A 115,343-nucleotide genomic window follows, 5' to 3' on the forward strand; every position below is an offset into this window, starting at 1 on the left:
CATCGAGGACGCCGTGGTGCTCGCCCACCACTCCGGTGACCTGGCCGCCTACACCGCCGCACGCCTCCCGCGCACCACCGCCATCGCCCGCCAGGCCGTCAAGGTCGCCCGCCTGAACATGGCCGGCAACCCCGTCGCCGTCGCGGTACGCGACACCGTGATCGCGGCCCTGTCGAAGGCCGGTCCCGGGCTGTTCCTGCGCGGCTTCGACGGCATCGCCGACTGGCGGCCCCCGTATGCTGCCGGGGAGGCAACCAAGCGGTAGGGGAGCGCACGTGAAGGTCGGCTGCATCGGACTCGGGGACATCGCGCAGAAGGCGTATCTGCCGGTGCTGGGCACCCAGCCGGGGATCGAACTGCATCTGCAGACGCGGACGCCCGCCACCCTCGACCGGGTCGCGGACACCCTGCACCTGCCGGCCGGCCGGCGGCACACCACGCTCGACTCCCTGCTCGCCGCCGGCCTCGACGCGGCCTTCGTGCACGCGCCCACCGCCGTCCACCCCGAGATCGTCACCCGGCTGCTCCAGGCCGGCGTACCGACGTACGTGGACAAGCCGCTCGCCTACGAACTCGCCGACTCCGAGCGGCTGGTGGGCCTCGCCGAGGAGCGCGGGGCCTCCCTGTTCGTCGGCTTCAACCGCCGGTACGCGCCCGGGTACGCCCAGTGCCTGGAGCACCCGCGCGAGCTGATCCTGTTGCAGAAGAACCGGATCGGGCTGCCCGAGGAACCGCGCTCGATGATCCTGGACGACTTCATCCACGTCGTCGACACCCTGCGGTTCCTGGCGCCCGGCCCGGTGGACGACGTTACCGTGCACGCCCGCGTCCGGGACGGGCTGCTGCACCACGTGGTGCTGCAGCTGGGCGGCGACGGCTTCACCGCGCTCGGCGTGATGAACCGGCTCAGCGGTTCCACGGAGGAGGTGCTGGAGGTCTCCGGGCAGGACACCAAACGGCAGGTGCTCAACCTGGCCGAGGTGATCGACCACAAGGGCCAGCCGACCGTACGCCGCCGCGGTGACTGGGTGCCGGTGGCCCGGCAGCGCGGCATCGAACAGGCGGTCCTCGCCTTCCTCGACGCCGTGCGCGCCGGCAAGCTGCTCAGCGCCCGGGACGCGCTGGCGACCCATGAGCTGTGCGAGCGGGTGGTACGAGCGGTTCAGGACCGCTTCGTCGCATCCTGAACGCCCGCACGCCCTCCGAGGCGCCCAGCGCGGCCAGCACCAGCAGCGCGCCGTGCACCGTCCAGTCGCCGTAGCGGACGTACGGCGTGACGCCGTGCGCGAGCGGTACGTCGTACACGTGCGCGGCGCTCGCGTCCGTGCCGAGCCACGGCCCGAGCCGCTGCCCGCCCGGCCCGTACACCGCCGAGACACCGGTGAGGGTCGCGTGCACCATCGGGCGGCCGGTCTCGGCGGCTCGCAGCGCGGCCAGCGAGGCATGCTGCTCCGGCGCCCAGCTGCCCTGGAAGGTGGAGGTGGCGGACTGGCCGAGCAGGACGTCCGCGCCGTCCTGTGCCAGGCGCCGGCTCATGTCGGGGAACGCGGTCTCGAAGCAGATCAGCGGGCCGATCCGCAGCCCGTGCCCGACGTTCATGACGACCTGCCCGGTGCCGCGCCTGCGGTCCTCGCCGGCCGCCCTGCCGACCGAGGTGGCCCAGCCGAGGAGCGAGCGGGCGGGTATGTACTCGCCGAAGGGCACGAGCCGCATCTTGTCGTACCGTTCGCCGGTCGGGCCCTCCGGGCCGACCAGCACCGAACTCTTGTAGATGCCAGGCTGGTCGGAGCGGCGTGCGTCCACGTTCACCAGCACGTCGGCGCCGGTGCGACGGGACAGCGCGGCGATCCGCCGGGCCAGGTCGGGACGGTGGTCCAGGTCGAAGCCGACGCTGGACTCGCCCCACACGACCAGGTCGACGCCCTGCCCGGCGAGCTGCCGGGTCAGCTGTTCCTCCCGGGCGAAACGCTTGTCGCCACTGTCCTGACCGGCCACGATCCCCGGCTGTACGACGGCGATCCGGACCTGGCCGTCGGTCTGCGGGCGCGGCGCCCACGCCCACGCGGCCGAGGCCGCGGCGGCCGTGGCGACCAGCGAGGCCACGGCCGGGACCCGGGACGCCCGCACCGACACCAGCACGGCCGCCGCGACGTTCACGGCCACGATCAGGAAGCTGAGCAGCCACACCCCGCCGACCGAGGCCAGCCGCAGCGCGGGCGACACCTGCCACTGGCTGGCGCCCAGCATGCCCCACGGCCCGCCGAGCCCCTGCCAGGACCGCACCAGCTCCGCCATCAGCCAGGCGGACGGCAGCACCAGCAGCGCGGCGGCGCCCCGGCCCGGCGCGGGCCGCCCGCCGAGGAAGCGGCGCACCAGCAGGCCCCAGGGCGCCCAGAGCACGCCGAGCAGGGCGGCGATCAGGAAGATGAACACGTGCAGGTTCGGCAGCAGCCAGTGGTGCACGGCCACCAGGTAGCCGAAGCCGCCGCTCCAGCCGTCGTACGCCGCCCGCCGGGCGGTCGGGGCCGAGCGGGCCAGCAGGATCCAGGGGACCAGGGCGACGTACGCGAACCACCACAGGGACGGCGCGGGGAAGGCGAGCACGGGCAGGGCACCCGCGAGGGCGGCGGCGCAGGAGCGACGCCAGGGGGAGGTCAGCCAGCGGTCGATCGTCCTCATGTGGACCCTCCGTACCCAGCGCTGGCTCCAGTGTGCGTGATCGGAGCGATCTCCTCCAGGGATGCGGTTCCAGCCATTCGACGCCAACTCGGCCCGGCCGCGAAAGCCGCGTGCGTCAGCTCCACGCCCAAGAGAGGCAGCATCTCCTGACCCGCGGATCCCCCCGCCGACCCCGCCCCGAAGAGCCCCCGTGAACCGCCTGCCGAGCGCCGATGTCCCGGCAGGTGCGCGACATCCCGATCTCGGCGCCGCGTGGCACGACGGCCCCCGGCGGGTCTCACTGACCACCGTCCTCGCCACCGAGCCTTCCGCAACACCCTTCAGGGGGTCGCAGGCAGTCGGCGCCATTTTTCGTGGACGATCACCTCGCGCATGCGCCACCCCTCCGACGTGCGCAGCAGTGCGAAGGCGTAGCGGCCGCCGCAGACCAGGTCGGGGGCGGTGGGGCCGGCGTCCCCCGTGAACCGCATCGGGTTGAGGTAGTCGGCCCGCACCGCGGCGGTGTCACCCGTGTCGTGGTCCAGGACACCGAACCGCACCTGGCGGTTGACGATCAGATGCTGGCGCATGGCGAACAGCGCGAGGCTCTCGGCGAGCCATCCGGCGACCTGCCCCGCGTCGCCCTCGACGCCGCCGGCCGAACGGTAGTCGGCCCGCCCGTCCGCCGTGAACAGCCCTCGGTACGCCGTCCAGTCGCCGTCGTCCACCGCCACCGCGTACGCGGTGATCAGCTCGTCGACGGCCAGCCGGTCCATCACGGTCGCGAGCTCCGCGCGCTGTGTCATCGGCACAGTGTTGGGCATCACGGGCGCGGAGCCAAGAGGCGTGCCGGGACATTCGGCCGGGCCGGGATATTCCGTGGCGCTGGACGCGCCCCGGACCCCGGCCGCCGGCTACTCGGCGGGCAACGGTACGGCCGCGTCACGTGCCGACGCGGACATGTGATCGCCCAAGGCGACGGCCCGTATCTCTTCGCCCGCGGCTTTGAGGGCGGAAACGAACTCGGTGTACACCTCGCGCCGTATTTCCAGCGCGTGCCTGGCTTCCTCCCGTCGCCACCGGTTGCGATCGGCGATCAGGGTTGCGGCGATACCGATGGCGGCACCGGTCAGTGTGGAAAGCAGGGGCATCCAGTCCACGGACCGCAGCCTGTCCGACACAGCGCGCCCACACCAGCGGCTTTCGCCGCGCATGCGGGCACCCCCGCGTCAGGCCGCCTCGATGATCTCGCCGCGGATCGCCTCGGCCCACTCGACCACCAACTGCTCGTACTCCGCGCGTTCCTGGGCCGACAGGGTGCCGCCCGCACGCAGCCACAGCGCCCGGATCTGCTCGTTGACCTCGGCGGCAGAGCGCACGGAACCAGAGGGCAGGTAATCGGGGAACATGCGGACAGCCTAGGGCCAGGCACTGACAGTGCGCTACCGTCCGGCTACAGGGAAGGTATGGGGTTGGTCACCGGCACCCGCCGCTCAGCCCGCCGGCTCCGCCGCGTGCGGGCTCAGAGCGTCCGCCGAGACCAGGGCGATGATGACGAGGCCGAGGGCCACGCGGTACCAGACGAACGGCATGAAGCTCCTGTGGGAGATCCACTTCATGAACCATGCGATCACCGCGTATCCCGAGGCGAACGCGATGGCCGTCGCGAACAGGGTCGGGCCCCAGGCCACATTCCCCTCGCCCACCGAGTCCTTCACCTCGAACGCACCCGACGCGAGCACCGCCGGGACGGCGAGCAGGAAGGAGTAGCGGGCCGCGGCCTCCCGTTTGTAGCCCAGGAACAGGCCGCCGCTGATGGTCGCGCCGGAGCGGGAGACGCCGGGGACGAGCGCGCAGGCCTGGCACAGGCCGTAGACCAGGCCGTCCTTGACGCCCAGGTTCTCCAGTGTCCTGCGCTGCTTGGGTGCGCGGTGCCGGCCACCGGTCTCGTCGCGGGCCGCCAGACGGTCGGCGACGCCGATGACCAGGCCGACGACGATGAGCATGGTCGCCGTGACCCGCAGATCGCGGAAGGGGCCCTCGATCTGGTCCTTCAGTGTCAGGCCCAGCACCCCGATCGGGATGGAGCCGACGATCACCAGCCACCCCGTCCGCGCGTCGTGGTGCTGCCGTACGGCCCTGTCGAAGAGCGAGCGGAACCAGGCCGAGACGATCCGGCCGATGTCCTTGCGGAAGTAGATCAGCACCGCGGTCTCCGTGCCGATCTGGGTGATCGCCGTGAAGGCCGCCCCTGGGTCCTCCCAGCCCGAGAACGCCGCGGTCAGCCGCAGATGGGCGCTGGAGGAGACGGGCAGGAACTCGGTCAGCCCCTGGACGAGTCCGAGGACGAGGGATTCAAGCCAAGACATGTGCGAACCAAGACATGGGGGTACGGCGTCCAAGTGCTGAGAGGTAAAAGGATGACCAAGTTACGAGGTCAGCGTAGCGGGTCGGCCCGTGTGCCCCCCCGCCGTACCGGAGGAGTGCTGAACCCGCCCTCATCACACCCTCGTTCGGCAACTCCCCGCACCGGCCGGCGGATCCGGGCCGCCGCCATCGGTACCGGTGCCATCGGGCGCGGGTCCCGTCTGCCCGCCCTGGCCCGACTGGCGCGGGAGGGCGTGGACGGCGGGCCGTACGCGGGGATCGTCTTCCGGCGCCGGGGTTCGGCTCCGGAGTCCGGCATGTGCGCCGGCTGCTCGCCGAAGGCGCCCTCGGGCGACCTCTGGTGGCGCACTGTCAGACCACCTGGTACCGGGACGCCGCCTACTGTGCCGTGCCCTGGCGGGGCCGCCGGCACACCGAGGGCGGCGGCCCGGCCATGGGCCACGGCATCCACCAGACGGACCTGCTGCGAGCGACGGCCGGTAGCGGCCTTGCCGGCGCGCTACGCCGCCGCGGGGCCGCTGAGCGTCCAGCCCGGCGCCTGCGGACGGGCCGTGAGGTCCTTGTGGCGTACCTCGTCGCCGCAGGCCCGGCAGGTGACGACCGGGACGAGTTCGTTGCCGCAGGCGTGCTCGACGGCCATGGGCAGATCGATGCCCTTGCGGAGATGGCGGTCGCCCCATTCCTTGAGCGTCATCAGGACCGGCTCCAGCTCCAGTCCCGCCTGCGTGGCCCGGTACTCGAAGCGCTGCGGGCGCTCGCTGTAGGCGCGCTTGGTGAGGATCCCGGCGTCCACGAGCCGGCGCAGCCGGGCGGCCAGGATGTCGCGCGGGGCGCCGATGTTGCGCACGAGTTGGTCGAAGCGGCCGTTGCCCAGGCACACCTCGCGCAGGACGAGCAGGGAGTACTTCTCGCCGACCACTGCGAGGGCGTCGGCGATGGAGCAGGGGCGCGGATCTCTCGTGGCGGCCATGAAGGCCAGTCTAAATGAGGGTTTGATTTTCCAACCTACCCGGCTATCGTGGGTTTGGATTTCCTACTCACTGGTAGCTGCCGTGGTCCGCCACGGGCAGCCAGGCGGCCAAGGAGGCCCCCGCCATGCGCGACGCAGTGATCGTCGAAGCCGTACGCACCCCCATCGGCAAGGGAAAGCCGAACGGCTCCCTCTCCCACGTCCACCCCGTCCAGCTGCTCGCCCACACCCTGCGCACCCTGGTCGAGCGCTCCGGCGTCGATCCGGCACTGATCGACGACGTCATCGGCGGCACCGTCGACCAGGTCGGCGAGCAGGCCATGAACACCAGCCGGTACGCCGTACTCGCCGCCGGCTTCCCGGAGACGGTCCCGGCGACCACGGTGGACCGCCAGTGCGGCTCCTCCCAGCAGGCCGTGCACTTCGCCGCGCAGGGCGTGATCTCGGGCGCGTACGACCTCGTGGTCGCCTGTGGCGTGGAATCGATGAGCCGGGTGCCGATGTGGTCCAACGTGCCCGCCGGCAAGGACCCCTTCGGCCCGGGTGTCGCCGAGCGCTACCCGGAGGGCCTGGTCCCGCAGGGCATCAGCGCCGAGCTGATCGCCGCCAAGTGGTCCCTCACGCGCGCGAGGATGGACGAGTTCGCGGTCTCCTCGCACCACAAGGCCGCCGCCGCGTGGCAGGCAGGTCTCTTCGACGCCGAGGTCGCGCCGCTGGACGGCGTCGCCCGCGACGAGTCCGTACGGCCCGGCAGTACTCCGGAGATCCTCGCCGGCCTGAAGCCCGCCTACTACGACCCCGGCTTCGCCGAGCGCTTCCCGCAGATCGAGTGGAACGTCACCCCGGGCAACGCCAGCCCCGTCAACGACGGCGCCTCCGCCGTGCTGATCACCTCCGGCGACATCGCGGCCCGCCTCGGCCTGCGCCCGCTCGCCCGCCTGCACAGCTTCGCCGTCACCGGTTCCGATCCGCTGCTGATGCTCACCGGCGTCATCCCGGCCACCGAGAAGGTGCTCCACCGGGCCGGACTGCGGCTGGACGACATCGACCTCTTCGAGGTCAACGAGGCGTTCTCCAGTGTGGTGCTGGCCTGGCAGCAGGAGACCGGCGCCGACCTGGCCAGGGTCAACGTGCACGGCGGCGCCATCGCCCTCGGCCACCCGCTCGGCGCCAGCGGCACCCGGCTGACCACCACCCTGGTCCACGCGATGCGCGAGCGCGGCGCCCGCTACGGGCTGCAGACCATGTGCGAGGCGGGCGGGCTGGCCAACGCGATGGTGCTCGAAGCGGTGTGAGCCGTGCCGCACCGGGGCGTCGGCCGGCTGCCGCGCCGTCCGGGCTCGTCGCGCCCGGACGGCGGAGCCGCATACCGGCACAGCCCCGCGCCCCTTCCAGGGCGCCTACCGTGAGCGCAGATGATGCCGCTTGCGCCAGGCCACCACAGCGCCCAACAGCGCCGGTACCGCGATGCCGGCCATCGCGATCAGGAAGGCGGGGGACGTCGGCGCCGAGGCGCGGGCGCCGGCCACCGCGTAGGCGGCGGTGTTCGGGACCGACCCGAGGGCCGTGGCGAGCAGGAACGGCCCCCAGCGCATCCGGGAGACGGCGGCGCAGTAGTTCGCCGCCCAGAACGGCGCGCCCGGGAACAGCCGGGCCACCAGCATGGACCGGAATCCGTGCCGGCTCAGCTGTCCGTCGACCGCCTTCAGCCAGCGGCCCCGCAGCAGCGGGCGCAGCGCGTCCTGTCCGAGCGCCCGGCCCAACCCGAAGGCCACGCCCGCCCCGAGCACGGTGCCGGCCAGCGCCGTCCACAGCCCCAGCTGCGAGCCGAACAGCGCGCCCGCCGCCAGGTTGAGCAAGGGCCTCGGTACGAACGCCACGGTGCACAGCCCGTACCCCCCGGCGAACACCACGGCCGCCGAGGTCCCGCCGAGCTGCTGCGGCCAGCCGTGTGTCAGCAGCCGTTGCGGATCGAAGGCCAGCACGCACGCGGCGGCACCGGCGAGCAGGGCGACCAGCAGCGACAGCCGGGCATAGGGATGGACCAGCGCCCGCCGGCAACGCCCGGTGAACCCGACGCGGGACGAGGGCGGCACGGGAACGGCGAGCTCCGTGGCGGCGACCCGGGGAGAGGCCGTGGCGGTGCCAGAGCGGTTGGCAGCGAGCATCCGGTGACATTAACCGAAGAGCGTGTGTGATCGCCGTCAAGAGCGTCGCATCGCGACGGGTCCGGGCGCCCAGGGCACCCGGACCCGTCGCTCGATGCCTCACGCGGCGAGCGCGTGACCGGGGTGGAGTACCACCTTGGTGTAGCCCTCGATCCGCTTGTCGAACTTCTCGTACGCCTGGGGCGCCTGGTCCAGCGGCAGCTCGTGGGAGACCACGAAACTGGGCTTGGCGCGCCCGGCGATGATCAGGTCGCGCAGCTGGCGGTTGTACCGCTTGACGTTGCACTGACCGGTGCCCATCTGCTGGCCCTTCTCGAACATCTTGCCGATGGAGACCAGCAGCTGGCCGTGCTTGGCGTGCTCGTCGGGACCGCCGGGGTCCGAGGGCACGTACAGACCCGGTACGCCGAGCATGCCCGTCGGCCGTACCGTCTGGACCAGCTCATTGAGGACGATGGCGGGTTCCTCGTGGCTGGCGTCGTGTGCCTGGGCCTGGTAGCCGACGGCGTCGACGCCCTTGTCGGTTCCCTCACCTCCGGTCTGTTCCTTGATCTGTTCCGCCGGGTCGCCCTTGGTGAAGTCGATGGGGATGGCTCCGATCTCCTCCGCCTTGGCGAGCCGCTCGGGCACCCGGTCGACCGAGAAGACCTTCGCCGCACCGCGCAGCAGCGCCGAGTAGGCGGCCATCAGGCCCACCGGTCCGGCGCCGTAGACGGCCACGCTCTCACCGGGGGAGACCTGGGCGAGTTCGCAGCCGTGGTAGCCGGTCGGGAAGATGTCGGCGAGCAGCACGAAATCCGTCTCGAACTCCTCGCCCGGCGGCAGCTTCAGGCAGTTGAAGTCGGCGTAGGGCACCCGGAGCAGCTCGGCCTGGCCGCCGATGAACGGGCCCATCGCCACATAGCCGTAGGCCCCGCCGGCGAACCCGGGGTTGACCGTCAGGCAGAAGCCGGTCCTTCCGGCGAGACAGTTCTTGCAGAATCCGCAGGCGACGTTGAAGGGCATCACGACACGGTCGCCCTCGGACAGGGAGGTCACGCCGCTGCCGACCTCCTCGATGATGCCGAGGTTCTCGTGTCCGAAGACGATGCCCGACTCGGCCGCCGTGCGGCCCTCGTACATGTGCAGGTCCGAGCCGCATATGGCGGTCGAGGTGACCCGTACGAGCACATCGTTGGGGTGCTGGATCCGAGGGTCCTGGACGTCCTTCACCGCCACACTGAAAGGCTCTTCGTAGACGACCGCTTTCACCTCTGTCACCTCCGCGTCGAGCGCTGGACGACGGCGGAGAGGAGGGGGCGGCCCACTTCACCGCCGGTACTTCCAGGGAACGCCCGCAGGGGAGGGGGTGCAACCCGCGTCGGGAGGTACGCCGGACCGTGGGGGGCGGCCCCGCGGCGGAAAACCATTCGACGCCGGACATGGCGTCGACGATGATCGACGGCATGTCCCGGTATGCCTTCCTCCTCGCAGCATCCGCCGTCGCGGATGCGCCGAAGGCTGCCGTCCCGATCCTCGCGGCCGCTGTCGACGGCGCCCGAAGCTGACCCTCTCCGGAACGTCCGGCGGACCCCGCAGGGGGAGGGTCGGCCCGTCCCCCGGGGTCCCGCGTTCCGTCACCACCAGCCAAGGCTTCGAGGTACAGCCATGTCCAAAACGGCCTATGTGCGCACCAAGCCGCACCTGAACATCGGCACCATGGGTCACGTCGACCACGGCAAGACCACCCTGACCGCCGCCATCACCAAGGTCCTCGCCGAGCGCGGCACCGGCGGCACCACCCACTATGTGCCGTTCGACCGTATCGACCGCGCCCCGGAGGAGGCCGCCCGCGGCATCACCATCAACATCGCGCACGTCGAGTACGAGACCGACACCCGGCACTACGCCCACGTGGACATGCCGGGCCATGCCGACTACGTCAAGAACATGGTCACCGGAGCCGCGCAGCTGGACGGGGCGATCCTCGTCGTCTCCGCGCTCGACGGGATCATGCCGCAGACCGCGGAACACGTGCTGCTCGCCCGGCAGGTGGGCGTCGACCACATCGTCGTCGCGCTCAACAAGGCCGACGGCACGGACGACGAGGAACTCGTCGACCTCGTCGAGCTGGAGGTCCGCGACCTGCTCACGACCCACGGCTACCCCGGTGACTCCCTTCCCGTCGTACGGGTCTCGGGTCTCAGGGCGCTGGAGGGCGACCCGCGCTGGACGGCGTCGGTGGAGGCGCTGCTCGACGCGGTGGACACCTACGTGCCCATGCCGGAGCGGTACCTGGACGCGCCGTTCCTGCTGCCGGTGGAGAACGTGCTCACCATCACCGGGCGGGGCACCGTCGTCACGGGCGCGGTGGAGCGCGGGACGCTCCGCCTGGGGGACCGGGTGTCCGTGCCGGGCACCGACGTGGAGACCGTGGTCACCGGTCTGGAGACCTTCGGCAGGCCGATGCAGGAGGCCCAGGCCGGGGACAACGTGGCGGTGCTGCTGCGGGGGGTGCCGCGGGACGCCGTGCGGCGCGGGCATGTCGTGGCGGCACCGGGCAGTGTGGTGCCGGCCCGGCGGTTCTCCGCACGGGTGTATCTGCTGTCGGGGCGCGAGGGGGGTCGTACGACGCCGGTCGCGAGCGGGTACCGGCCGCAGTTCTACATCCGTACGGCGGATGTGGTGGGGCAGGTCGACCTCGGGGAGGCGGGGGTCGCCCGGCCGGGGGAGACGGTGACCATGACCGTCGAGCTGGGGCGGGAGGTTCCGCTGGAGCCGGGGCTCGGGTTCGCCGTCCGGGAGGGCGGCCGGACCGTGGGCGCGGGAACGGTCGACTCCGTCGGCGCGTAGGGGCTCCTTCCCTTACCGGTGACAATGGGCACGTGAGTGAAGCCATCCCCGTCACCCGGACCACCGATCACGGCACCGCCAAGCTGATGCCCGACGTCGACCGGGCGCGCGCCTGGCTGCTGACGGTGGACGGGGCGCCGCAGTCGTACGTCGATCTCGACGACCCGGCGTATCTGGAGTTCGAGTACGCAAGGCGGCTCGGGCATGTGCTGGACACCGTCGCCGAGGCGGGGCGGGCGCTGGACGTGGTGCACCTCGGCGGGGGTGCGCTCACGCTGCCCAGGTACGCGGCGGCCACCCGGCCGGGCTCCCGGCAGGACGTCGTCGAGGCCGACCGGGGACTGCTGGAGCTGGTCGCCGAGCATCTGCCGCTGCCCCGGGGCTCGGGCATCGCGCTGCACGCGGCCGATGCCCGGGCCTGGCTGGAGACGGCCCCGGACGATCACGCCGATGTGCTGATCGCCGACGTGTTCGGCGGGTCCCGGGTGCCCGCGCACCTCACCACGCTCGCCTACGTCCGTGAGGCCGAGCGGGTGCTGCGGCCCGGCGGGGTCTATCTGGCCAATCTCGCCGACGCGGCGCCGTTCGCGTTCCTGCGCTCCCAACTCGCCAATCTCGCGGCCGTCTTCGAGGAGCTGGTCCTGATCGCCGAGCCCGCCGTGCTGCGCGGCCGGCGGTTCGGGAACGCGGTGCTCGTGGCGGCGCACCGGCCCCTCGACACCGCCGCCCTGGCCCGGCGTACCGCGGCGGACGCCTTCCCGGCCCGGGTCCAAGACGGCGCCGCCGTACGGGAGTTCATGGGCTCCGCGCGGCCGGTCGAGGACGCCGACGCCGTGCCGTCACCCGAGCCGCCGGACGGGGCGTTCGGCATCAGCTGACCCCGTCACCGAAACGGGCTCCCCCAGTCGGCCGCGCTCGGCGGGAAACCGGCCTTGAGGGCGTGCATGGTGACTCCATGAACACTCCACAGCCGAACCCGGCCCAGCATCCCCGCCTCGTCTCCCGCATTCCGCGAATATGCGCGGTGAGTGCCGTGAGCGCCCTCCTGGGCGTTGCCTGCCTGGCAGGCACGGCGAACGCCGCAGCGGCGGCACCCCCCACCCCGCACACCGCCGCACAGGCCACAGCCGCGACGGCGGTCCCGGCCAACGTCCACCACGCCCCCGCCCGTCCCGCCGGCGGCGACTACGGCGACGACGACGAGTGCGACGGACTCATCGTCCTCCTCTGCATCTGACGGATCCCAGCGGCAATTCGGACCGCGTCCCGCCCCGTCGAGGACACCAACGGGGCGGGACGCCCTACTTCTCCGTCTTGCGGCCCTTTTCTCACTGTTGGGAGAGGCGTCATGACAGGTGCGCCAGGCAGGCTGCGAGGGGTCACGAAACGGGCCGCCGGCCTCGTTCTCCTGGTCTGTGCGGCAGTGCTCCCCGGGCTGATACAGCCGGAGTCCGCCCTCGCGCATCGCGCGGCGCTCGTACGGGACACGGACCCGCACTCCGACGGGGACATGCCGATGCCCCCGGGGGGCCACGGCGAGGTCGTTCCCGAGGAGGCCATGCGGCCACCCGCTCCGACCCTGCCGCGAGAGGGGTGGACCGCCACCGCCGACAGCGAGGAGACACAGGAGGGCGACCAGCGTGCCCAGAACGCGCTGGACGGCGACCCCGCCACCCTGTGGCACACCGAGTGGTCCGGTGACGGGACCCCGCGGCCGCACACCATCACCATCGACATGCACCGCACCGCCGTCGTCTCCGGCATGGTCTACCAGCCGCGTCAGGACGGCAGCCCGAACGGCCGGATCGGCGAGTACGCCGTGTCCCTGAGCGGCGACGGCACGGTGTGGGGGAAGCCCGTGGCCACCGGAACGCTGGCCGACGACGCGACCACCAAGACGCTGCGCTTCGTCCCCGCCCGGACCCGCTATGTGCGGCTGACCGCCACCTCGGAGGCCGGCGGGCGCGGACCGTGGGCCTCGGCGGCCGAGATCAACCTGCTCGGGGACCCGGGCGGGCCCGCACCCGGTGCCGACCTGCCGCGCGACGGGTGGACCGCCACCGCCTCCAGCGAGGAGACCCAGGACGCCGACGACCGCGCCCGGAACGTGCTGGACGGCGACTCCGGCACGCTGTGGCACACCCGGTGGACCGGTACCGTCCCGCCGCTGCCGCACAGCATCACCATCGACATGCACCGCACCGCGGTCGTCTCGGGTCTCAGCTACGAACCGCGCACGGACGGCAGCCCCAACGGCCGGATAGGCCAGTACTCGGTCACCACCAGCCTGAACGGCACCGCTTTCGGGCAGCCGGTGGCGGCCGGGACCTGGCAGGACGACGACACCGTCAAGGGCGCCACCTTCAGCCAGCCCGTCAGTGCCCGCTACGTCCGGCTGACCGCCCTCACCGAGGCCGGCGGGCGCGGACCGTGGACCTCGGCGGCCGAGCTGCGCCTGAGCGGCCCGGCCGACCCCGCCGTACACGGCCGGTGGAGCTCCGTCATCGGCTTCCCGCTGGTGCCGGTGGCCACCGCCGTACTCCCGAACAACAAACTCCTGGCCTGGTCCGCCTACGCGCCCGACCGCTTCGGCGGCAGCAACGGCTACACCCAGACCGCCATCATGGACCTGGCCACCGGCAAGATCACTCAGCGCCGCGTGGACAACACCAAGCACGACATGTTCTGTCCCGGCGTCGCGCTCCTCGCCGACGGCCGCGTCCTGGTGACCGGCGGCAGCAACGCGGAGCGTGCCAGCATCTACGACCCCGGCACCGACAAGTGGACCTCCACCAGCGACATGAACATCGCGCGCGGCTACCAGGGCATGACCCTGCTCCCCAACGGCGACGCGTTCGTCATCGGCGGCTCCTGGTCGCAGGACAACGCCCCGGACAAGGGCGGCGAGGTCTGGTCGGCCGCGACCGGCACCTGGCGCAAGCTGCCCGGTGTACCGGTCACCCCCATCCTGACCGCCGATCCGGCGGGCCCCTACCGGGCGGACAACCACGCATGGCTGTACGCCATGGCCAAGGGCCGCGTCCTGCAGCTCGGCCCCAGCAAGCAGCTCAACTGGATATCCACCGACGGCGACGGCAGCATCACCCCGGCCGGCACCCGGGCCGACAGCGTCGACGCGATGAACGGCGACGCCGTCGCCTACGACGTGGGCAAGCTCCTGACCCTGGGCGGCGCCACGGCGTACGAGAACGCGACGGCCACCAACCGCGCCTACACCGTCGACGCGAACGGCGGCAACGGCAAGCCCGTCAGCGCCCGTACCGGCGACATGTCCTACGCCCGCTCCTTCGGCAACAGCGTCGTCCTGCCCGACGGCAAGGTCGCGGTGTTCGGCGGGCAGTCCTACGCCAAGCCGTTCAGCGACGGCCACTCCGCCCTGACCCCCGAGATCTGGGACCCCGCGACCGGCCGCTTCACGGCCCTGGCGTCCATGGCCGTCCCGCGCAACTACCACAGCGTCGCCAACCTGCTGCCCGACGGCCGGGTCTTCACCGGAGGCGGTGGCCTGTGCGGAGACTGCCAGACCAACCACGCCGACGGGGCGATCTTCACCCCGCCCGCCCTCCTCAACCCCGACGGCACCGAAAAGGCCCGGCCCCGCTTCGTCGGTGACATACCCGCCAAGGTCGCCCACGGGCAGCAGCTGAAGGTGACGACCGACGTGCCCGTCGACAGGTTCGCCCTGATCCGGGCCGGAGCCTCGACGCACTCCGTCGACAACGACCAGCGCCGCATACCGCTGACACCCCGTAAGACCGGAACCAGCACCTACGAACTGACCGTCCCGGCCGACTCCGGCGTGGCGCTCCCCGGCACCTACATGCTCTTCGCGCTCGACGCGCACGGCGTGCCCAGCAAAGCCGCGATCCTCACCGTCACCCCCGCCGGAAAGTGAGGGGTCCGGCCGCGCCGACGGCCGGTACGGCCGCGCTCGTCGGCGCGACCGTATCCACCGCTCCTCGTGCGTCCGCTACTCGTGCGTCGGATTTCCGTGCAGCCGGACCGTGCTGAGGATCTTCAGGACGGTCGCCCTGGAGACCTCGCCCTTCACGCCCGTGGCGCCGAAGAAGTCGAACGACACATAGTCGCTGGCCGCGTTCTTGAAGCCGAACGTGAGCGCCTGGCCGTCGGTCACGCACTTGCCCTTGCGCGGAGTGTGGTGCGACTGGGCCCACGCGTAACTGCCCTGGATGCCCGAGGCGGTCTTGAAGGGGGTGGCCTTCTTGTCCCACGAGAGGCTCTTCTTGTCCGGCATGGTGTAGGCGCCGTAGACCCACCAGGCCGGGGTGTTGATCGCGATCTCGTCCGTGTTCTTGGCGCCGCTGGCGCCCTTGGCGCCCACGGCGGCCAGCTGGGTGTCCTCGGTGCGGCCGTCCTTGTCGTCGTCGGACGTGCACCACTTGGGCTGGTACTCGGCGAGGCCCGACATGGTGATGCCCGTGTTGGCCTCGCCCTTCGGGAAGTCGAAGATGATCGCGGTCCCCGGCTTGTCGACCTGCCAGTCCGCGGGCACGTCGTAGGCGATGCCCCACTTGGAGTTCACCACGACCCGCCAGCCGGCGATGGTCGGCTTCTCGGTCTCCGTGCCGCGCGGGTCGTCGGTCGCGGACGAGCCGGCCGAGGGCTGTACGGCCGGCTTGCTCGGGTGCTGACCGCCCTTGCCGCCGGCCTCCTCGTGCTTGCCGCCGTTCGAGCCGAGGACCAGATAGCCGGTCACGCCGGCCGCGACCACGACCGCCGTGGCCGCGAGGATCGCGATGAGTCTGGTGCGCCCGCCGCCCTGCGGGGCCTGCGGGAGGGGTGCGGTGGGCGGCTGTTGCTGCCCCCACTGCGGCTGCTGACCGTACTGCCCGGCCTGCGGGTACTGCTGGTACCCGGGCTGCTGGTACGGGTTCGGCTGCTGGTACCCCGGCTGCTGGTACGGGTTGTGCTGCGGATTGTGCTGCGGGTTCGGCGCGCCCCCTGGCGGCTGCTGATCTGGCCACATGGCCAGTAACCCTAGTGCGGCCCCGGACACGATTCGGTCACTGGCCCACGCCAGGGTCGTAGCGAAGCCCTACTCATGAGTAACATAACGCCATGAGCGCAGACCAGATGTCCATCGGCGAGATGCTCGCCGCCACCGTGCCCATGGCCCGGACCCTGAACCTGGAGTTCCTGGAGACCACTCCGGACAAGGCCGTCGTGGCCCTGCCGGACCAGGGCGCCTACCACAACCACGTGGGCGGCCCGCACGCCGGTGCGATGTTCACGCTCGGGGAGTCGGCCAGCGGAGCCATCGTGCTGGCCGCGTTCGGGGACCAGCTCTCCCGGGCGGTGCCGCTCGCCGTGCGTGCCGACATCGCCTACAAGAAGCTGGCGATGGGCGCCGTCACCGCGACCGCGACGCTGGGCCGTCCGGCCGCCGACGTCGTCGCCGAACTGGACGCGGGACAGCGCCCCGAGTTCCCGGTGGCGATCGAGATCCGGCGCGCGGACGGCGCCGTCACGGGCGAGATGACCGTCCTGTGGACGCTGCGCCCCAACCAGCAGGGCTGACACGGCACTTGACGGCACTTGAAGAGGGGTCCCGGCGCGGGGCCCCTCTTCCTGTCCGCGGGGCCGGGACCGGCTCGACGGGGGGCCTGCGGGCGGGCATCTCCATCGGTGCGGCCTTGGCCGCGAGAACGCGCCCGGAGAAACGCGGGAACCGGCTGTGGAAGTGATACCGCCGGTAACCGCTGCGGATTTCGCTGACTTGATGCCGAGTCAATCGAACTTCTTGTTTCCGATGAGCCGCGTGTGCGAAGGTGAGCCTCCCCGCGGGAGGGCAAAGGCAGGCGTCGAGCGCCAAGGCCGGCCCTTTAGGTATGCACCAATTCAGCACTGCTTTCCGACAGGACGGCATTTCGCGTGCGGTCCTGCGGCTCGAAAGGACATGGTTCCGTGCAGTCCTCTCACCCCCCACGCCCGCCGTACCCGCCGCCGCCCGGTTCGACCGGGGAGTCGGACCGCGATCTCGCCGCCCTGCTCGGCGGCCCGCACCCCGCCCGCCATCACGCCGTCGCCCTGCTGCTGGCCCGCCACTGGCGGGCCGCCCGCGACTACGCCGTCGTCTGTCTGACCTCCGCCTGTCCCACGGCCCACCTCGTGGCCACCGCCGCCTTCCACGAGGTCCTCGGCCGCATGGCGGGCGGGGTGGCCGGCGGCGCCCTGCGCCCGCAACTGCTGGTCGCCGTCCGCGACATCGTCCGCGCATGGGCGGACGACGACGTGGCCTGTGCGACTCTGCCGGAATTGCGCAAACCCGCCGGCGGCCGCGGACTGCGCGCGACAAAGCCCGGAACGCCGGAAAGGCGGCACCTCGCGGAACGCGCTTTCCACGTCCTTCCCGGCGCCTCGCAATGCCTTCTGTGGCACACCGAGGTCGAAGCAGAACCGATAAACACACCGGCCGGTCTGCTGGGGATCGACCACACCACCGCGACGGCCGCCCTGGAGCAGGCACGCGAGCAATTCCGCGCCGGTTGCCTCCGCGCCCACCGGGAACTCGCGCCCTCCCGGGAATGCCGCTTCTACAACCGGCTCCTCGACGTCCCGATACGCCGTGGCGGCACCCTGCTGCCCGATGTGCGACAGCATCTGACGGCGTGCGCGTACTGCCGGCACGCCGCCGAAACCTTCGCGCTGATCGACGACGGTCTCGGGCTGCTGCTCGCCGAGACCGTCCTCGGCTGGGGAGCCCGCCGCTATCTCGACTCCCGCCCGGGGCGCGCCGCCGCCGAGGAGGTGCCGCCCGCACCGGCGCCCGCACCGGCGCGCGCACAGGGCGGAACGGGGAACGGCGGCAGGCACCGCGACGGCACCGGCACGCGCCACCGCACCGCCCTGGCCGTCGGCGTCGGGCTGGCCTCGCTCGCGCTGCTCGCCACCGTGCTCGCGGTCAGAAGCTGGTCCGATGACAACGGTGTCCCGGCACCCGGCGCCACGTGGGGCGCACCGGCCGGCCGCACCAGCCGCCCGGGCGGCACCGGAGCCCGGACCGGCACCTCCCCCTCGGCCGCCTCGGTCGGCGCAACCGCCGAGATCGCCCACGGCGGCCTGCGCGGCCTGGCCTCCGGCCACTGCCTCGACGTGCGCGGGAACGCCGTGGTGGCGGGCGCGGGTGTCGCGCTCGCGCCGTGCTCGTCCGCCGCCTCCCAGCAGTGGTCGTACCAGGACGACGGGTTGCTGCGCAGCGCCGCCGACCCGGGCCTGTGCCTGGCCGCCGACCCCGGGACCAAGAGCGTCGCGCTGGCCGGATGCGTCGTGCACGCCGGAGAGGTGGCGTACGACGTCACCGTGCGGGGCGAGATCCTGCTCCGCCGGCCCGCGGGCCTCGCGCTCTCCGCGGGCTCCGGCGGCACGTCCGCCCGCGTCGGGCTGGCCCCGCGCGACGGTTCGCCGGAGCAGCGCTGGGCGGTGGACCCCGGTCCGGACGGGCTGCGGCGGCCCGGCGCGGCGCCCGGTGCGCCCGACGGTCCCGGTGCACCCGGCGCGACGGGCGGTGCGGGCGCGCCCGGTGACCCGCGACCGGGGTACGCGAAGGGGGATGCCGGCGGGGCGCCGCACGCGGGCTCCTCGCGGGGCGGGCCGGAGCGCGACGGGCGAGGTCCCGGCCCTTCGCGAGACACCGGGCCGGGGAAGCCGGGGGAGGCGAACGAGACCCGGATCGCTCGGATCCGCGCCGACCGCGGCCCACGACGGCACCGGCCGGTGCCGTCCGGGGAGGCGATACACGCGGTCCACGAGTTCCTTCCGCCGGTCGCGGTGCGCGGGGCTCTGCCGCCGGCCGGGGTGCGTGAGGCCCTTCCGGCGGTGCCGAGGCAGCGCGTCCATCCGCCGGTCCCGGTCCCGGTGCCTCACGCCCTGCCGAGGATCGCCGGCCCGGTCGCCGCGGTACCCATGGCCGTGGGGACCCGGCACCGCTGACGCGCCGCGGGCCGACACCCCACGCCCGGCCGCGTTCGCGCCACGGCGCCGACAGCATGCGGAATTTACAGACTTCCAGCGAATGTCACGGTGCCCCGCGGACGGGTGAGTGCGCGGTGGAACAGGCGGGCACTTTGGCGGAGTTCATGGGGGTGTGGCGCGTGGATCCATGGGGTCCCGCGCCCGCACCCGTAAGGGGAATGGAGGCGTTTTTAAGGTTCTTGTGGGGAATTCATCCCGCTGGCCGAATCGATGTCACCGCGCACGAAAAGGGCGCGGCGTTATTGACCCATGAGTAGGCCGAGGCTAGGTTCCGGTGCCCTCGCACCAGAGCGTTCCGCCGCACACACCCCCCACCGTGCTGTCTCGCCGATCGTGCCGGAGCATCATGACCTCGCCTGTGCGCGCCCATGACCTCGTCCTGTGCCTCACTCCCTTCGGAGCCCCCGATGCCGGTCTCGCCGCAGCCGCCTGTGCCGCCGGCGCGCTCGGCATCCTCGACCTGGGCACCGGCGACCGAAGATCCCGGGAGGAGCTGGCCCGGCTGAGACGAGCCTCTCCGGGACCCTTCGGCATCCGGGTGACCGGCCGCTGCGCCCTGTCCCCGGCCGAGGTGGGCGACGCCCCCGACACCGTGGTCCTCACCCCGGACGCCACCTGGAGTCCAGCCGAACTCCCGTCGCCGCGCCGCGTGTGGGCGGAGGTCATGGACCTCGTCCAGGCGCGCGCCGCCGTACGCGCCGGGGCCCGGGGGCTGATCGCCCGGGGCAGCGAGAGCGGTGGCCGGGTCGGCGACCTCAGCACCTTCGTGCTCCTGCAACAGCTGCTGGCAGACGAGGAGTTGCGCGGCGTTCCGGTCTGGGCCTGCGGCGGCATCGGGCCGCGAACGGCGGCCGCCGCCGTGGCCGGGGGTGCCACCGGGGTCGTTCTCGACAGTCAGCTGGCCCTGCTCGCCGAATCGGGCCTCCCCGAGGCGGTCCGCTCGGCGCTGCGCTCCCTGGACGGTTCGGAGACGGTGCTGCTGGGCGGCCACCGGGTCCTGCGGCGCCGGGGACCGGACGCCCCGTCCCCGCCGCCCGACGACCCGGAGGCGGTCGCGTCCCTGCTGGACGCCCGCGATCTGCGCGGCCGGCTGCTGCCCGTCGGCCAGGACGGCTTCCTCGCGGCCCGCTTCGCGGAACGGTACGGGGACGTACGGCGGACGGTGCGGGCGGTGTCGGCGGCACTGCACGGCACGGCCGACGGCGATCCGGCTCTCGCCCTGCGTCCCGGGTCGGCCATGAGCAGGGCGCTCGGCACCCGGCTCCCCCTCGCCCAGGGACCGATGACCCGGGTCAGCGACCAGGCCGGTTTCGCCGCCGCCGTCGCCGAGGACGGGGCGCTGCCGTTCCTGGCGCTGGCCCTCGCCGACGGCGAGCGCACCCGGTCGATGCTCACCGAGGCCCGGGCCGTGCTGGACGGGCGGCCCTGGGGCGTGGGCGTGCTCGGCTTCGCTCCCGAGGACATCAGGAACGCCCAGCTCGACGCCGTACGGGAGCTGCGGCCCACGCATGCGATCATCGCCGGCGGACGGCCCGCCCAGGCCGAGGCGCTGGAACGGGCCGGGATCCGCACCTTCCTGCACGTGCCCTCACCCGGACTGCTGCGGCAGTTCCTGGACGCGGGCGTGCGCCGGTTCGTGTTCGAGGGCTCCGAGTGCGGCGGGCACGTGGGGCCGCGGGCCTCCTTCCCGCTGTGGGAAGCCCAGCTCGCCGCACTCGAGGACTTCCTGGCGGACGCCGACGACGGCACCGCCCGCCGGCTGGAGGTGTTCTTCGCCGGCGGTGTCCACGACGAGCGGTCGGCGGCGATGGTCGCGGCCCTCGCCGCACCGCTCACCGCCCGGGGCGCCGCCGTCGGTGTGCTCATGGGCACCGCCTACCTGTTCACCGAGGAGGCCGTCGCGCACGGCGCCATCCGGCCCCTCTTCCAGCGGCAGGTCCTCACCGCCACCACGACCGCCCTGCTGGAGACCGCCCCCGGCCACGCCACCCGCTGCGTCCCGAGCCCCTTCACCGGCGACTACCGCGACCGGGAGGCCGCCTTACGGGCGCGGGGCCTGCCCGACCGCGAGATCTGGGAGAGCCTGGAACGGCTCAACGTGGGCCGGCTGCGCATCGCCAGCAAGGGCGTCGAACGCGGCACCGACGGCACGCTGACGGCCGTCGGCGAGGAACGCCAGCTCACGGACGGGATGTTCATGGCCGGCGAGGTCGCCGTCCTGCGCTCGGCGACCACCACCCTGGCGGACCTGCACCGCTCGGTGACCGACGGCGCCGCCGACTTCCTGACCCGGCGGGCCGCGCACCCGGGCCCGCTCACCCCGGCCGGACCGGTGCCGCTCGCCCCGCCCGCACCGCTGGACATCGCGATCGTCGGCATGGCCTGCATGTTCCCCGAGGCCCCCGACCTGACCGCCTTCTGGGCCAACATCGTCACCGGACGCGACGCCGTCACCGAGGTACCGCCCGAGCGCTGGGACCCGGCCGTGCACCACACCGCAGGCAGCACGGCGTCGAAGTGGGGCGGCTTCCTGCCCCGCATCCCCTTCGACCCGCTGCGCTACGGCATCCCGCCCGCGTCCCTCGGCAGCATCGAACCCGTCCAGCTGCTGTCCCTGGAGGCCGCCCGGCGGGCCCTGGAGGATGCCGGATACGGCGAACGGGGCCGGGAGTTCGACCGCTCGCGCACCTCGGTCGTCTTCGGAGCCGAGGCGGGCAGCGACCTGTCCAACGCCGTCACCCTGCGCGCCGTCCTCCCCTCCTACTACGGCACGGTCCCCGACGGCATCGAGGAACAGCTGCCCCGCCTGACCGAGGACTCCTTCCCCGGCATGCTCGCCAACGTCATCTCCGGCCGGATCGCCAACCGGCTGGACCTGGGCGGCGCCAACTTCACCGTCGACGCCGCCTGCGCGTCCTCGCTGGCCGCGCTGGACGTGGCCTGCAAGGAACTGGCCTCCGGCACCAGCGACCTGGTGCTGTGCGGCGGCGCGGACCTGCACAACGGGATCAACGACTACGTCCTGTTCTCCTCCGTCCACGCGCTCTCGCCGACCGGACGCTCCCGCGCCTTCGACGCCTCGGCCGACGGCATCGCCCTGGGCGAGGGCGTGGCCTGCGTGGTCCTCAAACGGCTCGCGGACGCCGAACGGGACGGCGACCGGATCTACGGCGTGGTCAAGGGCCTCGGCTCCGCCAGCGACGGCCGCTCCCTCGGACTGACCGCACCCCGCCCCGAGGGCCAGCGGGCGGCGCTGGAGCGGGCCTACCGCCACGCCGGTGTCTCGCCCGCCGACGTCGGTCTCGTCGAGGCGCACGGCACCGGTACGGTCGTCGGCGACCGCACCGAACTCACCGTACTGACCGAGGTGTTCGCGCAGGCGGGGGCGGAGACCGGCAGCTGTGCGCTCGGCTCGGTCAAGTCGCAGATCGGGCACACCAAGTGCGCCGCCGGGCTCGCCGGACTGATCAAGGCCGCACTCGCCCTGCACACCGGGATCACCCCGCCCACCCTGCACCTGGAGCGGCCCAACCCGGCCTGGGCGGAGGACGACGGCCCGTTCGTCTTCCACACCCGCGCCCGCCCCTGGACGGCACCGCCCGCCGAACGCCTCGCCGGGGTCAGCGCGTTCGGCTTCGGCGGCACCAACTTCCACGCGGTCCTCGCCGGCCACGCCGGGACCGTACCGTCCCGGCAGGCCCTGGACGCCTGGCCGGCCGAGCTGTTCCTCTTCCGAGGCAGGGACACGGCGGCGGCCCACCGCCACGCCGAGGACCTCCTCCGCGCCGCCGAGACCGCCGGCCGCCCCTGGCGCCTGCGCGACCTCGCCCTCGCCGCGGCCCACCGCGCCGACACCTCGCACGAACGGGTACAGGCCGCGATCGTCGCCCGCGACACCGACGAACTGATCGCCCACCTGCACCGCCTCCTCACCGGCGACGACGACCCGTCCGCCGGGATCCATGTCGCGGGGCCGGGTGGGGGGCCGGTGGGTGGGGAGGCTGCTGGGGCGCAGATGGGCGAGGTTGCGGGGTCGGCGTGTGCCGAGCTTGCCGGGCCGGTGATGGGTGAGGTCGAGGGGCCGGGGGGTGGCGACGTAGCCGGGCCGGCGAAGGGCGAGGTGGCTGGGCCGGTGGAGGGTGAGGTTGCGGGGCAGGCGCGAGGTGAGGCGGTGGGGCTGGCGCGGGGAGGGGGCGCCGGGTCGGCGGTGGGTGACGTGGCTGGTGCGGCGCAGGGCGAGGCTGCGGGGTCGGCGGAGGGTGGGGTTGCGGGGCTGGCGCGGCGTGAGGTGGTGGGGCCGGCGCTGAGCGAGATCGTGGGGCCCGTGTGCGCCGGGGTGGCTGGGGCGGTGGAGGGCGAGGTAGCGGGGCCGGCGCAGGGCGAGGTGGCGGGGCCTGCGCAGGGCGAGGTGGCGGGGCCTGCGCCGGTCCGCGGCGAGGAACGTACGGGGTATGAGCGCTCGACCTTCAAGCACTGGACCGACGCGGACAAGGACGGCTGCAACACCCGTCCCGAACAGGGTGAGGGTGCCGGCGAGGTCGCGTTTCTCTTCCCCGGTCAGGGCAGCCAGCGTCCCGGCATGCTCGCCGACCTCCTCGTGCACCTCCCCGGGCTGCGGTACTACCTGGACCTCGGCCGCGCGTACGCCGACACCGTCCACCCGCCGGCCGCCTTCGACGACACCGCCCGCGAGCGGCGCCGGGCGGCCCTCACCGACACCCGGGCCGCGCAACCCGCCCTCGGCATCGCGGGCCTGGCCGCCCACGCCTTCCTCACCTCGGCCGGGGTCCACCCCGACCAGGCCGCCGGGCACAGCTACGGCGAACTGGTCGCGCTCGCCGCGGCCGGGGCGCTCGACCCCGAGACCCTGCTGGAGCTGAGCACCGAGCGGGCCGGCGCGATCCTGGCGGCGGCGGGCGACGACCCGGGCACCATGGCCGCCGTCGGCGCACCCGCCGAGACCGTCGTACGCACCCTGCGCACGACCGGCGCACCCGCATCCGTCGTCGTCGCCAACCTCAACTCGCCCGATCAGACGGTGATTTCCGGACCGACGGCGGATGTCGGAACGGCCGTACGGCTGCTGCGCGACGCCGGGCACGCCGCGCGGCGCGTCCCCGTGGCCTGCGCCTTCCACAGCCCGCTCGTGGCCGGCGCGGGAAAACGGTTCGCCAAGGTGCTCGCGGACAAGACGGTACGGCCGCCCGAGTTCCCCGTCTGGGCCAACCGCACCGCCGCGCCCTACCCGCACAGCCCCGCCGCGGTGCGCGCCGAACTCGCCGCCCAGATCGGCGCCCCGGTCGCCTTCGCCGCCCAGATCGAGGCGATGTACGAGGCCGGCGCACGCGTCTTCGTCGAGGCGGGCCCCGGCACCGTCCTCACCCGGCTGGTCGGACGGATCCTCGGCGACCGCCCGCACCGCACGGTCGCCTGCGAACCGACCGCCGACAGCGGCCTGCGCGGCTGGCTCGACGCCCTCGCCCGCCTCGCCGTCGCCGGGCAGCCGGTGCGCACCGCCTGGCTCCTGCGGGGCCGCGACGCCGTCGACGCGCTGCGCACCCCGGTGCCGCGGCGGCCCGGCTGGACGGTCGACGGACACCTCGTCCGCACCGCCGACGGAGCCCTCCTGCCCGGTGCCCTCGCACCGGCCCGACGAGTCGTGGAGCCGACCGTGACCACCGACCAGCCGTACGGCGCCCCGGCCGACCGGGACGCGCTCATCTCGGAGTTCCTGCGCACCAGCCGGGAGATGATCGCCGCCCAGCGCGATGTCCTGCTCACCTACTTCGGCGCCACCCCGGGTGCCACCCCGGCGGCACCCGTCCCGCCCGTGCCGCCGGCGCAGACGACGGCACCCGAACTGCCGTCCGTGGCAGCGGAGTCGCCCGCCGAGCCGGGCGTCGTGGAGACGGTGGACGACGGGGAGACGGTGGACGACGTGGAGCGGGTCGTCCTGGAGATCATCAGCGAACGCACCGGCTACCCCGTCGACATGATCGAGCCCGACCTCGACCTGGAGGCGGACCTGAGCATCGACTCCATCAAGCGGGCCGAGATCGCCGGCGAACTCGCCAGACGCCTGGGCATCGCCGGCGGCCCCGCCGTGCTGGCCGACGCCGAACTGGAGGAGCTGGCCAAGGCGCGTACGGCCGCGGCGGTGACGGCCTGGCTGACGGCGCGGGCCGGCGCGCACACCGGTGACGGGAGCGGGCGGGCCGAGGAGCGGTCCGAGGCGGCGTCCACCCCGGTCCTCGGCGTGCCGCCCCAGCGGTACGAGCTGCGTCCCGTGCCTCTTCCGGAGCCCGACCCGGCCGCCGTCCGAGCCGCTGTACAAGCCTCCGACCTGGCCGGCCGGCGCATCGTCCTGCTCGGGGACGGTGCGGGCGCGGCGGCCGGGGTCGCGGAGCGACTCGGGGCCCACGGCGCCGATGCCGTGATCCTGGAGCGAGGTCATCTCCTCACCCCCGCGGACGGCCCGGTCGACGGGGTCGTGTACCTCGGCGCGCTGCCCGGTCCGGACCTCCCCGTGCTGCCGGACGCGTTCCCGGTGCTCCGGGCGGCGCTCGGGTGCGGCCCGCGCCGGCTGCTCGCCGTCCGGGCCGCCGACCGCACCGCGGCGCTGCGGGCGGCCGGCCTGGACGGGCTGTTCCGCAGCGTCGCGCGCGAGTACCCGGACCTGCTCGCACGGGTCGTCGCCGTCGCGGACACCGCCCCGGCGGCCGTCGCCGACGCCGTCCTCGCCGAGCTGCGCGCACCCGAACCGGCCCCCGTCGTCCTGCGTACGGCGGCCGGGGCCCGGCAGGAGCTCGTGCTGCTGCCCGCCCCCCTCGGCCCGCTCGCGGCGACGGGCGCCGGGCCGGCCGGGGACGGCGCCGCCGAAGCCGCCGCGCTCGGCCTCGACCGGGACGCGGTCGTGCTGCTCGTCGGCGGCGCCCGGGGCATCACCGCGAGGTTCGCCGCCACGCTGGCCGGCGCCTGCCGGTGCCGTCTCGAACTGCTGGGCCGTACGCCGGCGCCGCCCGCGGCCGAGGACCCACGCACGGCTGCCGCACGCACCCCCGTCGAGCTGCGGGCCGTGCTCGCCGCCGAGCCCGGCGCGCCCGGGCCCGCCGGGATCAGCCGGGCCGCCGAACTGATCCTCGCCCAGCGGGAGATCACCACCACCCTCGCGGAACTGCGGGCGCTCGGCAGCGAGGCCCGCTACCGCTCGGTGGACTTCCGGAACCGGGACGCCGTCCTGCAGGCGGTCAAGGAGACCCACGCCGAACACGGCCGGCTCGACGGAGTCGTCTTCGCCGCCGGGGTGATCGAGGACCGGCTGATCGCCGACAAGACCCCCGAGTCCTTCCAGCGGGTGTACGGCACGAAGACGGCCGGGGCCACCGCGCTGTTCACCGCCCTGGACGACCTGCCCGGCGCTCCCGCGTTCACCGTGCTGTTCGGCAGCATCGCCGCCGTCCTCGGCAACCGCGGCCAGGCCGACTACGCCGCCGCCAACGACGCCCTCGAAGTGCTCGGCGCCGACCGGGCCGCCCGCACGGGCGCCCGCACGCTGACCGTCCACTGGGGGCCCTGGGCACCGTCCGCCGTGCACGGCGGCATGGTCGGCGCGGAACTCGGCCGCACGTACGCCCGCCGCGGCATCCGGCTGATCGACCCGGACGAGGGCACCGCGGCCCTGCTGCGGGAACTCGCCTGGGGCGAACCGTCGGCCCGTGCCGTCGTCTACACCGCGTCGAGCTGGTAGAGATGACGACACATCAGGTGTCTGCCGCCGTCCCCGTCGCCGTCGTAGGGATGGCGGTGCTGCTGCCCGGCGCCCCCGGCCTCGACGCCTACTGGCGCAACCTGCGCGACGGTGTCGACGCGGTCCGCGAGGTCCCCGCGGACCGCTGGGACGCCGCCTACTACCGGCCCGGCCCGGCCCCCGGACCCGCCGTCGCCGGCCAGGTGTACTGCCGGCGCGGCGGCTTCGTGGACGGCCTGGCCGAGGTGGACGTCACCCGGTACGGCATCATGCCCGCCTCGGTGCCCGGCACCGAGCCCGACCAGCTGATCGCCCTCGACGTGGCCGCCGCCGCGCTCGCCGACGCGGGCGGCGAGGACCGGCTCCCGGCCCGGGACCGGATCGGTGTGGCCCTGGGCCGCGGCGGCTACCTCACCCCGGGCCTGGCCCGCCTCGACCAGCGCGTCCGCACCGCCGGACAGCTGACGCGCACCCTGGGAGAGCTGTTACCCCACCTGTCGGCCGGCCAACTCGACCGGATCCGCACGGCGTTCACCGAGCGACTCGGCCCCGACCGCCCCGAGTCCGCGATCGGCCTGGTCCCCAACCTCGCCGCCTCCCGCATCGCCAACCGGCTCGACCTGCGCGGCCCCGCCTACACCGTGGACGCGGCCTGCGCCTCCTCCCTGGTCGCCGTGGACCAGGCGGTCACCGAACTCACCACCGGCCGCTGCGACCTGATGCTGGCCGGGGGAGTGCACCACTGCCACGACATCACCCTCTGGAGCGTCTTCGCCCAGCTGCGCGCCCTGTCCCCGACCCAGCGCATCCGCCCCTTCCACCGCGACGCCGACGGCATCCTCATCGGCGAGGGCACGGGCGTCGTCGTACTGAAGCGGCTCGCGGACGCCGAACGCGACGGCGACCGCGTGTACGCCGTGATCCGCGGCACGGGCGTGGCCGGCGACGGCCGGACGGCGGGGCTCCTGGCACCCGACCCGGGCGGGCAGGCCAGAGCCGTACGGCAGGCCTGGCGGGCCGCCGGACTCGATCCCGCCGCACCGGACTCCATCGGCCTCCTGGAGGCGCACGGCACCGCCACCCCCGCCGGGGACGCGGCCGAACTCACCACACTGACCGAGGTGTTCGGGCCGGGGGCGGGGTACGGCGACGACGACGCCGCGCGCCCGGTCCTCGGCTCGGTGAAGTCGATGATCGGCCACACCATGCCGGCCTCCGGGGTCGCCGGCCTGGTCAAGGCCGCCCTCGCCCTCCACCACGGCACCCTCCTGCCCACCCTGCACTGCGACACCCCGCACCCCGCGCTCGCCGCCACCCGCTTCCGCACCCTGGACCGGGCCCGCCCCTGGGAGACCGGCCCCCGGCAACCCGTCCGCCGAGCCGCCGTGAACGCCTTCGGCTTCGGCGGGATCAACGCCCACGTGGTGCTGGAGGAGGCACCGAGGGGCCGTTCGGCACCGGGGGAGACGCGGACTGCGGCTGCCGGGCCGGACAAGGCGGTTGGTGCTGGTTCGGCGCTGGTGGGGGCGGTGCCCGGGGGTTCGTCCGCGGAGGGTGCCGCGTCTGCTGGTCCCGGGCCGGCCGGGGCGGTACCGGCGGGTCCGGTTCAGGAGGAGGCCACGTGTGCTCGTCCCGGGCGCGGGGCGGCGGTGCCACCCGGTCCGCCCTCCGCGTCGGCTCCCGCCCGCGTCACCGAGCCCGAGCGGATCCTGCTGCTCGCCGCCGACAGCGTGGCGGACCTCGCCGTCGCCCTCGACGGCGACGACTCGGCCGTCCTCGGCGCCGGTCTCGATCCTGCCCGGCCGCACACCGGCGCCGGCCCGGTCCGGCTCGGGATCGTGGCCCCGACCGCCAAGCGGCTCGCCCTGGCCCGCCGTGCCGTCGCCAAGGGCCGCGTCTGGCAGGGCCGCAGCGACCTGTGGTTCAGACCGAACCCGCTGCTCGGGCGGCCCGGCGGCCGGATCGCGTTCGTCTTCCCCGGCCTGGAAGGCGACTTCACGCCCCGCACCGACGACATCGCCGCCCACTTCCGCCTCACCCCGGCGCCCGGCACGGACGCCCGGGTCGGCGACGTGGGACGGCACGGCTTCGGGGTGGTCGGCGTGGGCCGGCTGCTGGACCAGGCGCTGCGCGGCATGGGGGTCCTGCCGGACGCGGTCGCCGGGCACAGCGTCGGCGAGTGGACGGCCATGGCGGCGGCCGGCCTGTACGCGCCGGACCAGGTGGACGCGTTCATGGCCGAGTTCGACCCCGACACGGTCACCGTCCCCGGCCTCGCCTTCGCCGCCCTCGGCACATCGGCCGCCCATGTCCGCGCCGCGCTCGCCGAGTCCTGGGCGCATTCCGGGATCGTGCTCTCCCACGACAACGCGCCCCGCCAGACCATGGTCTGCGGGCCCGGTACGGCGGTCGAGGAGTTCGTACGGGCCCTGCGCGGGCAGGGGGTGATCTGCCAGGTGCTGCCCTTCCGCTCCGGCTTCCACACGCCGATGCTGGAGCCGTACCTCGCGCCCATCAAGGAGGCCGCCGACCGCTTCCGGCTGCACCCGCCGACCGTGCCGGTGTGGTCCGGGACGACCACCGCGCCCTTCCCGCGGGCGGAGTCGGCGGTACGCGAGCTGTTCGTACGGCACCTGCTGGAACCCGTCCGCTTCCGCGAGCTGACCGAGGCCCTCTACGCCGCCGGGCACCGCGTCTTCGTCCAGGCGGGCCCCGGCCGGCTCACCTCCCTGATCGGCGACACCCTCGGCGACCGCGACCACCTGACCGTCGCCGCCAACGTGCCCGAGCGCGACGGCATGCCTCAACTCCGCCGCGTGGCAACGGCGTTGTGGGCGGCGGGGGCTCCGGTTTCGCCGGCGGTGCCGTCACGCGCGGCGGGGGCTCCGGTTTCGCCGGCGGTGCCGTCACGCGCGGCGGGGGCTCCGGTTTCACCGGCGGAGCCGCCATGCCCCGCGGGGGCGTCCGCTTCGTCTGCGGTGTCACGGCGTTCGTCGGTGGCGTCCGTCTCGCCTGCGGAGCCGAGCCGCCCTGCGGAGCCGAGCCGCCCTGCGGGGCCGTCCGTCTCGCCGACGGGGCCGCCCCGCGCCGCGGCACCTGCTCCGGTGCACCGGCGCCGCCCGCCCGTCCGGCTCGATCTTGGCGCCGCCCTGGTCTCGCTGGACGGGCCGGTACTCGACGCACTCCGCGCGGAACTGCGCGCGGCGGCCCTCACCGCCCACGCGGATGCTCCGGACCACCCGAATCCAGCCTCTGCGCATCCCGCGCCCCCACACCACCAGGGCCCGCTTGCCGTGCCCCCGGCGCCCTCTGGTCGCCCAGGATCAGCGTCCCCGCAACCCGCCTCCACACCTCGCCCCGGACCGTCTGCCGTGCCCCCGAGCCGCCTGGGACCGACCGCCACCGGCGTCACGCCCCCGGACCGCCCGGCACCAGCCGTCGCCCACCTCATGCCCCCGGCCCACCCGGGACCGACCGGCACACCCCCCGCGCCCCCGGACTCTCCGTGCGCCCCCGGCCTAGGTGCACTCGAAGGACTGGCCGCGCGCCTCCCGGCCGCCGCCGAGCTGGCCGCGCTGCTGCGGGACACCGCGGACACGGCAGCCCAGCTGATCACCGCAGCCCACCGCCGCACCCCCGGCGCCGCCCCCGACGCGCCCACCCCCGCGGGCCCGACCCGCACCGCACCCACCCGCACCGGGACCACTCGCACCGCACTCACCCGCACCGGGACCACCGGCGCCGCACCTTCCCTCTCCGAGCACACCCCCACCCCGCCCCTCCCCACCGCGCCCCTCCCCGCGCTGACCACCCCGACGGTCACGACGGTCCACGTCTCCCCCCGGACCATGCCCCACCTCCTGGACCACTGCTTCTTCCCGCAGCGCCCCGGCTGGCCGGACGTCGGGGACCGCTGGCCGGTGGTTCCGGCCACCACGATCGTCCAGCACATGATGGATGCCGCGGAGACGGCGGCCCCCGGCCTGCGGGCGGTCGCCGTGCACGAGGCCCGTTTCGACCGCTGGCTCACCGCGACACCCCCCGTCGACCTCCAGGTCACCGTCACCCCGGCCCCCAGCCACCCCCACCACGTCACCGTGGCCTTCGGCCCCACCGCCCGCGCCGTCGTCGAACTCGCCCCGCAGCACCCCGCACCGCCCCGGCCCGGCCCCCTGCCGGACGCGCCCGAACGCCGCCCCGAGCACACCGCGGCCCAGATCTACCGGGAGCGCTGGATGTTCCACGGCCCCGGGTTCCGGGGACTGACCGAACTCACCGCGATCGGCGAGCGGCACATGCGCGGAGTGATCACCGCGCCCGCCGCCCCCGGTGCCCTGCTCGACAACGTGGGGCAGCTCCTCGGCTACTGGATCATGGTGACCCGAACCGGGCGGACCGTCGTCTTCCCCGTGCGGATGCGGCACCTGCGGTTCCACGGACCGCACCCGGCGCCCGGGACGGAGGTCGGCTGCGTGCTGCGGATCACCTCCCTCACGGACACCGTCCTGGAGGCCGACGCGGAGCTGACCGTCGGCGGACGGGTGTGGGCCGTGATCGGCGGCTGGCAGGACCGCCGCTTCGACAACGACCCGACCACCCGCCCCGTCGAACGCTTCCCCGACCGCCACACCCTGTCCGCCGCCATGCCCGGCGGCTGGACGCTGGTGCACGAACGCTGGCCGGACCTCGCCTCCCGCGAGCTGATCATGCGCAACTCGCTCGGCGGCGCCGAACGGACCGAGTACGCCGGACGCCCGCCGCGCGGCCGTCGGCAGTGGCTGCTCGGGAGGATCGCCGTCAAGGACGCCGTACGGCAGTGGCTCTGGCGGCGGGGCGAGGGACCTGTCTTTCCGGCGGAACTGCGCGTACACAACGACGAGTCGGGGCGGCCGTACGTCACCGGAGTGCACGGCCGCGCCCTGCCCGCGCTGGACGTCTCGCTCGCCCACCGCGCCGAGGCGGCCGTGGCGATCGTCCGTCCGCACACCCCGCGGCCCGGTCCCGGCATCGACATCGAAGAGGTCACCGAGCGCGATCCGGCGACCCTCGCCACCGCGCTCGGCCGGGCCGAACTGCGGCTCCTGCGCGCCCGCTCGGAGGACGGCCCGGACCCGCGGGCCCTGTGGTTCACCCGGTTCTGGGCCGCCAAGGAGGCGGTCGCCAAGGCCGAGGGCGCCGGACTCGGCGGCCGGCCACGGGACTTCGCGGTGCTGGAGACCGCGCCGGACGGCACCCGGCTGCTGGTCTCCGGGCGCCTGGAACGCGTCTACACCGTGCACTGCGCGGCGGTGACCAATCCGCCCGCCCTGCCGGACCGCGCCTATGTGGCGGCCTGGACGACCGGTCCCGGAGCCGACGGCGGACACCCCCACGAAGCAGCCGAGGAGCACCCCCGATGAACCCCACACATCCATTCCCGACGAACCCCGCGCATCCGGCGCCCGACCAGCCCACCGTCGACGCCGTGCTCGCCGACGTCACCGGCATGCTCCGCACGGTGCTGGCCGAGTACGGCGACGACGACGCGGTGATCGGCCTGTGCACCACGTTCAACCGCGACCTGGAACTGGAGAGCATCGACCTCGTCACCCTGGCCGGCCTGCTGGAGGAGCGGTACGGGCAGCGGGTCAACCTCGCCGAGTTCCTGGCCGGCATGGAGTTCGACGAGATCATCGAGCTGACCGTCGGCCGGCTGGTGGAGTACGTGGTGTGGAGCCTCAAGAACACCCAGGCGGGCTGAGCGGTGGCGATGGTCGACGCCCGCGGCGTCCGGCTGCACGTCCAGCGCATGGCCCCGGCCGGCGACAGCACCCCGCACGGCACGGTCGTCCTGGTGCACGGTCTGCTCACCGACAGCCTGGCCAGCTACTACTTCACCGTCGCACCCGCCTTCGCCGCCGCCGGACTCGACACCGTCATGTACGACCTGCGCGGGCACGGCCGCAGCGAGCGCCCGGCGGAGGGCTACACCCTCGACCACAACATCGACGACCTGGAGGCCCTCCTCGACCGGCTGGACGTCACCGGGCCCGTCCACCTCGTCGGCAACTCCTACGGCGGCACCATCGCCTTCGGCTTCGCCGTCCGGCACCCCGGGCGCGCGGCCAGCCTGACGCTGATCGAGTCCGAGCCCGCGACCGCCGCGTGGGCGGCGAAACTCGGCCGCATCCTCGACCGGGTCATGACCGAGCTCGCGCACAACGAGCCCGCCGCCCTCGCCTGGATCACCGCCCACCGGGGCCACAACACGGCCCGGCTGGCCAAGGGCGCGGCCCGGCTCGCCCGCGAGACCACCCTCGGCCACGACATCCCCGCCAGCCGCGTGCTGACCGAGGACGCCATCAGAGCCGTACGCTGCCCGGTCCTCGGCGTGTACGGCGGCGACTCGGACCTCGCCGGCCTGGTGCCGCTGAAGCAGGCCCTGCTGACGGACTACCGGGCGGTCGTGCTGCCCGGGCACCAGCACTCGGTGCTCGTGGAGGCGCCCGCGGCCGTCGGCGGACACATCCTGGACCTGATCCGGGCCGGGGCGGGTGTCCGATGAGCGTCTACCTCTTCGTCGTGCCGCCGCTGACCGGGCACGTCAACCCGGCCGTCGGCGTGGCGGCCCGGCTCGCCGGACGCGGACACCGGGTGGCCTGGGTGTGCCCGGACCCGGCGCTGGTGCGGCGGCTCGCGGGCCCGGGCGCGGAGGTTTTCGGGTGCGCGGGCCCGGTGCCGGGTGCCGGGGGTGTCGTACGGCCTGCGGACCTGCGGGGCGCGGAGGCGCTGAAGTTCCTGTGGGAGGGCTACCTGCTGCCGCTCGCCGAGGCCATGGCGCCCGGTGTCCGCGCCGCGGCCGAGGCGTTCCGCCCGGACGTGGTCGTGGCCGACCAACAGGCCTTCGCCGGCGCCCTGGTGGCGGAACGCCTGCGGCTGCCGTGGGCCACCTCGGCCACCACCTCGGCCGAGTTCTCCGGCGCCTACGACGGCCTGCCGAAGGTCGCCGAGTGGCTGCGGCTCCGCCTCACCGAGCTGCGCTCCCGCGTCGGCGACCCGTCCGGCACCGCCGACCCACGGTCCTCGCCGCACCTCCTGCTGATCTTCAGCACACCCGAACTCGTCGGCCCCCAGGCGCCGTTGGCGCCGCACATCCACTACGTCGGCCCCTCGCTCGCCGGCCGCCCGGCCGGCCCCGGCTTCCCCTGGGAACGACTGGACCGCGGCCGGGCGAAGGTCCTGGTGACCCTGGGTACGGCGAACGCCGACGCGGGTGACCGGTTCCTCGCCGAGTGCCTCACCGCCCTGCGGGAACGCGCCGACCGCGTCCAGGCGGTGATCGCCGACCCGGGCGGCGCCCTCACGGTGCCGGCCGACGACAAGGACGTCCTGGCACTGCCGTCCGTGCCCCAACTGGCCCTGATGGAAAGGATGGACGCCGTCGTCTGCCACGCCGGCCACAACACCGTGTGCGAGGCCCTGTGGCACGGCGTCCCGCTCCTCGTCGCCCCCATCCGCGACGACCAGCCCGTGGTGGCCGGACAGGTCGTGGACGCGGGCGCCGGCGTCCGCCTCCGCTTCGGCCGGGTCCGCGCGGAGCGGCTGGGCGCCGCCCTCGACACCGTCCTCACCGACCCCGCCCACCGGGCCGCCGCCGCCCGGATCCGCACCGCGTTCCGCGCGGCGGGCGGCGCCCGGGCCGCCGCGGCCCGCCTCGAACGACTCGCAGCGGAGGCCCGATGAGCGACAACGACGAAGAGAAATCCCGCATCGCCGCCCTGCGTCCCGCCTACCAGAGGGACCTGGCCGCGGGAACCGACCGTTTCTTCGCACCCCGGCGCGAGACCTGCCCCTGGTGCGGCTCGGACCGGCTCGCCACCCGCCTGCGCACCACCGACCTGCTCCAGCACAAGCCCGGCCGCTTCACCCTCGACCACTGCGCCGACTGCGGCCACACCTTCCAGAACCCCCGACTGACCGAAGAAGGCCTGGAGTTCTACTACCGGGACTTCTACGACGGCCTCGGCGAACAGCGCATGAGCGGCACCTTCGGCGGCCGTACCGCCATGTACCGGGGCCGCGCCGAGGCGATGCTCCCGCACGACCCCGCACCGAAGACATGGCTGGACGTCGGCACCGGACACGGCCACTTCTGCGCCACCGCCCGCACCGTCCTGCCCGACACCTCCTTCGACGGGCTCGACTTCACCGACGGCGTCGAAATCGCCGTCCGCGAGGGCCGCGTGGACCACGCCCACCGCGGCGCCTTCCCCGACCTCGCCCCCGAACTCGCCGCCCGCTACGACGTGGTGAGCATGTTCCACTACCTGGAGCACAGCACCGACCCGGACCGCGAACTCCGCGCCGCCCACCAGGCCGTACGCCCGGGCGGCCACCTCCTCATCGAGGTGCCGGACCCGCAGAGCCGCTACGCCCGGCTGCTCGGCCGCTGGTGGCTGCCCTGGCTGCAGCCCCAGCACCTGCACTTCATGCCCGTCGCGAACCTCCGGCGGCGGCTGACCGAGCTGGGGTTCACGGTGGTCGCCGAGCAGCACGCCGAAGCGCACGACCCGGTCGACCTGCTCGCCGCCGTCTGGCTGGCCCTCGACCACACCGCTCCGCGCGAGGACGCCCCCTGGCTGCCCGAGCCGCCCGGCGCCCTGCGCCGTGCCGCGCGCACCGCCCTCCTCCTCGCGGGGGTGCCCGCGCTCCTCACCGCGACCCTCCTGGACCGGTTCGCGCTGCGGCCCCTGTCCCACCGCCTCGGCCTGTCCAACGCCTACCGGCTGGTGGCGCGCCGGGAGTGACCGCGACGTCAGAGCACCTTCGCCCGGATCAGCGCCGACAGCGTCAGGCTGCCCGGCACCAGCGGCACCCAGTCGGTCAGCACCCGACAGCCGATGACCGTCGCGGTGGCCGGCGCCGGTGCGGAGCCGAAGGCGACCAGCGTCCACACCAGCACGGCGTCGACGGCGAGCCCGCCCGGCGCCGGAACGGCCCCCACGGCCGTGCCCGCCGCGAGGTGGGCGAGCACCACCTGGGCCCAGGACAGCCCCAGCCCGAGCGCGGCACCGACACAGGCGAGGGCGGTCCCCTGCACCAGCGGCATCGCGACCGCCCCGCCCCACAGCGCGATCACCCGGGACGGCCGGGTGTGCACCTCCCGCGCATCGGCGAGGGCGGAGCGCAGCAGCCCGGACACCGGCCGGCGCAGCGGCCGTACGACCGTCAGCAGCACCCCGGCCACCGCGACGGCCCCGCCCGCGACGGCGGCGACCGGGACCAGCAGCCGCCCGTCCGGTACCGGCTCACCGAGGCGCCGCCACGCCGGTGACGCCGCCAGGAACACCAGCAGCACCACCGACTTCGCGCCGGACCTGGCCAGCGAGTACAGCCCGATCGACGCGGTGGCCCGGCCGGCCGGCACCCCGCGGCCCCACAGGAAGCGCAGGGTGACGGCATGGGCGCCGAGCCCGCCCGGCAGCACATGGTTGGCGGCACCGGCGGCGAACTGCGAGGCGAGCAGCAGACCCGGCGGCAGCCGGTCGGGCAGCGCGCCCTGTCGCACACATGCGGCCGCCACACAGTTCAGGCAGGTGAGACCGGCACCGGCCAGCAGCCACCACGGGTCGGCCGCGACGAGCCGCCGGACGCCCTCGTGCAGCACCGGCCGGTCGGCGACGGCCCAGCCGGCGGCCGGCAGCAGGGCGGCCAGGCACAGCACCAGCCGGACACGCCGGGCCGCCGGGAGGGCCGGGGGCCGGCCGGGGGCCTGCGGAGCGGTACCCGGCGGAGCGGAGAGCGAGGGGGACTCGGACACTGAGGACACGGGGACGTCGTCCTTCCGCAACGGGCCCACGACGGGGACCTGGGGCAGGCGGGTCGGGCGCAACCGCGGGGAGCCTTCCCCTCCCGTGTGACACCGGGATGTCCGGAAACCGAAGGAGCGAGGGCGGTGCGGTGCCGCCGGGCAGTGCGCGCGAGCCGCCGTTCGCCGCCGACCAGGTAGCCTTCCCTTGGGACGCCCTTTACATGCGGCGCCCCGGAAGACAGGGACGGCGACAGGGGAGGAACCGGCGGTGCACGTCCAGGAATGGCTCGACACGGTGCCCGCGGCCGCCGTCTACGCCGTGGTGGCCCTGGTGATCGGTCTGGAGAGCCTGGGCATCCCGCTGCCGGGCGAGATCGTGCTGGTCTCGGCGGCGCTCATGTCCTCCCAGCACTCCGGCATCAACCCGGTCGTCCTCGGCGCCTGCGCGACCGCCGGCGCCGTGATCGGCGACTCCATCGGCTACGCGATCGGCCGCAAGGGCGGCCGCCCGCTGCTCGCCTGGCTCGGCAGGAAGTTCCCGAGGCACTTCGGCGAGGGCCATGTGGCCACCGCCGAGCGGTCCTTCGAGAAATGGGGCATGTGGGCCGTCTTCTTCGGCCGCTTCATCGCCCTCCTGCGCATCTTCGCGGGCCCGCTCGCCGGCGTCCTGCACATGCCGTACTGGAAGTTCCTGATCGCCAACGTCCTCGGCGGCATCTGCTGGGCAGGCGGCACCACGGCCGTCATCTACTACGTGGGCGTCGTCGCCGAGGACTGGCTGAAGAAGTTCTCGTACGTGGGGCTCGCGGCGGCGGTCCTGATCGGCCTGGCCTCCATGCTGCTCATCAAGCGCAAGGCGAAGAAGGCCCAGACGGCGGAAGTGGAAGCAGAACCGGTGAACGCCGGGGAGTGAGGCACCCGCACCCGCGGCGCACCTACTCCTGCACCCCGCGATGCGCCGCCGCCAACTCCGCGTACATCGTGCCGTTGAGGGTGACCCCCTGCCGCTCTTCCTCCGACAGCGGCCGCTTCACCTTCGCCGGCACGCCCGCCACCAGGGACCCCGGCGGCACCACCATCCCCTGCGGCACCAAAGCCTGAGCCGCGACCAGCGACCCCGCCCCGATCACGGCTCCGTTCAGCACGGTGGCCCCCATCCCGATCAGGCAGTCGTCCTCGACCGTCGCCCCGTGCACCACCGCGTTGTGCCCGATGGACACCCGCTCGCCCACGCGCACGGGAAACCCGGGATCCGCGTGCAACGTGACGTTGTCCTGCACGTTCGCCTGCGCCCCCACGGTGATCCTCTCGACATCCCCGCGCACCACCGCGCCGTACCAGACACTGGCCCCCGCGCGCAGTGTGACATCGCCGATGACAGAGGCCGTGGGCGCCACGAACGCCTCCGGATCGATCTGCGGGTCCTTGCCCCCGATGCCCACGATCAGCGCCCGCTGCGTCATCACCGTCTCCTCGTGTCCGTAAGTACCCCGCACGCTACGACACGGCATGGGGCAAAGATCACAGCAGCCCACCCTCTCGCCGGTGACAACCGGTGAGTAACGTGACCCCGTGCCGAAGCGCAAGAACACGTTCTCATCCTGGCGACGCCGCGCGGCGCAGCGCGTGGTGCACGCGGCCTGGGCCTGGGCGCAGCGCACGGGCTCCGTCACCGCCGACCGCCCCGGCCGCCTGCGCTTCGGCTCGATCGGCGAAGCGACCCGGCTCGCCTTTCCGCTCGGCACCGTCTTCGGCGAACCGTGGATCCACCTCGGTTCGCACTGCATCATCGCCGAACAGGTCACGCTGACCGCCGGCCTGATGCCGGACCTGGACCTCGGTCCGGACCCGATCCTGCGCATCGGCGACGGGGTGGTCCTCGGCCGCGGCAGCCATGTCATCGCGGACACGACGGTCACCATCGGCAGCGACTGCTACTTCGGCCCGTACGTCTACGTCACCTCCACCAACCACTCCTACGACGACCCGCACGAGCCCATCGGCAGGCAGTGGCCGCGCATGGAGCCCGTCGAGATCGGCCCCGGCTGCTGGATCGGCACCGGCGCGGTCATCCTGCCGGGCGCGCGGATCGGCCGGAACGTGGTCGTCGCGGCCGGTGCCGTGGTCCGCGGCACGGTGCCCGATCACGCCGTGGTCGCCGGGGCACCGGCCCGCGTCGTCCGGCGCTGGACACCCGAGCAGGGCTGGCAGCCGCCGCTCAGAACCCCGCCGCCGGTGCCGATCCCGGACGGGATGACACCGGGGCAGCTGCGCGCACTGGCGGAACTGGACGAGGACGGGGTGGCCCGGCTCGCGCGACTGGAGACCGAGGGCTGACCCACCCGCCGCCCAGCGCCAGGCCCCCGGAACGAAGCGTGCTGTCGCGGTCGGCCTCGCAGTACAGTTCGATGGATGATCGGGTACAGCCCGCCGTAGTGCAGTCCGCTGAACCTTGTCATCGAACAGACTGCACCCCGGACTCTTCCTCGATGGACGTGATGTGTCGGACCTCGACCTGCTGACCCAGTCCCTGGCGCGCAACGTCAAGCGCTGGCGCACCGAGCGCGGCTTCACCCTGGACGCGCTCGCCGCCCGCGCGGGAGTCAGCCGCGGCATGCTCATCCAGATCGAGCAGGCCCGGACGAACCCCAGCATCGGCACCGTCGTGAAGATCGGCGACGCGCTCGGCATCAGCGTCACCACCCTCCTCGACTACGAACAGGGCCCCACCGTCCGCGTCGTCCCCGCCGACCAGGCCGTACGGCTGTGGCACACCGACGCCGGCAGCTACAGCCGCCTCCTCGCGGGCACGGAGGCACCCGGCCCCCTGGAGATGTGGGACTGGCGGCTGATGCCCGGCGAGCAGAGCCCCTCCGAGCCGCACCCGGCGGGCACGGCGGAGCTCGTCCATGTCACCGCGGGTGAACTGACCCTGACCGTGGACGGCGTCAAGCACCTCGTGCCGGCCGGCGCGAGCGCCGCGTTCGAGGCGAGCACCTCGCACACGTACGGCAACGAGGGCGACGTCCCGATGGAGATGGTGATGGCCGTCTCGGTGCCGCCCGTGCGCTGAACCGCGCCGCAGCGGGCTGCCGGCCCGCCGTAGGGTGCGGCCATGCGCGCGCCCATCGGAGACTTCGACACGGCCACCCCCGCCCCGGACTGCCTTCAGGAGCTGACCGCCCCGGTCGCCGACGCCGTACGCCGCTGGCGGGGCGCGCTCCCCGCCGACCACATCCTCTACGTCGACACCGACCCGCGGTGGGCGGACACCTCCGTCTTCGTCGAGCACTACGGCCATGCCGGTCTCGCCGGTGGCCGTCTCCATCGAGGCGAACGAGGCCTTGCGCGCCCCGAGTCGGCGGCGGACGACGCCGTTGACGTCGACCCGGGTGGTGGAGAGCACCACGCACGCGGCGAGGGTCGTCCCGCCGCCCCGCTTCCCGACGACGACCACGCAGTTCGCCGACTGCTCCAGCAGGTCGCGTCGAGTACGGCGGCATCACGCCGGTCGGCCTGCCCGCCGGCTGGCCGGTCCTGCTGGACCCGGCCGTCGTCGACCTGCCCTGCGTGCTCGTCGGCAGCGGACGCCGGCGCGGCAAACTGCTGGTCCCCGGCAAGGCCCTCGCGGAACTGCCGGGCGCCGTGGTGCTGGAGGGCCTCGGGGTCGCCTGAGGCCGGCGAACGCCCGCACCGGCACCCCGCGCGCGGTCTCCTGGATCCGCCCCTCACCCCGTCAGATGGTGCGCCAGGGCGAGATGGGGGTCCGTCTCGCCCGGCGCGGGTGCCGGGTCGGCGTGGACCAGGGCGGCCGTCAGCCTCGGTACGGCGTGCAGCAGGGCGTGCTCGGCCTCGACGGCGATCGCGTGCGCCTGCCGTAGCGTCGCCTCGCCGTCCACCACCACCGTGAGTTCGGCCCGCAGCCGGTGCCCGATCCAGCGCAGCCGCAGCTCACCCACCTCCCGCACGCCCGGCACCGCCCGCACCGCCCGCTCGGCCCGGTCCACCAGCGCCGGGTCGACGGCGTCCAGCATCCGCCGGAACACTTCCCGCGCCGCGTCCCGCAGCACCAGCGCGATCGCGGCCGTGATCGCCAGCCCCACGACGGGGTCGGCCAGGTGCATACCGAGAGCCGACCCGCCGGCGCCCAGCAGCACCGCCAGCGAAGTGAAACCGTCGGTACGGGCGTGCAGCCCGTCGGCGACGAGCGCGGCCGAGCCGATCTCCCTGCCCACCCGGATCCGGTACCGGGCCACCCATTCGTTGCCCACGAACCCGGCCAGCGCCGCCGCCGCCACCGCCGGCAGGTGCGCCACCGGGCGCGGATCGAGCAGCCGGCCCACGGCGGCCCACGCGGCGAAGGCCGCCGAGGCGGCGATGGTCAGCACGATCACCAGTCCCGCGAGATCCTCCGCGCGCCCGTAGCCGTAGGTGAACCGCCGGGTCGCCGCCCGCCGCCCCAGCACGAAGGCGATGCCGAGCGGTACCGCGGTCAGGGCGTCGGCGGCGTTGTGCACGCTGTCCCCGAGCAGCGCCACCGACCCGGAGACGGCCACCACGGCGGCCTGCGTCAGTGCGGTGACCCCGAGGACGGCCAGCGACACCCACAGCGCCCGCATCCCACGCGCCGAGGCCTCCATGGCCGGGTCCAGCTTGTCGGCGGTGTCGTGGGAGTGCGGGGTGAGGAGGTGCGCGAGCCGGTGCCGGAGGCCGGGAGTGCGGGCGGCGCGGCCCTCGTGGCGGTGGTCGTGGCTGTGGCTGTGGGCGTGCACGTGCCGGCCATGGCCGTGTCCGTCGTGGCCGTGGTGATGGCGGTGCCGGTCGTTCACATGGGTCCCCTTCCGCGCGGGAGTGGACGCGTGGCGCCCACGGGACCATTATGTGCGTATGAGCGCACGCATGCACCTGTCACCTGCGCACCATGCGCACCCGCGCAGCCCGGGCGAGGAGCACTTCGCGCGCGCCGCCGAGCTGATGGCCCTGCTCGGCGACCGCACCCGCCTCACCCTGCTGTACGCCCTGTCGGCGGGCGAGGCCGACGTCACGACGCTCACCGAGGCGTGCGGTGCGGCCCGTCCCGCCGTCAGCCAGCACCTGGCCCGGCTGCGGTTCGCGGGCCTGGTGAGGACCCGCAAGGAGGGCCGCCGGGTGATCTACTCACTCCCGCACGGGCACCTGCGCCGACTGGTGGAGGAGGCCCTGAAGACGGCGGACCACCACCTCGCCGAAGGGCGCACCGGACGTCAGTAGGCGGCTGCCGTGCCGAGGTACTGCTCGGCGAAGGCCGCCGCCGCGGCCGGCGAGGTGAACAGCCGGCGCAGCCGGGCCAGAGTGGTGCCGGCGCGGAACGGGTCGCCCGACGCGAGACCGTGGTAGATGTCCGACAGCCACTGTGAGAACTCCTGGTAGTCCCACACCCTGCGCAGGCAGGCCGCCGAGTAGCCCGCGAGGCCGCTGTCGTCGCCCCTCGTGACGTACGCCGCGAGCGCGTCGCCGAGCAGGAAGGCGTCGTGCAGGGCCAGGTTCATCCCCTTCGCGGCGATGGGCGCGACCAGGTGACCGGCGTCCCCGGCCAGGAACAGCCGTCCATGGCGGAGCGGTTCCACGACGTAGTGGTGCATGTCCAGTACGCGCTTCTCGACCAGCCGGCCCTCGCTGAGCGGGGGCGCTCCGGCCGCGCCGAGCCGCTCGTGCAGTGCGGTCCACACCCGGTCGTGCGACCAGTTCCCGGGATCGTCGCCCGGCGGGCACTGCAGGTAGAACCGGGTCAGCTCGGGGCTGCGGGGCATCTGCCCGGCGAAACCGCGCGGGTGGACGCCGAACAGGACGCAGTCCGTCGACGGCGGCACCTCCGCGAGCAGCGCCAGCCAGCCGATGCCGTCGTCCTGCCGGGCGATCCGCCTGCGCCGCGCGGGTATCGCGTCCCGCGTCACCCCGCGCGCCCCGTCGCAGCCCGCGACGAAGTCGCAGCGCAGCAGCCGCCGTTCACCGGTCTCAGGACACCGGTACGACACCGCGGGCCGGTCCGAGTCCAGGTCGTGCAGCCGTACGTCGCGCACCCCGAAGCGGATGTCGCCGCCGCGCACGTCGGCGTACTCCCGCACCAGGTCCGTCACCAGCAACGGCTGCGGATAGACGTAATGGTGCGTGCCGGTCAGGTCGGCGTAGGGGAAGCGGTACCGCTCGCCGCCGAAGCGGAACTCGCAGGCGCCGTGCGGCTCGGCCCGCTCGGGCAGCCGCGCGGCCAGTCCGCGCCGCCCGAGTTCGCGCACGGCCCACTCTTCGAGGACACCGGCCCGCGGCCGTGTCTCGATGAACTGCCTGGTCTCGGTCTCCAGGACGACGCAGTCGACGGCGGCGGCCCGCAGGATGCCGCCGATCGTGAGTCCGGCGGGCCCGGCGCCCACGACGACGACCGTACGGCGTTCCCCGGGCGCGGAGTCGAGGTGGGGGGAAGGGGAGATCATCCCCGCATTATGACGGTGTCCCGTCAGCGGCTCTGCTGACGGGACACCGGGAGGGGAGTGGGCTCAGTGCGCCGGGGTGTCGACGACGACGACCTCGTCGATGCTGCGCTCGATCGCCTCGGGTGCGGAGGCGGTCGCCTTGGCCCAGTAGTAGATGCCGAGCGAGAACACCGTCACGACCAGGATGTCCCACCACAGCGGCAGGTCACCGCTGCCGCCGAAGGTGCTCAGGTAGGAGATCACGCCGATGCCCAGCAGGTAGGGGACCAGCCACTGCGCGGCCTTGAAGTCCAGCCGGGGAGCGTCGGGCAGGCTCTTGCGGATCGCGTACGCGGCGTAGGAGCCGAGCAGCACATAGCCGAGCAGGATCGCGAAGCCCAGCCGCCACAGGGTGTCCCAGCCGGACCAGAAGATGATCAGGTTGGCGACCACGAACGACAGCGGGGAGATGACGTTGCCGAAGGGCAGCTTGTACGGACGGTCGTGGTTCGGCAGCCGGTCCTTGAAGACGCCGTAGGCCAGCGGGGCGCCCGCGTACATCAGCACGCTCGCCGAGGTGATGAAGCTGACCAGCGTCTGCCAGCTCGGGAACGGCAGGAAGCAGACGACGCCGGTCACGAACGAGACGGCGAGGCCGAACCACGGCACACCGCGCGAGTCGGTCTTGGCGAAGATCTTCGGCGCGTAGCCGTTCTTGGCCAGGCCGTAGGAGATGCGGGAGGTGGCGGTGGTGTAGATCAGGCCGGTGCCTCCGGGGGAGATGATCGCGTCGGCGTACAGCACCCAGGCCAGCCAGCCCAGGCCGACCAGCGTGGCGAGGCCCGCCCAGGGGCCGCTGATGCCGGCGTAGGCCAGGTTCGCCCAGCCCTTCGCGAAGCTGGCGTGCGGCAGCGCGCCGATGAACACGACCTGGAGCAGCAGGTAGATCACGGAGCCGATCGCCACCGAACCGAGCGTCGCGCGCGGCAGGTCACGCTTCGGGTTGCGGCTCTCGCCGGCCAGCTGGATCGCCTGCTCGAAGCCCAGCAGCGCGAAGATGATGCCGCTGGAGCTGATCGCGGTGAGGACACCCTTGGCGCCGAACGGGGCGAAGCCCTCGGAGGTGAAGTTGGCCGGGTGGAAGTTGCCGATGGCGATGACGAAGATCGCCGCGAGCGGGACCGCGATCTTCCACCAGGTGGCGGCGCTGTTGGTGTGGGCCAGGATGCGGACGCCGAGGAAGTTGACCGCGACGAACACCGCCATCAGGACCACCGCGACGACGATGCCGCTGGTCGAGAGCGTGCCGTTGGCGTGCTGCAGCCCGTCGGCGAAGTGCCAGTGCTTGGCATAGCCGATCATGGCCTCGACCTCGATCGGGGCCACCGTCGCGGCCTGCAGCCAGGAGAACCAGCCGAACGACATGCCGGCCAGGCCGCCGAAGGCGTAGTGCGGGTAGCGCGCGGTGCCGCCCGCCACCGGGAACATGCCGCCGAGTTCGGCGTGCACGAGAGCGAGCAGCACGATGGCCACCGCGCCGATCACCCACGAGATGATCGCGGCGGGACCCGCCGCCACCACTGCTTTCTCGGCACCGAAGAGCCAACCGGAGCCGATGATGGAGCCCACCGAGGCCCACATCAGACCGATGAGTCCGACGTCGCGGCGCAGACCACCGGTGTCGCTTGTGGCTACCGGTGCAGCCTGGTCGACATTCGCCATGTTCAAGTGGCCTCTCAGATCGTAAACGCAGGTTTAAGGAGCAAGGAGGCCACAGGCTAAGGACGCTTTCCGAGTGAGCAAAAGAGTGTTAACCAAAACTTGACCCTGGATCTTATCTGTCTTGAGTACACGCTCGGTCACAGCCTTGTCACAGCTCAGATGCCCACTATGAATGTCAATATTCAGCAGAGGATTGTGAGTAGAAGGAGAGATTCGCTACTGCAGAAGGGGGATTTCGATCGCCGGGCAGCGGTCCATCACCATGTCCAGACCGGCCGCCCGGGTCCGTTCGTACGCGCTCTGGTCCACGACGCCGAGCTGGAACCACACCGCCCGCGCGCCCTTCGCCACGGCCTGGTCGGCCACCGCGCCGGCCAGTTCGCTGTTCACGAAGACGTCGACCACGTCCACGTCGAAGGGGATGTCCGCGAGGGATGCGTACCCCTGTTCGCCGTGCACCGTCTCGGCCTTGGGGTGCACGGGCACGATCCGCTTGCCGAACCGCTGGAGCACCTGCGCCACCCCGTACGCGGCCCGGCTCCGGTTGGTGGACAGGCCGACCACCGCCCAGGTGTCGCCCAGCTGGGTCAGAATCCTGCGGATCGTCGCTTCGTCGCCGTACACGGCCGCCTCCATGGGTTGCTGCGGGTAATGTTCGCCTGGGCAACGGCGCCCGGCGGGTCCGGATTCCCCCTCATGCCGCCACCATGTCCGGAATCGGCGCAAGGTGCCTGCGCGCGACCGCCCGCACGCCTACGCTCGCCCCGTGCTGCGCTTCCTCGACGCCCGAACCGGTGAGCCCGTCCCCGCCGCGCCCGCCCGCCGCGGCCTGACCCGCATCGAAGCCCATGCCTCCGGCCTCGACCCGACCGCCCTCCGGGTGCTGCTCACCGCCGACCTCCTGGTCCGCGGCCTGGAACTGTCCGGCACCCCCGTCTGGACGATCCTCACCGCCCCCCACCGCCACGCCGAACTCCGCGCAGCCGCCACCACCCTCTCCATCCGCCCCTTCGAGGACGGCCGCGACCTGGCGTCGGGACTGGGGGAGGCCCAGGCGATCCATGTGACGTCCGACCCCGGGAACGTCCCCACCGCGGGTCCGGTGATGCGGGTGGCCCCCGTGGAGTGGACGACGGACCCGGCCGGCGCTCCGGCACCGGGACCGGCGCCGGCCGGGGCCGGTGGGGCAGGTGCCGCCGAGCCCGCCGTGCACCCCGCGCTCCCGGTGCTGCTCACCGATCCCGCCGCCCTGCGGCTCGCGCTGCTCTCCGTGCCGCGCGGTGACACCGTCCGGCTGGACCCCGTGGTGCTGGGCGAGGCTGCCGGGCGGTTGGCGCGGTGGCGGCGGGCCGTGGCGGGGTGGGCGCGGCAGCCGTCGCGGCCGGTGCCGGACGGGGTGCGGGGGCGGCTGCGCTCCGCGTGGGAGGACGACCTCGACCTGCCCGGCGTGCTGGACGTGCTGCGGTCCGTGGCGGCCGACCCGGACATCTCCGACGGCGCGCGGTTCGAGACGTACGTCTATGCCGACCGCCTGCTCGCCCTCGACCTCGCCCGCGACCTCGGGAGTCTCGCGTGATCGCGCGGGCGGGCGCCGGACCGCTGCGCCGGCTGGTGGTACTGCGGCACGCCAAGTCCGACTGGCCCGAGGGCGTCGAGGACCACCGCAGGCCGCTCGCGCCGCGCGGCCTGCGTGACGCCCCGGCCGCCGGACGCGCCCTCGCCGACGCCGACTGCCTGCCCGACCTCGCCCTGTGCTCCACGGCCGTACGCGCCCGGCGCACCTGGGAGCTGGCCTCCGCCGAGTGGGGCACCCCGCCGCCGGTGCGCTACGACCGGCGGCTGTACGCGGCGGACGTACCGGACCTGCTGGAGGTGGTCCGCGAGGCGCCGCCCGAGGTGGAGACGCTGCTGGTGGTGGGGCACAACCCGGGGCTGGAGGAGCTGGTGCTGGAGCTGGCCGGGGACGGTCTGGACGACACCCTGGACCGGGTGCGGACCAAGTTCCCGACCTGCGCGATCGCCGTCCTCGACTGGCGCGGCACCGGCTGGACCGCCCTCGCCCCGGGCACCGCCCTCCTGACGTCGTTCACGGTGCCGCGCGGCCGGAAGGAGTAGCGGCACAGCCAGGCACCTCCCGTCCCGGCGCAACCAGCGGAGCGCATACGCTGACGGGATGCAGGACGAGTACCGCACAGTCGCCCGCGCGGGCGTGCACGAGACCGAGATCAACCGCTCCCGCTTCCTGTGCGCCCTCGCCCCGGCCGCCACCGAGCAGGAGGCGCAGGACTTCATCGCCTCCGTGCGCAAGGAACACGCCGACGCCACCCACAACTGCTGGGCGTACGTCATCGGCGCCGACGCCTCCGTGCAGAAGGCCAGCGACGACGGCGAACCGGGCGGCACCGCCGGCGTCCCCATGCTCCAGATGCTGCTGCGCCGTGAGATGCGCTACGTCGTCGCGGTCGTCACCCGCTACTACGGCGGCGTCAAGCTCGGCGCCGGCGGACTCATCCGCGCCTACGGCGGCGCCGTGGGCGAGGCCCTCGACACGCTCGGCACACTCACCCGGCGCCGCTTCCGGCTGGCCACGGTGACCGTCGACCACCAGCGCGCGGGCAAGGTGCAGAACGATCTGCGCGCCACCGGACGCGGGGTGCGGGACGTCCGTTACGGCGAGGCCGTGACCATCGAGATCGGGCTGCCGGACGCCGACGTGGACGCCTTCCGCGGATGGCTCGCCGATGTGACGGCGGGCACAGCGGGGCTCGAACTGGGCGGAGAAGCCTACGGAGATGCCTGATGAAATGCGTAAATCAGGCATAACTCATCAAAGCTGGCCGGATGTCACGGGCGGATACGGGAGTAACCGCCCGTGATGTCAGACCCGGCCGTTAACCTCGGGGATCATGAGACTCCTGCACACGTCCGACTGGCATCTCGGCCGGGCCTTCCACCGGGTGAACATGCTCGGGGCCCAGGCCGAGTTCATCGGTCACCTCGTCACCACCGTGCGTGAGCGCGAGGTGGACGCGGTGGTCGTGTCGGGCGATGTGTACGACCGCGCGGTGCCCCCGCTCGCCGCGGTCGAGCTGTTCGACGACGCCCTGCACCGCCTCGCGGACCTCGGCGTGCCCACGGTGATGATCTCCGGCAACCACGACTCGGCCCGCCGCCTCGGCGTCGGCGCCGGACTCATCGACCGCGCCGGCATCCACCTGCGCACCGAGCCGTCCGCCGCCGGCACCCCGGTCGTGCTGGGCGACACCCACGGGGACGTCGCGTTCTACGGCCTGCCGTACCTCGAACCGGCCCTGGTGAAGGACGAGTTCGGAGTGGAGAAGGCCGGCCACGAGGCCGTACTGGCCGCCGCCATGGACCGCGTCCGCGCCGACCTCGCCGCCCGCGCGCCCGGCACCCGCTCCGTCGTCCTCGCCCACGCCTTCGTCACCGGCGGCCAGGCCAGCGACAGCGAGCGGGACATCACCGTCGGCGGCGTCGCCGCCGTACCGGCCGGGGTGTTCGACGGCGTCGACTACGTGGCACTCGGCCATCTGCACGGCTGCCAGACCATCACCGAGCGCGTGCGCTACTCCGGCTCGCCGCTCGCCTACTCCTTCTCGGAGGCCGGCCACCGCAAGAGCATGTGGCTCGTCGACCTGGCCGCCGACGGCGCCGTCACCGCCGAGCGCCTCGACTGCCCGGTGCCGCGCCCGCTGGCCCGCCTCCGCGGCACCCTGGAGGACCTGCTCGCCGACCCGGAGCTGGCCCGACACGAGGGCGCCTGGGTCGAGGCCACCCTCACCGACGCCATCCGGCCCGCCGATCCCATGGCCCGCCTCACCGAGCGCTTCCCGCACACCCTCAGCCTGGTCTTCGCCCCCGAGCGCGCCCCGGGCGGCCCCGAGGTGTCGTACGCCCGGCGTCTCGCCGGCCGCAGCGACCAGCAGATCGCCCAGGACTTCGTCGCCCATGTACGGGGCGCCGGACCCGACGAGCGGGAGGCCGCCGTGCTCCGGGAGGCGTTCGACGCCGTGCGCGCCGACGCCGCCGTACGGGAGGTCGCCCGGTGAGGCTGCACCGGCTCGACATCACCGCCTTCGGGCCCTTCGGCGGCTCCCAGAGCGTCGACTTCGACGCCCTGTCCGCCGCCGGGCTGTTCCTGCTGCACGGCCCCACCGGCGCCGGCAAGACCACCGTCCTGGACGCCGTCTGCTACGCCCTGTACGGCTCCGTCCCCGGCGCCCGGCAGAGCGGCCAGGGCATGCACCTGCGCAGCGACCACGCCGAGCCGCGCACCCGCACCGAGGTCCGCCTCGACCTCACCGTCGCCGGCCGCCGCCTGGAGATCACCCGTCAGCCGCCGTGGGAGCGGCCCAAACTGCGCGGCAAGGGCACGACCGTCGACAAGGCCCAGACCTGGCTGCGCGAGTACGACGCCGCGGCCGGCGCCTGGCAGGACCGCAGCCGCTCCCACCAGGAGATCGGCGAGGAGATCACCCAGCTGCTCGGCATGAGCCGCGAGCAGTTCTGCCAGGTCGTGCTGTTGCCCCAGGGTGACTTCGCCCGCTTCCTGCGCGCCGACGCCGAGGCCCGCGGCCGGCTGCTGGGCCGCCTCTTCGACACCCAGCGGTTCGCCGACGTCGAGAAGCGCCTGGCCGAACGCCGCCGCGCCACCGAGGCACGCGTGCGGGAGGGCGACGCGGCGCTGCTCGCCGACGCCCACCGCATGCAGCAGGAGGCCGGCGACGCCATGGAGCTGCCCGAGCTGGCTCCGGGCGATCCGGGCCTGGCCGACGCCGTGCTCGCCGCCGCCGCCGTCGCCCGCGCCACCGCACGCGAACGCCTCACCATCGCCCACTGCCGGTTCGCCGCCGCCGAGTCCGCCCACGCCGAGGCCCGGCGCGCCCTGGACGACGTACGCGAACTCGCCCGCCTGCAGAGCCGGTTCGCCGAGGCCCGGCAGCGCGCCGAGCGGCTCCAGGAGCGGGCCGGCGCCCACCGCGAGGACCGGCAGCGCATGGAACGGGCCCGCAAGGCGGAGGCGGTCGCGCCCGCGCTGCAACTGCGCGAGGCCGCCGAGCAGGAGCACCACAGGGCGGTCCGGACCGAGGCACGCGCGCGGGGCCTGCTCCCCGACTCCTGCGCCGACGCGGGCGCCGGCACCCTCGCCTCCGCCGCCCGCCGGGCCGCCGAGGAACTGGGCGGCCTGGACGCGGCCCGGCGCGCCGAGCAGCGGCTCACCGAGCTGGCCGAGGAGCGGTCCGGGCTCGACCGCCAGGAGCGCGCCGACGAGGACGTGCTCCGCGAGGCCGAGGCCTGGCTCGCCGAGTGGGACACCGTCCGCGCGACGCTCCAGTCCCGCGTCGACTCCGCGCAGGAGGCCGCCACCCGCGCCGAACAGCTCGCCGTCCAGCGGGAACCGATGCGCAGGCGCCTCGACGCGGCCCGCACCCGGGACCGGCTGACCGCCGACCTGGACCAGGCCGAGCAGGCCTCGCGCGCCTCCGAGCAGCGCGCCCTCGACGCCCGCGCCCACTGGCTCGACCTCAAGGAACAGCGCCTGAACGGCATCGCCGCCGAGCTGGCCGCCCACCTCACCGCCGGCGAGCCCTGCGCCGTCTGCGGAGCCGTCGAACACCCCGCACCGGCCCGCAAGGTCGCGGGCCACGTCGACCGCGAGACCGAGGACCTGGCCCACCAGGCCTGGCAGCAGGCCGACGCCCGGCACACCGCGGACGAACGGCGCCTCGGCGTCGTCCGCGAGGCCCTGGCCGCCGCCACCGCCGAGGCGGGCGACCAGCCCACCGCACAACTCGAAGCGTCAGCCGCCGAGTTGGAGCAGGAGTACGCCCGCGCCCGGCGCGACGCCTCGGCGCTGCACGCCGCCCACGAGGAGCTGCGGCGCGCCGAGCACGAGCGCGAGCAGCGCCTCGCCGACCGCCAGCAGGCCGCCGTACGGGCCGCCTCCCGGCTCACCCGGCGCGAGACCCTGGAGCGCGAACAGGTCCAGCTGGAGGAGGAGTTGGTGACGGCGCGCGGCGGCTCGGGCAGCGTGGCCGCGCGCGCCGCACAGCTGGAGCGGCAGGTGGCGCTGCTCACCGACGCCGCCGACGCCGTACGCACCGCCGAGGACACCGCCCGGCGCCTGAAGGACGCCGACGCCCGCCTCGCCGACGCCGCCTACCGCGCCGGTTTCGACACCCCGCAGGCCGCGGCCGACGCCCTCCTGGACCCCGCCGCCCACCGCGAACTGCAGCACCGCCTGGACACCTGGCAGACGGAGGAGGCCGCCGTGCGCGTGGCACTGGCGGAGCCCGACACCGCGGCCGCCGCCCAGCGCCCGCCCGCCGACCCGGCCACGGCCGAGCGCGCGGCGTCCACGGCCGAACACCGGCTGCGCGAGGCGGCGTCCGCCCGGGACGCGGCGGCCCGCTGCTGCGCCGAGCTCGACCGCCTCACCGCGCGCGCCACCGAGGCGGTACGCGGACTCGCCCCGCTCCGCGAGGAGTACGACCGGGTGGCCCGCCTCGCCGCCCTCACCGCGGGCACCTCCGCCGACAACGAACGCAGGATGCGCCTGGAGTCGTATGTGCTGGCCGCCCGCCTGGAGCAGGTCGCCGCCGCCGCGACCGCCCGGCTGCAGCGCATGTCGTCGGGCCGCTACACCCTCGTCCACTCCGACGACCGCACCGGCCGCGGCCGCAGCGGACTCGGGCTGCACGTGGTCGATGCCTGGACCGGCCGCGAACGCGACACCGCCACCCTGTCCGGCGGCGAGACCTTCTTCGCCTCCCTCGCCCTCGCCCTCGGCCTCGCGGACGTCGTCACCGACGAGGCCGGCGGCGTCCGCCTCGACACGTTGTTCATCGACGAGGGCTTCGGCAGCCTCGACGACCAGACCCTGGACGAGGTCCTGGACGTCCTCGACTCACTCCGGGAGCGGGACCGCAGCGTCGGTATCGTCAGCCACGTCCCTGACCTGCGGCGGCGCATCCATGCCCAGCTGGAGGTGGTGAAGGGGAGAGGGGGGTCCGCGCTGCGGCAACGGGGGGTCTGAGCGGGTCATGAACCCCAGCCGTCATGCGAGTCGGGCCTGCGGGCATGTCCGCAGCCGCAGGTAGCGATTGCTGGAGGATTCGATTGAATACCGCTTTGAGTTCGCGATCTCGGGACGTGGCCCGCGTCCGCGACGCTCTTGAGTCACAGGACGCGGGTCACTCGGGAGGCCCTGTCCCTCGACGATGTGTCGGGGAACCGGCTCAAACCACACGGTGGTTGGGCGTCCGCGCGGGGCCTCCGCAGTGAGGACGCGGATACCAGCTCAGCCAGCAACATGAGCTGCAGGGTCTGTACGTAGAGCACCATACTGCCCTCGACGTCGCCTCCCGGACGGTGAGGCTCGCACAAAGATCACGGGAGGAGCTGCGGCAGGGCTCAGCTTCGGCTCCCGCGGCGCTGCAGACGGCATGGGGGACCCGGCAGGCTGCCAGGGCGAAGACGACCGCGAAGGGCGCGAGTACGCCGAGGACGGACACAGACTCCAGGCCGGCACCCCTTCCACTACCTTCATCGCCACATAGGTTTCGGGCTCGGCTATCTCCCGCCTAATCGGCATGTTCATTACCTACGAACCCGGACTCCAACCGGCGGCCCGGCGGTGCACTCGCGACCTCGGCCACGATCACCGGCCCGGCCGGGCCAAACCCTTCGCGCAATGCCGCATCGCTGTCTCGGCGGCGGCCCAGGCAGGTCCAGATCAAGATCGATTCAGTCCGTGCCCTTCGGCTGGGACCAAGGGATGCGGGGAAGTCTATGCCAATTCCTGGGAGTGAGAATACCCAACCAGCGGAAGTCCGGTAAACATGGGGAGCAGCTTGCCAAGGTACCATTCGCCGTCGGCGAATCGTTCCATCCCTTCTCGCGGGACTACGTTCTTGTTCGGCGTGACAAGCAGAGACTTTCCTGAGTCGGCAAAAATGAAGATGCAGCCGGCGTCGCCCTCTCGATGCGTCATGATGAGGCCGCAAGCTTGACCGCGAACACGCACCGACTCAAGTTCACGCACAACCTCTTCTCTCGCATTCTTCGCCACAGCGGACCAGTCGAATAGGTCCGCGTCCGTCACATACGCCAGCTTTTCGCCATCCTCGAACCTCCATCCGGCCGCCTCGGCCACGACGATGAAATCCGGGATTGGCACCTCTTGAGACATGTTGAAAGTGAAGTCTGTGTCCGTGCTCATCGCCTCTGCCTTTCTTTGCGCTATCCGCTGTCGAGTCGGGTCGAGACAGCGGGAAGATTTTCTGTACCGTGTGATTCTACTCCCGGGGGATGACCCTCCAGGGAATCCCCTTCTGATTCAGAAACGAGATGATATTGTCTGGTATCTCATTTTCCGATATCAGGCCGAACTGTGCGCCGTTCTCGCGTGCAATTCGTCGCGCATCGCCAAGCTTTGACTTGAATCTCAGCATTTCCTTTTCGTTGGAGTTCACCCTGTCCCAGTAGCGGCCGGATTTTGCCTCGTACCAGGTCTCGCTGCCGGACGTCGGGTCGGTGTATTTTCCGTCAAATTGACGACCGCCCGTCTTGAAACCGGGCCTTCCATCGGGACCTGGACTGCCTCCCAGCTTCTCCATGAGAAAGTCTTCATAGGAATCTCCGCTCTCCTGCGCTATCCTTCCGCGGCTCTTCCCATCCGGCCCGCTCCGAGGCGGCTCACCCGAAGATGACGCCCCCTGCCCGGACATGCCGTCCCCTTGCGCACCAACTGCCATGAGGGTGATCCCGGCCGTGCCGAGGATGGCGGCATTGGCGATGGCGTCCGCTGTGAGCGCGCCGACCACCCCGCCTCCAGCGAGCGCGAGACCTCCGGGAGGGAACAGGGCAAGCAAGGAGAGTAAGAGGAGTGCGAAACCGAGGTAGACCAGGAAGGTGTTCAGCGCGTCGAGCAGGTGAAACGTGTGGATCGCCCTGCCGCTGGGGCCGGCGTCGCCGAATCCGCGCCACAGCAGGAGTGCCCCGGTGGTGGCCGAACCCAGTGCAGTGCCGAGACGGAAGCGGTGGACCGCCAGCAGTTCCGCCGTGGGCTGGGCTGACGCCGTCCGCCAAGTACGAAGCAAAGTGGTGAGCTGGTAGACGATCCAGGCCAGGGCGGCGATGCCGAAGCCCATGAGGATCTTCGGCCCTGGGCCGGTGCTGAAGAACTGCTGGAGGCCGGCAGCTGAGGTGAACGAGCCGACGCCCAGGAACAGTAACGAAGGCAGTACGAGCACGCACGGGATCACCAGCAGCCACCGCTTCCGGGAACCGCGGGCTGTTCGGGCCGCCTTCAGCAGGGAGCGGACGTTCAGCGCCTGCCAGACGTGCGGGTTGTCGGATGCGTCCATCCGAGCGGTGATCCCGGCGACAACCCGACGCAGTTCCTCAGTGTCGGCGGGCGGTGCTGACACAGCGGCGTACAGCAAGGAGCGCCGCAGCCTGACGTAGCGCAGGACGATCAGCAGGCTCCATGGCAGACGCCAGGCCGCGTATCGCAGTAGGGCCCCCGCACTGTCGCCGCCGACGCGTTCAGAAGCGAGCAGTACGCCCGGCACGGTGCGCTTGCCGCGGTGGATGCGGCGCAGGTCGGCGACCATGGCGATGGCCAGGCATATGAGTGGCGCCGCCCACCCCTTCCCGTTCAGAGTTTCAAGCCAGTGCGCGGCCTGGCTGGTGGGTTTCTGGACCGCGTAGTTGTTCACCGTGTGATACGCGGCAGTAGCCGCGAGCGGGACCACCGAGAGCAGGCGCAGCCCACCTCGTGTGTGCCACAGCAGCCCGGCCCCCAGGCCGGCCGTAGCCGTCCACACCAGATGGGAGAAGGTTTCCGTGGCCGGCGGACCGAGCATGTCCAACTGGCTGAACGGCGCCGGGAGCCACGCCGTCAACACCTGCCCCAGGCCCGGCACGTAGGGCGGGGACAAGCTGTCCGGGATGATCCAGCCCCCACCGCGGGCGAGCGCACGGTGCGCGTCCAAGCCGTACCGCAGTACCGCCTCAAGCAGCCCGAACCCGCCCCCCAGAGCCGCACCCAGCACTACGAAGTCGGTCAGCCCCCACTGGCGGCGCACCTTCTGACACATCCCGGCCAGCAGGAGCGGGGAAACCTTGATGAGTTCCTCCACCCAGGGCGCCACCGTGTAGCCGGTCGTGTCCACCACCGTCACCAGCGGCTGCCCCGACTGGTGCGCGAAGAGACGGGTATAGGCGAGCTCCACCAACGCAGTCGCCACGCCGCACCCGTACACCCCCACGGCAAGCGCCAGCAGCACGGTCAACAAGCGCACCGAGCGGGTCGGCCAGGAAACAGCGAACAGTTGCAGCACACCCCAGACGGCCGCCACCGTCATCATCAACGTCACACCAGGCCCCCCGACGCACCGGAACAACCATCGATTCGCGACAGTGAATGTGATGCTATGTAGTCAACTAACCGCAGATCAAGCGAGTTGAGGCTCCCAGCCAGACGACCGCGGGGAGGATGCAAATCCTTCCAATCCCGTGCTGAGAAAACTCCGTACGCAACGCCGGATCAACCTGGCGGTGAGACTGGTTGGGCTGATGGTCGGGTGATACGTCGCCATGAACTTTCCGATGCCGGGTGGAAGTTCCGTACCGGGGGTGGCCTGGCGGGACGTATCCGGGCGGTACGGACCGTGGGCCACGTTGCACACCCGATTCCACCGGTGGGCCAAGGACGGCACGTTCGAGCGGATGTTCCAGGCGGCGCAGGCCCAGGCGGATGCGGCCGGAGACATCGACTGGCTGGTGTCAGTCGACTCCACGGTCGTGCGGGCCCACCACCACGCCGCCGGGGCCCGAAAAGGTCCACGCCGCAGCGGCGTCGAGAAACCCGCCGATGAACAAGCCCACGCAGCCCAGCCGCACCCCATGCAGCTCCCCACGCCAGTCCACGACGTGGAATACCTGGCTCAGGTCGGCGGGATGAGCCGGCGTGTGACGAGGTCGGCGTGCACCTGCTCCAGGTGGGAGGTCTCGCTCCGGGCCGGGTTGACTCCGATGGAGGTGGGGACGATCACGCCGTCGAGCGGGTCGTCGTCGCGCGGCTGTCCGAGCGTGAGAACGGCGCCGATTCCAGGGGCGTTCCGGTCGCGAGCGGTCAACGCGTCCAGCCCCCAGCGTTCCTCTACCGTCTTGAGCAGCGACGTGTGATCCAGCGGCGTGGATCCGTTGGGGACACGGAAGACGGTGCCGGGCTCGATCAGCGGGGACACCAACACGGTGGGCACACGCACACCGAAGCGCGTGAAGTCGAAGCCGAACTCGCCCACCGAGTGGTCGGGCGGTGCCGCGTCCGAGGGCGGCGGTACGTGGTCGTAACAGCCGCCGTGCTCGTCATAGGTGAGGACGAGCAGCGTTCTGGCCCAGCCGGGGCCGCTGCGCAGCGCGTAGTACACGTCGTGGATCAGCTGCTCGCCGAGGGCCACGTCGTAGTTGGGGTGCTGACTGTTGCCCGTGGACGACCAGGCGGGCTCAAGGAACACGAAGGCGGGGAGGGTGCCTTGGGCGGCGGCCTGCTTGAAGTCGATGAACTGGCCGAAGTGCGGTGCGGCGGCACCGGCGATGTCGGGGAAGTCACCGCGGGTGAGCGGCTGGGCATGGTAGCCGTACACGCTCCACTCGACGTTCTTCCGGGAGAGCTCGCCGAAGATGCTGGGCGTCGTGAAGGTGTGCGTGTGGTCGTCCATGTGGCCCTGACTCGTTCCGGCCAGCGCGAACGCCCGGTTGGGCAGGGTCTCGGTGGGCACGGAGCTGTACCAGTGGTCGCACACCGCGTAACCGCGGGCCAGCCCGGACAGCACCGGCAGCCCTTGCGGGGTGAAACACCCCATGATGTCGGTGGTTGTTGTGCCGGGATACACCGGATCGTGCCGCTCCTGATGGCGTTTGAGGGCAAAGGCGAAGTCGGTGACGAAGCCGTTGTTGGTCGGCTTCTGCCCAGCGGCGGGTGTGGCGGTGCCGAACACCTGGTGATTGGTGGCCCGGTACCCCTCTCCGGGGTTGGCGCCGGGCATGAAGTACGCACCCGCGACGGTCGGATCGATCCGGAAGACGGTGACGTCTGCGCCGCTGTCATCGGGATTGGACTCGCCGCCGGTCAGTCCCTCGTACGGGGCACCGGACTGTGACCGGTTTCCGTCGTCGGTGTACAGGAAACCCAGCATGTGGTCGAACGAGCGGTTCTCCAGCATCAGGACCACAAGGTGGTCGATCTGGTCCAGGTGGGGGGATCCAGGCATGAGAAGCCTCCGGACAGACCGATGGCAGGTAAGGAGGGGGGAGGAAGAGGGGGAGGAACCCCCTGCCGGTCACGGCGGATCCGCTTCTCCCACAGCATTTCACCATCTGGTCGCCCGCGCATCCCGGTGGAATTGCACATCGCGCGGTGCTGTGCACCGGGACGTCCGGCGCGGAGACCGACCGCAGCGGGGCGTCGGCTGACGGTCAGCGTCCGAGCGGTCTCCGGGGCAGCGGGGAGGAGTACACGACGCTGGTGGTCACCGAGCCCAGCGCGCCGATCTTTCCCGAGATCTCCTCCAGATGCGCCATGGACCGTGCGGCGACCTTGATGACGAAGCAGTCGTCGCCCGTCACATGGTGCGCCTCCAGGATCTCGACCGTCGCGGTCACCAGGTCGTGGAAGGGCTTGTAGGTGCCGTTCGGATACCGCAGCCGTACGAACGCCAGGATCGGCAGTCCGAGCCGTTCGGGGTCGACGACCGCCGCGTACCCCTGGATCACGCCTGCCTCCTCCAGCCGCCGGACCCGTTCGGTGACGGCACTCGGCGACATGGACACGGCGCGTGCCAGCTCGGCGTAGCTGGCTCGTCCCTCCCGCTGGAGGACCTCAAGAATGCGCCAGTCGGTGGCGTCCGGGGAATACACGGTCATCCGGGATGGATAGCAGGGAATTCCCTGCGTGGACAAGGGGGGGCGTGGATTCCCCCTTCAGCGAGCTCGGTTCGGGCCGTAGATTTCCAGTCATGATCACCAAGCCCGCTGAGAACGCCGTGCCCTCCGAGAACCCCGTCCTGCGCGTCGCCCCCGCCGTGCCCGCCCAGGCCGCCGCCTACTTCCGGGCGAGCCTGGCCTTCCACGCCGACGTCTCCGACGTGGCCGCCGCGCTCGCGGCCGGCGGCGACCCCGGCTTCGCCCTCGTGGACACCCGCTCCACCGCGTCCTGGGACCAGGGCCGCATCCCCGGCGCGATCCACCTGCCCACCGCGCTCATCCCCGCACAGGCCGGGCAACTCCTCGACCCGTCCGTGCCGGTGGTGACGTACTGCTGGGGCCCCGGCTGCAACGGCGCCACCCGCGCCGCCCTGGCCCTCGCCGAACTCGGCTACCAGGTCAAGGAGATGCTGGGCGGCTTCGAGTACTGGGTGCGCGAGGGCTTCGCCCACGAGACCTGGCGGGGGCGTGAACAGCGCGCCGCCGACCCTCCCCCACGCTCGAACAACGCTCGTGCGGGGGCGCCCCCATCCGCGCCCGTCGAAGGCGAGTGCGGCTGCTGACCCCCGCCCGTGTAGGTTCTCTGCCCATGGCTCGATACGCGGATCCAGGCGCGCTGGAGTGGGTGGAGTCGGGCGGCGGCCCGCTGGTAGCCGTCCCGGAGACGGTGCTGCCGTTCTGGGCGGGCGCCGACAGCGAGGAACTCGACACCGACTACGACCGGGCGTGCGAGGTCGACGGATACGTAGGCCTGCTCCCGGTCGGCGACAGCGCGGCCCTGGTGTTCGGTGACGAACCCGCCTCCACCACCTACCTGCCGGACCACGCCGCCTTCGTACGGTGGTCCGCCGCGAACTCCGAGGCCGAACTGCTCGACAGCGTCCCCGGCGCCCTCGATACGGCGGTGTGGGGGAGCGAGGTGCACTGGCGGGTGCCGGGCCCGGTGCTGCTGTTCGACTCGGCGTGGCCGGGCGGCGCGGCGGCGAGCCAGGAGCATGTGCGGATCGATCTGCAGCCGGGCTCGTACACGGTGCGCGCCGCGTATGTCCAGCCCGGACCGGAGACCTGGTTCGGCCTGGTGCAGCTCAGACGGCTCGGCCACTGACCGGACCGCCGGCACGGTCAACGCAGGCCGTCGCAGGCGATGTGCAGATGCCGGGGGCCGCGCAGCACCGCGTTGCGCCGGTACGGCGGCGGGTCCTCGACCAGACGGGGATTCTGCAGCCGCCGGGCCAGTTCGGACAGGGCGATCTGGGTCTCCAGCCGGGCCAGCGGAGCGCCGAAGCAGCTGTGGATGCCGCTGCCGAACCCCAGGTGCTGGAGGTCCTCGCGGTCCGGGTCGAAGCGGTCGGGATCCTTGAACCGCTCGGGGTCGCGGTTGCCCGCGGCCAGCATCAGCCAGATGCGCGATCCCTTGGGGATGACGACCCCGCGCAGCTCGACGTCGGCGATGCAGGTGCGCTGCGGCACGATCTGCACCGGCGGCTCGTAGCGCAGCAGCTCCTCCACGATCCGCACCGACAGCCGCGGATCTTCCCGGAGCCGCTGCAGGACCTCCGGGTGCCGCAGCAGGGTGAGCATGCCGTTGGTGATGAGGTTGACCGTCGTCTCGTGACCGGCGATCAGCAGCAGCACCGCGGTGCTGAGCACTTCCATCATCGTCATGGCACCGTCCGGGCCCCGGCTGCCCACCAGGTCGGACAGCAGATCGTCCTGCGGCTCCTTGGTGCGCTGCTCGACCAGTCCGGCGAGATACATCCCGAGCTGCATCCGCGCTTCCTGCGCCGTCCTCACGAACTCGGCGTCGGCGTTCTGGCGTGTCTCCGGGTCCAGGCTGGCGACCAGCGGGTCCACCCAGGTGCGAAAGCGCGGTTCGTCCTCCCGGGGCACGCCGAGCAGCCGGCAGATCACCGTCACGGGGAAGGGGTAGGCGAAGTCGTCGACCAGGTCGATCTGCCGCTTGTCCGTCAGGCCGTCGAGCAGCCCGTCCACGATGGCGCCCAGCTCACCCCGCATGTTCTCCACCCGGCGCGGCCGGTGCGGCGGCCCGAAGCCCCGGTTGGCGATGCGCCTGAGCCGGTCGTGCTCCGGCGGATCGAGCCGGATGAACGACGGCGGCAGCCCTCCCGTCTCGTCCGCCTGGCTCAGTTCGTCGTCCCCCGCGGCGGCCAGGTTGGCGGCGTCGGAGCTGATCCGCGGATCGTGGAGCAGCGCCTCGATGTCCCAGTAGGAGCTGATGACGTAGGGACCGCCGTCCTCTTCGTGCAGCACCGGTGTCCTGCGGAGTTCCGCGTACAGCGGATACGGGTCGGCGCGGTTGGCGAAGTCCGTGATCTGGCGGAACAGCGAGGCCTGCGTCATGACAAGTCCTTGGAGCGTCGGGGCCGGGCGGCGGTCAGTGCCGGGCGGGGTGGAAGACCAGCTGCTGGTCGGCCGGGGAGTAGCCACTGAGGGTCACGGTGGGGCCGTGGGTCGGCAGGGACGGGTCGGGGAAGTCGGCCGGCACCGGCTGCCGGCCCTCGGGACGCCGGTCCATCGTCGGGAACTCCACCGGGAACGGCGCGCCCCGCTCGATCTGCCGCGCGTAGAACTCCAGCCACCGCGTGTGGTCGAAGGTCACGGCGGCGATCATGCGGCCCTCGTGGCCGTACACGCCGACGAACCGGCGCTCGGCGAGCGAACCCTGAGTGATCATGATCTGGTCGCCCATGGGCGGCACGCCGACCGACTTGATGTTCACGCCGAACATCGAGGACCAGAAGGCCGGCATCCACAGGTGCGGGCGGCGTTCGGCGCCGTGGCAGATCATGTTGTGCGCGGCCGTCTCCGCCTGGGCGACGGCGTTGCCCCAGTGCTCCAGCGACAGGAACTGGTAGCCGAACAGCGCGTGCGGCGAGCGCGCGACGTCACCGGCCACGAAGACGTCGTCCGTGACGATCCCCCGGAAGTCGAAGGCCCGGCAGCCCGCGTCACAGGCGATGCCCCGGGGCCCGGCGCCGAGCCCCGATCCGGTCAGCCAGTCGGTGTTGCGCACCGAGCCCAGCGAGACCACGACCACGTCCGCCTCGACGACGCTCTCGTCGGACAGGTGGACGGCCCGCACCCTGCCCGTCGCGTCGCCCTCCAGCGAGGTCACCGTGACACGCGTGCGCAGATCGACGCCGTTCTCCAGCTGCAGGTCGGCGGCGACCGAGCCGATCACTCCGCCGAGCGCGCCCACCAGTGGCGCCCCCGCGCGCTCCGCCACGGTGACCGGGAGGCCCATCTCCCGGCAGGCCGACGCCACTTCCGAACCGGCGAAGCCCGCGCCGATGACGAACACCCGGCGCGGCCCCGCCTTCAGCCGCTGGTACAGATCGGCGGCGTCGTCCCGGGTGCGCAGCAGGCACACGCCGTCCAGCCGGGCCTCCTCCGCCTTCGGCCAGGGCCGGGCGCGCACGCCGGTCGCGATGAGCAGCCGGTCGTACTCCACCTCGTCCCCGTCGGCCAGCCGGACCCGCTTGGCCGTCAGGTCCAGACCGGCCGCCGGGACACCGAGCCGCCACTTGGCGTCGATCCCCCGGCGGCGCGGCAGCTCGGTGCGGCGCGGGGACGCCATGCCCAGCAGGACGGACTTGGACAGCGGCGGCCGGTCGTAGGGCTCGTACGGCTCGTCACCGATCAGGGTCAGCTCGCCCGTGAAGCCCTCGGCGCGCAGTGTCTCGGCGGCCCGCAGCCCCGCCAGCGAGGCGCCCACGATGACGATACGGCCCTCACGCCTGAGCCATTCCACAGGGTCAGCGGGCATCGGAGGCCTCCCGGGCGGGTCCGGCCTCCGGCCCGGACCCGGAGCCGTCCAGACCGTCCGCGGTGATCGCCTGTACCGGGCAGGCGGCGACGGCGCGGGCCAGCCGTTCGCGCTGCTCCTCGGGCGCGTGCGGGTTGTAGACCAGTGACTCCTCGCCGTGCATGGCGAAGACATCGGGAGCGAGGAACGCGCACTGCGCGTACCCCTGGCACTTGTTGAGATCGACGACGAGCCTCATCGACGCTCCGCCCTTCCGGTGGCCAGGTCCGGTGGCGGCCGGCCGTGTCGCGCGGCATTCCCGGACGGCGGTCATGTCCCGTCTGCCAGCATGAGGGGAGTGGAGCGGCCTCGCTCGCCGGGAAACCCCCATTCGGACCGCCGGCCGTCATGGGGCCGCCGCGGCAGGGGCCCCGGTGCGGCCGCTCGCCACGATGACGTGCACGCTGAGCAGCAGCGACCACGCGGGGAAGACGAGCTCCGCCCAGGGGACGTCGGATGCGACGAAGAGCAGTGTGAGGGCGGTCAGGAAGCCCAGGACGGACAGCCAGCGGGGCAGGACGCCCAGGCGGTGGCCGATCACCGAAAGGGAGGAGACGAAGACGGCCGCCATCCGCGTGGCGTACGCCGTCATCAGGGTGTACGCGAGATGGCGGCCGAAGTCCCAGACGGGGTCCGGCGCCGTGCCGGTGGGGTGTCCGACCGCGAGGACGGCCTGCGCGGCCGCGGCGGCGCCGAACATCATGGCGGTGAAGACGAGTCCGCTGCCGAGGAAGGCGGTGCCGAGGAACTTGTCCTCGGCCGCGCCGACGTACGCCCGTACCGCGCCGAGGAACCACAGGAAGAAGATGCCGGCGAACGGCACCAGCGCGAGGGCGGCACGCAGCGCGGCACGGCGCCCGGTGTCCGTGAACCCTCCCGCGGTGGTCGCGCCGACCCCTTCGGGGATGCCCAGCCGGAGCAGGACGCTCGCCGCCGCGAACAGCAGCGCGAACACCACTCCCGCCAGCCCGGCCGCCCGCGGTGTCTCCAGCACCCGCCGTCCCTGCCCCTGCTGCCGCATCCCGTCCCGCCTCCTCCGCATCGCCTCCGGCACCAGCCAGCGGCCGCCCGGCCGCCCCCGCCACCGGGGAGGGCCGTACGGCCGAGGGCGCCGTCCGGCGGAGGCAGGCGCGGGGCGGGCTCGGAGGCGCCGGGAGGGGTCAGAGCCGGGCCAGTTCGTCCACCAGGTCGTCCAGGCCCAGGGAGCCCTGCGACAGCGCCGCCATGTGCCAGGCCTTCAGGTCGAACGCGTCGCCGTGCCGCGCACGCGCCTTCTCCCGGCCCAGCAGCCACGCCCGCTCACCGAGCTTGTAGCCGATCGCCTGGCCCGGAATCGTCAGGTACCGGGTCAGCTCGCTCTCCACGAAGTCCGCCGGCCGGCTGCTGTGCGCGCCGAAGAACTCCTGCGCCAGCTCCGGCGTCCACCGCTCGCCGGGGTGGAACGGCGAGTCGGCGGGGATCTCCAGCTCCAGGTGCATACCGATGTCCACGATCACCCGCGCCGCCCGCATCATCTGCGCGTCCAGATAGCCGAGCCGCTCCTCGGGACCCGTGAGGTAGCCCAGTTCGTCCATCAGCCGCTCCGCGTACAGCGCCCAGCCCTCGGCGTTGGCGCTGACGATGCCGACCGTCGCCTGGTAGCGGGACAGGTCCTGCGCGACGTGCGCCCACTGTGCGAGCTGGAGGTGGTGGCCGGGCACACCCTCGTGGTACCAGGTCGAGACGAGGTCGTAGACCGGGAAGCGGGTGTGGCCCATCGTGGGGAGCCAGGTGCGGCCGGGACGGGAGAAGTCCTCCGTCGGTGCCGTGTAGTAGGGGGCCGCCGCGCCGCCGGGCGGAGCGATGCACGACTCCACCTTCCGCACCCGCTCGGCGAGTTCGAAGTGGGTGCCGTCCAGGTCCGCGATGGCCTTGTCCATCAGACCCTGCAGCCACTCACGGACCTCGTCCACACCCTCGATGTGCCGGCCGTGCTCGTCGAGGTGCGCGAGCGCCACCCAGGGGGTCTCGGCGCCGGGCAGGATCTTCTCGGCCTCCTGCCTCATCTCGCCGAGGATCCGGTGGAACTCCGACCAGCCGTACGCGTACGCCTCGTCCAGATCCAGATCGGTGCCGTTGAAGTAGCGGGACCAGCGCGCGTACCGCTCGCGGCCCACCGTGTTCGGGGTGCCCTCGATCGCCGGCGCGTAGACGTCGCGCAGCCAGTCCCGCAGCTCAGCCAGGGCGCCGGTCGCCGCGCGGGCCGCCTCGTCCAGCTCGGTGCGCAGCGCCTCGGGTCCGGCGGCGGCGAAGTCCTCGTACCAGCCGCGGCCCTCGCCGTCCGTGTCCGTCCACTCGGTGAGCTGCTGGATGTAGGTCGCGGTCGGCCGGGGCGCGGCGAACAGCTTGCGGTCCAGGCCCAGTTGCAGCGATTCCCGGTACCCCGCGAGCGCGGCCGGCACCGCGCGCAGCCGCTCGGCGATCGCGGCCCAGTCCTCCTCCGTCCGCGCCGGGGTGACCGTGAAGACCTCCCGCACCTCGTGGCCCGGCGTGCTCATGTTGCCGATCGCGCGCAGGTGCTCGTCCGCCTCGTGCACGGCGAGTCCGGCGGTCAGCCGCTCCCGCAGCAGCCGCCCGCAGCGCCGCTCCACGTCGCTGTCCGCACCGGGCTGCCGCTCCGCCTCGGCCAGCTGCGCGAGGGTGGCCCGGGCCAGCTCCGCGAGGGCCTCGCGGCCCGCGGGCGAGTAGTCGGGCAGCCGGCGCGAGCTCTCCTCCACACCGAGGTAGGTACCGGTCACCGGGTCGAGGGCGATGAGGCCGTCCACGTACGCGTCGGCCACCTCACGGGGCAGCGGGCTCTTGGTCTCAGACATGCGGCCATCCTCGTACGCGGAGGATCTTCGCGTCACCCACGTTCGGGGGGATTCAGCTCTGGGCGTGGCCGGGAGGCAGCAGTGGTCCGCACTCCCACTGCTGGAAGATCAACCGGGTCTCCACCCGGGCCACCTCGCGCCGTGCCGTGAACTCGTCGAGCACCAGCCGCTGCAGATCCGCCATGTCCGTGACGGCCACATGCACCAGATAGTCGTCCGGCCCGGTCAGATGGAACACCGACCGTGCCTCCGGCAGCGCCCGGATCCGCTCCACGAACGGCCCCACCAGCTCCCGCCGGTGCGGCCGCACCTGTACCGACAGCAGCGCCTGGAGCCCGCGCCCGAGTTTGGCCGGATCCAGCCGCAGCTGATGGCCGAGGATCACGCCCGAGCGGCGCAGCCGGGTCACCCGGTCCAGGCAGGTCGACGGTGCCACGCCCACCTGCGCGGCGAGATCGCGGTAGGTGGTCCGGGCGTCGTTCTGCAGCAGCCGCAGCAGCTGGAGGTCCACCGGATCCAGTACGACAGATTCGGCCATTGGCCGAACGTAGCACGGTGTTCGAATCCAGTGAACCGTTCGATGTTCACCCTTCCGCCCATGGACACAGCGAGCACCGGTGCCTACGACGACGTACGCACCGCATCGAGAGCCCTGGCCACCGAGGCCGTACACGCCGGCCGCGACGATCTCGCCCGCCAGGGCCTGCACGCCCCGCCGATCGACCTGTCCACCACCTACCCCTCGCACGACAGCCGGGGTGAGGCCGCCCGCATCGACTCCTTCGCCACCGACGGCGCCGACCCGGCCGGTCCGCCGATCTACGGCCGGCTCGGCAACCCGACCGTCGCCCGCTTCGAGACCGCACTGGCCCGCCTTGAGGGCACCGAGTCCGCGGTCGCCTTCGCCAGCGGCATGGCGGCGCTCAGCGCGGTCCTGCTGGCGCGGTCCGCCATGGGCCTGCGCCATGTGGTCGCGGTACGGCCCCTGTACGGCTGCAGCGACCACCTGCTCACCGCCGGGCTGCTCGGCACCGACGTCACCTGGACCGACCCGGCCGGCATCACCGACGCGCTGCGCCCCGACACGGGGCTGGTGCTGGTCGAGTCCCCGGCCAACCCGACCCTCGCCGAACTCGACCTGCGGGCCGTCGCGCACGCCTGCGGTACGGTCCCGCTGCTCGCCGACAACACCTTCGCCACACCCGTGCTGCAACGCCCGGCCGAGCACGGCGCCCGCATGGTGCTGCACAGTGCCACCAAGTACCTCGGCGGGCACGGCGATGTGCTGGCCGGAGTCGTCGCCTGCGACGAGGAGTTCGCGGGGCGGCTGCGGCAGATACGGTTCGCCACCGGGGGCGTCCTGCATCCGCTGGCCGGCTATCTGCTGCTGAGGGGGCTGTCCACGCTCCCGGTCCGGGTGCGGGCCGCCTCGGCGAACGCCGCCGAACTGGTCCGCCGGCTCGCCGCGGACCCGCGCGTGGCCCGCGTCCACTATCCGCGCATCGGCGGCGCGATGATCGCCTTCGAGGTGCACGGCGACCCGCACGAGGTCATCTCCCGGGTCCGGCTCGTCACCCCGGCGGTGAGCCTCGGCAGCGTCGACACGCTCATCCAGCACCCCGCGTCCATCAGCCACCGCATCGTCGACGCCGACGACCGCCGTGGGGCGGGGGTGAGTGACCGGTTGCTGCGGCTGTCCGTGGGGCTGGAGGACGTGGACGACCTGTGGACGGACCTCGACCAGGCGCTTGGGGAGCCGGTGCGGACGCCGGTGCCGCTGCGGGAAGCGGTGCGCTGAGGGGGAGCGGCGGTGGTGGGTGCGCCGGTGAGTCGGGCACCCCCACTGCCTGTGCCCGGCGGGTGTGGGGGAATCCCACACCGCCGTCGTGGCCGAGCGCCGCTGCCGCGGATCATGGCGCGGTCGCCCGGAAGGAGCACCGGGGCCCGTCTCCCGCGCCGTTCCCGTCTGCCGCGCTGCTCCGGGCGGTCTGTCGCGCCGTTTCCGTCTCGCGCGCCGCTCCGGGCCGTCTGTCGCCCCGGTCCCGTCTCCCGCTCCGCTGCCGTCTGTCGCCCCGCCTTCGTCTGTCGCCCCCGCCCCGGCCTGGTTGCCGTACCGGGCCGGGGGCGTAGCGGGAGGGCGGCCGCGGGCGGGCCGCGGGGTCAGTCCCTGTGGGCCGGGTCAGCGAGGTGGCGGTGGCCCGTTTCGTGCGGTGTACGGGCGGCGGCCGGTCCGGCGTCCAGGCGGGCCGTGATGACCAGCGTGCCCTCCTCGATCTGGTAGTCCAGGGGCAGTCCGAGGCCGCGCATCGCGGCGACCATGCCGGTGTTCGACGCCTGCGTCACGGCGTACACGCTCTCGCAGCCGGCCTCCACCGCCATCGCCACCAGCCGGTCGAGCAGTTCACCGCCGATGCCGCGCCGCTGCCAGTCGTCCTCGATCAGCAGCGCGACCTCGGTCTCGTCGCCGTCCCAGAGCAGATGCCCGAGGCCGACGATGCGTCCGGAGGTGGTCTGCGCCGCCAGTGTCCGGCCGAAACGGGGGCTGAGCAGGTGGTTCAGATAGCGGTCCGCGTCGCCGACCGGGCCGTGGTAGCGCAGCCCGAGGGTGCGCGGCGAGCACCGCTCGTGCATCGCCTTCGCGGCGGCCAGATCTCCGGTGCCGACCCGGCGGACCGTGATGTCGGCGCCCTCCGGCAGCGTCAGCACGTCCCCGCCGCCCGGGATCCGCGGACCGAGCCGGTTGTCCAGTTCCACCAGCGCCCGGGCCCGCGCGAACTCGGTCGGCGTGAACGGCAGATACGGCCGCTCCACGGTGAGCACCCCGCCCTCCGGGGCCGGCAGCCGCATCACGGTGTCCTCCAGCACCCCCTCGCCGGGCACCGGCTCCGGCCCGCGGCCACCGCCGACCGGCGATCCGGGCAGTGAGCGGATCGTGCACCGGCCCAGCAACTGGCGTAGTGCCAGCGGCAGTTCGGCGGCGTCCAGCGCGGTGCGCGCGGCCAGGCCGAGCACCCGGGTGGGGGCGTCGACCAGGTCATGGGCGTCGGCCCGCTCGATCCAGGTGGACACGCCGCCGGCCCGTGCGACCACCCGGGAGATCTCGGCCGCCGCCAGCGCGCCGGGCGCCCGCAGCAGGAACTCGTCCACGGTGCCGTCGGCCAGCGGATGCGTCTGCAGGCTCAGGATGTCCACGCGCCGCTCGGCCAGCGCCGTGCACAGCGCGGCCAGCGAGCCCGGCTCGTCCTTCACCGTCGTCCGCATCCGCCAGAGCGCGCCGGTGGCGGTCACGCCGTCCGCCGCGCCGTCCGGTTGTGCCGAGGGCCCGGCCGACCGCGTCTCGGCGGCCGGCCGGGCACCGGTATCACCGGCCGGCGGTGCGTGGCCGTGGTGCCGTGCCCACCAGGTGTGGAAGCCGGCCGTCGCGGCCAGCGCGAGCGCCGAGGCCACCAGCAGCGCGGGACCGTCGGGGCCGTGCCCGACCATGTTCGCCACCGCGTCGGCGACCGCGACGGCCGTGAACAGGGCGGCGAGCTCCACGAGGTCCCGCCGCCAGTGGTGCACGGGGCGTCCGTGCTTCGCTCGGGTCACATTCGACATGTCTGCAGTCATGCAGCCACTGTGAAGGAATGGTGTTGCGTGATCGCGAACGGTTTGTGACCGATGAGTAAAGCATGCTCCGTCCCTTTTTTTGCATTTTCTCCGGACGGGGTGCCTCCCGCCGCCGGGCTGCCTACTGGCCGACCCGACCCGGCTGGAGCGTCTGCGTGAACAGCACGGTGCCGTCGTACTCGCGCAGCCGGACCGTCAACTCGCCGCTGTCGCCGTCGATGTCGACCTCGCCGAAGAACTGGTACCCCTCGGCCGGAGACACGTTGGCCGCGGTGGGCGCCTTGACGAACACCCGGTCCGGGCCGAACGTGCCGTCCAGCGCGTTGGCCGGGAAGGCGCCGGCGTTGAGCGGTCCGGAGACGAACTCCCAGAACGGCTCGAAGTCCTTGAACGCGGCGCGTGACGGGTCGTAGTGCTGGGCGGAGGTGTGGTGCACGTCGGCCGTCAGCCACACCGTGCCGGTGATCCGCCGGTGCTTGATGAACCGCAGCAGCTCGGCGATCTGCAGTTCGCGGCCGAGCGGAGCGCCCGGGTCGCCCTGCGCCACGGCCTCGAAGTCCGGCTTGCCCTCCACCGGGTCGGGTACGACGAGACCCAGCGGCATGTCGTTGGCGATCACCTTCCACACCGCACGGGACTTCGCGAGCTCCCGCTTGAGCCACTCCAGCTGCTCGCGGCCGAGGATGCCCACCGGGTCCGTGGTCTGGTCGTCGGGGGAGTTCGCGTTGCGGTAGGTGCGCATGTCGAGTACGAACACGTCGAGCTGCGGCCCGTGGTGGACGACCCGGTAGATCCGGCCGTCCGGGCGCTCGCTGAGCGTCGAGACGGGGAAGTACTCGGAGAACGCCTGCCGCGAGCGCAGTGCCAGGTCGTCGAGCCTGGTGCCCGCGGGGTAGGGGGTGCCGGCGCCGATGACCTCGTCCGGGTACCAGTTGTTGCGGACCTCGTGGTCGTCCCACTGGATGATGTTCGGCACCTGGGCGTTGAACCGGCGCAGCGCCGAGTCCAGCAGGTTGTAGCGGAAGTTGCCCCGGTAGTCGTCCAGGGTGACCGCGACGTGCGACTTCTCCTCGGTGGTGACGTTCCGGTACACGCTGCCGTCGGGCAGGGTCGCCGTCGCCGCGATGGGGCCGTCGGCGTAGACGTTGTCGCCGCTGCACAGGAAGAAGTCCGGGTCGGCCTTCGCCATGGCGTCGAAGATGCGGTAACCGCCGAGGGACTCGTTGATGCCCCAGCCCTGTCCGGCCAGGTCGCCGGACCACACGAATCGCACCCCCCGGCGCCGCTTGGCGGGCGCGGTGCGGAAGGTGCCGGTCACCGGCTCGCCCGTGCGGTGCGGGCCGTCCGGGTCGGCGAGCAGCACCCGGTAGTGGATCTGCTCGCCCGACGGCAGGCCGTGCAGCCGGGTGGTGCCGGTGAAGTCCGTGCCCGCGCCCAGCATCGGGCCGTGCCATCTGCGCGGGTTGCGGAACGACTCGGTGGCCGAGGTCTCCACGATCATCCGGGCCGGCCGGTCCGAACGCACCCACACCAGGCCGGAGTCGGTGGTCACATCGCCCGCCTGCACGCCCCAGCTCGCCCGGGGACGCCCGGAGCGGGCGAACGCCGGGGCCGCGCCGAGGCCGACGGGCAGGGTGAGAGCCGCCGACGCGGCGAGGGAGCCGCGCAGAACGCTGCGGCGGCCGGGGAACGGACGGTCTGTCATGGCTGCGCCTCCAGGGACGGGGTCCGGCCAGTGTGCAGAGCCACACCTACTGGGACGCCGCGGCGCGAACGGAAACCCGAGGTGAACAACGGGCCTTGGGGTGGTGTCGCCGTCCGCGCGGCCGAGCCGCAGGTCCGATCCGGCCCCGCACCCCAGGGGAGTCGCGCCACCGTCGGCCGCGAAGCCGCCGCGGTCGCTCAGCGGCTGCCGTCCAGGATGACGCGGGCGACCAGCGCCGGGTCGTCGTTCATCGGGCAGTGGCCGCAGCCGGGCAGCCGTACCAGCCGGGCGTGCGGGATCAGCTGCTTGGCCCGTACGCCCTGACGGCGGACGAGGAGCCGGTCCCGGCTGCCCCAGGCCACCGTGACCGGCAGGCCCGCCAGCGCGTCGGTGAACCGCACCGCGGCGCCCGCCCGCAGCGTCGCCTCGAACCCGGAGGCACCCACCAGCGCGAGCGTCTCGGCGACCACGGCCTCCGGGGCGCGGCGCGCGGGACGGGCGTAGATGGTGCTGGTCAGCGCGGTACGGCCGGCCGCGGTGCGGGAGAGCCGCTCCACCAGCGGCAGCGGCATCCGCTGGGCGACGCCCCGCATCGCGAGCAGCACCGCGAAGGCGTACCGGCGCTCGGCCTGCGTCCAGAACCCGGCCGGGGAGAACGCCGTGACGGAGCGTACGAGCTTCTCGCGGCCCAGTTCCAGGGCGAGCAGGCCGCCCAGCGAGTTGCCCGCGATGTGCGGGCGGTCCAGCTCCAGCGCCTCGAACAGGGCGCCGAGTACGGAGTTGGTGGTCGGCAGGTCGTAGGCGAGGCCGTCCGGCAGCCCCGGGGACGCGCCGAAGCCCGGCAGGTCGACGGCGATCACGTCCCGCTCGGTGGCGAGGATGTCCACGACCGGGTCCCAGGCCTGCCGGTGATGGCCGATGCCGTGCAGCAGGACCAGCGGTTCACCGCGTCCCACGCGCGCGTAGGACACGGCCACGTCCTTCGGGCCATGGGGAGTGGGGACCTTGAAGGAGACGGTGGCGGACATGGGGGTGCTCCTCGTCTGGGTGCTGACGGACGCCGTAGACAGCTTGTCAGCAATTACTACCGGCCGGTAGCCCCCGGCCGGTGCACCGACCGCTGCCGGGGCCGTCAATCCGCCCGGCGCACCTCGATGTTGAAGTCCGCGGTCCCGAACTGCCGCATCATGGTGAGCCACAGCGGCAGATACATCTCCATCGCCCGCGCCGCACGGATCCCGCCCAGGTCGAGCACCCGCTCCGCCGGCCATCCGAACTCCCCGAGCAGGTCCGTCACCTGCCGCTTGGCGCCGGCGTCCTCCCCGCACACGAACAGGTGGTGGGCCCCCGGCACCCGTCCCGGATCCACCATCACCTGACAGTTGACCGTGTTCAGCGCCTTCACCACGCGCGCGTGCGGGAAGGCCCGCTGGATCTGCTCGCCGACACTGTCCGACTCCACGGGGTCCAGACGCGGTTCCCCGTCCTCGAAGGACAGGGGGTTGCAGACGTCCACCAGGATCTTGCCGTCGAGGTGCTCAGCGCCGGCGTCCCGCAGCGCGTCGAGCGCCACCCGGCCGCTCACCGCGTTGATGACCACCTCGCCCACCGCGGCCGCCTCCGCGAACGTGCCCGCGCGGGCCCGCTCCGCCGCGGCCGTGGCCCACTCCTGCGCCACCGGATTGTCCCTGGTGCGGGACCCGAGGGTCACCTCGTGCCCCAGCTCCACCAGCCTGCCGCCCAGTGTGCGGCCCACCTCGCCCGTGCCCAGCACCGCGTACCGCATCGGCCACCTCCAGGTCACCGGCCGCCGGCCCCCGGCGGTCCGCGGTCATTGTGATCCGGACCGGCGCCGGACGGGCCGATTCCGGGTGGACACACGCGGCGCGTGTCGGATGGGATGGGGCGGTGACCACCGACGCCGCGACCGACCTCTTCGAAGCGCACCGCCCCCTGCTCACGGGGGTCGCCTACCGCATGCTCGGGCGGGTGGCCGACGCCGAGGACGTGGTCCAGGACGCCTGGCTGCGCTGGTCCCGCGAGGACCGCGCGGAGGTCCGCGAACCACGCGCTTACCTGGTACGCATCACCACCCGCCTGGCCATCGACCGGCTGCGCCAGGTGCAGGCACGCGGGGAGGCGTACGTCGGACCGTGGCTGCCGGAGCCGTACCTCACCGGGTTCGGCGACACCGCCCCGGACGCCGCGGACCACGCCGTGCTCGCCGACAGCGTCTCCCTCGCCGTCCTGGTCGTCATGGAGTCGCTGTCGCCGCTGGAGCGGGCCGTCTTCGTGCTCAGGGAGGCGTTCGGCTACCCGTACGCCGAGATCGCCGCCCTGCTGGACCGCGCCGAGACGGCGGTACGGCAACTCGCCGCGCGGGCGCGCCGGCACGTCGAGGAACGCCGGCCGCGCTACGAGGTCGACCCCGCCCGGCGGCGGGAGCTGACCGAACGTTTCCTCGCCGCAGCGGGCGGCGGGGACCTGGACGGGCTCATGGCCCTGCTCGCCCCGGACGTCCGGCTCGTCGGCGACAGCGGCGGCAAGGCCAAGGCGCCGGTGCGCATCCTGCACACCGCGGACAAGGTCGGCCGCTTCCTCATCGCCGTGGCCCAGCAGCAGCCCCAGGCCGAGCAGTTGTACCGCTTCCTGGAAACCAACGGCGGCCCGGCGCTGCTGATCCTGTCCGACGGCACGCCGGACAGCCTGGTCCAGGTGGACGTCGCCGACGGCCGCGTCACGACCGTGTACGTCGTCCGCAACCCGGACAAGCTGCGGCACCTCGCCGAGCACTGAACCCCACGTGCCCCGCCGGCCCCCGTTCCGCGACGGGGGCTTCGCCGTGACGTCGGCTGCGCGTTGCCCAGGGGGCCGAGGATTGGTCTTGACCAAGGGTGAAGGCCGCCCTATGGTCGCAGAGAAGTGCAACAACCTTTAATAAACAAGGGCGCTAAAAACCGCCGGACCACGGCTCTTGCGGAGGACAGGGTGGGGACCACGCAGCTGGAATCGGTACCGGAACCGAAGTACTGGCATCTCAAGACCGTGCTCACCGAGGCACTGGACTCCGAGTTCTCGGTCGGCGAGATCCTGCCCAACGAGCGCGACCTCGCCGCCCGCTTCGGCGTGGCCCGCGCCACGCTCCGCCAGGCCCTCGAACAGCTGGAGCTGGAAGGCCGGCTGCAGCGCCGCCGCGGCGTCGGCACGACCGTCGCACCCCCGCGCGTGGGCGTGGCCGTCGGCACCGAGCAGCACGCCTGGCCGGGCGCCGCCTCGGACGCCTGGCAGCCCCTCGACTGCGACCGGGCGGTGCCGCCCGCAGCCGTCGCCAGGGCCCTGGAGACCGGCGCGGACGAGCCCGTCCACACGGTGCGCCGCTCCCGGATGTCCCACGGCCAGCCGGTCGCCACGGAACTGCTCTACATCCCGGCGGCCTCAGTGCCCGACCTCACCGCGATCGACACCCCGTCCGGCCCGGCACGCGCGCGTGCGGTGCTGCGCGAACTCCAGCGCCTGACGCTGGAGGGCCAGGACCGCGCCGTCGAGCTGGGATCCGCCCGCGCGGACGACGCCAGGGAACTCGACCGGCTCCCCGGCTCACCGGTCCTGGTCCTCACCACCCGCTTCTTCGCGGAGGGCGGCACGGCGGCCCTGTCCGTCGCGACCTACCGCGCCGACACGTGCCGGCTGACCTTCGGCGACACACCGGGAGTGGAAATACACCACGACCCCCAGCGCCAGGCCTCCTGACCACCGGGTTCCTGGACGCCGGGCGGGGCCGACTCCCTCGGGGCGCGGGGCCCGTATCAGGTATGCGGCGCCGCCGCGCGGGCGTGACCAGCCACGACGGCGCCGCACCGGCTCGGCGACCCGTGCCCCTCAGCGTCGGGCGGTCGCCGAGCCGTCCACCGCGAACAGCTGCTCCTCCACATGGTCCAGAGCCAGGCGCAGCGCCCCCGTGGCCACGGCCGCCTCACCCAGCAGTGACAACGCCACCCGGGGCGGCCGCAGGCAATAGCGGGCCAGTTCGCGGCGCAACGGCTCCAGGACGCCGTCGAGACCGGCTGCCCAGCCGCCGACCACGACCAGCTCCGGATCGAGTGCCAGCACCAGCGCGGCCACGTCGTGGACGAGCCGCTGGATGAACCGCTCCACGGCGGCCCGTGCGCGCTGGTCGCCCTGCCGGGCCAGCGCGAACACCTCGGCGACCGCCTGCTCGTCCAGCGGGTGCAGCGGCTCGTCGGTGGTGGACAGAAGCGTCTCCGGAGTCGCCTCCCGGCCCAGCAGATGCAGCGCGCCGATCTCCCCGGCCGCCCCGCCGTAGCCGCGGTGCAGCCGACCGCCGATCAGCGCACCCGCACCCGGGCTCAGCCCGGCCAGCACGAACACCACGTCGTCCGACTCGGCCGCCGCGCCCTTCCAGTGCTCGGCGACGGCCGCCGCGTTGGCGTCGTTCTCCACCAGCACCGGGCACTTGAAGGAACGGCTGAGCCGCTCACCCAGCCTCAGCCCCGTCCACTGCGGCAGCGCCGTGCCCAGCCGTACCGTGCCGTCGGCCTCCACGATCCCCGGCGTGCCCACGCCCACGGCCCGCAGCGAGCCGCGTGCGACCCCGGCCCGCCGCAGCAGCTCGGCGACCGTGCCGCGCAGCCTGTCGAGCCGCTCGTCCGCCGTGGCCGTCTCGTCGACCTCCTTGGCCTGCGCGCCCAGTACCCGGCCGTCCAGGTCGGACAGCAGCGCCGCGACCCGGTGCGGCCCGATCTCCAGGCCCAGCAGATGCCCCGCCTCGGCCCGGAACCGGAACCGGCGTGCGGGCCGCCCCTGACGGCGCGCGGTGCTCTCGTCGGCAGCCGTCTCCACGACGAGCCCGCCCTCGATGAGCCCTTCGACGACCCCCTCCACCGTCGGCCGGGACAGCCCGGTGACGCGGGTGATCTCGGTGAGCGTCGCGCAGTCCGTGGCACGCAGCGCATGCAGCACCACCGCGGAATTGATCCTTCGCAGCAGCGAGGGATCGCCGCCGGTCAGCTGCCCCACCGTCCGTCCTTCCAGCTCGCGGGCGTGTTGGGCGGATCGTACTCGGCCCGGCGCACCCCGGCGAGTGCCGGGATCCCGGATCAGCGGCGCCTCACCCCGGCTCGACGAACCCCGCCCCGTACCCCTTCCCGCTCAGCGCGGCCTGACGGTACGCCAATTGTCAGTGGTGCCCGCTTTACTGGGGCTCATGGACATCGCGAAGTGCCTGGCCCTCATCGACCTGCTGTGCGCCGAGGAGTTCCCCACGGCGCACGGCAGGACGGAACACGCCGAGAGCGGGCCCGGCTATCACATAGCCGCCTTACAGACGAGTGGTGGCTTCTGGGAGGGCGACGGCACGGAACGGGAGGAGGCGGCGGCACAGTACGAGGCCGACCGCGACGGCCTCACGGAGCTGCTCACCGGCCGGTGGGGGCCACCGCAGCGCTTCAGCCTGCGCAGCGTCCTGGTCCGGACGATGGCGGGCGAGGACATCGAGGAACCCTGGGCCGAGCTGAGCGAGCACGTGCCGGACGTCCACCTGTGGCAGGCGCCCGCATCGGACCGCTGGGTCGCCCTCGGCGTCTCCCACGGGTACCGGGAACTTCCGCTTCAGCTCCTCGGCGTAGTGACCGACACCGACCCGCCGTGACCGCCCGGGCCGGCCGCGGCGTCCCGCAGCCGGGCGAACTCCTCCGCCATGGTCGCCGCCGTCCAGTGCGCGTTCAGCCCGCTGGGGTTGGGCAGCACCCAGATCCCGCTGTCCCCGATGGTCCGCTCCTGCGGTCCGACCCGCGCGGTGCGGTCGCCGAAGGCGGCCCGGTACGCGGTCACCCCGACCACGGCCAGCCACCGCGGCCGCAGCCGGGTCACCTTCTCGGTCAGCAGCCGCCCGCCCTCGACGTACTCCTCGGCGGTCAGTTCGTCGGCCCGCGCGGTCGCCCGTGCCACGACGTTCGTGATGCCCAGCCCGTACGACAGCAGTTCCCGCTGCTCGGCCGGCTTCAGCAGCCTCGGCGTGAAGCCCGACAGGTGCAGTACCGGCCAGAAGCGGTTGCCGGGGCGGGCGAAGTGGTGACCGGTCGCGGCCGTCATCAGTCCCGGGTTGATGCCGCAGAAGAGCACACGGAGGCCGTCCGCCACCACGTCCGGCACGAGTCGGTCGCGGGCGGCCTCCAGATCCGCTTGCGTCAGGCGGGTCAGAGAATCGCTCCGGGGGTGTAACCGGCGGCTTCCGGGTGCTGCTTGACGATCTCCTCGATCCGGCCGACCACCACACCGACCTGGTCGGCGGCGGCGCCGGTGAAGGACAGCTTGTCGGCCATCAGCGCCGCGAGCTGCTCGCGGTCGAGGGGGAGCCGCTCGTCGGCGGCGAGCTTGTCGAGCAGGTCGTTGCGCTCGGCGCCCTGCTCGCGCATCGCCAGCGCGGTGGCCACGGCGTTCTCCTTGATCGCCTCGTGCGCGACCTCGCGGCCGACCCCGCCCCGCACCGCGCCCATGAGCACCTTGGTGGTGGCGAGGAACGGCAGATAGCGGTCCAGCTCGCGGGCGACGACGGCCGGGAAGGCACCGAACTCGTCGAGCACGGTCAGGAACGTCTCCAGCAGACCGTCCAGCGCGAAGAAGGCGTCCGGCAGCGCGACGCGGCGCACCACCGAGCAGGACACGTCGCCCTCGTTCCACTGGTCGCCGGCCAGCTCGCCGGTCATCGAGGCGTAGCCGCGCAGGATGACCATGAGGCCGTTGACGCGCTCGCAGGAGCGGGTGTTCATCTTGTGCGGCATGGCGGAGGAGCCGACCTGGCCCGGCTTGAAGCCCTCGGTGACCAGCTCGTGCCCGGCCATCAGCCGGATGGTCCTGGCCAGCGAAGAGGGCGCCGCCGCCAGCTGCACCAGCGCGGTGACGACCTCGTAGTCCAGCGAGCGCGGGTAGACCTGGCCGACCGAGGTGAACGCCTGCGAGAAGCCCAGGTGCCCGGCGATCCGCTGCTCCAGCTCGGCGAGCTTGGAGGCGTCACCGCCGAGCAGGTCGAGCATGTCCTGCGCGGTGCCGACCGGGCCCTTGATGCCGCGCAGCGGGTAGCGGCCGAGCAGCTCCTCGACGCGGCCGTAGGCGACCAGCAGCTCGTCGGCGGCGGTGGCGAAACGCTTGCCGAGGGTGGTGGCCTGCGCGGCCACGTTGTGCGAGCGGCCCGCCATGACCAGCTCGGCGTACTCGCCCGCCAGCTTGCCGAGGCGCGCCAGCACGGCCACCGTACGGTCGCGCATCAGCTCCAGCGAGAGCCGGATCTGCAGCTGCTCGACGTTCTCCGTGAGGTCACGGGAGGTCATGCCCTTGTGCACGTGCTCGTGCCCGGCGAGGTCGTTGAACTCCTCGATCCGCGCCTTCACATCGTGCCGGGTGACCTTCTCGCGCTCGGCGATCGAGGGCAGGTCGACGGTGTCGAGGACACGCTCGTAGTCGGCGATCGCCTCGTCCGGCACCTCGATGCCCAGGTCCTTCTGGGCGCGCAGCACGGCGAGCCAGAGCTGCCGCTCCAGCTTCACCTTCTGCTCGGGGGACCAGAGCGTGGCGAGCTCGGCGGAGGCGTAGCGTCCGGCGAGGACGTTCGGGATGCGGGGCTTGGCGGGCGCAGAAGTCACGTGTCCAGATTCTACTGGCGGCGCACCCCGCCCGAGCAGTCGGGACTCCGACCGGTGAAAAAGCCGGTCGGGAGTGTCGCCGGGGCCCCTGGACCAGCGCCGAATGGCCCACGCCGCGTCACGCTCCTGGCGCGGCCACACGGGTGGTTCCGCGCGGAGCGCCCACGCTTCGCTCCCGGACTCGTACTGCCTTGCCGCACAAGGAAGTTGGGGTCGGCCGCGAGGCCGACGACCCCTGCTCGTTGATCCGACGATCCGGCGTGCCGACGAGCGGATATCGGACATTTGCGCATTAACCTCTGGTCACCTTATGACGTGGCGGAACGCCTACGCGTCCGCTTCAACGCTCGGAGAAGACATGCGCAAGACTCGCAAGACCGCTGTCGTGGCCGTTCTGCTCGCCACCGTCGGCTTCCTCGGCACCGGCACCGCCTACGCCCAGGGGCAGGGGCATGGGCGCGGGCACGGGCACGCTCACGCACAGAAGGGTCAAGAGAGCGAGACGGTCACCATCGGCCAGAGCACCACATGCACAGTGGCCGAGGAGAACGTCGACGTACAGGGCGAGTCCGGGGTCGGCAACGGCCAGCAGGGCAATCAGAACAACGGCAAGGGCTCGCCCGGCACGCAGACCACCAATGTCGGCTCCAGCCTGGGGTGCAACAACACCCTCGTCCTCGGCAAGTAGCTCAGCCGGGCCCCGGCGCCGAGCCCCACGCCCGGCGCCGGGGCGACCGGTGTGCGCCTACGCCGGACCCTCGTACGGCAACAGTTCCGGCCGCTTCGCGGGGCGGCCGTCCCCCGAGGAGCGGCCGGTCAGGCGCCGGCCTATCCACGGCAGCAGGTGCCGGCGGGCGAAGCGTGCGTCCGCCACCCGGCGCGTCACCCAGCCCGGCGGGAGCGTGGCCGGCATCGGCACGTGCCACTCGGTGTCCTGCGGTTCGTACCCGAGCGTCTGCCACACCGCCTCGGCGACCCGGCGGTGCCCTTCCGCCGTGAGGTGCAGCCGGTCCACGTCCCACAGCCGGGGATCGCTGAGCGAGCGCGCTCCGTACAGGTCGACGACGACCGCGCCGTGCTGTGCGGCCAGCTCGTCGACGCAGGCGAACAGCTCCTCCATGCGCGGCCGGAACCGGTCCAGCACCGGACCCTGGCGGCCGGGGCTGCGCATCAGCACCAGCTGTCTGCAGGACGGCGCCAGCCGCTCCACGGCCTCGGCCAGCAGACCCTTCACCCGGCCCATGTCGCACTTGGGCCGCAGGGTGTCGTTCAGCCCGCCGACCAGCGTGACCACGTCGGCGCCCATGGCCGCCGCCGTACCCACCTGCTCGTCGACGATCTGCCCGATCAGCTTCCCGCGTACGGCCAGGTTGGCGTACCGGAAGCCCGGAGTGCGGGCGGCCATCCGCGCGGCGAGGAGGTCGGCCCAGCCACGGTAGGAGCCGTCGGGCAGCAGGTCCGACATGCCCTCGGTGAAGGAGTCGCCGACCGTGACCAGGCTGCTGTACGGGGGAGGTGTGGGATTCGTCTGCATGGCGTGAGCGATGGTATCCCGGCTCCATACCTGCCGGTCGGTCGGCCCCGAGACGCCCGGCGGAACCCGGTGTCATCCCGGAGCCGGCTGCCCGAACAGCTGCCGCAGCACGTCCTCCATGGTCACCAGGCCGGCCAGCCGGCCGTCGTCCCCGAGCACAGCCGCCAGATGCGTACGGCTGCCGCGCATCGCGGTGAGCACGTCGTCCAGCGGGGTGCCCTCCCGGACCCGCGCGATGGGCCGCATGTCCCGCAGCCGGAACGGCACGTCCCGGGGCGAGGCGTCCAGCGCGTCCTTGATGTGCAGATAGCCCACGATCCGCCGGCCCACGTCGACCACCGGGAACCGGGAGAAGCCCGACTCGGCCGACAGCCGCTCCAGCTGCTCGGGAGTGACGCCCACGCGCGCGTACACCACGCGTTCCAGCGGCACCACGACGTCCCGCACGGGCCGGCTGCCCAGCTCCAGGGCGTCGTGCAGCCGTTCCTGCGCCCGGTCGTCGATGAGGCCCGCCTCGCTGGCGTCCTTGACGATCTCGGCGAGTTCGGTGTCCGTGAAGGTCGCCGCGACCTCGTCCCTGGCCTCCACCCGCAGCAGCTTCAGCAGCCCGTTCGCGAAGGCGTTGACCGCGAAGATCACCGGGCGCAGGGCCCGGGACAGCGCGACGAGCGGCGGGCCGAGCAGCAGCGCGCTGCGCACCGGCTCGGCGAGCGCGATGTTCTTCGGGACCATCTCGCCCAGCAGCATGTGCAGATAGGTCGCCAGGGCCAGCGCGATCACGAAGGACACCGCGTGGCCCGCGCCCACGGGTACACCGACCACGCGGAACACCGGCTCCAGCAGATGCGCGATCGCCGGCTCGGCGACCACACCCAGGACCAGGGTGCACAGCGTGATGCCGAGCTGGGCGGCGGCCAGCAGCGCCGAGACGTGCTCCAGGCCCCACAGCACGGCCTTCGCACGCCGGTCGCCCTCCTGGGCCAGCGGCTCGACCTGCGAGCGGCGCACGGAGATCAGCGCGAACTCGGCGCCGACGAAGAAGGCGTTGACGACCAGGGTGGCCAGCCCGATCAGCAGCTGTACGGCGGTCATCGCGCCTCCCCCGGGGTCTCGTGGGCCTGTTCGTCGTCCAGCGGCGCGTGCAGCAGCACCCGCGCCGCCCGGCGGCCCGAGGCGTCCACCACGTCCAGCCGCCAGCCTCCGACCTCGACCGTGTCACCGGTCCGCGGTATCCGGCCCAGCAGGGTCGCGACCAGCCCGGCCAGGGTCTCGTACGGCCCCTCGGGCACCCGCAGGCCCACGCGCGCGAGCTGGTCGGTGCGGGCGGCGCCGTCGGCCGAGTACAGGGCCCGCCCCTCCTCGTCCGCCCCGGCGGGGGCGAGGTCCGGCGTCTCGTGCGGGTCGTGCTCGTCCCGTACCTCGCCGACGACCTCCTCGACGATGTCCTCCAGGGTCGCCACGCCGGCCGTGCCGCCGTACTCGTCGATGACGACGGCCATGGTGCGCCGGCCGCCGAGGCGGTCCAGCAGCCGGTCGACGGTCAGGGACTCGGGCACGAGCAGCGGCTCGCGCATCACCTGGGCGACGGTGCGGTGGCGCCGCTGGTCGGCGGGGACGGCCAGCACGTCCTTGATGTGGGCGGTGCCGACGACCGAGTCCAGGGTGCCCCGGTAGACCGGGAAGCGGCTCAGCCCGGTGGCCCGGGTCGCGTTGGCCACGTCCTCGCAGGTGGCCTGGGTGTCGAGGGCGACGACCTGGACGCGCGGGGTCATCACGTTCTCCGCGGTCAGGTCGGCCAGGTTCAGCGTGCGCACGAACAGCTCGGCGGTGTCCGGCTCCAGTGCGCCCTGCTTGGCGGAGTGCCGGGCGAGCGCCGCCAGCTCCTGCGGTCCGCGCGCGGAGGCCAGCTCCTCGGCGGGCTCGATGCCGAGCCGGCGCACGAAACGGTTGGCCGTGTTGTTCAGGTGCGTGATGAAGGGCCGGAAGGCGGCACTGAACCAGCGCTGCGGATTGCCCACCCGCTTGGCCACGGCCAGCGGCGAGGAGATCGCCCAGTTCTTCGGCACCAGCTCGCCGACGACCATCAGGAACACCGTCGACAGGGCCGTACCGAGCACCAGGGCGGCCGAACCCGCCGCGCCGCCCGACAGCCCCACCGCCCGGAACGGACCGGCGAGCAGCTTGGCGATGGACGGCTCGGCGAGCATGCCGACCACCAGGTTGGTCACGGTGATGCCGAGCTGGGCGCCGGAGAGCTGGAAGGTCAGGTTCCGTGCGGCCTTCAGGGCGCCGGCGGCGCCGCGTTCGCCGCGCTGGGCGGCTCGCTCCAGTTCACCGCGCTCCACCGTGGTCAGCGAGAACTCCGCGGCCACGAAGGCACCACAGGCGAGCGACAGCAGGATCGCCACCAGAAGCAGGAGCACTTCGGTCATCGGGTCACCCCCGTCCCATGATCGGACAGGGCAGGGTGGGGCGCGCGGTGGCGCGTACTGGGAGGCTCGCCCATGGGCGGACGCTCACAACCTTTCATAGAGGGCCGAGTGCTCCCTCAATGGTAAAGGATGAGCAAAGGAATCCCGGTGGCTCAGTCGGTGAGCGGCTTCACCCAGCGCCGCCAGTGCTCCTCCGGGCCGTAACCGGCCGCGCTCCAGGCGTGCTGCGCCCGCTCGTTGCGGACCAGCACCATCGCGTCCGCGCGCCGCCCGCCGAGCCGTACGAACCGCTCCTCGGCGGCGGCCAGCAGCGCCGAGCCGATGCCCCGCCGGCGCCGCTCCGGATGCACCGCGAGCCGGTACAGATGGCAGCGCCAGCCGTCGAAGCCCGCGATCACCGTGCCCACCAGCTCGCCACCCTGCTCGGCGAGGATCAGGGCCTCCGGGTCGCGGGCCACCAGCCGCTCCACCCCGTCCCGGTCGTCGCTGATGCTCGTGCCCTCGGCGGCCGTCTTCCAGAAGGCGAGGACGGCGTCGAGGTCGGTGTGGACCGCCGGGCGTATACGCAGATCAGTCAGCAGATCAGTCATGTGATCATCCGATCACGGGGTGGGTGTCCCGCACGCGGGTTTCCGTCATGCGGACTCCTCGCGCAGCCGCTCCATCACCGGCGCGAAGGCCTCCATGTACGGCTCCAGGACGGTCAGGTACGAGAACCCGAACCGCTCGCGCTGGGCCCGCGCCCGTGCGACGACGTCCTCCAGCGGGCCGGCCAGCACGACGGGCAGTGCCAGCGCGTCCTCCAGGGTCAGCCGCGACTGCCGCTCCAGCAGCGGCTCCAGCACCGGTTCGGGGTCGTCCGTGACCGCCACGAGCTGGACGAGCAGGTTCAGTTCCGCCTCTTGTGCCCGGCCTGCCGCGAGGCTCCGGTAACGCGCCACCCGTTCGTCCAGCTCGTCGGCGGAGAGCGGCTCCAGCCCGCCGGGTGTCCTCCCCGGCCGGGCCCCGGTGAAGGCCGCGATGTCCGCGCGCTCGGCGGTCAGCCGCAGCATCCGGTCGCCGTTGGCGCCGATCAGCAGCGGCACCCGGGGCTGGGCGGGGCGCGGCCGGTGTTCGGGGGAGCCGAGCAGCCGGTCCAGTTCCGCCACCGTACGGCGCAGGTGGTCCACCCGCTCGCCCGGCGAGTCGTACGGCAGCCCGGCCGCCTCGTGCTCGGCCGGTACGTAGCCGGTGCCCAGGCCGAGTTCGAGGCGCCCGCCGGTGAGCGCGTCCGTGGTCGCCACCTCGCGGGCCAGCAGCGCCGGGTTCCAGAATCCCGCGTTGAGCACGAACGTGCCCAGGCGGGGACGCTCGGTCGCCGCGGCCGCCGCGACCAGTGCCGGGAAGGGGGCGACCATGCCGAGGTGATCCGGGACGAGGATCACGTCGTACCCCAGCTCCTCGGCGCGCCGGCACTTCGCGCGCCACTCGGCGGCGGGCGCGGGCGTGAGCAGATTGACCCCGAAGCGGAACGGACGCGGCATGGACTCTCCTCGCGGGCCGGTGACGTGAGCCTGGTCCCGCGATTCCATCACCTCCGCCGCACGCTCGGCAGGGCGCCCTCACTCGTGGGCGATCGCCGCCAGCACGTTCATCCGTGACGCCCGCAGCGCCGGCAGCAGAGCCGCCACCACGCCCACCACGGCGGCACCCACCACGACGGCGACGATCGTGGTCCAGGGGAACGCCAGCGCCGTCAGCCCGCGCAGGGCCAGCACCCGCTGCATGCACACCCCCCACACGAGCCCCAGCCCCAGCCCGAGCACCGCGCCGAACACCGCGATCACCACCGACTCCAGCCGGATCATCCGGCGCAGCTGCCGCCGTCCCAGCCCGATCGCGCGCAGCAGCCCGATCTCGCGGGTGCGCTCCACCACCGACAGGGCAAGGGTGTTGACCACACCGAGCACGGCGATGACGATCGCCAGTCCGAGCAGCGCGTACACCAGGTAGAGCAGCACGGCGATCTGCTGGTGGACCAGCTGCTTGTAGTCGGTCTGGTTGCGCACCTGGACCTGCGGGAACGGTTCGAGCGCCCGTTCCAGACGGGGCCGCAGGTCCTGCGGTTCCGTTCCGGTGGCCGCGTTGACGTAGAGCGCGGAGTCCTGGGCTCCGGGCGCGTACTCCGCAAGGGTCGCCAGGCCGAAGTAGATGCCCCCTTGAGTGCCGAAGCCCTCCGTCGGGGCCTGGTCGGTCAGCGCGGCGACGGTCAGCTCGGTGTGCCGTCCGCCCGGGAACTCGACGGGGAGGACGCTGCCGACGCGCACGCCGTGGTCCCTGGCGAAGTCGGCGTCCATGGCGAGGTGTCCGGCCGCCAGCGCGGCCCGTGAACCGCCCCGCGTGTAGGTGATGTGCAGGACGTCGTCGAACCCGGACCCGTACGCCGCGGCGGTCGTTCGGACCTCGTCCCCCTTCGGCAGCCGCACGGCGACCGGAGTGAGCCGCTGCCGTACGACGAGCCCGACGCCGTGCGTCGCGGCCACCGTGTCCCGCACCTGCCCGGTGAACGGGGCGAAGCTGGTGTTCTGGACGATGAAGTCGGCGCCGAGGTTCTTGTCGATCTGCCGGTCGAACGACGCGGACATCGAGGCGCTCGCCACCGACATCCCGCCGACCAGGGCGAGGCCCACCATGAGCGCGGCGGCCGTGGCGCCCGTACGCCGCGGGTTGCGCAGGGCGTTGCGCTGGCTCATCCGGCCGACCGGGCCGAACAGCGCGGGAAACGCGCCACCCAGCACCCGGATCACCGGCCGCACCAGCAGCGGTCCTGCCACCACGGTCGCGATCAGCGTCAGGACCACGCCGAGCCCCAGCAGCGAGGCGGCCTGCGCGGTCCTGGTGGCCGCCGCGCACCCGGCCAGCGCCGCCGCGCCGGCCACCCCGACCACCGCCCCGACGACCGCCCGCACCGTCAGCGGTTTGCCCACCCCGGCGACCTCGGCGTCGGCGAGCGCCGCCATCGGCGAAACGGCCGCCGCGCGCCGGGCGGGCAGATAGGCGGCCACGAAGGTGACGCCGAGACCGATGGCATACGCCGCGACGGGCGTGGCCCAGCCGATGACCATCTCCGTGGCCTTCAGGTTCATCCCGAACGCGCTCATCAGCCGGATCAGCCCCAGCGCCAGCCCGATACCGGTCAGGAGACCGAGTGTCGAACCGACCAGCCCGAGCAGCAGCGCCTCCGTGAGCACCGAACGCCGCACCTGCCCGCGGTCCGCGCCCAGGGCCCGCAGCAGGCCCAGCTCGCGCGTGCGCTGGGCGATCAGCATGGAGAAGGTGTTGACGATCAGGAACACGCCCACGAGCAGGGCGACACCGGCGAAGCCCAGCATCACGTACTTGATCACGTCGAGGAAGGTGCCGAGGCCGGCCGCCGCCGACTTGGCCTGTTCACCGGCGGTCTTCAGGTCGTAGGTGCCGGTGCCGATCGCCTGTCCGACACGCTGCTTGAGCTGTGCGTCGGTCACTCCCGGAGCCGCGTCCACCGAGATGCTGGTCGCCTTGGCGGCCGACCCGAGCAGTTCCCGGGCCGCGACCGCCGGGTCCAGGAAGACCAGCGCGGCGCCGGGGTTGGTGGTGGTGAACGTGGCGATGCCGACCACCCGCACCCGGAAGGTGCCCGGCTGTGCCTGCACGGTCAGCGTGTCGCCGATCCGTACGTGCCGCTTGCCGGCCGTGTCGGCGTCCAGCAGCGCCTCACCGGCACCCCGCGGCGCATGGCCGGAGGTGAGCCGCACCGGGCTGCGCTGCGTGACGTACCAGGCCGTCGCGAGGGTCGGGGCGCCCGTGGTCGGGCCGACGGACTTGTTGCGGGCGTCGACCACGACGGCGTTCTCCACCGACACCTCGGCGCGGGCCGCCGCGACCCCGTCGACCTTCGCCACGCGGTCCCGCAGCGCGGCGGGCAGGGTCTGCACCGCACCGCTCAGCCGGGCCGACCGCAGATCCTGCTTCGGCTGGACCGTCACATCGGCGGCGGTGGAGGCGAACAGCCGGTCGAAGGTACGCGTCACGGTGTCGGAGAAGATCAGACTGCCCGCGACGAACGCCACGGAAAGGATCACGGCCAGCGCGGACAGCGCGAGCCGCCCCTTGTGCGCGAGGAAGCTCCTCAGGGTCGCCTTCAGCACCGGGTCAGCCCTCCTGCACGGTGCCGTCGCCGAGCCGGCCCCGGACCACGTCGAACTGCTTCATGCGTTCCAGTACGGAGTCCGCCGTCGGCTGCGCCATCTCGTCCACGATCCGCCCGTCGGCGAGGAAGAGCACCAGGTCGGAGTGGGCGGCGGCGCCCGGGTCGTGCGTGACCATGACGACCGTCTGCCCGAGATCGTCCACCGCGCCGCGCAGGAAGCCCAGCACCTCCAGACCGGCCCGCGAGTCGAGGTTCCCGGTCGGCTCGTCGGCGAAGATCAGCTCCGGTCGGGAGGCCAGCGCCCGTGCGCAGGCGACCCGCTGCTGCTGTCCGCCGGAGAGCTGGGCGGGCCGGTGCGTCAGCCGCCCGCGCAGCCCCAGTGTGTCGATGACCTGGTCCAGCCACCGCTGGTCGGGCCTCCGGCCCGCGATGTCCGTCGGCAGGGTGATGTTCTCGGCCGCCGTCAGGGTCGGGATCAGGTTGAACGACTGGAACATGAACCCGACCCGGTCCCGCCTGAGCCGGGTCAGCTCCCGTTCCCGCAAACCGGTGATCTCGGTGTCGCCCAGCCACACCTGACCGGCCGACACCGTGTCGAGGCCCGCCAGACAGTGCATGAGCGTGGACTTCCCCGACCCCGAGGGGCCCATCACGGCGGTGAAGCGGCCGCGCGCGATGTCCACGTCCACCGAGTCCAGGGCGATCACGGCCGTCTCTCCCGAGCCGTAGGCCTTGGTCAGTCCGCGGGCGCGGGCCGCGATTCCGCCGTTGGGCGTGCGGCCCGGGGCGTGCTGCGCAGCTGGTGTGGACAAGACAGCCTCCCGGTCGTTCGATCCGCCCGTTCCGGGCGAGCGTAAGGGACAGGCCGGCCCGGCGCAGCGCGTACGCACGCCCTTGTCTTGCTAGCGCCTCGGCGCTAGCGTCGAAGCATGGCGAAGACCCAGCTGAACGTGCGCGTGGACGAGGGCACCGCCCGCGCGGCCCGCGAACGCGCCCTGGCCCGTGGCATCAGCGTCAACCGCTATATCGAAGAGCTGGTCAGACAGGACACCGGGGAAGCCGGCCGTACGTTCGTCGAGGCCGCCGCCGACTTCATGAAGCAGTACGAGTCCGTGTTCGCCGAGGAGTTCGCCGAGACCCCCCGCGGTTCCGGCACCGGGGACGGCCGCTGATCCCTTGAACGACCTCCGTATCGACCTCGCCTGGCTCCTCATGCTCGCCGAACAGAAGACGCCCGGGGACCCGCAGGTCACCGACTGGGGCGCGCTGGTCGCCGCCGTCGCCCGGCACCGCGCCGAGATCTTCGGTGTGCCGGTCTACGACGACCCGCACGCCCGTGCCGCCTCCCTGCTGCAGCTGCTGATCCACCTGCCGGCGCTGGAGCGCTCCAACGCGCTGTTCGCCTCGGCGGTCGCCTATGCCTACCTCGTCGCCAGCGGCGTGAAGGTGGTCACCACGCCCGAGCAGGTGCGCGACCTCGCCCGGCTGGTCAAGCAGGGCGCGGCCGACGTGGACGACATCGCGCGGCAGCTGCGGCGCTGGAGCCTGTGATCAGCGCGCGGGCGGCTCGTCCGGACGCCAGGCGACGCCGAGCGTGCAGTACGACGCCGGCAGCGCCGGACCGTTCTCCGGCACCATCACGCGCCGGTGCGGGCCGAGCGCGAACCCGGCCTCGCGCAGCGCGGCCACCGGCCGGCGGGCCACATGACATCCGCCGGTGAGCAGCGGCCACAGGGTCCGGTCCAGCGTGCGCTGGGTCACCGTCATCAGGGGGCCGCCGCCCCGGCCGTGCTCGAAGAACCGCACCTGGCCGCCCGGCCTGAGCACCCGCCGCACCTCGCTCAGCGCCCGCGGTACGTCCCGCACACTGCACAGCACCAGGGACAGCACGGCCGCGTCGAAGGCCTCGCTCTTGACCGGCAGCGCCTCGGCGGCGCCCGGCACCACGTCGACCGGCACCTCGGCGCGCAGGGCCGCGTCGAGCGCCAACTTCCTGAGCAGCGGCTCCGGTTCGATCGCCACGACCTCCGCCACGGTGCCCGGATAGTGCGAGAAGTTCAGCCCGTTGCCGGCGCCGATCTCGATCACCCGCCCGGACAGCCCGGCGAGCAGCCGCTCGCGCACCCCGGCCATGCCCAGCCGGGTCTCGGCGCTCACGCTGTACCGGGCGTAGCAGCGGGCGGACAGCGGATGGCGCACGGGACTCCGCGCGACCTTGCCGGAACCGGACAGCAGCCGCATGGCGAACCTCCCCGACGGACGGCCTGGGGGGAGTGTCCCCCGTACGACGCCCTCGCACCCCCGGCGTCGGCGACCCGACTCGACCGGCCGGCGGTCACACCCCGGGCCCGCGCCCGGGGTGTGCCGTTCCCGCTACGGCGCCTCGCGGACCTGGAAGGCTTCCGCGTCCCAGGTGCCGTCCAGGCGGGGGGCCAGCCAGGTCGGTGCCGCCGCGCGGAACGCGGCCGGTGACAGCGTCGCCGCCCCGGAGGGGATCGCGCCGAGGAGGGGAGCCGCCGCGACCTCCGGCAGCTCGGTGACGTTGCAGCGGGTGGCGAGGTCGGGGGAGTCGGGCCAGCTGCCGATCACGATGCCCGCCGGCTCCAGCCCGCGGCGCCGTAGTTCGAGTGCTGTCAGCTCCGTCGCGTTGAGCGTGCCCAGACCGGCCTGGACGACGACCAGCACCGGCGCGTCCAGCAGCCGCGCCGCGTCGGCCAGGGTGCCGCCGGCCGCGTCGAACCGGACGAGCAGTCCGCCCGCCCCCTCGACCAGCACCAGGTCGTGCTCGGCGGCCAGCTTCGCCGCCCGGTCGGCCACCTCGTGCGGATGCACGGGCGCCATGCCCGCCCGCCGGGCCGCCGTACCGGGCGCCAACGGCTCCGGATAGCGGGCGAGTTCGGTGGCCGTCACCGGGCCCGCGAGCCGCGCGACCTCGTCGGCGTCCCCGCGCTCGTCCGGCCCCACCCCCGTCTGGGCGGCCTTCAGCACGGCCACCGAGCGTCCGGCCGCGAGCGCGGCGGCGGCGACCGCGGCGGTGGTGACGGTCTTGCCGATCTCCGTGCCCGTCCCCGAGATCATCAGTACCGGCATGTCAACCCTCCCGTGCCGCGGCGCACACCGCGCGCGCGATCCGTGTCACGTCCTCGTCCGAGGTGATGTACGGCGGCATCGTGTAGATCAGGTCGCGGAACGGACGCAGCCACACGCCCTCCCGCACGGCGGCCGCGGTGGCCGCGGCCATGTCCACCTCGTGACCGAGCTGGACGACGCCGATCGCCCCGAGGACGCGGACGTCCCGGACACCGGGCAGCTCACGGGCCGGCGACAGACCCTCCCACAGGCCCGCCTCGATCCGCTTGACCTCCGCCCGCCAGTCCTGGCCGAGCAGCAGCTCGATGGAGGCGCAGGCCACTGCCGCCGCCAGCGGATTGCCCATGAACGTCGGGCCGTGCGCCAGCACCGGCACCTCGCCCCGGGAGATCCCGTCGGCGACCCGCGCGGTGCACAACGTGGCCGCCAGCGTGAGATAGCCGCCGGTCAGCGCCTTGCCCACGCACATCACATCCGGGCTGACGCCCGCGTGCTCCGCCGCGAACAGCGCACCGGTGCGGCCGAAGCCGGTGGCGATCTCGTCGAAGACGAGGAGTACGTCGTGTGCGTCGCACGCCTCGCGCAGCACCCGCAGATAGGCGGGGGAGTGGAAGCGCATCCCGCCCGCGCCCTGCACGACGGGCTCCACGATCACCGCGGCCAGCTCGTCCGCGTGCCGGGCGATCAGTTCCCGCAGGTGCTCGGCGTACGACTCCTCGTACTCCGCCGGCGGGGCGTCGGCGAACACCTGGCGCGGCAGCACGCCCGACCAGAGCGCGTGCATCCCGCCCTCGGGGTCGCACACGGACATCGGGCTCCAGGTGTCGCCGTGGTAGCCGCCCCGCCAGGTCAGCAGCCGCTGCTTGCCGGGCCTGCCGAGCGAGCGCCAGTACTGCAGGCACATCTTCACCGCGACCTCGACCGACACCGAGCCGGAGTCGGCCAGGAAGACGTGCTCAAGACCCTCTGGCGACATATCGACAAGGTGCTTCGCGAGCCGTACGGCGGGCTCGTGCGTGAGCCCGCCGAACATCACGTGGCTCATCCGCCCCAGCTGCTCGTGCGCGGCCTCGTTGAGGACCGGGTGGTTGTAGCCGTGGATCGCCGACCACCAGGAGGACATGCCGTCCACGACTTCGTCCTGGGCCCCGTCGGCGCGCCGCAGCTTCAGACGGACCCCGCTCGCCGACTCCACCACCAGCGGTTCGGCACGTCCGGGCATCGGGCCGTACGGGTGCCACACATGCCGCCGGTCCAGCGCCAGCAGGTCGGGCACGCTCAGGCCGGCCAGCTCAGGCATTGGGCGCGAGGTCCGTTCCGGCGCCCCGGCGGCGGACGGCCACGAGGTCGGGGCGCGCCTCCTGCGGGGCCGGCGCGGTCGCCGTGGCCGCCGTGCCGCACGCGCCGGCCGTCGTACCGCACCCGTCCGCGCCGTCGTGCGAGCCGCAGCCCTCGTGTGAGCCGCACACGGAGCCGCAGCCGCCCGTGGCCGCCACCCGGTGCTCCGGCAGCGTCACCTCGCCGGCGCCCTCCACCTCGAACCCGGCGTCCGCGATCATCTCCAGGTCGGCCTTGCCGGCCTGGCCCTCGCTGGTCAGGTAGTCGCCGAGGAAGATCGAGTTGGCCAGGTGCAGCGCGAGCGGCTGCATCGTACGCAGATGGACCTCGCGGCCGCCCGCGATACGGACCTCCACGTCCGGGCAGACGAACCGGACCATGGCCAGAATGCGCAGACAGCGCTGCGGGGTGAGGTTCCACTCCTTGGCCAGCGGGGTGCCCTCGAAGGGGATGAGGAAGTTCACCGGAACGGAGTCCGGGTCCAGCTCACGCAGCGAGAAGACCACGTCCACCAGGTCCTCGTCGCTCTCGCCCATGCCGGCGATCAGACCGGAGCAGGCGGACAGGCCGGCCGCGTGCGCCTTGTTCACCGTGTCCACCCGGTCGGCGTAGGTGTGGGTGGTGGTGATGTCCCCGTAGGTGGACTCCGAGGTGTTGAGGTTGTGGTTGTAGGCGTCCGCGCCGGCCTCGCGCAGCCGCTCGGCCTGGCCGTCGGAGAGCAGCCCGAGGCAGGCGCACACCTCGACGGCCTCGTTCTGCTCCTTGATCGCCTTGATGGTCTCCGAGACCCGGTCCACGTCCCGGTCGGTCGGGCCGCGTCCGCTGGCCACCAGGCACACCCGCTTGGCGCCTCCGGCCAGGCCCGCGGCGGCCGCCTGGGAGGCCTCGTCGGGCTTGAGCCAGGTGTACTTCAGGATCCCGGCCTTGGAGCCGAGCCGCTGGGAGCAGTAGGAGCAGTCCTCCGGGCACAAGCCGGACTTGAGGTTGACCAGGTAGTTGAGTTTCACGCGGCGGCCGAACCAGTGCCGGCGCACCTTGCCGGCCGCGGCCACCACATCGAGCACGTCGTCGTCGGAGGTGGCCAGTACGGCGAGTGCTTCCTCGCGGGTCGGCAGCTCGCGCCGAAGCCCCTTGTCCACCAGCGTGTTCAGCAGGTCCATGAGGTCCGATCCTGTCCTACGGGACCGCCTCGGGCCAAGGTAGAGACCGCACAACGGAGACGGATCACCGTGTGGGTATTGCCACACCCTGTGCGGCTGGTCCTGCCGCTAGTGTCTGTCCGCTACCTACAAAATCATCGGAGGAGCCATGGCGTTCGGCTGGATCGCGGAGCAGGCGGAGGCGCGTCGGCGCGCCGGACTCGTACGGACCCTGCGCCCGCGCCCGGCCGAGTCGCCGCTGCTGGATCTGGCGAGCAACGACTACCTGGGCCTCGCCCACCACCCCGAGGTCACCGAAGGGGCCGCGCGGGCCGCCCGGGTCTGGGGCGGCGGCTCGACCGGCTCCCGGCTGGTCACCGGCACCACCGAGCTGCACACCGAACTGGAGCGCGAGCTGGCCGCGTTCTGCGGCTTCGAGGCGGCGCTGGTCTTCTCCTCCGGTTACGCCGCCAACCTGGCCGCGGTCACCGCGCTCGGCCCGCATGGCTCGCTGATCGTCTCCGACGCCGGCAACCACGCCTCCCTCATCGACGGCTGCCGGCTCGCCCGGGGCGAGCGGCAGGTCGTCGGGCACGCCGACCCGGAAGCGGTGCGCAAGGCCCTGGCCGGCCATCAGGGACCGGCGATCGTCGTCTCCGACACGGTGTTCTCGGTGGACGGCGACCGGGCGCCGCTGGCCGAGCTCGCCGAGGCCTGCCGGGAGTACGGCGCGGGGCTCGTCGTGGACGACGCGCACGGCCTCGGGGTGCTGGGCGACGGCGGCCGGGGCGCGCCGTACGCGGCCGGGCTGGCCGGCGCCGGGGACGTGGTGGTCACGGCCACCCTGTCCAAGTCGCTCGGCAGCCAGGGCGGAGTGGTGCTCGGCCCGGCGCCGGTGATCGACCACCTGGTCAACGCGGCCCGGACCTTCATCTTCGACACGGGCCTGGCCCCGGCGGCGGCCGGGGCCGCGCTCTCGGCACTGCGGCTGCTCGTCCGCGAACCGCAGCGCGCCGCGCGCGCCCGCGAAGTGGCCGCCGAACTGCACGCACGGCTGACCGCGGCGGGTCTGGAAGCGGTGCGTCCGGACGCCGCGGTGGTCTCCGTGCGGGCTCCGTCCCCGGAGCAGGCCGTGCGCTGGGCGGCCGACTGCCGCACGGCAGGGCTGGCCGTGGGCTGCTTCCGTCCTCCTTCCGTGCCCGACGGCATCTCACGGCTGCGGCTGACCGCCCGCGCGGACCTGTCCGGGGCCGAGATCGAACGCGCTGTACGGGTGATCGGCGAAACGCGACCATGAGTCGGCGTGACACGGCCGTGCTTCGCGTGTGGTCGTCTTCGGGCCGGTGACCGTCCCGGGTCAGAGGGCGGTGAGGAAACCGGTCCAGCTCCCGGCGGAGAAGAGCAGCGCCGGTCCGGCCGGGCGCTTGGAGTCGCGCACGGCGAGCAGTCCGGCCCCGGGGCCGGAGCGCGGCCGGGCCGTCTCCACGCAGTTGTTGGCTCCCGTGCTGTAGCTGCTGCGCAGCCAGCGCACGTCGTAAAGGTCGGTACTGGCAGGGACGTTCCGAGGCAGTGCTGACATGGTCCCTCCTTACGCGCCGTCACCTATTCCGGCGAGGTAATCCAACGTGTCCTCGGGTGAAAGGGCATGCATGCGAAGGGTGTCGAAGGCCTCCGAGTAGGCCATGAGGTCTTCTTTCCGCTCCAGGTAGAGGCTACTCGTCAACTGGTCGAGAACAACAACATCCAGATCAGAAGTGCTCGGAAATGAGAAGATAACGAAAGGCCCGGTGAGGCCGACATGCGCTCCCGCCCCGAACGGCAGCACCTGCAGCCGGACCTGGGGCAGACGGGCGGCCTCCATCAGCCGCGCCAGCTGCCGGTTCATCACCTCCGGGCCGCCGACCTCGCGCCGCAGCACCGCCTCGTCCAGCACCGCGCACAGCTTCAGCGGCGGGTCGGCGCGGAGCACGTCCTGCCTGGCCAGCCGCACCTCCACCAGGGCGTCCAGGCGTTCGTCGTCCAGGCCCTTCACGGCCGCCCGGGTCACCGCGCGGGCGTACTCGGGCGTCTGCAGCAGTCCGGGTACGACCGTGGTCTCCAGGGTGCGCATCGCGCTGGCCTGCGACTCCAGGCTGATGAAGTCCCGGTAGGTGGGCGGCAGCACCCCGCGGTAGGCATGCCACCACCCGTGCCGGTCGCCCGCGCCCTCGGAACCCGCCAGCATCAGCAGCAGCTCGCGCAGCTGCCCGTCCTCCACGCCGTAGGCGTCCAGGAGTAACCGCACATCCGCTGGTTTCACGCCGCTGGCACCCGTCTCGATACGGCTCACCTTCGACTGGTGCCAGCCGACCAGCCGGGCCGCCTCACCGCTCGTGAGCCCAGCACCGGTCCGCATCGTGCGCAGTTCGGCGCCCAATTTGCGGCGGCGCACTGCCGGCCCGTTCTGCATGGGCTCCTCCTTACTCCTTCCGGGCCGCCCAAATACGGTCTCGCGTCGTAGAGTTCACCGCATTGGGCGACAGATATATGCATATCTTGGTGGATCGCTCCCCGTGACGGCCCGGTGATGGCAGTCTGACGAGCAAGCACCAGTCCGGGACCGTACTCGAACCATCCGCTCCGTGTCGGACTGCGGTCCCGTGGGAAAGGGACGACGTCGCCATGGCAGACCATCTGGAAGCATCCGTCACTCTGCCGAGCGATCCCGCCTCGGTGTCCGCCGCCCGCTCCTACGTCGTGGGCACGCTGGAGGAGTGGGGTCTGCCGTCGGACACCGACGTGGCCGACACCGTTCGGCTCATCGTCTCGGAACTCGCCACGAACGCCGTACAGCACACCTTCGGTCAGTCACCCACCTTCACGGTTGACATCGCCCTCGACTGCGACGAACACCTGCGCATCGGCGTCACGGACAGTCACCCCCGCTTCCCGAAGAGACTGCCCGCGGCGGTCCAGCAGGACAACGGCCGCGGCATGGTGATCGTCCGCTGGCTCACCGCCGAGTGCGGCGGCAAGCTCCGCGTCCGCCCCACCCGTGAGGGCGGCAAGACGGTCTCCATCGAACTCCCCTGGATCATCCCGGCCGAACCGGTCCCGGCGGGGGGCCAACAGGAGCCGTAGCCCTCCGGGCGGGGGCGGTGGGCCGGTTCGCTCCAGGGCACTGCGGGGCGGGTCCGGGAGAGGAGACGTCAGACCCCTGGCGACGAGGTCGGGCGGCGCCGCCCGGGGGCGATTCCTGGGGGCGCCGGGCTCGAAGGTGCCGGGCTCGGGACGGCGGGCTCGGGCACCTCGGGATCGGGCACGAGGGGGCGACGGACGAGCGCGAGGGACGGATGGCGAGGGCTCGGGAGGCGGGGTGAGGTTGGCGTGGGGGGCGGGGAGCCGGAGGGCGGTACTGCGCCGGCCCCGGGCCGCCCGTGGGCTCCAGGCGGGCACCGGGGCGGCGCTGACGGTGCTCGGAGCGGCCCTGCTGCTGGAGCCGCTCCTGCCCTGACGTCGGGTCAGCTGACCCGGCCGTACCAGACGCTCCTGGTCCAGATCTTCTCCAGCCGCACCACGGCTCCCGTCCTCGGCGCGTGCCAGATCTTCCCGTGGCCCGCGTAGATGCCGACGTGGTAGACGCTGGAACCCGAGTGGAAGAACACCAGATCACCGGCCTTACGGCTGAGGGCCGAGATGTGGTGCGTCTTGTTGTACTGCTGGGCTGCGGTGCGCGGCAGGGTCTTGCCCGCCTTCTTGAACGAGTACAGCGTCAGCCCCGAGCAGTCGAACCTGTGCGGCCCGATGGCCCCCCACTGGTACGGAGATCCCTTCTTGGAGGCCGCGACCTCCAGTGCTTTGGTCGCGAGGGTGGCGGCCGAGGCGTCGGTGGCGAGACCAGGGACCGCGATCGAGCCGCCTACGGCGGCGAGGGTGAGGGCCGAGGCCGTGCCGGCCCGGGCCATGAGCGACGGGACACGATTCAGCGCAGTCATGCGCAACCCTTCGTCAGCCGCCTGTGAAGGATGACCTGTCGGATTCGGGCTGGCGAAGTTGCCCGGCCGCGTAGCGGCTTCACCCCAAGGGCTGCTCGGCACGTCCGGCCGTCTGAGACACACAGACGAACTTCCGTACCGGCGACCCGTCTTGCTCGGGTCCTCCACTCCTGCCGATCCACTCCGTCGACCGGTCATCCGGGCGGCGGCAGGACTCGGCGTCCGCCCGGACCGCCCCGCCGTTGTGGCGGGGGCTTGTCGTCAGACACGGATCTTCACTCACAGCTGTCTGAAAATCCCAACGGATCCGGGGATTTGTGGCGTTACTCACCACTCGCCCGTTCGAGTGGACAGAGCTCCGTTCGAGACACCGTCACATTCCGTCCGTAGCCGCCGACCTGGGGCGGAGCCTCATCTTCCGTGCTGCCGGCCCGCGCGGTGCGCAAGTCGGAAGGGCCGCGGAACGATCTGGATATACGTCGGTCGGGGGTGGGCCGTTCGGGGTGTTTCGAGCCCGCGGCGAACGGCGCGTGTCGACATCCGGGTCCGTCCGGCTGGTCGGGCGTCCGGATCGGCCGACGCCGTCGGTCGGGAGCGTGACGCGAGCGGTGCGGCGTGCACCGGCCGGAAGCCGCGGAGTCCGTGCCGGTGTGTCCCCGTGCAGCACCGTCTCGTCCCGCTGGCGCATCCGTGTGAGGGCGTCAGGCGGCTCTGCGGCCGTGCGCACCAGCGTCTGCGCCGTGCGCGGCCCGCGACGGGTGCTGGAGTCCCGCGCCGGATCGACCCTGCCCGGCAGGCCGGCCGTCTCCAGGTGACGGCCGATCAGAGCCCCTGTGCGCCGGGCATGCTCCGGCGGCCGGGCGTGATGCCGTCGACAGACCGTAGGCCGGTGTCGCGGGGGCGTCCAGGATCACGTCCGTTCCGGGTCGCGGTGTCCTTCCTCCGCCGGGCGCCCGGTGAACTCGGGGTTTTGGCAAAAATGTACAGTATGTACCTGATGTACGATGGTGCCATGGCCTACGAGATTCCGGTGACGCAAGCCAGGGCTGAACTCGCCGACCTGATCAACCGAGTGGTGTACGGCGGTGAACGCGTCGTCGTGACGCGACACGGCAAGCCGCTGGTCGCGCTGGTCTCGGCCGCCGATCTGGAGCGCCTGGACGCGCTCGACGAGCCGGCCGGGGAGCAGGTCGAGGAGCGGGTCATCAGCTCGGTCTCGGGTGTCCGTGAGGCCGGTTCCGTTCCGCGTGAACAGCAGCGGTTCGGGATCGCCGCCGAGCATCGGGGGCCCGGCGCGTCCTGAACGACGCGGGTATCGGGGGTCCCATCGCGCGGTCATCGGTGGATCAAGGTCTGGTTAACGTCGCTGAAACTCCGGCGCTCTAGCCTGCCGATCCACGCCATCAGGGGTTTTTCTGCCCGGATTGACGACGATCCCGGGCATTTGTCTGTGTGTTACATCTATCCCCGTCGCGATGGCTGCGGCAACCGGACCCCGCACGGTCCGGAGCAAGGACTGTGAGGTGGGACGTGCAACTGACCCCGCACGAACAAGAGAGGCTGCTGATCCACGTGGCGGCCGACGTGGCCGAGAAGCGCCGGGCCCGCGGGCTCCGGCTCAACCACCCGGAAGCGGTCGCCCTCATCACGTCGCACATCCTTGAGGGCGCGCGTGACGGCCGTACGGTCGCCGAACTCATGTCCTCCGGTCGCAAGCTCCTCAGCAGGGACGACGTCATGGACGGGGTCCCCGAGATGATCCACGACGTCCAGGTCGAGGCGACCTTCCCGGACGGCACCAAGCTCGTCACCGTCCACGAGCCGATCATCTGAAGAGGGCCGCGATGATTCCCGGAGAGATCCTGTTCGCGGACGACCCCGTCCTCGTCAACGAGGGCCGCGAGGTCACCCGCCTCACCGTCCTCAACGCCGCCGACCGGCCGGTCCAGGTCGGCTCCCACTACCACTTCGCCGAGGCCAATCCCGGCCTGGAGTTCGACCGTGCCGCGGCCCGCGGCAAGCGGCTGAACGTCGCGGCCGGCACCGCCGTGCGCTTCGAGCCCGGCATCCCCGTCGACGTCGAGCTCGTGCCCCTCACCGGCGCCCGGATCGTGCCGGGGCTGCGCGGGGAGACCGGAGGTGCCCTCGATGCCTGAGATCTCCCGCGGCGCCTACGCCGACCTGTTCGGCCCCACCACCGGTGACCGTATCCGGCTCGCCGACACCGACCTGCTGATCGAGATCGAGGAGGACCGCTCCGGCGGACCCGGCGCCTCCGGCGACGAGGCCGTCTTCGGCGGCGGCAAGGTCATCCGCGAGTCCATGGGCCAGTCCCGCGCCACCCGCGCCGACGGCACCCCCGACACCGTCATCACCGGCGTCGTCATCATCGACCACTGGGGCATCGTCAAGGCCGACGTCGGCATCCGCGACGGCCGGATCACCGCGATCGGCAAGGCCGGCAACCCCGACACCATGGACGGCGTCCACCCCGACCTGGTCATCGGCCCCGAGACCGAGATCATCGCGGGCAACGGGCGGATCCTCACCGCGGGCGCCATCGACGCGCACGTCCACTTCATCTGTCCCCAGGTCGCCGACGAGGCGCTGGCCTCCGGCGTCACCACCCTGGTCGGCGGCGGCACCGGCCCCGCCGAGGGCTCCAAGGCCACCACCGTCACGCCCGGCCCCTGGCACCTGGCCCGGATGCTGGAGGCGATGGAGGCCTACCCGGTCAACGTCGGCTTCCTCGGCAAGGGCAACACGGTCAGCCACGAGGCGATGCTCTCCCAGATCCGCGGCGGCGCCGTCGGCCTGAAGCTGCACGAGGACTGGGGCTCGACCCCGGCCGTCATCGACGCCGCGCTGACCGTCGCCGACCGCACCGGCATCCAGGTCGCCATCCACACGGACACCCTGAACGAGGCCGGTTTCGTCGGCGACACCCTCGCCGCGATCGCGGGCCGGGGCATCCACTCGTACCACACCGAGGGCGCCGGCGGCGGGCACGCGCCGGACATCATGACCGTGGTATCGCAGCCCAACGTGCTGCCCAGCTCCACCAACCCCACCCGCCCGTACACCGTCAACACCGCCGAGGAACACCTCGACATGCTGATGGTGTGCCACCACCTCAACCCGGCGGTCCCCGAGGACCTGGCCTTCGCCGAGTCCCGGATCCGGCCCTCCACCATCGGCGCGGAGGACGTCCTGCACGACCTCGGCGCGATCTCGATCATCTCCTCCGACTCCCAGGCCATGGGCCGCGTCGGCGAGGTGATCCTGCGCACCTGGCAGACGGCGCATGTGATGAAGCGCCGGCGGGGCGCACTGCCGGGCGACGGCCACGCGGACAACCACCGGGTGCGGCGCTATGTCGCCAAGTACACGATCAACCCGGCGCTCGCCCAGGGGCTCGCCGCCCAGATCGGCTCCGTCGAGACCGGCAAGCTCGCCGACCTGGTGCTGTGGGAGCCCGCGTTCTTCGGGGCCAAGCCGCTGCTCGTGCTCAAGGGCGGGCAGATCGCCTACGCGCAGATGGGCGACGCCAACGCCTCCATCCCCACCCCGCAGCCCATCCTGCCCCGCCCGATGTACGGCGCGATCGGCCGCGCCCCCGCCGCCAACTCGGTCAACTTCGTGGCGGAGATGGCGATCGAGGACGGGCTGCCGCAGCGGCTGGGCCTCGGCAAGCGCTTCGTGGCGATCGAGTCCACGCGCGCGGTCACCAAGGCCGACATGCGCGAGAACGACGCCCGGCCCGACGTGCGGATCGACCCCGACAGCTTCGCCGTGCACATCGACGGCGAGCTGGTCGAGGCCACCCCGGCCGCCGAACTGCCCATGGCCCAGCGTTACTTCCTGTTCTGACGGGGGCGCGATGTCACGGGCAGCACTTCTCGTCCTGGCCGACGGCCGCTTTCCCGCCGGAGGGCACGCGCACTCCGGCGGGGCGGAGGCCGCCGTCAAGGCGGGCCGGATCACCTCCGCCGCGACCCTGGAGGACTTCTGCCGGGGCCGGCTGCACACCGCCGGGCTGGTCGCGGGCGCGCTCGCGGCGGCCGCCGTACTCGGGGCGGACCCGCGGGACCTGGACGCGGCGGGGGACGCCCGTACGCCGTCCCCCGCCCTGCGGGTCGCCGCGCGGCGGCTCGGGCGGCAACTGCTGCGGGCGGCCCGGGCGAGCTGGCCGTCGGCCGAACTCGACGCACTGGCCCGGGAGTTCCCGAAGGGCGCGCACCAGCCGGTGGTCCTCGGCCTGGCCGCGCGGGCGGCCGGGCTGGGGCCCGACGACGCGGCGTACTGCGCGGCGTACGAGAGCGTGAGCGGGCCGGCGACGGCCACGGTACGACTGCTGAGCCTCGACCCGTTCGATGCGACCGGTGTGCTGGCCCGGCTCGCGCCGGAACTGGACCGCGTCGCGGTGACGGCGGTGGAGGCGGCGCGAAGGGCGCTCGACGAGGGTGTCGATGCGCTGCCGGCCGCGTCGGGGCCCCTGCTGGAGGTCGGTGCGGAGTGGCATGCCGGCTGGCCGGTACGCCTGTTCGCGTCCTGACACCACCTCGCCCCCGCCACCCCCACCCTTCCCGTCCTCCGGGGGCTCCGCCCCTTCGACCCCGCCCGCACAGGAGCCGTACATGCATCTCGACCACACCCACTCCGGCCCCGCCGCCGTGAGCGCCGACGCCCACCGCCCCGACGGAACCCGGCGGCCCCTGCGCATCGGGCTCGGCGGGCCCGTCGGGTCCGGGAAGACCGCGACCGTCGCCGCGCTCTGCCGGGCCCTGCGCGACGAGCTGTCGCTCGCCGTCGTCACCAACGACATCTACACCCGCGAGGACGCCGAGTTCCTGCTCCGCGAGGCCGTACTGCCGCCCGAGCGGATCACGGCCGTGGAGACGGGCGCCTGTCCGCACACCGCGATCCGCGACGACATCTCCGCCAACCTCGAAGCCGTCGAGGACCTGGAGGACGCGGTCGGCCCGCTCGACCTGATCCTCGTCGAGTCCGGCGGCGACAACCTCACCGCGACCTTCTCCAAGGGCCTGGTGGACGCCCAGATCTTCGTGATCGACGTGGCCGGCGGCGACGACATCCCGCGCAAGGGCGGGCCCGGCGTCACCACGGCCGACCTGCTCGTCGTCAACAAGACCGACCTCGCCCCGTACGTCGGCTCCGACCTCGCCCGGATGGCCGCCGACGCCAAGGCCCAGCGCGCCGAACTCCCGGTGGTCCTCCAGTCGTTGCGCAGCGACACCGGCGTGGCCGACGTGGCGGCCTGGGTGCGGGAGCGGCACGCCGCGTGGACGGCATGACGGCCACCGGGGTCCGGGCGGACGCGCGGATCGTGGCGCGCGCCGACGGTCGCGGCGGCACCGCGCTGCCCGTACTGGACAGCGACGGCCCGCTGGCTCTGCGCCGCACCCGGTCGAGCGGCACCGAGGCGAAGGTCATGGTGGTCGGCGCGATGAGCGGCCCGCTCGGCGGGGACCGCTTCACGCTCACCGCCCGGGTGGAGGAGGGCGCCCGGCTGCACGTCGGCTCGGCCGCCGCCACCCTCGCCCTGCCGGGCCAGACCAAGGGTGAGGCCCGCTACGACGTGCGGCTCGACGTGGCCGACGGCGCCGAACTGAACTGGCTGCCCGAGCAGTTGATCTCGGCCCGGGGCAGCGACCTGCACGTCACCACCCGGGCCGAACTCGGCGCCGCCGCCCGGCTCGTCCTGCGCGAGGAGCAGGTGCTCGGCCGGTCGGGAGAGGACCCCGGGCGCCTCACCAGCCGGCTCACCGTCCGGGTGGCGGGCCGGACGGTACTGGACCAGGAACTGTCCTACGGCCCCGGCGCCCCGGGCGGCTGGGACGGCCCGGCCGTCCTGGCGGGACACCGCGCGGTCGGGCAACTGGTCGTCGTACGGCCCGAGTTCGCCGATCGCCCGGTCGGGGCGCGGATGGTGGGCGAGTGCGCCGCACTGATCCCGCTGGCGGGCCCCGCGGTGCTGGTCAGCGCGGTCGCCCCCGACGCGCTGCGACTGCGGCGGGTCCTGGACGGGGCACTGGCCGGCCTCGGCTGAGGCGCGCCGCACAGTGTGACCGAACATGATCGTCCGGTTATCGGATTGGTAAAGATACGGGGCCACCCCTGGTCTCAGGCGACTCACAGCCGAAAGGATCCCCGCCTGACCACTCGCAGAGATGCAGATGTAGGGGGAGGGGCCCCACTTGAGGGAGAACAGACCGAAGAGCCGCCTGCTGGCGCTCGGTTCGGCCGGAGCACTCGTCACCGCCACCCTGATCGCCGGCGTCGTCTCGGCGCCCGCGGCCAGTGCCGTCGGACGGACCGGCCCGGACCGCGAGGCCAAGGGCGCCGAGATAGCCGCCGCCCGCGCTGCCAAGGCCGGCATCGACTGGCAGGACTGCCCGGCCGACTGGGGCTTCGCCAAGCCCATCCAGTGCGGCTGGGTCACCGTGCCCATCGACTACGCCCACCCGTACGGCAAGCAGATCAAGCTCGCCGTCGACCGCATCGCCAGCACGGGCACCAAGAGCGAGCGCCAGGGCTCGCTCGTCTACAACCCGGGCGGTCCCGGCGGTTCCGGGCTGCGCTTCCCGACCCGGGTCACCAACAAGAACCCCGTCTGGGCGAACGTCGCCAAGGCCTACGACTTCGTCGGCTTCGACCCCCGCGGCGTCGGCCACTCCGCCCCCATCTCCTGCATCGACCCGCAGGAGTTCGTCAAGGCGCCCAAGATGGACCCGGTGCCGGACACCGAGGCGGACAAGACCGCGCAGCGCAAGCTGGCGCGCGAGTACGCCGAGGGCTGCGCCGAGCGCAGCGGCGCCGTGCTGCCGCACATGACCACGCCGAACACCGCCCGCGACCTGGACGTCATCCGCGCCGCCCTGGGCGAGAAGAAGCTCAACTACCTCGGCGTCTCCTACGGCACCTACCTCGGCGCCGTGTACGGCACCCTCTTCCCGGGCCACCTGCGCCGCATGATCGTCGACAGCGTGGTCAACCCGGACCGCAAGAACATCTGGTACCAGGCCAACCTGAACCAGGACATCGCCTTCGAGGGCCGCTGGAAGGACTGGGAGGACTGGGTCGCCGCCAACGACGCCGCCTTCCACCTCGGCACCACTCGCGCCGCCGTCCAGGCCAAGTGGCTCCAGCTGCGCGCCACCGCCAAGAAGAACCCCATCGGCGGCGTCGTCGGCCCGGCCGAGCTGATCTCCTTCTTCCAGAGCGCGCCGTACTACGACTCCTCCTGGGTGCCGGTCGCCACGGTGTTCAGCAAGTACGTCGCCGGTGACACCAAGGCGCTGGTCGACGCGGCCGCACCCGACCCGTCGAACACGGCCGGGAACATCACCGCGGAGAACAGCAACGCGGTCTACACGGCCGTCGAGTGCACCGACGCCAAGTGGCCCACCAGCTGGCGGAAGTGGGACCGGGACAACACCCGGCTCAACAAGGACTACCCGTTCATGACCTGGGCCAACGCCTGGATGAACCTGCCGTGCGCCACCTGGTCGGCCAAGCAGCAGACCCCGGTCCAGGTGAAGACCCACAAGGGCCTGCCCCAGGTGCTGATCGTGCAGTCCACCCGGGACGCCGCCACCCCCTACGAGGGCGCCGTCGAACTGCACAAGCGCTTCGCCGGATCCCGCCTGATCACCGAGAAGGACGCCGGCTCGCACGGTGTGACCGGCCTGGTCAACCCCTGCATCAACCAGCGCGTCGACGCCTACCTGCTCGACGGCGAGCTGGACGCCTCGGACGTGACCTGCACCCCGCACGCCACGCCCAAGCCGTAACACGGTTCCCGCAGTGACGAGGGGCGGCTGGATCCACCGGCCGCCCCTCGCGCACGCCGCGGAGCTCACGGCGCGGAGCTCACGCGCCGCGAACCAGGCGTCCTCCGCCGCGTAGTCGAACAGATCCGGATACGCCCGGGCGAGCAGCGGGAAGCACTCCCGCCAGTCCCGCCCGGACAGCACACCGGTCAGCCACTCGACCGTCTCCGGCAGGCTCTCCTCGTACGACACCACCGGCCGGTAGCCCAACTCCCGCTCGGCGGCTGACATGTCGAAGACGACCGGGCGCGGAACGGACCACGGCGTCCCGCCCACCGAGCCCTCGGGAAGCCCGTCGACCAGCGTCGTCCGGGTCTCCACGCCCATCACCGCGTCGACCGCCGCGCCGATCCCGGCGACCGTCGGCGCCTCGCCGTCGCAGGCGTTGAGCACCCGGGTGCCGGGCCGGGCCGCCGCCAGTCGCACCAGCTCGGCCATGTTCCGCGCGCTCGACGGATGGAACCGGCTCTCGCCCCGGTAGGAGAGCACCCGACCGCGCCGGCCGTCCAGATTCCGCTTCACGAAGTACAGCTCGCGCGGGAGCGGGCTGTACGGGCCGTGCACCGCGGCCGGCCGCAGCACCGTGACCGGCAACTCGCCGCCTGCCGCGAGGAGTTCACGCTCCAGCGCGACCTTCCGGGTGCTGTACGACGCCTCGCCGGGTGCGACCGTCGGCTGTGTCTCGGGGACCGGCACCGGGTAGGCGGGAAAGCCGCCCGGTTCGTGCAGCGTGTCGAAGTTCCGGCCCGAGCCGTCGTCGTACACCGACACGCTCGACACCACGACGGCCGAGCCGATCCGGCCCGCCAGGGACGTCAGCTGCCGCGCGTGCGCGCCGTCGTAGGCGACCACGTCGACCAGCAGATCGCAGCCGTCGCCCACCACCTCGGCCAGGGCCGCGTCGTCGGCGCGGTCCAGCCGCACCGTCCGTACCCCGGCGTCCCACGCCGCGTCCCGCCCGCCGCCGCGCGAGGCGGCCGTCACCTCCCATCCGTCCCGCACCAGCGCGGCCACCGTCGGACGGCCGATCTGCCCGCTCGCCCCCATCACCACAGCCCTCTTCATACGGCGAGCCTAGGCACGCGGACGGGCCCGGGCACCGTCCTTCTGCCGACGGCAGAGATCAGCTCAGCGGCGCCCGCGGGAACCTGCGTTCCTTTTTCTCGGCCGCCTGCGCCTGTGCCGCCTTGACGACCGCCGCGTACTCGTCGACGTATTCCTGCTGGGACAGCGTCAGGATCGCGTACATGATCTCGTCGGTGACGGCGCGCAGGACCGCCTTCTCGTGCTCCATGCCCGCATAGCGGGAGAAGTCGAGGGCCTTGCCGAAGCGGATGGTGACCGGGTGGACGTGCGGGACGACCTTCCCGGGCGGCTGCGCCTCGAACGTGCCGATCATCGCGCACGGCACCACCGGCACCCCGGCCCTCAGCGCCATCACGGCGACGCCGACCTTGCCCTTGTAGAGCCTGCCGTCGTGCAAACGGGTGCCCTCGGGATAGATCCCGAGCAGCTCACCCCTGCGCAGCACGCCGAGGCCCTCGCGGATCGCGGCCTGACCCGCCTCCTTGCCCGAGCGGTCCACCGGGATCTGCCCGGCACTGCGGAAGAAGAACGCGGTGAGCCGGCCCTTGAGCCCCGGGCCGGTGAAGTACTCCGCCTTGGCGAGGAAGGTGATGCGTCGCTTCAGCATCGCCGGCATCAGGAAATGGTCGGAGAACGACAGATGGTTCCCGGCGACGATCGCGGGTCCGGACGCGGGCACGTTCTCCAGCCCCTCGATCCGTGGCCGGAAGACGAGTCTCAGCAGGGGGCCCAGCAGCACGTATTTGAGCAGGTAGTAGAACACGGCTCGCTCCTCACTGCGCCGGTTCGCCGGGAACCGGCGCTTCCCCGGACCGGCCCGACGGTGACGGGTACGGGCCGACGTGCACCTGCCGTCATCTGTTGCCATGTTCGCCCTGTGGCGAACCATGGTTGCACGAGCTGCCCTCTGCTTGGTCGTAGCGCTTCCAGCGGTAGCCCACCAGGCTTCTGCGTGAGCCGATCAGCCGCAGGAACCCCCACAGCACGGTCTTCGCGACGAAGAGCGGAGCGGGCTCGATGAGGAATCTCCGTGCGGACACCTCCACCCGCGCCCGGTGGGAATAGCAGACCCCTCCGGCCCGGCGTCCGACCTCCCGGATGAAATACGCGTCCTCCCCGGCGAGAATCGCCTCGTCGAAGCCCCCGACCAGCCGGAAGACGCTGCTGCGCACCGCGATCAAGGTCCCCACCCCCTGGCACGTCCTCAGCCGGTCGCAGGCCGTGAAGTAGTGGTCCATCACCCGGTAGCACAGCTGGATGAAGCGCCGCGACGTAAGGGGGGAGAGGGGGAAGTGGACGAGATTCACGTGTGCGTCGGCGAAGTGGTCCGTGAGTGTGGACAGCACCTGGGTGGTGACGACGGCATCGGCGTCCACGAAGAGCAGCAGTTCCTCGCGGGCCACGGCGGCTCCGGCGTTCCGTCCGGCCGCCGGACGGCCGCCCGGTACGACGCGGCAGCCGGCGGCCAGGGCGATCTCGGGTGTTCCGTCCTCGGACGCGTGATCGGCCACGATGATCTCCGATACCCACGGGCTCCCGCGCAACCGGCGGATGAGGTCCGGCAGTGCCTGGGCCTCGTTCCAGGCGGGGATGATGACGGAGAAGCGCCGCCGGGACGCGCCGGCGGGGTGTGGTGGTGTCTCGACCATGTGGGCGCCGTCCTCCGGGAGCGCTGCTAGCGGGCGTGCCACGGGCGGACCTCCGCCGGATAGCGTCGGCTGGAGCGCCTGCGGTGCTCACCGAAGCCGTAGTCGATCTGGCCGTGGAGATAGCGCCTCCCCGTGGTCCGCCGGGCCAGGTCGACCAGCAGGTACCGCCACAGCAGACGCGCCGCGGCGACGAGGGAGGTGTCGAAGCGGCGGACCGAGAACAGCACCCACGGGTCGGGGTGCAGGGTGATGCTGTGTCCCGCGTGTGCCAGCTCGTCGGAGAAGACGAAGTCCTCCGAGATCCCCAGATCGGGTCGGTACCCGCCGATCTCCTCGAACACCTTCCGCCGTACCAGGGTGGCGAACCCGGGCAGCGCCGGTCTGCCGAGGCGGAAGCCGAGTCGTAGGTACCAGTAGCACAGGCGGGTCCCGGCCCGCAGCGGCCAGCGGTGCGAGTCGGCGTAGTAGCCGAATGTCATGGCAGCCGCCGGGGTGCCGGCGGTGATGCCCCGCACACGGGAGACGAAGGTGTCGGGTATGAGGACGTCGGAGTCGAGGAAGAGGATCCACGGGCTCGTACCCGCGGCGGCCCCTGCGTTGCGGGCGTTGGCGACGCCCATGCCGGCCCGCACCACCGACATGTCCGGGACCGGGGTGCGTCCACCGGCCCGGGGCAGGGGGATGTCCTGCTCGGCCGGGGGGCAGGAGCAGGAAATGATGATACGTACCCCGGCCAGGTCCTGCCGCTGCAGGCAGTCGAGAAGGTCCGGCAGCCACTCCTCCTCCCGGTAGGCCGGAATGACGACGTCGAGGAACGTCTCGCTGTCGGACATCGGTGGATCCCTTCGCACGGGCCGGGGTCAGGAACGGCTGTTCGCCGAGGTGTGAGGGAACATCTCGACGACAGCACGGTCGAGGAAGAACTCCCAGTGGAACGTCGCGTAGCTGCTGAGAATGTTGAGCGGCTGCCTCCGCGAGGTCAGCCGCGGGCTGAGGATGGAGAGTGATTCCGCCATGGGCGCCATGGCTTTCCTGACCGTCTGCACCTCGTAGTTGGTCATCCGCGCGGTGACCTCGTGTTCCGGCGACCCCGCCGCCAGGGCCCGCCAGATGGCCCGCCACCGGACTTCCCTGAAGAGGACGTCGCCGAGCGGAGGCAGTGTTGCGCGCGGCAGGAAGGGCCGCAGCGTCACATCCACATGGGGCCGCCGCTCGGCAGCGGCGTTGATCGCTGTCGCGATGTCCGAGTAGGTGGACTCCTTGGAGCAGAAGGCCCTTACCCTGAAGGTCTGGTGGGCCATGACGATGTGCAGGGTGCGGTTCGGGTCACCGCTCGTCCAGACGACCATCGCCGTTTCCGGCGAGCGGGTGGCGACCTCGCGCAGCGTGCTCAGGCCGCTGATGTTGAACGGACGGAGTTCCGAGAGCGAGGAACGCGCCTGTTCCCGTTGCTGGTTGTACGACTCCGACAGCTTCCGGTACAGCACGTCCACCACGACGACGTCGTACCGATGGGCAGTGAGATGTCCGTGGGCGGCCGTAGGGTCGGTGGCCACGGTGACGTCGAAGCCGAACTCGCTCGCCAGTTTCTCCTGGATCAAGTCCGCGTACTGCCGGTGGTCCTCGACCAAGAGCACCTTCACCGCACGCTCCCCTCTCTCATCTCGGCCGGCGTATGGGAAGAGTCAGCCGGAGGCAGGCCGGCTCCGGGCCGGGGACCTTGCGCAGGTCACCTCCTGCCGCGACGGCGCGGCGCCGCAAGGCGTTCAGGCTGGTGAGCGGGTCGTCCAGCGTCGACGCGTCGAAGCCGGTGCCGTCGTCGCAGACCTGCAGGTGCGCGATGTCCTGGTCGTCCACCCAGAACTCGATCCGCACCCGGTGTCCACCGTGGACCAGACAGTTCTTCAGCAGGTCGCCCAGGGCCCGGCTGAGGAGTCTGCCCTGTTCCTGAGGCAGGCTGATGACGTCCACCGACGGCACGCACACGAAGTCCAGCCGGTCCCGCATCCTGCGCACGTGCAGTCGGATGACGTCCGCCACGGAGATCACGTCCTGGGCGAGGGTGAGCGCCAGTCTCTCGTCGAGAACGGTGTTCTTGAGATCATCGAGGGCACCCATGACCCGTCGTGGCTGGTCATCCAGGTAGTGCAACTCCACGAGCCGCAGGCTGGTTTCGATGTCGCTGTGCAGATAGCCGAACTGGCGGTCGTATTCCCGCCGCAGCGTCTCGGCCTGCGCAGCCGCCGCTCTCCGGCAGATACGGCCGATGGCCTCCCCTGCCGCCCAGACACCGACCACGATGAAGGTCTGTGCGATCAGTCCCTGAATGTTGTCCTTCGTGATCCTCCCGTTGAAGAGCAGTTCGATCACCAGCGGCTCGATCGAGGTCAGCGAGATGAGTGCCGCTTTGGGTCCTGCTGTGAGGTAGTTGAAGTTCTTCCCCACCCATGGGTAGAAGGCCACGATCGCCACCGGGGGCGCCGAGTAGCCGCAAAGCTGTGGACAGGCCGGACTGACGCCGTAATTGCCGGGCGGTACCAGAAAGGCCATCAGCAGCGGCGCGGCCAGGATGGCCGCCAGCCACAGGAACGGCCATGAACCGCCGTGGAAGAACGGGCCGCCGATGCGTGCGGTCACCCCGGCTGCGCCGAGATGCAGCGCGGTGAGGCAGTACATGAGGGTCCGGCCGGCACCGCTGAGCTGATCGACGTTGATGGTGCTCAGTATCGCGAACCCCTGGACCACCATGGCCACCGCTTCGACCCTGCCGACCAGCTTCCTGATGGTGGCCCGTGTCATTTCCTCGTTGAGCGGCAGCGGGGCACGCGCCGACGAAGTGCTCTGTGCCATCAGGAGACGAACTCCCCACCCTAGCGAGGATTTGAGGAACAAGTGTTCTCGATACTTCTCCGGCTGCCCGCCAATGATGGACGGCAACAGGGGCCCCTCGGCGGTGAGGGCCTCACACGGGAGAGGGTTGGGCTGTCATGCGCAGGTGGGTACGTACCGCCTTCCGCGTCGATCGGACGCTGGTGGGGCCGGAGACCGGTGAGCGGGACGCGAGCGCGGCCGCGGCAGGACCGGGGAATCGGATCAATCTGTCCGTGATCAATGCCGTGCTGCTGGCCACGGGCACGCTCCTCAGCGGGTTGGCAGCCTTGATCTCTGCGCTCAAATAGGCGCCGCCAAGCAGGCGCACAAGCCGTAATTTAGCGAAGTGCCACAACCGGTGTGGTCCGATCCGAAAGGCCGGACCACACCGGTTTTGTGGGTTACGCGGCGGGGGCTCGGACCGGCACCCGTACGATGGTGCCGATGGCCGGGACGGAGAAGGCCAAGGGCGCTTGCGGCCCTGCCGGGACCCTGGCCGACGCCATCGTCACCGCGCAGAACGCCGAGATCGAGGAGATGGAGAAGCTCCTCGGCAAGGGCTGACGGGCCGCGGCAGCCGGCGGACGACGGGCGGGGCTCCGTGCCCCCGCCCCACCGCCTCCGGTCACAGCCGCACGATCACCAGCGCCGTGTCGTCGGTGGCACCCCCGGGAGGCAGTAGTTCCAGGAGGACGGCGTCCGCGAGGCTCTCGGGGTCCTTCTCGCGATGGCGGGCGAGGGAGCCGGCGAGGCGGGCCAGGCCGGTGTCGATGTCCTCGCCGCGGCGCTCGACCAGACCGTCCGTGTAGAGGACGAGGGTCGCGCCCTCGCCGTACGGCGTGCAGGCCTGGGGCCTGGGGAGCGGGTCGGGGCGGGCGTCGAGCGGCGGGTCCGTGGCCTGGTCGAGGAACTCCACCCGGCCGTCGGGGTGGACCAGGACGGGCGGCAGGTGCCCCGCGCTGCTGTAGCTGATCGTGTGCCGGTCGAAGTCGATGAACGTCGTGACGGCGGTGGCCGATTCGGCGCCGTCGACGACGTGCGCGTACCGCCCCAGTACGTTCAGGGCCTCGGCCGGTCCCGCGGCGACCCGGGAGGCGGCGCTCAGCGCGCTGCGCAGCTGGCCCATCACCCCGGCCGCCTCCAGACCGTGGCCGACCACGTCCCCCACGGCCACGCCGATGCGGTGGCCGCCCACCAGGTCGACGAGGTCGTACCAGTCCCCGCACACGTTCAGCGCGCCGACCGCGGGCCGGTAGCGCACCGCGGCGTTGTGGTGGCCGACCTGCCGGCGGGCGGGGAGCATCGCCTCCTGGAGGGCGAGGGCGACCTCGCGCTCGCGGGCGTGTGCCTGGCGCAGCCGTTCGTTCAGCTCCTGCAGCTCACGGGCGCGCGTGTACAGCTCGGCCTCCAGGACGCGGCCCCGGCTGCCGGTGGGGCCGCCGCGCGCCCGGATCAGCTCGGTGACCTCCTCGACCCGGTGCACCAGCAGCACCACCTGCCCGTCCGGCCCGGCGAGCGGCGCGTTGACCGGGCTCCAGTAGCGCTCCTCCCACTCCCCGGGACGCTCGGGGTCCTCCACGTCGTACCGCTGCAGGGCCATGGCGTCGCGCTCGCCGGTGGCCGCGACCCGCTGCAGCGAGGCGGCCAGGTTGCGCATGCCCGACACGCCGGATTCCTTCGGGTTGTCGGGGAACACATCGAAGAGATGGCGCCCCACGACCTGCTCGCGGGTGCGTCCGGCCACCCGCAGGAACTCCTTGTTGGCGTCCGCGAAGACCAGGCCGGGCGTCAAGAGCGCGACCGCGCCCGGCAGGGCCTGGAACACCTCCGCGTAGTCGATGGCCGCATCGTTCATGGCTACCGCCCATCCGCCGGAACGCCACCGGTTCCTATGTCATACGCCGTCTGCGTGCGCCGTGCACGTCAGGCCGGCGGATCCGTCAGGGACTGCTCGGCCCAGATGACCTTCCCCCCGGGCACGAAGCGGGTTCCCCACCCCTGGGTGAACTGGGAGACCAGCAGCAGTCCGCGGCCGCCCTCGTCCGTGGTGCGCGGATGCCGCAGATGGGGCGCGGTGGCGCCGCTGTCGGAGACCTCGCAGATCAGGGCCCGGTCCCTGATCAACCGGAGCCGGATCGGGCCCCCGGCGTGCCGGATGGCGTTGGTGACCAGCTCGCTCACGACCAGTTCGGTGGTGAACGCCAGTTCCCCCAGACCCCACTCGGCCAGCTGCCGGTCGGTCTCCTTGCGGGCGTCGGCGACCACGGCCGGATCGGCGGGCAGGTCCCAGTCGGCGACGCGGTCGGCGCCCAGCAGCCTGGTGCGGGCCATCAGCAGGGCCACGTCGTCGTACGGCCGGTCCGGGGTCAGTGCGTCGACCACGGCACGGCAGCTCAGATCGAGCGAGGAGGCGGGCCGTTCCAGGGCACGGCGCAGCCGGTCGCGGTCCCCGTCGCCGGCCCCGCCGTCGCCCCCGCGGGCCAGCAGCCCGTCGGTGTGCAGGACCAGCGTGCTGCCCTCGGCCAGGGTCAGCTCGACCGCCTCGAAGGGCGGACCCTCCACCCCGAGCGGCGATCCCCGTGGCACGTCGACGAAGCCGACGGTGCCGTCCGGCAGGACGACGGCGGGCGTGGGATGGCCGGCGGAGGCCATCGTGCACCGCCCGTCGACGGGGTCGTAGACGGCGTACACGCACCCGGGACCCGCCGCCCCGGTCCCGGCACCGGCATCCGCCGGGGGCGGCGCGCCTTCCTCACGGGCCCTCCGGGCGACCAGGTCGTCGAGGTGCGCGAGAACCTCCTCGGGCGGCAGGTCGAGCGCCGCCAGGGTGCGTACGGCGGTCCGCAGGCCGCCCATGGCCGCGGCGGCGTCGATCCCGTGCCCCGGCACCTCGCCCACGACCAGGGCCACGCGCGCCCCGGACAGCGGGATGAGGTCGTACCAGTCGCCGCCCAGGCCGGTCAGCTCGTCGGCCGGCCGGTAGCAGGCCGCCACCTCCACCGCGTTCTGCTCCGGCAGCACGTGCGGCAGCAGGCTGCGCTGCAGGACCAGGGCCGCGTCCCGCTCGCGGGTGTAGCGGCGGGCGTTGTCCACGCAGACCGCCGCCCGGGACACCAGGTCCTCGGCGAGACTCAGGTCGTCCTCGTCGAACGGTTCCTGACGCAGGCGCCGGAAGAAGGTGGTGACGCCCATCGTGACGCCCCGCGCCCGGATCGGCACGATCATCACGCTGTGCAGGCCCAGCTCCAGGAACGTCGCCTCCCGGCCGCCCAGCAGGCCGGTGGTGGCCCACTCCCTGGCCAGCGGGTCGAGCCGCTCCTCGCGCCAGGACCGGCCCGTGGTCAGACAGCGGATCGGGGGCGACCCGGCGAGGTAGGCGGCCACCTCGCCGATCCCGGCGATCGTCTCCGGGACCCCCGGGGTCACCGACCGGTGCCCGGCCCGCCGCAGCGGCACCTGATCCGTGTCGCCGAGCGGCACCGCCTCCGGCTCCGCGCCCCGCAGCACGGACTCCAGCAGGTCCACGCTGACGAAGTCGGCGAAGTCCTGCACGGCCACGTCGGCCAGTTCCTGCGCGGTCCGCATGATGTCCAGGCTGCGCCCGATCTGCTCGCCGGCCCGGTCGAGCAGGGCCAGCCGCTGCCGGGCGCGGTACCGCTCGGTGATGTCGACGACGGTGTAGTACACGCCCATCGGACGGCCCCGGTCGTCGTCGAGGCGGGTGAACGACATCATGTGCGCCGTCTCCCGGTACGGCGCGGACCGCACCTGGCCCACATGCTCGTACCCGACCACCGGCTGCCCGGTCTCCAGCACGCGCCGCATCTGCGCCTCGATGCCCGCGGAGTCGATGCCCGGCTGGATCTCCGCCAGCCGGCGCCCGAGCCGCTCCCGCGCCGAGCCTCCGCCGTACCGCTCCAGGGCCTCGTTCGACCACACGCAGCGCAGATCGGCGTCCACGATCGCGATGCCGACGGGGGAGTCGGTCACCATCTGTTCCAGCACCGCCCGGCTCATGTCCCAGCCGCGTGACCCGGACATGTCGGAGAGCAGCACCAGCCAGTGCGGGGCGCCGCCGGGTTCCACCGCCGGAGTGACCCGCGCCATCACCCGGACCGGCTGCCCGTCCTTGCGCCGCGCGGTCAGCAGCCCCGCCCAGCCGCCGTCCCGGCAGCACCGCTCGGCCAGCTCGGGCACCCGCGCGGCGTCCTCGGCGGACAGCAGGCCGGCCACCCCGGTGCCCACCACCTCGGCGGCCGGGTACGCCAGCAACCGCTGGGCGTCCGGCGTCCAGCTGGTCACCACGCCCCGTGCGTCGAGCAGCAGGGGCGCGGTGTCGGCCACGTCGAACCGGTGCCGGGCGACGTCCCGCTCCTCGTCAGTGCCCACGGCCGACCTCTCTGTCGCTGAGAGTGGTCTACCACCTCTTGTCGCCGTCCTCACCCTTCGGCCATCGGGTGGGGGACGGGAACGGGGGGCGGCGCACGGCCACCCCCCACCGGGCTCAGGAACCCAGCACCTTCCCCAGCGTGGACAGCGCGGAGCGCAGTTCCTCCGCCGTGATGGTCAGCGGGGGCGCCAGCCGGATCGTGGAACCGTGGGTGTCCTTCACCAGGATCCCTTCCCGCATCAGCCGCTCGCTGACCTCCCGGCCGGTGCCGATCGCCGGGTCGACGTCGACGCCCGCCCACAGACCGCGCGCCCGGAAGCCGAGGACACCCTTGCCGACCAGCTCGGTCAGCCCGTCCCGCAGGATCACGCCCAGCTCGGCGGCCCGCCGCTGGAACTCACCGGTCTCCAGCAGCTCGACCACCGCGGTGCCGACCGCTGCGGCGAGCGGGTTGCCGCCGAAGGTCGAGCCGTGCTCGCCCGGGTGCAGCACCCCCAGCACCTCCCGCCGGGCCACCACCGCCGACACCGGTACGATCCCGCCGCCGAGCGCCTTGCCGAGCAGCAGCACGTCCGGGACGACGTCCTCGTGTTCGACGGCGAGGGTACGGCCCGTACGGCCCAGGCCGGACTGGATCTCGTCCGCCATGAACAGGCAGCCCCTGCGACGGGTCAGCTCCCGGACCCCGGCGAGATAGCCGTCGTCGGGGATGAGCACGCCGGCCTCGCCCTGGATGGGCTCGATCAGCACCGCCGCCGTGGTCTCGTCGACGGCCTCCTCCAGCGCGGCCAGGTCGTTGTACGGCACGATCCGGAAGCCCGGTGTGAACGGCCCGAAGCCGGTGCGGGCCGTCTCGTCCGTGGAGAAGCTGACGATGGTGGTCGTACGGCCGTGGAAGTTGTCCGCCGCGACCACGATCGTCGCCCGGTCGGCCGGGACGCCCTTGACGTCGTAGGCCCACTTGCGGGCCACCTTGATGCCGCTCTCCACCGCCTCGGCGCCGGTGTTCATCGGCAGCACCATGTCCAGGCCGGTCAGCTCGGCGAGCCGCTCGGCGAACCCCGCCAGCCGGTCGTTGTGGAAGGCGCGGGAGGTCAGCGTCAGCTGGTCGAGCTGGCGGTGCGCGGCCTCGATCAGCGCCGGGTGCCGGTGGCCGAAGTTGAGCGCCGAGTACCCGGCGAGCATGTCCAGATAGCGGGTGCCCTCGACGTCCTCCACCCAGGTGCCCTCGGCCCGGGCCACCACCACGGGCAGCGGGTGGTAGTTGTGCGCGAGGACGGGCTCCTCCGCGCGGATCAGGTCGGCGGACGTACGGGTGCGCGCGGGTGCGGTCATCAGCGGATCTCCTGGGTGCAGCACTTGATGCCGCCGCCGGCCTTGTGGAACTCCGACAGGTCGACGGGGACGGGGACGTAGCCGTGGCCGGCCAGACGGTCGGCGAGCGCCTCGGCGCGGGGCGCGATGAAGACGTTGCGGCCGTCGGACACGGAGTTCAGCCCGAACGCCATCGCGTCCTCACGGGTGGCGAGCACCGCCTGCGGGTACAGCCGGCGCAGCACCTCACGGCTGCCCGCCGAGAACGCCTCCGGGTAGTAGCAGATGTTGTCGTCGTCGAGGACGAACAGCGCCGTGTCCAGGTGGTAGAAGTACGGGTCCACCAGGGTCAGGCCGATCACCGGGTGGCCGAGGAACTCCTGCGCCTCCCGGTGCGCCTCGCGCGTGGTGCGGAAACCGGTGCCGGCGAGCACGTACCGGCCCGTCCACACCAGGTCGCCCTCGCCCTCGGTCACCGACTCGGGGCGGTACACGTCGTAGCCCGCCGCCTTGAACCAGGTGTCGTAGTGCACCGACTCCGGACGCCGTTCCGGTGCGTGGAACAGCGAGCCGAAGACCCGGCCGCCGACCACGCACGCCGCGTTGGCGGCGAAGACCATGTCGGGCAGTCCGGGGACCGGCTCGACCGAGTCGACGGTGTGCCCGTGCGCGCGGTAGGCGCGGATCAGCGTCTGCCACTGCTCCTGGGCGAGGTCGACGTCGACGGGCTTGTCGGGATGCATCCACGGATTGATCGCGTACTGCACGGCGAAATGTCTGGGTTCACAGACGAGGAAGCGCCGAGGGCGCTGTACACGGCTTTCGGACACAGAGGGTTTCCTCCGCTTTGCTGTGTGTCACTTGGGATGTGATCCACGGTAGAAAGGGAGGCAGACGGCCGACAAGGAAAAATACCTGCGCACATGCGCAGCACCGCTGCGTTGTTCAGCCGTTTCACGCAGCACTCCTGCGCATGCTTCCGGTCATTCCGGCGCCGCATGGGTCGCGCCCGCTTCCGGGCTTTCCGGGAGGAGGTGGGACAGCACCATCACGCTGATCGTCTTCCGGATGAACGGCTCGACGCGGATCCGCTCCAGCACCTCC

General features: G+C 72.8%; 101 protein-coding genes and 5 pseudogenes (2 of these 106 cut by a window edge). 49 read left to right on the plus strand and 57 right to left on the minus strand.

Annotated features, from left to right (window positions below):
• Both ABT171_RS13525 and ABT171_RS13530 read left to right on the plus strand, forming a co-directional pair.
• Positions 1-265, plus strand: partial view of an FAD-dependent monooxygenase gene (locus ABT171_RS13525; RefSeq protein ID WP_351243076.1) — the end only. 905 nt of this gene lie to the left of the window's left edge; the window shows 265 of its 1,170 coding nt (coding positions 906-1,170); its start codon lies off the left edge, out of view; its stop codon occupies positions 263-265.
• Positions 266-275: 10 nt separating this feature from the next.
• Positions 276-1,187, plus strand: coding sequence for a Gfo/Idh/MocA family protein (locus ABT171_RS13530; protein WP_351243078.1), 912 nt, complete (start codon positions 276-278; stop codon positions 1,185-1,187).
• On the opposite strand, the gene lnt is transcribed toward ABT171_RS13530, so the two are convergent.
• The 5 genes from lnt to ABT171_RS13555 all read right to left on the minus strand — a co-directional run bounded on the left by lnt (position 1,105) and on the right by ABT171_RS13555 (position 5,027).
• Entirely contained in the window at positions 1,105-2,679 is a 1,575-nt protein-coding gene (gene lnt, locus ABT171_RS13535; RefSeq protein WP_351243079.1) for an apolipoprotein N-acyltransferase, read from the minus strand. The genes ABT171_RS13530 and lnt overlap by 83 nt on opposite strands.
• Before the next feature lie 320 nt (positions 2,680-2,999).
• Positions 3,000-3,464, minus strand: a complete 465-nt coding sequence (locus ABT171_RS13540; RefSeq protein ID WP_351243081.1) for a nuclear transport factor 2 family protein — start codon at positions 3,462-3,464, stop codon at positions 3,000-3,002.
• Between the two features lie 108 nt (positions 3,465-3,572).
• Positions 3,573-3,818, minus strand: coding sequence for a hypothetical protein (locus ABT171_RS13545; protein ID WP_351243083.1), 246 nt, complete (start codon positions 3,816-3,818; stop codon positions 3,573-3,575).
• Between the two features lie 69 nt (positions 3,819-3,887).
• Complete coding sequence (locus tag ABT171_RS13550) at positions 3,888-4,067, minus strand: hypothetical protein (protein ID WP_351243085.1); 180 nt, start codon at positions 4,065-4,067, stop codon at positions 3,888-3,890.
• Positions 4,068-4,151: 84 nt separating this feature from the next.
• Positions 4,152-5,027 carry an undecaprenyl-diphosphate phosphatase gene (locus ABT171_RS13555; protein ID WP_351243087.1) on the minus strand — a complete coding sequence of 292 codons (876 nt, stop codon included), beginning with the start codon at positions 5,025-5,027 and terminating at the stop codon, positions 4,152-4,154.
• Positions 5,028-5,078: 51 nt separating this feature from the next.
• On the opposite strand from ABT171_RS13555, the pseudogene ABT171_RS13560 reads away from it, so the two are divergent.
• Positions 5,079-5,512: pseudogene (locus ABT171_RS13560) on the plus strand (Gfo/Idh/MocA family protein); the annotation flags it as partial.
• 33 nt (positions 5,513-5,545) lie between these two features.
• Here ABT171_RS13560 and ABT171_RS13565 read toward each other — a convergent pair.
• On the minus strand, positions 5,546-6,016 hold the full coding sequence (locus tag ABT171_RS13565; RefSeq protein WP_351243089.1) for a winged helix-turn-helix transcriptional regulator: 471 nt from the start codon (positions 6,014-6,016) through the stop codon (positions 5,546-5,548).
• Between the two features lie 125 nt (positions 6,017-6,141).
• Here ABT171_RS13565 and ABT171_RS13570 point away from each other — a divergent pair, with 125 nt between their 5' ends.
• On the plus strand, positions 6,142-7,311 hold the full coding sequence (locus ABT171_RS13570) for a thiolase family protein (RefSeq protein WP_351243091.1): 1,170 nt from the start codon (positions 6,142-6,144) through the stop codon (positions 7,309-7,311).
• A 105-nt stretch (positions 7,312-7,416) separates the two neighbouring features.
• On the opposite strand, the gene ABT171_RS13575 is transcribed toward ABT171_RS13570, so the two are convergent.
• Entirely contained in the window at positions 7,417-8,184 is a 768-nt protein-coding gene (locus ABT171_RS13575) for a TVP38/TMEM64 family protein (RefSeq protein ID WP_351243093.1), read from the minus strand.
• A 99-nt stretch (positions 8,185-8,283) separates the two neighbouring features.
• On the minus strand, positions 8,284-9,435 hold the full coding sequence (locus ABT171_RS13580; protein ID WP_351243095.1) for a glutathione-independent formaldehyde dehydrogenase: 1,152 nt from the start codon (positions 9,433-9,435) through the stop codon (positions 8,284-8,286).
• Positions 9,436-9,563: 128 nt separating this feature from the next.
• Between ABT171_RS13580 and ABT171_RS13585 the strand changes: the two genes are divergently transcribed.
• From ABT171_RS13585 to ABT171_RS13605, 5 genes are all read left to right on the plus strand, one after another.
• Positions 9,564-9,731 carry a hypothetical protein gene (locus ABT171_RS13585; RefSeq protein ID WP_351243590.1) on the plus strand — a complete coding sequence of 56 codons (168 nt, stop codon included), beginning with the start codon at positions 9,564-9,566 and terminating at the stop codon, positions 9,729-9,731.
• A 100-nt stretch (positions 9,732-9,831) separates the two neighbouring features.
• Positions 9,832-11,016, plus strand: coding sequence for an elongation factor Tu (gene tuf / locus ABT171_RS13590; RefSeq protein ID WP_351243097.1), 1,185 nt, complete (start codon positions 9,832-9,834; stop codon positions 11,014-11,016).
• Between the two features lie 32 nt (positions 11,017-11,048).
• Entirely contained in the window at positions 11,049-11,894 is an 846-nt protein-coding gene (locus tag ABT171_RS13595; protein ID WP_351243099.1) for a spermidine synthase, read from the plus strand.
• A gap of 77 nt (positions 11,895-11,971) precedes the next feature.
• Positions 11,972-12,253, plus strand: a complete 282-nt coding sequence (locus ABT171_RS13600; protein WP_351243101.1) for a hypothetical protein — start codon at positions 11,972-11,974, stop codon at positions 12,251-12,253.
• Between the two features lie 111 nt (positions 12,254-12,364).
• Positions 12,365-14,932 (plus strand): discoidin domain-containing protein, encoded by a 2,568-nt coding sequence (locus ABT171_RS13605; protein ID WP_351243103.1) that lies wholly within the window; start codon positions 12,365-12,367, stop codon positions 14,930-14,932.
• Between the two features lie 75 nt (positions 14,933-15,007).
• On the opposite strand, the gene ABT171_RS13610 is transcribed toward ABT171_RS13605, so the two are convergent.
• Positions 15,008-16,024 (minus strand): DUF8017 domain-containing protein, encoded by a 1,017-nt coding sequence (locus ABT171_RS13610; protein ID WP_351243105.1) that lies wholly within the window; start codon positions 16,022-16,024, stop codon positions 15,008-15,010.
• 92 nt (positions 16,025-16,116) lie between these two features.
• On the opposite strand from ABT171_RS13610, the gene ABT171_RS13615 reads away from it, so the two are divergent.
• From ABT171_RS13615 to ABT171_RS13650, 8 genes are all read left to right on the plus strand, one after another.
• Positions 16,117-16,575: a DUF4442 domain-containing protein gene (locus tag ABT171_RS13615; protein WP_351243107.1), complete on the plus strand. Its 459-nt coding sequence runs from the start codon at positions 16,117-16,119 to the stop codon at positions 16,573-16,575.
• A gap of 387 nt (positions 16,576-16,962) precedes the next feature.
• Positions 16,963-18,987 carry an RICIN domain-containing protein gene (locus ABT171_RS13620; RefSeq protein ID WP_351243108.1) on the plus strand — a complete coding sequence of 675 codons (2,025 nt, stop codon included), beginning with the start codon at positions 16,963-16,965 and terminating at the stop codon, positions 18,985-18,987.
• Positions 18,988-19,375: 388 nt separating this feature from the next.
• Positions 19,376-26,776, plus strand: coding sequence for an SDR family oxidoreductase (locus ABT171_RS13625; RefSeq protein ID WP_351243109.1), 7,401 nt, complete (start codon positions 19,376-19,378; stop codon positions 26,774-26,776).
• A 2-nt stretch (positions 26,777-26,778) separates the two neighbouring features.
• Positions 26,779-32,175, plus strand: coding sequence for a type I polyketide synthase (locus ABT171_RS13630; protein WP_351243111.1), 5,397 nt, complete (start codon positions 26,779-26,781; stop codon positions 32,173-32,175).
• Positions 32,172-32,516: an acyl carrier protein gene (locus ABT171_RS13635; protein ID WP_503075147.1), complete on the plus strand. Its 345-nt coding sequence runs from the start codon at positions 32,172-32,174 to the stop codon at positions 32,514-32,516. Before ABT171_RS13630 ends, ABT171_RS13635 begins: the two co-directional genes overlap by 4 nt.
• 9 nt (positions 32,517-32,525) lie before the next feature.
• Entirely contained in the window at positions 32,526-33,320 is a 795-nt protein-coding gene (locus ABT171_RS13640) for an alpha/beta fold hydrolase (RefSeq protein WP_351243560.1), read from the plus strand.
• A complete protein-coding gene (locus tag ABT171_RS13645; protein ID WP_351243113.1) occupies positions 33,317-34,498 on the plus strand; it encodes a glycosyltransferase in 1,182 nt (393 codons plus the stop codon). The genes ABT171_RS13640 and ABT171_RS13645 overlap by 4 nt, the downstream gene beginning before the upstream one ends.
• Complete coding sequence (locus tag ABT171_RS13650) at positions 34,495-35,562, plus strand: class I SAM-dependent methyltransferase (protein ID WP_351243115.1); 1,068 nt, start codon at positions 34,495-34,497, stop codon at positions 35,560-35,562. Before ABT171_RS13645 ends, ABT171_RS13650 begins: the two co-directional genes overlap by 4 nt.
• An 8-nt stretch (positions 35,563-35,570) precedes the next feature.
• Here ABT171_RS13650 and ABT171_RS13655 read toward each other — a convergent pair whose 3' ends face one another.
• Entirely contained in the window at positions 35,571-36,584 is a 1,014-nt protein-coding gene (locus ABT171_RS13655; protein ID WP_351243117.1) for a lysylphosphatidylglycerol synthase transmembrane domain-containing protein, read from the minus strand.
• A 250-nt stretch (positions 36,585-36,834) separates the two neighbouring features.
• On the opposite strand from ABT171_RS13655, the gene ABT171_RS13660 reads away from it, so the two are divergent.
• A complete protein-coding gene (locus tag ABT171_RS13660; protein WP_351243119.1) occupies positions 36,835-37,479 on the plus strand; it encodes a DedA family protein in 645 nt (214 codons plus the stop codon).
• A 22-nt stretch (positions 37,480-37,501) separates the two neighbouring features.
• Here the strand turns inward: ABT171_RS13660 and ABT171_RS13665 are convergent, their stop codons facing one another.
• Positions 37,502-38,029 (minus strand): gamma carbonic anhydrase family protein, encoded by a 528-nt coding sequence (locus ABT171_RS13665; protein WP_351243121.1) that lies wholly within the window; start codon positions 38,027-38,029, stop codon positions 37,502-37,504.
• Positions 38,030-38,138: 109 nt separating this feature from the next.
• Between ABT171_RS13665 and ABT171_RS13670 the strand changes: the two genes are divergently transcribed.
• The 3 genes and pseudogenes from ABT171_RS13670 (at position 38,139) to ABT171_RS41885 (ending at position 40,241) form a co-directional block, all read left to right on the plus strand.
• Positions 38,139-38,903 (plus strand): acyltransferase, encoded by a 765-nt coding sequence (locus ABT171_RS13670; RefSeq protein WP_351243123.1) that lies wholly within the window; start codon positions 38,139-38,141, stop codon positions 38,901-38,903.
• 163 nt (positions 38,904-39,066) lie between these two features.
• A complete protein-coding gene (locus ABT171_RS13675) occupies positions 39,067-39,639 on the plus strand; it encodes a cupin domain-containing protein (protein WP_351243124.1) in 573 nt (190 codons plus the stop codon).
• Between the two features lie 42 nt (positions 39,640-39,681).
• A pseudogene (locus ABT171_RS41885) lies at positions 39,682-40,241 on the plus strand (YbaK/EbsC family protein).
• A 53-nt stretch (positions 40,242-40,294) separates the two neighbouring features.
• Here ABT171_RS41885 and ABT171_RS13695 read toward each other — a convergent pair.
• Entirely contained in the window at positions 40,295-41,395 is a 1,101-nt protein-coding gene (locus ABT171_RS13695) for a cation diffusion facilitator family transporter (protein WP_503075148.1), read from the minus strand.
• Positions 41,396-41,453: 58 nt separating this feature from the next.
• Between ABT171_RS13695 and ABT171_RS13700 the strand changes: the two genes are divergently transcribed.
• Entirely contained in the window at positions 41,454-41,816 is a 363-nt protein-coding gene (locus ABT171_RS13700; protein ID WP_351243126.1) for an ArsR/SmtB family transcription factor, read from the plus strand.
• Here the strand turns inward: ABT171_RS13700 and ABT171_RS13705 are convergent.
• The 3 genes from ABT171_RS13705 to ABT171_RS13715 all read right to left on the minus strand — a co-directional run bounded on the left by ABT171_RS13705 (position 41,810) and on the right by ABT171_RS13715 (position 45,358).
• Positions 41,810-43,033, minus strand: coding sequence for a 4-hydroxybenzoate 3-monooxygenase (locus ABT171_RS13705; protein ID WP_351243128.1), 1,224 nt, complete (start codon positions 43,031-43,033; stop codon positions 41,810-41,812). The two genes, ABT171_RS13700 and ABT171_RS13705, sit on opposite strands and share 7 nt — an antisense overlap.
• Positions 43,034-43,096: 63 nt before the next feature.
• Positions 43,097-44,734, minus strand: a complete 1,638-nt coding sequence (locus ABT171_RS13710; protein ID WP_351243130.1) for an APC family permease — start codon at positions 44,732-44,734, stop codon at positions 43,097-43,099.
• Between the two features lie 216 nt (positions 44,735-44,950).
• Positions 44,951-45,358 carry a CoA-binding protein gene (locus tag ABT171_RS13715; protein WP_351243132.1) on the minus strand — a complete coding sequence of 136 codons (408 nt, stop codon included), beginning with the start codon at positions 45,356-45,358 and terminating at the stop codon, positions 44,951-44,953.
• Positions 45,359-45,500: 142 nt separating this feature from the next.
• Between ABT171_RS13715 and ABT171_RS13720 the strand changes: the two genes are divergently transcribed.
• The 5 genes from ABT171_RS13720 (at position 45,501) to ABT171_RS13740 (ending at position 51,791) form a co-directional block, all read left to right on the plus strand.
• Positions 45,501-46,310: a hypothetical protein gene (locus ABT171_RS13720; RefSeq protein WP_351243134.1), complete on the plus strand. Its 810-nt coding sequence runs from the start codon at positions 45,501-45,503 to the stop codon at positions 46,308-46,310.
• Positions 46,307-46,849, plus strand: coding sequence for a SixA phosphatase family protein (locus tag ABT171_RS13725; protein ID WP_351243136.1), 543 nt, complete (start codon positions 46,307-46,309; stop codon positions 46,847-46,849). Before ABT171_RS13720 ends, ABT171_RS13725 begins: the two co-directional genes overlap by 4 nt.
• Before the next feature lie 58 nt (positions 46,850-46,907).
• Positions 46,908-47,534 carry a YigZ family protein gene (locus ABT171_RS13730; RefSeq protein ID WP_351243138.1) on the plus strand — a complete coding sequence of 209 codons (627 nt, stop codon included), beginning with the start codon at positions 46,908-46,910 and terminating at the stop codon, positions 47,532-47,534.
• A gap of 106 nt (positions 47,535-47,640) precedes the next feature.
• Positions 47,641-48,804, plus strand: a complete 1,164-nt coding sequence (locus ABT171_RS13735) for an exonuclease SbcCD subunit D (RefSeq protein WP_351243140.1) — start codon at positions 47,641-47,643, stop codon at positions 48,802-48,804.
• A complete protein-coding gene (locus ABT171_RS13740) occupies positions 48,801-51,791 on the plus strand; it encodes an AAA family ATPase (RefSeq protein WP_351243142.1) in 2,991 nt (996 codons plus the stop codon). Before ABT171_RS13735 ends, ABT171_RS13740 begins: the two co-directional genes overlap by 4 nt.
• A 753-nt stretch (positions 51,792-52,544) precedes the next feature.
• Here the strand turns inward: ABT171_RS13740 and ABT171_RS13745 are convergent.
• Together ABT171_RS13745 and ABT171_RS13750 are read right to left on the minus strand one after the other, a co-directional pair.
• Entirely contained in the window at positions 52,545-52,976 is a 432-nt protein-coding gene (locus ABT171_RS13745) for a hypothetical protein (RefSeq protein WP_351243144.1), read from the minus strand.
• A 76-nt stretch (positions 52,977-53,052) separates the two neighbouring features.
• The gene (locus tag ABT171_RS13750; protein WP_351243564.1) at positions 53,053-55,128 is read right to left on the minus strand and encodes a PrsW family intramembrane metalloprotease; all 2,076 of its coding nucleotides are present in this window, start codon (positions 55,126-55,128) and stop codon (positions 53,053-53,055) included.
• 241 nt (positions 55,129-55,369) lie between these two features.
• Between ABT171_RS13750 and ABT171_RS41890 the strand changes: the two are divergent.
• Positions 55,370-55,483, plus strand: a pseudogene (locus tag ABT171_RS41890) (transposase); the annotation flags it as partial.
• Positions 55,484-55,707: 224 nt separating this feature from the next.
• On the opposite strand, the gene ABT171_RS13760 reads toward ABT171_RS41890, so the two are convergent.
• Complete coding sequence (locus ABT171_RS13760; protein ID WP_351243146.1) at positions 55,708-57,036, minus strand: alkaline phosphatase family protein; 1,329 nt, start codon at positions 57,034-57,036, stop codon at positions 55,708-55,710.
• 205 nt (positions 57,037-57,241) lie between these two features.
• A complete protein-coding gene (locus ABT171_RS13765) occupies positions 57,242-57,688 on the minus strand; it encodes an Lrp/AsnC family transcriptional regulator (RefSeq protein WP_351243148.1) in 447 nt (148 codons plus the stop codon).
• Positions 57,689-57,780: 92 nt separating this feature from the next.
• Here ABT171_RS13765 and ABT171_RS13770 point away from each other — a divergent pair, with 92 nt between their 5' ends.
• Together ABT171_RS13770 and ABT171_RS13775 are read left to right on the plus strand one after the other, a co-directional pair.
• Entirely contained in the window at positions 57,781-58,311 is a 531-nt protein-coding gene (locus tag ABT171_RS13770) for a rhodanese-like domain-containing protein (RefSeq protein ID WP_351243150.1), read from the plus strand.
• 26 nt (positions 58,312-58,337) lie between these two features.
• Positions 58,338-58,853, plus strand: a complete 516-nt coding sequence (locus ABT171_RS13775) for an immunity 21 family protein (protein WP_351243152.1) — start codon at positions 58,338-58,340, stop codon at positions 58,851-58,853.
• Positions 58,854-58,870: 17 nt separating this feature from the next.
• Here the strand turns inward: ABT171_RS13775 and ABT171_RS13780 are convergent, their stop codons facing one another.
• The 6 genes from ABT171_RS13780 to ABT171_RS13805 all read right to left on the minus strand — a co-directional run bounded on the left by ABT171_RS13780 (position 58,871) and on the right by ABT171_RS13805 (position 64,964).
• Entirely contained in the window at positions 58,871-60,109 is a 1,239-nt protein-coding gene (locus ABT171_RS13780; RefSeq protein ID WP_351243154.1) for a cytochrome P450, read from the minus strand.
• Between the two features lie 34 nt (positions 60,110-60,143).
• Entirely contained in the window at positions 60,144-61,535 is a 1,392-nt protein-coding gene (locus ABT171_RS13785) for an NAD(P)/FAD-dependent oxidoreductase (RefSeq protein ID WP_351243156.1), read from the minus strand.
• On the minus strand, positions 61,525-61,773 hold the full coding sequence (locus ABT171_RS13790) for a ferredoxin (protein WP_351243158.1): 249 nt from the start codon (positions 61,771-61,773) through the stop codon (positions 61,525-61,527). The genes ABT171_RS13785 and ABT171_RS13790 overlap by 11 nt, the downstream gene beginning before the upstream one ends.
• Before the next feature lie 147 nt (positions 61,774-61,920).
• A complete protein-coding gene (locus ABT171_RS13795) occupies positions 61,921-62,595 on the minus strand; it encodes a hypothetical protein (protein ID WP_351243160.1) in 675 nt (224 codons plus the stop codon).
• A gap of 139 nt (positions 62,596-62,734) precedes the next feature.
• Complete coding sequence (locus tag ABT171_RS13800) at positions 62,735-64,426, minus strand: DUF885 domain-containing protein (protein ID WP_351243162.1); 1,692 nt, start codon at positions 64,424-64,426, stop codon at positions 62,735-62,737.
• A 52-nt stretch (positions 64,427-64,478) separates the two neighbouring features.
• Positions 64,479-64,964 carry an Lrp/AsnC family transcriptional regulator gene (locus ABT171_RS13805; protein WP_351243164.1) on the minus strand — a complete coding sequence of 162 codons (486 nt, stop codon included), beginning with the start codon at positions 64,962-64,964 and terminating at the stop codon, positions 64,479-64,481.
• A 60-nt stretch (positions 64,965-65,024) separates the two neighbouring features.
• Here ABT171_RS13805 and ABT171_RS13810 point away from each other — a divergent pair, with 60 nt between their 5' ends.
• Complete coding sequence (locus ABT171_RS13810) at positions 65,025-66,224, plus strand: trans-sulfuration enzyme family protein (protein WP_351243166.1); 1,200 nt, start codon at positions 65,025-65,027, stop codon at positions 66,222-66,224.
• A 362-nt stretch (positions 66,225-66,586) separates the two neighbouring features.
• On the opposite strand, the gene ABT171_RS13815 is transcribed toward ABT171_RS13810, so the two are convergent.
• The 4 genes from ABT171_RS13815 to ABT171_RS13830 all read right to left on the minus strand — a co-directional run bounded on the left by ABT171_RS13815 (position 66,587) and on the right by ABT171_RS13830 (position 71,526).
• Positions 66,587-68,035: a GNAT family N-acetyltransferase gene (locus ABT171_RS13815; protein ID WP_351243168.1), complete on the minus strand. Its 1,449-nt coding sequence runs from the start codon at positions 68,033-68,035 to the stop codon at positions 66,587-66,589.
• Positions 68,036-68,156: 121 nt separating this feature from the next.
• Complete coding sequence (locus ABT171_RS13820) at positions 68,157-69,740, minus strand: alkaline phosphatase D family protein (protein WP_351243170.1); 1,584 nt, start codon at positions 69,738-69,740, stop codon at positions 68,157-68,159.
• 197 nt (positions 69,741-69,937) lie between these two features.
• Positions 69,938-70,768, minus strand: coding sequence for an alpha/beta fold hydrolase (locus ABT171_RS13825; RefSeq protein ID WP_351243172.1), 831 nt, complete (start codon positions 70,766-70,768; stop codon positions 69,938-69,940).
• Positions 70,769-70,872: 104 nt separating this feature from the next.
• Entirely contained in the window at positions 70,873-71,526 is a 654-nt protein-coding gene (locus ABT171_RS13830; protein WP_351243174.1) for an NADPH-dependent F420 reductase, read from the minus strand.
• Positions 71,527-71,648: 122 nt separating this feature from the next.
• Here ABT171_RS13830 and sigJ point away from each other — a divergent pair, with 122 nt between their 5' ends.
• A complete protein-coding gene (gene sigJ / locus ABT171_RS13835) occupies positions 71,649-72,536 on the plus strand; it encodes an RNA polymerase sigma factor SigJ (protein WP_351243176.1) in 888 nt (295 codons plus the stop codon).
• Positions 72,537-72,728: 192 nt separating this feature from the next.
• Complete coding sequence (locus ABT171_RS13840; RefSeq protein ID WP_351243178.1) at positions 72,729-73,490, plus strand: GntR family transcriptional regulator; 762 nt, start codon at positions 72,729-72,731, stop codon at positions 73,488-73,490.
• 129 nt (positions 73,491-73,619) lie between these two features.
• Here the strand turns inward: ABT171_RS13840 and ABT171_RS13845 are convergent, their stop codons facing one another.
• The gene (locus tag ABT171_RS13845; RefSeq protein ID WP_351243180.1) at positions 73,620-74,777 is read right to left on the minus strand and encodes an ROK family transcriptional regulator; all 1,158 of its coding nucleotides are present in this window, start codon (positions 74,775-74,777) and stop codon (positions 73,620-73,622) included.
• Positions 74,778-74,964: 187 nt separating this feature from the next.
• Between ABT171_RS13845 and ABT171_RS13850 the strand changes: the two genes are divergently transcribed.
• A complete protein-coding gene (locus ABT171_RS13850) occupies positions 74,965-75,408 on the plus strand; it encodes a hypothetical protein (protein WP_351243182.1) in 444 nt (147 codons plus the stop codon).
• On the opposite strand, the gene mug is transcribed toward ABT171_RS13850, so the two are convergent.
• On the minus strand, positions 75,369-75,911 hold the full coding sequence (gene mug / locus ABT171_RS13855) for a G/U mismatch-specific DNA glycosylase (protein ID WP_351243184.1): 543 nt from the start codon (positions 75,909-75,911) through the stop codon (positions 75,369-75,371). The two genes, ABT171_RS13850 and mug, sit on opposite strands and share 40 nt — an antisense overlap.
• 44 nt (positions 75,912-75,955) lie before the next feature.
• The gene (purB, locus tag ABT171_RS13860; RefSeq protein WP_351243186.1) at positions 75,956-77,398 is read right to left on the minus strand and encodes an adenylosuccinate lyase; all 1,443 of its coding nucleotides are present in this window, start codon (positions 77,396-77,398) and stop codon (positions 75,956-75,958) included.
• Positions 77,399-77,756: 358 nt separating this feature from the next.
• Here purB and ABT171_RS13865 point away from each other — a divergent pair, with 358 nt between their 5' ends.
• A complete protein-coding gene (locus ABT171_RS13865; RefSeq protein WP_351243188.1) occupies positions 77,757-78,086 on the plus strand; it encodes a hypothetical protein in 330 nt (109 codons plus the stop codon).
• A gap of 57 nt (positions 78,087-78,143) precedes the next feature.
• Here the strand turns inward: ABT171_RS13865 and ABT171_RS13870 are convergent, their stop codons facing one another.
• The 7 genes from ABT171_RS13870 to ABT171_RS13900 all read right to left on the minus strand — a co-directional run bounded on the left by ABT171_RS13870 (position 78,144) and on the right by ABT171_RS13900 (position 86,347).
• Positions 78,144-78,932, minus strand: a complete 789-nt coding sequence (locus ABT171_RS13870) for an SGNH/GDSL hydrolase family protein (protein WP_351243190.1) — start codon at positions 78,930-78,932, stop codon at positions 78,144-78,146.
• Between the two features lie 72 nt (positions 78,933-79,004).
• Positions 79,005-80,024 (minus strand): hemolysin family protein, encoded by a 1,020-nt coding sequence (locus tag ABT171_RS13875; RefSeq protein ID WP_351243192.1) that lies wholly within the window; start codon positions 80,022-80,024, stop codon positions 79,005-79,007.
• On the minus strand, positions 80,021-81,364 hold the full coding sequence (locus tag ABT171_RS13880) for a hemolysin family protein (protein WP_351243194.1): 1,344 nt from the start codon (positions 81,362-81,364) through the stop codon (positions 80,021-80,023). The genes ABT171_RS13875 and ABT171_RS13880 overlap by 4 nt, the downstream gene beginning before the upstream one ends.
• A 152-nt stretch (positions 81,365-81,516) precedes the next feature.
• Complete coding sequence (locus ABT171_RS13885) at positions 81,517-81,942, minus strand: GNAT family N-acetyltransferase (protein WP_351243566.1); 426 nt, start codon at positions 81,940-81,942, stop codon at positions 81,517-81,519.
• Between the two features lie 57 nt (positions 81,943-81,999).
• A complete protein-coding gene (locus tag ABT171_RS13890; RefSeq protein ID WP_351243196.1) occupies positions 82,000-82,887 on the minus strand; it encodes a TIGR03621 family F420-dependent LLM class oxidoreductase in 888 nt (295 codons plus the stop codon).
• 78 nt (positions 82,888-82,965) lie between these two features.
• Positions 82,966-85,533, minus strand: coding sequence for an ABC transporter permease (locus tag ABT171_RS13895; RefSeq protein WP_351243198.1), 2,568 nt, complete (start codon positions 85,531-85,533; stop codon positions 82,966-82,968).
• 4 nt (positions 85,534-85,537) lie between these two features.
• Entirely contained in the window at positions 85,538-86,347 is an 810-nt protein-coding gene (locus ABT171_RS13900; protein ID WP_351243200.1) for an ABC transporter ATP-binding protein, read from the minus strand.
• A gap of 117 nt (positions 86,348-86,464) precedes the next feature.
• On the opposite strand from ABT171_RS13900, the gene ABT171_RS13905 reads away from it, so the two are divergent.
• Together ABT171_RS13905 and ABT171_RS13910 are read left to right on the plus strand one after the other, a co-directional pair.
• Positions 86,465-86,707 (plus strand): toxin-antitoxin system HicB family antitoxin, encoded by a 243-nt coding sequence (locus tag ABT171_RS13905; protein WP_351243202.1) that lies wholly within the window; start codon positions 86,465-86,467, stop codon positions 86,705-86,707.
• Positions 86,708-86,711: 4 nt separating this feature from the next.
• Positions 86,712-87,086 (plus strand): fic family toxin-antitoxin system, toxin component, encoded by a 375-nt coding sequence (locus tag ABT171_RS13910; protein ID WP_351243204.1) that lies wholly within the window; start codon positions 86,712-86,714, stop codon positions 87,084-87,086.
• Here the strand turns inward: ABT171_RS13910 and ABT171_RS13915 are convergent, their stop codons facing one another.
• The 4 genes from ABT171_RS13915 to bioB all read right to left on the minus strand — a co-directional run bounded on the left by ABT171_RS13915 (position 87,087) and on the right by bioB (position 91,123).
• On the minus strand, positions 87,087-87,776 hold the full coding sequence (locus ABT171_RS13915) for a class I SAM-dependent methyltransferase (protein WP_351243206.1): 690 nt from the start codon (positions 87,774-87,776) through the stop codon (positions 87,087-87,089).
• Between the two features lie 132 nt (positions 87,777-87,908).
• Positions 87,909-88,625, minus strand: a complete 717-nt coding sequence (bioD, locus tag ABT171_RS13920; RefSeq protein WP_351243208.1) for a dethiobiotin synthase — start codon at positions 88,623-88,625, stop codon at positions 87,909-87,911.
• 1 nt (position 88,626) lies between these two features.
• Complete coding sequence (locus ABT171_RS13925) at positions 88,627-89,925, minus strand: adenosylmethionine--8-amino-7-oxononanoate transaminase (RefSeq protein ID WP_351243210.1); 1,299 nt, start codon at positions 89,923-89,925, stop codon at positions 88,627-88,629.
• The gene (bioB, locus tag ABT171_RS13930; protein WP_351243212.1) at positions 89,918-91,123 is read right to left on the minus strand and encodes a biotin synthase BioB; all 1,206 of its coding nucleotides are present in this window, start codon (positions 91,121-91,123) and stop codon (positions 89,918-89,920) included. The genes ABT171_RS13925 and bioB overlap by 8 nt, the downstream gene beginning before the upstream one ends.
• Before the next feature lie 148 nt (positions 91,124-91,271).
• Here bioB and ABT171_RS13935 point away from each other — a divergent pair, with 148 nt between their 5' ends.
• The gene (locus ABT171_RS13935) at positions 91,272-92,399 is read left to right on the plus strand and encodes an 8-amino-7-oxononanoate synthase (RefSeq protein WP_351243214.1); all 1,128 of its coding nucleotides are present in this window, start codon (positions 91,272-91,274) and stop codon (positions 92,397-92,399) included.
• Between the two features lie 60 nt (positions 92,400-92,459).
• On the opposite strand, the gene ABT171_RS13940 is transcribed toward ABT171_RS13935, so the two are convergent.
• Together ABT171_RS13940 and ABT171_RS13945 are read right to left on the minus strand one after the other, a co-directional pair.
• Positions 92,460-92,681, minus strand: a complete 222-nt coding sequence (locus ABT171_RS13940; protein ID WP_351243216.1) for a DUF397 domain-containing protein — start codon at positions 92,679-92,681, stop codon at positions 92,460-92,462.
• Positions 92,682-92,690: 9 nt separating this feature from the next.
• Positions 92,691-93,551, minus strand: a complete 861-nt coding sequence (locus ABT171_RS13945; protein ID WP_351243218.1) for a helix-turn-helix domain-containing protein — start codon at positions 93,549-93,551, stop codon at positions 92,691-92,693.
• 212 nt (positions 93,552-93,763) lie between these two features.
• Between ABT171_RS13945 and ABT171_RS13950 the strand changes: the two genes are divergently transcribed.
• On the plus strand, positions 93,764-94,222 hold the full coding sequence (locus ABT171_RS13950; protein WP_351243220.1) for an ATP-binding protein: 459 nt from the start codon (positions 93,764-93,766) through the stop codon (positions 94,220-94,222).
• 235 nt (positions 94,223-94,457) lie between these two features.
• Positions 94,458-94,595, plus strand: coding sequence for a hypothetical protein (locus ABT171_RS13955; RefSeq protein WP_351243222.1), 138 nt, complete (start codon positions 94,458-94,460; stop codon positions 94,593-94,595).
• A gap of 7 nt (positions 94,596-94,602) precedes the next feature.
• Here the strand turns inward: ABT171_RS13955 and ABT171_RS13960 are convergent, their stop codons facing one another.
• Positions 94,603-95,076 (minus strand): C40 family peptidase, encoded by a 474-nt coding sequence (locus ABT171_RS13960; protein WP_351243224.1) that lies wholly within the window; start codon positions 95,074-95,076, stop codon positions 94,603-94,605.
• A gap of 1,012 nt (positions 95,077-96,088) precedes the next feature.
• Here ABT171_RS13960 and ABT171_RS13965 point away from each other — a divergent pair.
• From ABT171_RS13965 to ABT171_RS14000, 8 genes are all read left to right on the plus strand, one after another.
• Entirely contained in the window at positions 96,089-96,379 is a 291-nt protein-coding gene (locus ABT171_RS13965) for a type II toxin-antitoxin system Phd/YefM family antitoxin (protein ID WP_351243226.1), read from the plus strand.
• Positions 96,380-96,606: 227 nt separating this feature from the next.
• Positions 96,607-96,909 (plus strand): urease subunit gamma, encoded by a 303-nt coding sequence (locus ABT171_RS13970; RefSeq protein WP_031160134.1) that lies wholly within the window; start codon positions 96,607-96,609, stop codon positions 96,907-96,909.
• 11 nt (positions 96,910-96,920) lie between these two features.
• A complete protein-coding gene (locus tag ABT171_RS13975) occupies positions 96,921-97,232 on the plus strand; it encodes an urease subunit beta (protein ID WP_055709741.1) in 312 nt (103 codons plus the stop codon).
• Entirely contained in the window at positions 97,225-98,946 is a 1,722-nt protein-coding gene (locus ABT171_RS13980) for an urease subunit alpha (RefSeq protein ID WP_351243229.1), read from the plus strand. The genes ABT171_RS13975 and ABT171_RS13980 overlap by 8 nt, the downstream gene beginning before the upstream one ends.
• Positions 98,947-98,956: 10 nt before the next feature.
• Entirely contained in the window at positions 98,957-99,631 is a 675-nt protein-coding gene (locus ABT171_RS13985) for an urease accessory protein UreF (RefSeq protein WP_351243231.1), read from the plus strand.
• A gap of 82 nt (positions 99,632-99,713) precedes the next feature.
• Positions 99,714-100,391, plus strand: coding sequence for an urease accessory protein UreG (gene ureG, locus ABT171_RS13990; protein ID WP_351243233.1), 678 nt, complete (start codon positions 99,714-99,716; stop codon positions 100,389-100,391).
• Positions 100,388-101,146 (plus strand): urease accessory protein UreD, encoded by a 759-nt coding sequence (locus ABT171_RS13995; RefSeq protein ID WP_351243568.1) that lies wholly within the window; start codon positions 100,388-100,390, stop codon positions 101,144-101,146. Before ureG ends, ABT171_RS13995 begins: the two co-directional genes overlap by 4 nt.
• Positions 101,147-101,294: 148 nt before the next feature.
• A complete protein-coding gene (locus ABT171_RS14000) occupies positions 101,295-102,890 on the plus strand; it encodes an alpha/beta hydrolase (RefSeq protein WP_351243235.1) in 1,596 nt (531 codons plus the stop codon).
• 84 nt (positions 102,891-102,974) lie between these two features.
• Here ABT171_RS14000 and ABT171_RS14005 read toward each other — a convergent pair.
• The 6 genes and pseudogenes from ABT171_RS14005 to ABT171_RS14030 all read right to left on the minus strand — a co-directional run.
• Positions 102,975-103,994, minus strand: a pseudogene (locus ABT171_RS14005) (NAD-dependent epimerase/dehydratase family protein); the annotation flags it as partial.
• A 58-nt stretch (positions 103,995-104,052) separates the two neighbouring features.
• On the minus strand, positions 104,053-104,778 hold the full coding sequence (locus tag ABT171_RS14010; RefSeq protein ID WP_351243237.1) for a lysophospholipid acyltransferase family protein: 726 nt from the start codon (positions 104,776-104,778) through the stop codon (positions 104,053-104,055).
• Positions 104,779-104,869: 91 nt separating this feature from the next.
• Positions 104,870-105,706 (minus strand): glycosyltransferase, encoded by an 837-nt coding sequence (locus ABT171_RS14015; protein ID WP_351243239.1) that lies wholly within the window; start codon positions 105,704-105,706, stop codon positions 104,870-104,872.
• Positions 105,691-106,497: a glycosyltransferase gene (locus tag ABT171_RS14020; RefSeq protein ID WP_351243241.1), complete on the minus strand. Its 807-nt coding sequence runs from the start codon at positions 106,495-106,497 to the stop codon at positions 105,691-105,693. Before ABT171_RS14020 ends, ABT171_RS14015 begins: the two co-directional genes overlap by 16 nt.
• 27 nt (positions 106,498-106,524) lie before the next feature.
• The gene (locus ABT171_RS14025) at positions 106,525-107,307 is read right to left on the minus strand and encodes a hypothetical protein (RefSeq protein ID WP_351243243.1); all 783 of its coding nucleotides are present in this window, start codon (positions 107,305-107,307) and stop codon (positions 106,525-106,527) included.
• Positions 107,308-107,323: 16 nt separating this feature from the next.
• Positions 107,324-108,601: a sensor histidine kinase gene (locus tag ABT171_RS14030; protein WP_351243245.1), complete on the minus strand. Its 1,278-nt coding sequence runs from the start codon at positions 108,599-108,601 to the stop codon at positions 107,324-107,326.
• A 372-nt stretch (positions 108,602-108,973) separates the two neighbouring features.
• Here ABT171_RS14030 and ABT171_RS14035 point away from each other — a divergent pair.
• Positions 108,974-109,099 (plus strand): annotated as a pseudogene (locus ABT171_RS14035) (DUF305 domain-containing protein); the annotation flags it as partial.
• 61 nt (positions 109,100-109,160) lie between these two features.
• Here ABT171_RS14035 and ABT171_RS14040 read toward each other — a convergent pair.
• From ABT171_RS14040 to ABT171_RS14060, 5 genes are all read right to left on the minus strand, one after another.
• A complete protein-coding gene (locus ABT171_RS14040; protein WP_351243247.1) occupies positions 109,161-110,390 on the minus strand; it encodes a PP2C family protein-serine/threonine phosphatase in 1,230 nt (409 codons plus the stop codon).
• A gap of 68 nt (positions 110,391-110,458) precedes the next feature.
• Complete coding sequence (locus ABT171_RS14045; protein WP_351243249.1) at positions 110,459-112,924, minus strand: SpoIIE family protein phosphatase; 2,466 nt, start codon at positions 112,922-112,924, stop codon at positions 110,459-110,461.
• 115 nt (positions 112,925-113,039) lie between these two features.
• On the minus strand, positions 113,040-114,260 hold the full coding sequence (rocD, locus tag ABT171_RS14050; RefSeq protein ID WP_351243251.1) for an ornithine--oxo-acid transaminase: 1,221 nt from the start codon (positions 114,258-114,260) through the stop codon (positions 113,040-113,042).
• On the minus strand, positions 114,260-115,069 hold the full coding sequence (gene ddaH, locus ABT171_RS14055; protein WP_351243253.1) for a dimethylargininase: 810 nt from the start codon (positions 115,067-115,069) through the stop codon (positions 114,260-114,262). The genes rocD and ddaH overlap by 1 nt, the downstream gene beginning before the upstream one ends.
• A 153-nt stretch (positions 115,070-115,222) precedes the next feature.
• Positions 115,223-115,343, minus strand: the end of a protein-coding gene (locus ABT171_RS14060) for an Lrp/AsnC family transcriptional regulator (protein ID WP_351243255.1). The gene runs 365 nt beyond the window's last position; only the last 121 of its 486 coding nucleotides appear in the window; its start codon lies off the right edge, out of view; its stop codon occupies positions 115,223-115,225.

It is taken from the genome of Streptomyces sp. NPDC001851, from assembly GCF_040297165.1.
Taxonomy (GTDB): Bacteria; Actinomycetota; Actinomycetes; order Streptomycetales; family Streptomycetaceae; genus Streptomyces.

Coding starts and splice junctions, on each gene's coding strand:
- lnt (WP_351243079.1), bottom strand. CDS start 2,679: ATGAGGACGATCGACCGCTGGCTGACCTCCCCCTGGCGTCGCTCCTGC.
- ABT171_RS13540 (WP_351243081.1), bottom strand. CDS start 3,464: ATGACACAGCGCGCGGAGCTCGCGACCGTGATGGACCGGCTGGCCGTC.
- ABT171_RS13550 (WP_351243085.1), bottom strand. CDS start 4,067: ATGTTCCCCGATTACCTGCCCTCTGGTTCCGTGCGCTCTGCCGCCGAG.
- ABT171_RS13555 (WP_351243087.1), bottom strand. CDS start 5,027: ATGTCTTGGCTTGAATCCCTCGTCCTCGGACTCGTCCAGGGGCTGACC.
- ABT171_RS13565 (WP_351243089.1), bottom strand. CDS start 6,016: ATGGCCGCCACGAGAGATCCGCGCCCCTGCTCCATCGCCGACGCCCTC.
- ABT171_RS13570 (WP_351243091.1), top strand. CDS start 6,142: ATGCGCGACGCAGTGATCGTCGAAGCCGTACGCACCCCCATCGGCAAG.
- ABT171_RS13575 (WP_351243093.1), bottom strand. CDS start 8,184: ATGCTCGCTGCCAACCGCTCTGGCACCGCCACGGCCTCTCCCCGGGTC.
- tuf (WP_351243097.1), top strand. CDS start 9,832: ATGTCCAAAACGGCCTATGTGCGCACCAAGCCGCACCTGAACATCGGC.
- ABT171_RS13600 (WP_351243101.1), top strand. CDS start 11,972: ATGAACACTCCACAGCCGAACCCGGCCCAGCATCCCCGCCTCGTCTCC.
- ABT171_RS13605 (WP_351243103.1), top strand. CDS start 12,365: ATGACAGGTGCGCCAGGCAGGCTGCGAGGGGTCACGAAACGGGCCGCC.
- ABT171_RS13610 (WP_351243105.1), bottom strand. CDS start 16,024: ATGTGGCCAGATCAGCAGCCGCCAGGGGGCGCGCCGAACCCGCAGCAC.
- ABT171_RS13615 (WP_351243107.1), top strand. CDS start 16,117: ATGAGCGCAGACCAGATGTCCATCGGCGAGATGCTCGCCGCCACCGTG.
- ABT171_RS13625 (WP_351243109.1), top strand. CDS start 19,376: ATGACCTCGCCTGTGCGCGCCCATGACCTCGTCCTGTGCCTCACTCCC.
- ABT171_RS13630 (WP_351243111.1), top strand. CDS start 26,779: ATGACGACACATCAGGTGTCTGCCGCCGTCCCCGTCGCCGTCGTAGGG.
- ABT171_RS13635 (WP_503075147.1), top strand. CDS start 32,172: ATGAACCCCACACATCCATTCCCGACGAACCCCGCGCATCCGGCGCCC.
- ABT171_RS13640 (WP_351243560.1), top strand. CDS start 32,526: ATGGTCGACGCCCGCGGCGTCCGGCTGCACGTCCAGCGCATGGCCCCG.
- ABT171_RS13645 (WP_351243113.1), top strand. CDS start 33,317: ATGAGCGTCTACCTCTTCGTCGTGCCGCCGCTGACCGGGCACGTCAAC.
- ABT171_RS13650 (WP_351243115.1), top strand. CDS start 34,495: ATGAGCGACAACGACGAAGAGAAATCCCGCATCGCCGCCCTGCGTCCC.
- ABT171_RS13665 (WP_351243121.1), bottom strand. CDS start 38,029: ATGACGCAGCGGGCGCTGATCGTGGGCATCGGGGGCAAGGACCCGCAG.
- ABT171_RS13700 (WP_351243126.1), top strand. CDS start 41,454: ATGAGCGCACGCATGCACCTGTCACCTGCGCACCATGCGCACCCGCGC.
- ABT171_RS13705 (WP_351243128.1), bottom strand. CDS start 43,033: ATGATCTCCCCTTCCCCCCACCTCGACTCCGCGCCCGGGGAACGCCGT.
- ABT171_RS13710 (WP_351243130.1), bottom strand. CDS start 44,734: ATGGCGAATGTCGACCAGGCTGCACCGGTAGCCACAAGCGACACCGGT.
- ABT171_RS13730 (WP_351243138.1), top strand. CDS start 46,908: ATGCAGGACGAGTACCGCACAGTCGCCCGCGCGGGCGTGCACGAGACC.
- ABT171_RS13735 (WP_351243140.1), top strand. CDS start 47,641: ATGAGACTCCTGCACACGTCCGACTGGCATCTCGGCCGGGCCTTCCAC.
- ABT171_RS13745 (WP_351243144.1), bottom strand. CDS start 52,976: ATGAGCACGGACACAGACTTCACTTTCAACATGTCTCAAGAGGTGCCA.
- ABT171_RS13750 (WP_351243564.1), bottom strand. CDS start 55,128: ATGATGACGGTGGCGGCCGTCTGGGGTGTGCTGCAACTGTTCGCTGTT.
- ABT171_RS13760 (WP_351243146.1), bottom strand. CDS start 57,036: ATGCCTGGATCCCCCCACCTGGACCAGATCGACCACCTTGTGGTCCTG.
- ABT171_RS13765 (WP_351243148.1), bottom strand. CDS start 57,688: ATGACCGTGTATTCCCCGGACGCCACCGACTGGCGCATTCTTGAGGTC.
- ABT171_RS13770 (WP_351243150.1), top strand. CDS start 57,781: ATGATCACCAAGCCCGCTGAGAACGCCGTGCCCTCCGAGAACCCCGTC.
- ABT171_RS13775 (WP_351243152.1), top strand. CDS start 58,338: ATGGCTCGATACGCGGATCCAGGCGCGCTGGAGTGGGTGGAGTCGGGC.
- ABT171_RS13780 (WP_351243154.1), bottom strand. CDS start 60,109: ATGACGCAGGCCTCGCTGTTCCGCCAGATCACGGACTTCGCCAACCGC.
- ABT171_RS13785 (WP_351243156.1), bottom strand. CDS start 61,535: ATGCCCGCTGACCCTGTGGAATGGCTCAGGCGTGAGGGCCGTATCGTC.
- ABT171_RS13790 (WP_351243158.1), bottom strand. CDS start 61,773: ATGAGGCTCGTCGTCGATCTCAACAAGTGCCAGGGGTACGCGCAGTGC.
- ABT171_RS13795 (WP_351243160.1), bottom strand. CDS start 62,595: ATGCGGCAGCAGGGGCAGGGACGGCGGGTGCTGGAGACACCGCGGGCG.
- ABT171_RS13800 (WP_351243162.1), bottom strand. CDS start 64,426: ATGTCTGAGACCAAGAGCCCGCTGCCCCGTGAGGTGGCCGACGCGTAC.
- ABT171_RS13805 (WP_351243164.1), bottom strand. CDS start 64,964: ATGGCCGAATCTGTCGTACTGGATCCGGTGGACCTCCAGCTGCTGCGG.
- ABT171_RS13810 (WP_351243166.1), top strand. CDS start 65,025: ATGGACACAGCGAGCACCGGTGCCTACGACGACGTACGCACCGCATCG.
- ABT171_RS13815 (WP_351243168.1), bottom strand. CDS start 68,035: ATGACTGCAGACATGTCGAATGTGACCCGAGCGAAGCACGGACGCCCC.
- ABT171_RS13820 (WP_351243170.1), bottom strand. CDS start 69,740: ATGACAGACCGTCCGTTCCCCGGCCGCCGCAGCGTTCTGCGCGGCTCC.
- ABT171_RS13825 (WP_351243172.1), bottom strand. CDS start 70,768: ATGTCCGCCACCGTCTCCTTCAAGGTCCCCACTCCCCATGGCCCGAAG.
- ABT171_RS13830 (WP_351243174.1), bottom strand. CDS start 71,526: ATGCGGTACGCGGTGCTGGGCACGGGCGAGGTGGGCCGCACACTGGGC.
- ABT171_RS13850 (WP_351243182.1), top strand. CDS start 74,965: ATGGACATCGCGAAGTGCCTGGCCCTCATCGACCTGCTGTGCGCCGAG.
- ABT171_RS13865 (WP_351243188.1), top strand. CDS start 77,757: ATGCGCAAGACTCGCAAGACCGCTGTCGTGGCCGTTCTGCTCGCCACC.
- ABT171_RS13870 (WP_351243190.1), bottom strand. CDS start 78,932: ATGCAGACGAATCCCACACCTCCCCCGTACAGCAGCCTGGTCACGGTC.
- ABT171_RS13875 (WP_351243192.1), bottom strand. CDS start 80,024: ATGACCGCCGTACAGCTGCTGATCGGGCTGGCCACCCTGGTCGTCAAC.
- ABT171_RS13880 (WP_351243194.1), bottom strand. CDS start 81,364: ATGACCGAAGTGCTCCTGCTTCTGGTGGCGATCCTGCTGTCGCTCGCC.
- ABT171_RS13890 (WP_351243196.1), bottom strand. CDS start 82,887: ATGCCGCGTCCGTTCCGCTTCGGGGTCAATCTGCTCACGCCCGCGCCC.
- ABT171_RS13905 (WP_351243202.1), top strand. CDS start 86,465: ATGGCGAAGACCCAGCTGAACGTGCGCGTGGACGAGGGCACCGCCCGC.
- ABT171_RS13915 (WP_351243206.1), bottom strand. CDS start 87,776: ATGCGGCTGCTGTCCGGTTCCGGCAAGGTCGCGCGGAGTCCCGTGCGC.
- bioD (WP_351243208.1), bottom strand. CDS start 88,625: ATGCCGGTACTGATGATCTCGGGGACGGGCACGGAGATCGGCAAGACC.
- ABT171_RS13925 (WP_351243210.1), bottom strand. CDS start 89,925: ATGCCTGAGCTGGCCGGCCTGAGCGTGCCCGACCTGCTGGCGCTGGAC.
- bioB (WP_351243212.1), bottom strand. CDS start 91,123: ATGGACCTGCTGAACACGCTGGTGGACAAGGGGCTTCGGCGCGAGCTG.
- ABT171_RS13935 (WP_351243214.1), top strand. CDS start 91,272: ATGGCGTTCGGCTGGATCGCGGAGCAGGCGGAGGCGCGTCGGCGCGCC.
- ABT171_RS13940 (WP_351243216.1), bottom strand. CDS start 92,681: ATGTCAGCACTGCCTCGGAACGTCCCTGCCAGTACCGACCTTTACGAC.
- ABT171_RS13945 (WP_351243218.1), bottom strand. CDS start 93,551: ATGCAGAACGGGCCGGCAGTGCGCCGCCGCAAATTGGGCGCCGAACTG.
- ABT171_RS13950 (WP_351243220.1), top strand. CDS start 93,764: ATGGCAGACCATCTGGAAGCATCCGTCACTCTGCCGAGCGATCCCGCC.
- ABT171_RS13960 (WP_351243224.1), bottom strand. CDS start 95,076: ATGACTGCGCTGAATCGTGTCCCGTCGCTCATGGCCCGGGCCGGCACG.
- ABT171_RS13965 (WP_351243226.1), top strand. CDS start 96,089: ATGGCCTACGAGATTCCGGTGACGCAAGCCAGGGCTGAACTCGCCGAC.
- ABT171_RS13975 (WP_055709741.1), top strand. CDS start 96,921: ATGATTCCCGGAGAGATCCTGTTCGCGGACGACCCCGTCCTCGTCAAC.
- ABT171_RS13980 (WP_351243229.1), top strand. CDS start 97,225: ATGCCTGAGATCTCCCGCGGCGCCTACGCCGACCTGTTCGGCCCCACC.
- ABT171_RS13985 (WP_351243231.1), top strand. CDS start 98,957: ATGTCACGGGCAGCACTTCTCGTCCTGGCCGACGGCCGCTTTCCCGCC.
- ureG (WP_351243233.1), top strand. CDS start 99,714: ATGCATCTCGACCACACCCACTCCGGCCCCGCCGCCGTGAGCGCCGAC.
- ABT171_RS13995 (WP_351243568.1), top strand. CDS start 100,388: ATGACGGCCACCGGGGTCCGGGCGGACGCGCGGATCGTGGCGCGCGCC.
- ABT171_RS14020 (WP_351243241.1), bottom strand. CDS start 106,497: ATGTCCGACAGCGAGACGTTCCTCGACGTCGTCATTCCGGCCTACCGG.
- ABT171_RS14040 (WP_351243247.1), bottom strand. CDS start 110,390: ATGAACGATGCGGCCATCGACTACGCGGAGGTGTTCCAGGCCCTGCCG.
- rocD (WP_351243251.1), bottom strand. CDS start 114,260: ATGACCGCACCCGCGCGCACCCGTACGTCCGCCGACCTGATCCGCGCG.